The organism is Pannonibacter sp., assembly GCF_051860505.1.
In the GTDB taxonomy this organism is placed as follows: Bacteria; Pseudomonadota; Alphaproteobacteria; order Rhizobiales; family Stappiaceae; genus Pannonibacter.
The window spans coordinates 113,760-229,102 of record NZ_JBHYDX010000001.1; the positions used below are offsets into that span (position 1 = coordinate 113,760).

The following is a 115,343-nucleotide window of genomic DNA, read 5'->3' on the forward strand; positions in this document are numbered from 1 at the left end:
TCTCCGTCTTCGCCTTTCGGAACATGTCTGCCTCGCGCCTGGTCCTGAGAACCTGCGGTTTCCGGATCTGTACCGCCGTTGTTCTGGCTCTTCTGCTGGGACTGTCGGCAACGCCGCTTTCGGCGCATCCGCATATTTTCGTCGAAGCCCGGTCGAAGCTTGTCATCGATGCCTCCGGCAAGGCTGCGGCTGTCGAGCATGTCTTCCGCTTCGACGATGCCTATTCGGCCTTCGCCATCCAGGGCTTTGATGCGGATGGCGATGGCCGTTTCAGCCGCGACGAGCTGGCGGAACTGGCCAAGGTCAATATCGAGAGCATGGAGGAGTTCGGCTACTTCACCTTCGGCGACAATGGCCGGCTCGAACTCGACTTCACCATGCCGCAGACCTACTGGCTTGAGGTGGTCGATGTCCCGCTCGATGACTACTGGGCGATGAAGCCGGAAGATATCGAGGCGATCCGGCAGGACAGCCTCCGCCTCGGGACCCAGATGCCCGAGACCGCACGGCTGCTGGAGCTGCATTTCGTCCTGCCGCTGAAGGATCCGAGCGATCTTGATGCCGCGATCACGCTCGATGTCTATGACCCGACCTACTACGTCGATTTCCGGTTTTCCCGTGCGGATGGAGCCTTGGGGGTGACGGGAGGGCCAGGCAACTGCCGGGTCGAGCGCCGGGATCCACCATCGCTGGACGCCCAGACGGCCGCGGCCCTCGCCGCGATTGGTCCCGAGCAGCGCGACCTGCCGCCGGAGTTGGAACAGGCCGCCGCGCAGCTCGTCAACCAGATGATTGTTACCTGCGGCGATGTCGTTGCTGCCGCCCCGTCGGCCCCGTTCCCACCGGTGACCCCACTCAACCGGCAGCCGGCGGACACAGGGTCAGCTTCGTCGGGGCTTGCCGTCGGCGTCGAGACGCCAGCCAGCCCCGCTTCGCCGGGTGGCTCCGTGTCGCTGCTGTCCAGCTTCTTTGGTCATATCGCCCTGATGCAGAGCGAGTTCTACCAGAAGCTCGTCGCAGCCCTGCGGGCGTTCCGCACCAATCCGGAGGCAGCCTGGCTGCTGGCCGGGATATCATTCCTGTATGGCATCTTCCACGCAGCCGGTCCCGGCCACGGCAAGGCGATTATCTCCTCCTACGTGCTGGCGAGCGGCGACACCCTGCGCAAGGGGGTTATCCTGTCCTTCGTTTCAGCCTTCGCCCAGGCCTTGACCGCGATCCTGCTGGTCGGCGGGGCGGCGTGGATCTTCAACTTTACCTCGCTGGCGCTGCAGGAGACGGTGAAGAGCTTCGAGACGCTGTCCTATGCGCTGGTTACCGGCCTCGGTATCTGGCTGGTCTATGCCAAGGCGATCCGGCCGTATCTGGTAGAGCGCCGGGCAGCTGCGGCCACAGATCATGTGCATGTTGCCGGGGTGGATGGCTCCTGCGATGCCTGCGGCCATGTTCATGCTCCCAGCCCGGCGATGCTGGCCGAACCGCTGACCCCGGCGCGGGCGGCTTCCATCATTCTCGCCATCGGTCTCAGGCCCTGTTCGGGTGCGCTGATCGTTCTGGTCTTTGCCCTGTCGCAGGGCATGGTGCTGGCCGGCATTGCCTCGACCCTTGCCATGGCGCTGGGCACCGGCATCACGGTCGCCCTGCTGGCGCTTCTGGCTGTCGGTGCCAAGGGGCTCGCCGCCCGTCTCGCCGGCAGCGAAGGCGTCTGGCCGGACCGGATCCACCGCGGCATCGAGATCCTGGCGGCGCTGATGGTTTTCGTGATCGGCGGCACCCTCTTGATCGCCAACCTGGGCTGGGCGTGAGGCCTGTCGCGCCGGCTTTAACCCAGCTTCTGGTCGCGATACCGGGCAACGTCGGCGCCGAAGGCCGCGAAGATCTTCTGCGACGGCTGATCGCAGGCAACCCAGTATTCGGGATGCCACTGGGTTCCGAGCGCAAAAGACTTTGCGCCTTCTACGGACACCGCTTCGATGGTGCCGTCTTCGGCAACGGCCTCGACCGTCAGCTTGCGGCCCAGTTCGCCAAGGGCCTGGCGATGCAGTGAATTGACCTCGATCGTCGTATCGCCGACCGCGCCATGCAACTGGCCCCCGGCGCGCACGTCGATCGGATGGGAAATGGCGAAGCGTTCTTCCTGGCGTTCGGACACCGGGGCGCGGTGGTCCTTGCGGCCTTCCAGCTCCTGGATTTCGGTCAGAAGCGTGCCGCCAAGCGCCACGTTCAGCTCCTGCATGCCACGGCAGATGGCGAGCACGGGAATGCCACGTTCCAGGGCCCGGCGCAGCAAGGGCAGCGAGGTGGCGTCCCGGTCCGGGTCATAGGGCCCGTTGGCCTCACTGGCCTCGCCGCCATAGAGATCCGGGTTGACGTTGGAGCGCGAGCCGGTTGCCAGCACCCCGTCGACCCGGTCCAGCACCGCATCCAGATCGATGGCGCCGCCCAGCGACGGCAGGATCAGCGGGATGGCGTTGGCGCCGTTCAGCGCCGCTTCGAGATAAGTGGAAGGCGCGGCGTGCCAGCGATAGCCGTCAATCGGCTTGACGTCGGCGGTGACGAGAACAACGGATTTCAACATGGGACGGCAAGGCTCTTGCAGGTGACGCGGCACTCAACGGCGGATGACATGCGACCCTGCCACGAACCGGTGCTGCCGCCAAGGGGGCAGGGAAGGCCGGATTCAGGCAGCAGTCGCCGCTGTCAGTTCAGCATAGGTAGTCTGGATGTCGATGGGGCCTTGCTGGTTGGTGGCAAACTGCTGCAAATCGTAATCTGTCTGCATGTTGAGCCAGTACTGCGGCGAGGTCTCGAAGAAGCGGGCCAGCCGCATCGCAGTATCCACGGTCATTGCCGTTTCGCCTTTGAGCAGCCGTTCTATCCGGGTGCGCGGAAGATTGAGCAGGCGAGCGAGCTTTCCCGCGCTCAATCCAGCCGGATCGAGGTAGAGATCCTTCAGCAAGACGCCGGGATGAAAGGCTGGAGCTGCAATTCGCATGCTTTCAGGTCCTGAGGTCAATGATAGTCACACACTTCGACAAGATCCGGGCCAGCGTCGGTCCAGATAAAACAGATCCGCCACTGATCGTTGATCGACAGCGAGTATTGTCCTTGTCGATCGCCCGTCAGTTTATGCAGCCGGTTGCCAGGCGGCAGCCGCAGGTCGTCCACTTGTGTCGCGGCATTGAGTGCCGCTAGCAGTTTTTGCGTTCGAAGAACCAGATCCGGCGGAAACCCCTTCCCAACTTTACCCAGGGCGATGCTTTCGGTCAGCCTGTCCCGGTATCCCTGGATCACGTCGGTCCCGCATGTTGCCGAAGGGTCATCCGAAGACGGCAGGCCGCTGCCCACCGCGTCTGTATCATGCCACGATACAAACTTATGTCAACACCGTCAGACCAGCTGCAGTTCCTGCGCGATGCGGTAGAGATGGGCGGCGTTGCCGCTGCCGGCCTTGTCGCGGATGTTGAGGCGGTGCGATTCTACCGTGCGCACGCTGATCCCGAGCGCCTGGGCGATTTCCTTGTTGGTCTGGCCGCGCGCCACCCCCTGCAGGACTTCCCGCTCGCGTTCCGTGAGGCCATAGGGATCGCTGGCCGGGGCTGCCGGCTGCCGGCTTTCCATCAGGCTTGGACCGACGCGGGACGAGAAATAATACCCGCCATTGGCGACGGCGAGGATCGCGTTGATCATTTCCTTGGCCGAAATGTCCTTCAGCAGATAGCCCCGCGCGCCGGCCTGCATCACGCCGCGCACATATTCCGGGTTGTCGTAGATCGACAGGATCAGCACGCTGATCTGCGGAAACCGGCGGCGAATTTCTGCCGTGGCCTGCAGGCCGTTCATTTCCGGCATGGAGATGTCCATCAGCAGGATATCGGGCTTCAGGGCTTCCGCCATCTGCAGTGCCTGGCGGCCGTCGGTGGCCTCGCCGACGATTTCCAGCGGTGCGACGCCTTCCAGCCTTGCCCTTATTCCGGCGCGTACGAGTTCATGGTCATCTGCCAGCAGCAGGCGGACGGGTCGGTTTGGATCGCGGTGTGTCATTGTCAGTGTCCCGTCTCAGGCCGCCGTTTCGGCCAGGATGTCCTCTGCGGGTCCGAGTGGCATCGACACCCGGATCAAGGTTCCGCGCAGCGGCATGCGCGACATCGTCATCGTGCCCCCATGGGCTTCAATCCGCTCCAGCATGTTGCGGATGCCGAGGCCGCCGCCGGCGTTGACGGGCAGGAGAATCCCGACGCCATCGTCCTCGATCGTCAGCGACAGGGTCTCGATGCCGGCTTTCAGGTTGATGCTCACTTCCTCGGCGCGGGCGTGGCGGGCGACATTGGTCAAGGCCTCCTGCACCACCCGGTAGAGCGCCGTCTTGGCCTTGTCGCTGAGCCGCCTGCGGCACCGGTCGGCCGAAATCCGCACCTTGATGCCGGATTGCGCCTCAAAATCCTTGGCAAGGCTGACGAGGGCGGCCGACAGGCCCATGTCGTCCAGGACACTTGGCCGCAGGTCCTTCGAGATCCGCCGCACTTCGGAAATCGCATCATCGAGGATGCGCAGACAGCGTTCCGCCTGTTGCTGCAGCGGCACCTGGGATCCGGCGCGGGAGTGGATCATCTCGATGCCATAACGCACGGAAACAAGCAGCTGCGAGATGCTGTCATGCAGTTCGCTCGAGACGCGCTTGCGCTCCTGTTCCTGCACGTCGACGATGCGGTTGGTGAGGTCCTTCAGCTTGCTGTCGGCGAATTTCTGTTCGGAGAAACTGACGGTCGCCACGGCCGTGAGGCTGAGCAGGATTGCGATCATGGTGATGAGAAAGATCACAAGCAGGGTCTGGCGCACATTCGCGGTAAAATCGGCCCGCACCATCGCCACTTCGCTGGCGATATCGTCGATATAGACGCCTGTGCCCAGCATCCAGCCCCATTTTTCCAGCATCACCGCATAGCCGAGCTTTTCCGCGTCGCCGCTGGCGCTCGGCTTGTTCCAGACATAGCGGTGGAAGGCGCCGCCTGCTTCTGCTGCGGCCATCAGGTTGCGGATGACATAGTCGCCTTCCGGGTCCTGCAGGTCCCACCATTTCTTGCCGATCAGATGCGGCAGCTTCGGATGCACCAGGTTGGTTCCGTCGCGGCTGTAGACGAAGAAATAGCCATCGTCACCGAAGCTGATCTCGGTCAGCATGCGCTTGACCTCGGCCTGCGCGGCCTCTCGGCCCTCCGGTTCCTGGTCGATCTGGCCCTTTATCGAGGTCAGCACCAGCTCGACGATGTTCTGGATTTCCTGACGCTTGGAGGCAAGGATCCGTTGTTCGACCGCGCGTGTCTGCTCCTCGATCAGGCGCGAGGCTTGCAGAAAAGTGATGCCGCCGATCAGCAGCGACACGGCCACCAGTGGCAGGACCGTGATCAGGAACAGTTTTGTCTTGAATGGCACGTCTTGCCCTCTTTCCCTTGCCGTTCCTTGCGATGTTGAGGCGTCTAACGCAGCAAATTTTGCGCGGCTTCCGTACTACTACTGAGAGACTGCGCAGAAACACGACTAGCGCCTCCATCCAATGATCACCTAGACACAAGTGCTGATCGGTGCAACTGTTGGCCCCGATGTATCAAGGTCCATATCTGGGAGGATAAAGCATGGATCGTCGTTCGTTTATCAAGACTGCTGGCCTTGGCGCTGGTGGTGCCGTCGCTGCGACTGCTCTCGCAGCTCCGGCCATCGCGCAGTCGACCACCGACATGGTGATCGTCTCGACCTGGCCGCGTGACATGCCGGGTCTCGGCGTTTCCGCTCAGCGTCTTGCAGCGCGCATCGAAACCCTGACCGAAGGCCGCATCAAGGTCCAGTATTTCGCTGCTGGCGAACGTGTTGGCGCCTTTGACGCTTTCGACGAAGTGGCCTCGGGCAATGCACAGGCCTATATCGGCGCCGACTACTACTGGAAGGGCAAACACCCGGCCTGGTCGTATTTCACCGCCGTTCCGTTCGGCCTGACCTACGCCGAGATCGATGCCTGGATCAAGGTTGGTGGCGGCCAGCAGCTCTGGGACGAGCTGGCTGACGGCTTCGGCCTCAAGAACTTCAACGCTGGCAACACCGGCGTGCAGATGGGCGGCTGGTTCAACAAGGAAATCGAGACCGCTGACGACCTTAAGGGTCTGAAGATGCGTATCCCGGGCCTTGGCGGCGACGTCATGGCCAAGCTGGGCGCGTCTCCGGTGGCTCTGCCGGGCGGCCAGATCTACGAAAACCTGGTGTCTGGCGCCGTCGATGCCACTGAGTGGGTCGGTCCGTGGAACGACTACTTCATGAAGTTCTACGAAGCTGCCAAGTACTACTACTATCCGGGCATGCATGAGCCGGGCTCGATGCTGGCGCTGGGCTGCAACAAGGCCTGGTTCTCCAAGCTGTCGAAGATCGACCAGATGATCATCGAAGCCGCCTGCAATGAAGAAAACGCTTTCTCCATGGCTGAAGCCAACGGCTTCAACGGTGCGTATCTCGACAAGCTCATCAACGAGCATGGCGTGGTGCTGAAGCAGTTCTCCGACGAGGTCTATGACGCGTTCGGTGATGCCTCGGCTGCCGTGTTCGAGGAAACCATCCAGCATTCCGACCTTGCCAAGCGCACCCACGAAAGCTTCGTCAAGGCGCGTTCGGAAGTCGGCCGCTGGATGCTTCTCGCCGACACCGGCTACACCGTCCAGCGCAACCGCGTGCTGGGCATCAAGGTCTGATGCGCTGCAACGGCGTTTGATCTGACCGGGGACGGGGGAAACCCCCGTCCCCTTCTTGGTTGTAACGGTGAATAGACGAGGCGCTCGACGATGACGTCCTTGAATCCGGTTCAAGGCGCCGCAGCTGATGATGCGCGTGCGCTGGAAGCCCGAACTGGTGGTGTTGTAGCCATCCGGCTGTTCGGTTGGATCAATCTGGCGGTCATGGCCGCCTTCCTGATCAACAATTATCTCACCTACTGGCTGGGTTTTCCTGGGCCCGGAACTGGGTCGGTGGCAGCGCAGATGCAACTCGGTCTTTATGCCCTGCTGGGGCTTCTGGCTGTTGCCTATGTGCTCCGCCCCGGCGCGCCGGGGCTGCGTCCTGACAGCGAGCGGATCAGCAACTTCAATGCCTTTTTAATCCGTTGGGCATTCTGGTCAGTGGTTATTGTCGGCGTTGTTGATACAACGATTTCCTTCCTCCGTGTCGAGGGGATGCTCGAGGCGTTGATTGGCAGTCAGCTGACATCCGATCTCGGGCGGCCGCAGTTTCGCGGTGCCTATGTCCACATGCCGCTGATTGCCGCGTCGATCCTGCTGGCCGCTGTGACCCGCACCTTGGGGTTCTTCTGGCTGGCGCTGCTGGTCGTTGTGTCGCAGCTTCTGATCGTGCTCGGACGCTTCGTGTTCTCCTATGAACAGGCGTTTCTGTCGGATCTAGTGCGGTTCTGGTATGCGGCGCTGTTCCTGTTCGCCTCGGCCTATACCCTGCTTGAGGAAGGCCATGTGCGCGTCGACGTGCTTTATGCCAGCTTCGGGCAGAGCGCCAAGGGCTTTGCCAATGCCTTCGGTGCCATCGCCTTCGGCATGGTGTTCTGCTGGACCATTCTCTACTTCGGTCTCGGGTCAAAGCAGTCGATCATCAACAGCCCGATGCTTGCCTATGAAACCACCCAGGCCGGCTTTGGCCTGTATGTGAAGTATCTGATGGCGGGCTTCCTCGGCGTCTTTGCCGTAACCATGATGATCCAGTTCGTCAGTTATCTGTTTGCCGCCGTCGCGGACATGCGCGGCGAGCCCGGTGGCCGTGACCTGTCCGGCTCCATCAAGCACTGACCCAGCAGGATTTGCACCCATGGAACTGTTTTTCCTTCTTCTGCTGATCGTCCTGATGGCTGCAGCACTCGGCTCCGGCTTCCCGGTTGCCTTTGCCTTGCCCGGATCGGCGATCATTGCCATCGGCCTTGCCGCGGGCGCAGGCTATCTGTTCGCCGGCAACACGGATGCCTATTTCGCCCACGGCGGCCCGAGCCAGTGGCTCAGCGCCGGTGTGACCAACTTCCGCGGCATCTACTGGGAGGCGGAGCGAGATACGCTCATCGCCATTCCCCTGTTCATCTTCATGGGCATCATGCTGCAGCGGTCGAAGATCGCCGAAGACCTTCTGATCACCATGGCCCGCCTGTTCGGGCCGGTTCCGGGTGGTCTGGGCATTTCGGTTATCCTCGTGGGTGCCTTGCTGGCGGCCACCACCGGCATCGTCGGCGCCACGGTTGTGGCCATGGGCCTCATCTCGCTGCCGGCCATGATGCGCAACAATTACTCTGTGCCGCTGGCCACGGGGACGATTGCCGCTTCCGGCACCCTCGGCCAGATCATTCCGCCGTCCATCGTACTGATCATTCTGGCGGATCAGTTGTCGTCCAGCGTCGATCAGGCGGGCAATATCCGGCAGGCGCTGTATCGGGAAGCCAATGGCGCCGGTCAGATGCCTTCGGATCTTGCCATCGCCTCGACCAGCGCGGGCGAATTGTTCCTTGGCGCGATTCTGCCCGGCCTTCTTCTGGTCGGGCTGTATGTGTTGTTCATGCTCGGCTTTGCGCTCATCAACCCCAAGGCCGCTCCGGCTGTGCGGGGCCAGGGCAAGATGGACCGGCAGTTCCTGTTCCAGGTTTTCATCACGCTTGTTCCGCCGCTTGCCCTGATCGTTCTGGTGCTCGGTTCGATCATGGCTGGTGTCGCAACCGTGAACCAGGCGGGTGCCGTCGGGGCTATCGGTGCCATGATCATGGCCGGCTACCGGTTGCAGGACGGCAAGGGAAAGGGCGTCTACACCCCAGCGATTATTGCCATTCTGGCGCTGCTGGGCATTGCGGTTGCCGTCAGTTTCTACGACACAAACATCAAGCGCGTGATGTCCGGTGGCGATTTCACCGGCGTGATCCTTGGTGCCATCGCCGTGTTGACGCTTGCCTTTGCCATTGTCTGGAGTGGCTGGCGTACGATGGTGACGGACAACACGCTGCGTGAGGTGATGATCGAGACCGCCAAGGGCTCCTGCCTGGTGTTCATCATCCTGATCGGCGCCGCCATGCTGACGTCCGCTTTCCGCGCCTTTGGCGGCGAGGATCTGGTCAAGGACTTCCTGCAAGGGCTCCCTGGTGGGTTCTGGGCCCAGTTCTTCATGGTCATGCTGGTCGTTTTCATCCTCGGCTTCTTCCTCGATTTCATCGAGATTGCCGTGGTGGTGGTGCCGATCGTCGCGCCGATCCTGCTGGCTGACCCGTCTGCGAATGTCACGGCTGTATGGCTTGGCGTGATGTTCGGCCTCAACCTGCAGACGTCCTTCCTGACCCCGCCCTTCGGCTTTGCGCTGTTCTACTTGCGCGGTGTTGCACCGGCCGTGGTGAAGACGCTCCAGATCTACAAGGGTGTGTTGGCTTTCATTGCCATTCAGTTGCTTGCCCTGCTGATTGTCGGGTTCAATCCGCAGATCGTCAACTATCTGCCGAACCGGTCTTCCCTTCTCTCGGAAACCGCACCGCCGCCGAAGAACCCACGCCTGCAGTACTGCATCGAGACTTACACCAGCCAGCAGTTCCGCCAGCGTGGGACGGAGATTGCCGGTGCGATCAGCCGTATGCAGAGCGTAGATGTCGGCTATCTTCCGGCTGATCTGCAGAAGGAACTTCAGTCTGGTCTGCAGAACTCGGAAAAGGTGATCCAGCAGATGGCCGAGATCGACGCAGCAGTCGCAGCGGTCGAAGCGGCCGCGGTCAGCTATCGTCCGTTGCTGATCCAGGTGCGTGCCATTGAACGCGATGCCCGCAAGATCGAAGCGGAAATCGATGAACTCGAAGTGGTTGTCTCCCGCGCCGGGCCGACCGGCATCTATTCCGCCGAACGGGGAGAGGAAGCCAAAGAAGAGATCCGCGAACTGCAGGCCACTCTGGATGCGCTGCGGGCTCGTATCCCTGCGTCCTGGGATGCGCTTCACACGGACTTTGCCAAGAGCCAGGAGGCGGAAAACAAGGCGCGTTTGGCCTATCGGCGCCTGGCGGACAATGCGGCGGAACCTGTCACGAAGGTGACGGGCGTGCTGCAGGCCGCTCCGGCGCTTCAGGAGATGGAGGCAAGGTTTACGGCGTTGCAGGATGCAATCCTGTCCAAGCCGCTTGCTGAAGTTCTTGAACAGATCGACCTGCTGCGCAGTGATATTTCGGCTCTTGAAGGCACGGCAGAGATCCGCAAGGGCCTCAACGAGGCGCGCAAGATCATGCGCTCCAGCGCGCCGGATGCCCAGGCGGCCGTCGCCGAACTCGACAAGTCCATTGCCGAGCTGAAGGAAGATCTGGTCTGGCGTCAGCGCGGCTTTGACGAGCTGCTGCCGCAGATCACCGCCTACCAGGCCGTGACAAACGGCACGATCGGCCTGCGCCAGCTGCCACGTCTTCCGCGTGAGGTGGCCCTGGCTCTGGCGCCTTGTCTGTCCAACCATCGGGATGTTTCTCTGAACTTCTGATGCGGGGCACTTGACCTGACGGCGGCGGGCGGGACTGATGGTCTCCCCGCCGCCTGTCGTTTGACCGAAGGAACGCCATTCATGCTGAGGGTCGCACGTGCCCTGTCGGGCCTCAATCGGGCCGTTGGCCAGTCCATATCCTGGCTGATGCTGGCCATCGTGCTGGTGCAGTTTGCCGTGGTGATCCTGCGCTATGTCTTCGGCACCGGCTCGATCTGGGTGCAGGAAGCCATTGTCTATATGTTCGGCTTCCTGTTCCTCATGTCCGCTGGCTATGCGCTGGCGCTTGATGGCCATGTCCGGGTCGATATCTTCTACCGGGATGCTGCGCCGCGGACGAAGGCGCTCGTCGATCTGGCCGGGGCGATCCTGTTTCTCCTGCCCATGTGTGCCGTGATCCTCTGGTATTCCTGGCCCTTCGTGCAGATGTCCTGGATGATCGGCGAAGGGTCGCGCGAGACATCCGGCCTGCCGGCGCTCTATGTGCTGAAGGCCGCGATCCTCCTCTATGCCGGGCTGCTGGCGCTGCAGGGGATTGCGCTCCTGCTGCGCTGCCTTGCCGCGCTGACGGGCAACCGCGAAGCGCTCGCCTCCTTCCCCTCGCACAAGAGCTGAGCCCGTCCCGATGGAACTCGTTGCCTTTCTCGACGTGCTGATGTTTGCCGCAGCGGTCGTCTGCCTGATGGCCGGTTTCCCGGTTGCCTTCACCCTGGCCGGTGTCGCGCTGATCTTTGCCCTGCTCGGCTCGTTCGCCGGCGCGTCCCTGTCGCTCGGGGCAATTCCGCTGCGCATCTTCGGCATCATGACCAACGAGACGCTGCTGGCCGTGCCGTTGTTCGTCTTCATGGGCGTGATGCTGGAACGCTCGCGCGTCGCCGAGGATCTGCTGGAAACCATGGCCAAGCTGTTCGGCAAGATGCCCGGCGGCCTCGGGCTCTCCGTCTTTCTCGTCGGCGGCCTGCTGGCGGCGTCAACGGGCATCGTCGGTGCGACGGTGGTGACGATGGGGCTCCTGTCCCTGCCGGTGATGCTGCGCAACGGCTACAATCCGCGCCTGGCTACCGGCTCCATTGCCGCTTCCGGCACGCTCGGCCAGATCATTCCGCCATCCATCGTTCTCGTGTTTCTGGCCGACCAGCTCTCCAACGCCTATCAGACGGCGCAGCGGTCGCTTGGCAACTGGTCACCGGATCCGTTTTCCGTCGGCGATCTGTTTGCCGCCGCCCTGTTTCCTGGGCTTGGCCTCGTCGGCCTCTATATCCTCTACCAGCTGGCGGTTGCTTTCCTCCGCCCGCAGGATGCGCCGCCGATGAAAATGGCCGAGGGTGAGCGGGTGTCGCTGTCGGATGTCGTCCGGGTGCTGGTGCCGCCGTTGGTGCTGATCGTGGCCGTGCTTGGCTCGATCCTTGGCGGCGTTGCCACCCCGACGGAAGCTGCGGCCGTCGGCGCAATCGGCGCCGCGCTGCTGGCGGCGCAGCGGGCGGACGTTCTCCGCCCCTGGCCGGTCTATGTGGCGGCGCTGTGCCTGCTGGCAGCGCTTGTCCTGTCGCGCTTGTTCGACCTCCGTGTCGCCCGGCTCGAAATCCCGGCAGCGGACTGGGTCGCGATCACAGCTGCAGCTGCCTTGACCCTCGCCGGGGCGGCCGCCCTCGTGGTGTGCCTCTTCAGGGTCAGGCGCGGCGGCATCTTGACGGATGTGCTGCGGTCCTCGACGCAGATCACCGCGATGGTCTTCACCATCATGATCGGCGCGACGTTCTTCTCGCTGGTGTTTCGGGATCTGGGCGGCGACGAGTTGGTCCATTCGCTGCTGAAGGACCTGCCGGGCGGTGCCGTCGGTGCGATCCTGGTGGTCATGCTGGTGATGTTCGTGATGGGCTTCTTTCTCGACTTCCTCGAGATCGTCTTCATCGTGGTTCCGCTGGTTGCCCCTGTCCTGCTGCAACTGCCCATGCCCGATGGTTCGCCGATGCATCCGGCCTGGCTCGGCGTGATGATGGCTGTGAACCTGCAGACATCCTTCCTGACGCCGCCTTTCGGTTTCGCCCTGTTCTATCTGCGCGGCGTGGCGCCGCCGGAAGTCAGAAGCTCGGACATCTACCGGGGCGTGATCCCCTTCGTCCTGATGCAGCTCGCCATGCTGACGATCCTGTGGTTTTTCCCCGCGCTCGCCACCTGGCTGCCGAAGGCGATCTACGGCTGAGCGGCCTCAGCTCCAGTCCACGGCAGACGTCAGCATGTAGCCAGAGCCATAGATGGTGCGAATCAGCGGGGTGCCGCCTTCGCCGGAAAGCTTCTTGCGCAGGCGCGACACCCGTACGTCGATGGAGCGGTCGAGGCTTTCGTCCCGGCCGCCGTGCTCCAGCAGGTAATCTCGCGACAGCACCCGTTTGGGCGCCTTGAGCAGCGCCTCCAGAAGCGTCGCCTCGCCGGTGGACAGAAAGCTTTCCTCGCCATCCGGGCTGACCAAGCGGTGCGAGGACGGGTCGAAGACATGACCGGAAAACCGGGCCACGCGCACGGCATCTGCAGGCTTTGGCCTGTCTGCAGCGCGGCGCAGCACCGAGCGCAGCCGGGCGACGACCTCGCGCGGGTCGAATGGCTTGACGACATAGTCATCCGCCCCCAGTTCCAGCCCCATCACCCGGTCGGAGGAATGGCTGCGGGCGGACAGGACCAGGATCGGCACGAAAGTCCGGCGGCGGATCTCGTTGATCAGCACCATGCCTTCCATGTCGGGCAGGCCGAGATCGATCAGGCAGGCCTCCGGCACCTGCCGGTCCAGCGCTTTCAACATGTCGTCGGCGCGGGCAAAGCTCTCGGTCCGGAAACCGAACTGTGCCAGCGTGTCGGAAAGAAGCGCACAGATCGCTGCCTCGTCATCGACGACATAGACTAGGCCGATCATGGGGGGGGCGACCATGGGGGCTCCGCTCGCGGGGGACTGGCTCATGGGGTCACGATGGCTTTCAGGGTTTCCGCCAGCCGCCGGCTGTCGAAGGGTTTGGCAATGACCGGAAAGGCGGTCTCTCCCCCCGCTTCACCGGTGTCGGCATAACCGGTCATCAGGGCGATGCCGATGTCCGGCCGTGTTGCCCGCACCGCCCGAGCCAGCGCCAGTCCGTTCATCTGACCGGGCATAACGATGTCGCTCAGCATGGCGCGGATCTCGCTCACGTCCCGCGCCAGGTCGAGGGCATCTGCGGCTCCTTCGGCGGTGAGCGCAGTGTAGCCGAGATCCTCGATCTGCCGTGCGACGGTTTCGGCAACGGCAGGGTCGTCCTCCACCAGCAGCACCAGTTCCCCCGCGCCGAGGGGCAGGGGGCCTTGCGCATCGGCCTGCCGTGCGAACACTTCAACCTTGTCCAGGCGCGCCGGCAACAGCAGGATCACTGATGTTCCTTCGCCGGGCGCCGATTCGATCCGCACCGAGCCTCGCGCCTGTTTCGCCAGCCCATAGACCATGGAGAGGCCCAGGCCCGAGCCGGTCCCGAAGGGCTTGGTCGTGAAGAACGGCTCGAACACGCGCATGCGTGTGGTGTCATCCATGCCGAGGCCGCTGTCACGCACCACGATGCGGGCATAGGTGCCCGGTGTCACGCCTGCGCTGGCAGCGTGTTTCGGGGTCAGCACCTGTGGTGTCAGGCTGACGCCGATGTCGCCGCCATCGGGCAGGGCGTCTCGGGCATTGAAGACAAGGTTCACCAGCGCCGTTTCAAGCTGCGAAGGATCAAGCCGCGCCGTCAGTGTTTCAAGGCAAGGCGCGAAGCTCAGGCGAATGCCGGCAGGTAGGGACCCGGCCAGCAAGGTCGCTGTGTTCGCAAGCACAGTGTTCAGCGACGTCTCGACGAGATCCTGGGCCTTGCCGCGGCTGAAGGCCAGCAGGCGGCGTGTCAAGTCGGCGCCGCGTTGCGCGGCCTGCAGCATGGGCGCCAGATGCGCCTCCACATCCTCGGCCGACACGGCTTGCCCCTTGCGTTTCAGGCTGAGCAGGTTGCCCATCAGGATGGCGAGGAGATTGTTGAAGTCATGCGCCAGTCCGCCGGTCAGCTGACCGACTGCATCCATGCGCTGCGATTGCACCAGCGCAGCTTCCGAGCGCTTCTGGTCGCTGGCATCCAGCGACAGGACGAAGATGCCCAGCGTCCGCCCGTCCGTTGTCATGTCCGGGATCAGGGTTGACCGCATGTAGGCCAGCTCGCCGTCCGGCTTGGCGCGGCTGTATTCATAGGACACCGCGTTGCCCTCGAAGGCCCATTCGATATAGGGGCGGATCTCGGCATAGAGCTCCGGTCCGAGAACCTCCGCCGGCGACCGTCCGGTGATCGAGGCGACGGACTGCCCGAACCAGTCAGCGTAGCGTCGGTTGGCAAAGCGGAACACGGGGCCTGAGCCGACATAGGCAATCAGCGCCGGTACGTTGTCGGTGACCAGCCGCAGCCAGTCCTCGCTCTGGCGCAGCGCCCGCGTGCGCTCCTCCACCGTGCGTTCCAGCTTCTCCTGGCGTCGCCGCTCGGCAGTGATGTCTGTGTAGGTGGTGACGAAGCCCCCCTGCGGCAGCGGTGTGCCGCTGACGGCGATGATCTGGCCGTTGGGTCGCATCCGCTCGAAGTAATGCGGTTCGAATTTCGCCGCCCGCTCCAGCCGGCGCTGGATTTTTCCCTCGATGTCTCCGGGGCCGTACTCACCGCGTTCGGCGTTCACCCGCAGAAATTCTTCGAGGTGCGTGCCGCGCTGCGCCAGCGATTGCGGGAAATCGAGCATTTCCCAAAGGCCGCGATTCCAGGCCGCCAGCCGCAGGTTGACGTCAAACACGGAGAAGCCCTGGCTGACATGGTCAAGGGCCGCCTGCATCAGATCAATCAGGGCTTGCTGGGACGAGGGCTCGCTCATTCTCCGACTTTAGGCAAGGCGCGTTCGATGCGCCAGTCACCCAATGCGCCAGTCACCCAAGCGGCGGACTGCCCGATGTTGCCGCATTCGAACCGTCGCCATGATGTTGCCCTGCAACAGAAAGACAGGGTAAACGAAACATTTCGTCATAATCTGCACATACTGGCGAAATCTGCCTGGCCTAGCGTCTGACTTGCGTCAGGAAGCGGCCCGCAACAGGCTCTCCCTCGAAAAGGGGGGTGTACAGCGGGGAGGAGCCGTCGTTCCATGACGTCATAAGCGCGACCTCGACCAACGGGGCGCAATCAAAGGGTGGAACACGCTATGGCAAGGCTGGCCAACGTCGCGGGAGGCGACGTGGACACCTTCCCGAAGATTCTCCTGCGCAATGCACGGGATCTCGGGGAGCGGACCGCAATGCGGGAAAAGGATTTCGGCATCTGGCAAAGCTGGACCTGGGCCGCAGTCCTTGAAGAGACGCGCGCCTTTTCTCTTGGGCTGAAACAGCTGGGGCTCGCTGCGGGTGACAAGGTCGCCATCGTCGGCGCCAACAGGCCGCATCTTTACTGGTCGATGGTTGCCGCGCAGGCGCTGGGGGCAATCCCGGTGCCGGTTTACGCGGACTCTGTCGCCGAAGAGATGGTCTATGTCCTCAGCCATGCCGAGGTGCGCTTCGCCATCGTCGAGGATCAGGAACAGGTCGACAAGCTCCTGTCGATGGAGGACCTGACCAGCCTCAAGCACATCGTCTATGACGAACCACGCGGCCTGCGCGACTACGACCACACAAATCTCAGCCAGTTTTCCGCCGTGCAGGACATGGGCCGCGCGCTCCTCAAGCAGGACGCCGGCGCTGCCGCAGCCTGGGAAGGTGGCTTCGCCGGGCACTCCGGCTCCGACATCGCGGTGATGCTCTACACCTCCGGCACCACGGGCCGGCCGAAGGGCGTTATGCTGTCCTTTGATAATCTCATCATCTCGGCCCGCAACGGCAACGCTTTCGACCGGCTCGACGAGACCGAGGAAGTGCTCGCCTACCTGCCGATGGCCTGGATCGGTGACCACGTCTTCTCGCTCGCCCAGGCCTATACCGCCGGCTATTGCGTCAACTGCCCGGAAAGCCTTGAGACCGTCGACCTCGATCGTCTCGAAATCGCCCCGACCTATTTCTTCGCCCCGCCGCGCGTTTTCGAAAGCATGCTGACCCGCATCCTGGTGCGCATGGAGGATGCCAGCCGCCTGAAGAAGCGCATGTTTGACTTCTTCATGGATGTGGCCCGCCGCTCCGGCGAGAAGATCCTGAACGGCGAAAGCGTGCCCTTCACGGACCGGCTGCTTTATGGTCTCGGCGAGGTCATGGTCTACGGTCCGCTGAAGAACCGCATCGGCTTCACCCGGCTCAAGGTCGGCTACACCGCCGGCGAGGCCATCGGGCCGGAAATCTTCCGCTTCTACCGCTCGCTCGGCCTCAACCTGAAGCAGCTCTATGGCCAGACGGAAGCCAGCGTCTACATCACGCTGCAGCCTGATGGTGAGATCTACGGCGACACCGTCGGCAAGCCGGCGCCACAGGTTGAGCTGAAAATCGCGGAAAACGGTGAAGTTCTCTACCGCTCGCCGGGCGTCTTCGTCGCTTACTACAAGAACGAGGAAGCCACCCGCGCGACCAAGACCGAAGATGGCTGGGTGCTGACCGGCGACGCCGGCTTCATCGCCGACAACGGCCACCTCAAGATCATCGACCGCGCCAAGGATGTCGGCAAGCTCAATGATGGAGCCCTGTTCGCGCCGAAATATGTCGAGAACAAGCTGAAGTTCTTCCCGAACATCAAGGAGGCGGTGGCCTTCGGCAACGGGCAGGACTTTGCCACGGTCTTCATCAACATCGACCTGACCTCCGTCGGCAGTTGGGCCGAGCGCAACAACGTCAACTATGCCTCTTACCAGGAACTGGCAGCTAATCCTGACGTCTATGCCATGATCCAGGATCACGTTGACCAGGTGAACCGCGATCTTGCCGGTGAGCCGATGATGGCCGGGTCGCAGATCCGCCGCTTCCTGATCCTGCACAAGGAACTGGATGCCGATGACGGCGAGCTGACGCGCACGCAGAAAGTGCGCCGGTCCTTCATTGCCGATCGCTACGCGCCGCTGATCGAGGCCCTCTATGACGGCTCTACCTCGCGCCATGTGCGCACCGAGGTGACCTTCGAGGACGGCCGCACCGGCATCATCGAAGGCACGGTGGAGATCCGCGACCTGACACCGCACGCCCCGCGACACCAGCTCCAGGAGGCCGCCGAATGAATGCCGTGACCGCAGCCAAGGTCGTTCCGGCCCAACCCGTCGCCGCGCCCGAGCCCGAGCGCGAGGTGCTCTTGAAAGTCGACAACGTGTCGCTGTCCTTCGGCGGCGTGAAGGCGATCACCAACATCTCCTTCGATATCCGCAAGGGCGAGATCCGCGCCATCATCGGTCCGAACGGTGCCGGCAAGACGTCGATGCTGAATGTCATCAACGGCTTCTACCATCCGCAGCAGGGCACCATCACCTGGCGCGGCGAGGTCCGGCGCAAGATGCGGCCCTACGAGGCGGCGAGCCAGGGTATTGCCCGCACGTTCCAGAACGTGGCGCTGTTCAAGGGGATGACCACGCTGGACAACATCATGTCCGGCCGCACCCTCAAGATGCACCGCAACTTCTTCTGGCAGGTCCTGCATTACGGGCCGGCCCGCAATGAGGAAATCGCCCATCGCCGCAAGGTCGAGGACATCATCGATTTCCTCGAGATCCAGGCGATCCGCAAGACCCCGGTCGGCAAGCTGCCCTACGGCCTGCAGAAGCGCGTCGAGCTGGGCCGCGCGCTTGCCATGGAGCCGGAACTGCTGCTGCTGGACGAGCCGATGGCCGGCATGAACCTCGAGGAAAAAGAGGACATGAGCCGTTTCATCATCGACGTGAACCAGGAGTTCGGCACCACCATCGCCCTGATCGAGCATGACATGGGCGTGGTGATGGACCTCTCCGACCGCGTCGTCGTGCTCGACTACGGCAAGAAGATCGCCGACGGCCCTCCGGCCGAAGTGCAGGCCAGCCAGGAAGTCATCGACGCCTATCTCGGCGTGTCGCATTAAGGGGGGCAGGAGCATGCTCTACGACATTTTCATCGACCCCTTCATGCAGATGGGGGCCCAGCCTGACTTCCTGATCCAGGTGCTCTGGGAAGGCTTCGTCTCCGGCATTCTCTACGCGCTGATCGCGCTCGGATTCGTGCTGATCTTCAAGGCCTCGGGCGTGTTCAATTTCGCACAGGGCATTATGGTTGTGTTCGCCGGCCTCACGCTGGTCGGCCTGCACGAGCAAGGTGTTCCGGCTTTCCTTGCCCTGATCCTGACCATCGGCGTGATGGGCGTGCTGGCCTATGGCATCGAGAGGGTGGTGATGCGGCCACTGGTCAACCAGCCCGACATCATCCTGCTGATGGCCACCATCGGCCTGACCTATTTCCTGATTGGCTTTGGCGAATTCGTCTTCGGCGGCGAGCCCAAGCGGATGATCACCGAAGAGCTGTGGCTGCCCACCGGCTCTACCGCCATCGAGTTCGGGGAGCGTGGGCTTGTTCTGCTGCAGCATATCGACATTGCCGCAGCCGTGATTGCGGTGCTGATGGTCTCTGGTTTGGCGCTGTTCTTCAACAAGACCCGCATTGGCCGGGCCCTGCGCGCCGTGGCCGATGACCATCAGGCAGCCCTGTCGGTCGGCATCTCGCTGAACCAGATCTGGGCCATCGTCTGGTTCGCCGCCGGTATCGTGGCGCTGGCCACGGGCATCATGTGGGGCGCCCGCTCCGACGTGTCCTTCGCCCTCGAGATCGTCGCCTTCAAGGCTCTGCCGGTGCTGATCCTCGGCGGTTTCACCTCGGTTCCCGGCGCCATCATTGGCGGTCTCATCATCGGCTTCGGCGAGAAGCTCGGCGAGATCTACTGGGGCCCGCTCGTCGGCGGCGGCATCGAGAGCTGGCTTGCCTATATCATCGCGCTGATCTTCCTGCTGTTCCGTCCGCAGGGCCTGTTCGGCGAACGCATCATCGAGCGCGTGTGAGGACCTGACCCATGTTTTACCGTGAAGCAGGCCAGTTCAAGGCCACCTACGAGGCAGATCAGGCCCTCTTTCCGATCCGGCAGGATCGGGTCGCGATGGGGATCATCCTGGCCGTGGCCTTTGTCGGGGTCCCGTTGCTGGCCAATGACTTCTTCCTCACCTCGATCATGATCCCGTTCCTGGTGTTTTCGCTGGCCGCCATCGGCCTCAACATCCTGACGGGATTTGCCGGCCAGCTGTCGCTCGGCTCCGGCGCCTTCATGGGCGTTGGCGCCTATGCGGCCTACAAGCTGACCTCGATCTTCCCCGATGCCAATGTCATCGTTCTGGTGCTGATTTCGGGTGTGTTCTCGGCCGGCATCGGCGCGATTTTCGGCCTGCCGTCCCTGCGCATCAAGGGCCTGTATCTGGCTGTCACAACGCTGGCGGCGCAGTTCTTCCTGGAATGGTGCTTCATCCGCATTCCGTGGCTGTACAATTACAACGCCTCGGGGGCGATCGAGATCCCGCGGCGCGAGGTGTTCGGCATCATCGTCACCGGTGCCGAGGCCCTGCCGCTGACCCGCTACTTCATTGTCCTCAGCATCGTCGTGGTCATCGCCTTTCTCGTCGCCAACGTTATCCGTGGCCGCATCGGCCGCTCCTGGATGATGATCCGCGACATGGACATCGCTGCCGAGCTGATGGGCGTGCGTCCCTTGCAGACCAAGCTGCTGGCCTTCGGCGTCTCGTCCTACATCTGCGGTGTGGCCGGTGCGATGATGGTGTTCTTCTGGCTCAACGCGGCCGAGCCGTCTTCCTACTCGATCACCCTGTCGTTCCAGATCCTGTTCATGGTCATCCTGGGCGGTCTCGGCAGCATCGCCGGCTCGTTCCTGGGCGCGGCCTTCATCTGGATCCTGCCGGTGTTCCTGCGCTTTCTGCCGGGCCTGTTCGGCGTCGAAGTGGCGGCCGAATCGATCCAGCACGTGACGTTCATGATCGTCGGCGCGTTGATCATCTTCTTCCTGATCGTCGAACCGCATGGGCTCGCCCGGCTGTGGCAGATCGGCAAGCAGAAGCTCAGGGTGTGGCCCTTCCCGTACTGACGGGCCCATCCACGCTTGGCCAACCGGGGAAGCGAACCGACCCGGGGGAGGAGGCCTGATGTCGGTTCGATGACGCGGGACATCCCGGCAGTCATTTGGCCGGCCGTCATTTGGCCGGCCGTCAATTGGGAGGAAAACAAGATGAACTTCAGAGCATTCGCACTGGGAACAGCATTGTCGCTCACCCTCGCCGCGTCCTTCGGGGCCGGCTTCGGGGTAGGCGTGGCGCAGGCCGAGGACAGCAACTATGTCCCGCTCCTGACCTACCGCACGGGCGCCTTCGCCGGTTCCGGCATCCACATTGCCAACGGCATGAACGACTACCTCCAGATGCTCAACGAGCGGGATGGTGGGATCGGCGGCGTCAAGATCGCCATCGAGGAATGCGAGACCGGCTACGACAGCCAGAAGGGCATCGAGTGCTACGAGGCCACCAAGGGCAAGGGCGCGCTGGTCTACAATCCTTATTCCACCGGCATCACCCTGCAGGTCATCCCGAAAGCCGCCGTCGACAAGATTCCGGTCCTGTCCATGGGCTATGGCCTCTCTGCCGCTGCCGTCGGCAACACCTTCCCCTGGGTCTACAACGTGCCGGTCACCTACTGGGACGGTGCCTCGGTCATCATCAAGTACATCGCTGAGCAGGAAGGCGGCCTCGACAAGCTGAAGGGCAAGAAGATCGGTTACATCTTCCTCGACGCCGGCTTTGGCCGCGAGCCGATCCCGCTCCTGGAGCAGCTGGCCAAGGACTATGGCTTCGAGCTGGTGCAGTACCCGGTTCCGGCCAAGGAAATGCAGAACCAGGCCTCGCAGTGGCTGAATGTCCGCCGGGACCGTCCGGACTACATGGTGATGTGGGGCTGGGGTGCGATGAACCCGACCGCCGTCAAGGAAGCCGTCAAGACACGCTTCCCGATGGAGAAGTTCATTGCGGCCTGGTGGTCGGCCGGTGAGGAAGACGCCGGTGCCGGCGGCGAAGCTGCCAAGGGCTTCAAGACCCTGAATTTCTCGGGCGTCGGAACCGACTTCAAGGCGCTTGGCGACATCAAGACCCTCGTCGTCGATGCCGGCAAGTCGCAGACCAATCCGGAAACCTTCGGTGGTGCGCTCTATAATCGCGGCGTCCTCAACTCGGTGATCATCGCCGAGGCGATCCGCACGGCGCAGGAAAAGACCGGCAAGAAGGTCCTGACCGGCGAAGACATGCGCATCGGCCTGGAAGCCCTCGACCTTACCGAAGCCCGTCTGCAGGAAATCGGCCTCGCCGGTTTTGCCCATCCGATGAAGGTCACCTGCGAGGATCACGCCGGGTCGCATCCGGTGTTCATCCAGGAGTGGGACGGCAAGAAGTGGGTCAAGGCCACGGACTGGATCGAACCGATGAAGGAACAGGTTCGTCCGCTGCTGGAAGCCGCTGCCAAGGACTATGCGGAGAAGAACGCACCTTGGCCGGTCCGCACGGAAGCCTGCCCGAACTAAGCCAGACACGACAGATCCCGCCGCACCGTGCGGCGGGGTCCTACCCGGACACCAGAGACGCGAGACCGGAGACGAGTTCCATGTCCGCACATGCAGCGACCACAACAGGCTCCGCCGGCAGCAGCCCCATCCTGTCGGTGAACAACATCGAGGTGATCTACGATCACGTCATTCTGGTGCTCAAGGGCGTTTCCCTGACGGTTCCCGAGGGTGGCATCGTGGCCTTGCTGGGCGCCAATGGCGCCGGCAAGACCACGACGCTGAAAGCTATTTCCAATTTGCTGGGGGCCGAGCGCGGCGATGTCACCAAGGGCAACATCCAGTTCAAGGGCGAACACGTCCAGGACCTGTCGCCCAATGATCTGGTGCGGCGCGGCTGCATCCAGGTGATGGAGGGCCGGCATTGTTTCGGCCACCTCAGCATCGAGGAAAACCTTTTGACCGGCGCCTATACCCGCCGCGATGGATCGGGGGCGATCAAGGCCGACCTTGAGATGATCTACGAGTATTTCCCGCGTCTCAAGGAGCGCCGGCATAGCCAGGCCGGCTACACCTCCGGCGGCGAGCAGCAGATGTGCGCCGTCGGACGGGCGATGATGAGCCGTCCGCGCATGATCCTCCTGGACGAGCCGTCCATGGGTCTTGCGCCGCAGCTCGTCGAGGAAATCTTCGAGATCGTGAAGCAGCTCAACGAGAAGCAGGGCGTGTCGTTCCTCCTGGCCGAGCAGAACACCAACATTGCCCTGCGTTACGCCACCTATGGCTACATCGTCGAGTCTGGCCGCATTGTGCTGGATGGCGATGCCAAGTCCCTGCGCGAGAACGAGGACGTGAAGGAGTTCTACCTCGGCGTGGGCGGGGAGGGGCGGCGGTCGTTCAGGGACGTGAAACACTACAAGCGCCGCAAGCGCTGGCTTGCATGAGGCAAGGCCGGGTCCTGTACGGGCCCGGCAGCCATGTGTGACGCAAACAGACCCTCCCGGGGCGCATGCGACCTTCGGGCGGGCGGGACAAGGCGAGCGAGGACAGAGCCATGACCGGTGAACATTTCGAGGCGCGCGACCGGCAACCGCCGGCGCAGCGCGAGGCGGAGCTTTTTGCCCGGCTTCCGGACGCCATTGCCCATGCCATCCGCACCGCGCCGGGCTGGGCCCGGCATCTTGCCGGAGTGGAGCCAGCGTCCATCTCGTCGCGTGCCGCGCTCACCGGCCTGCCGGTGCTGCGCAAGTCGGATCTCATGACGCTGCAGAAGCAGCACCCGCCCTTTGGTGGCTTTCTTTCCGGCGACATGAAAGGCGCGCCGCGCGTCTACATGTCGCCCGGCCCGATCTTCGAACCGCAACCGGAGGGGGATGATCCCTGGAACTCCGCCCGGGCGCTGGCAGCGGCCGGCTTCAAGCCGGGCGATGTGGTGTTCAACACCTTCTCCTACCACCTGACCCCGGGCGGCTTCCTGCTTGACCATGGGGCCCGCGCGCTCGGCTGCACCGTCTTCCCCGCCGGCGTTGGCAACACCGAAATGCTGGTCGAGGCCGTCGCCATCCTGCAGCCGGATGCTTATGTCGGCACACCGGACTTCCTCAAGGTGATCCTCGACAAAGCCCGTGACCTTGACCGCGATGCCTCGTCGATCAAGCGCGCCCTTGTCTCCGGCGGTGCCCTGTTCCCGTCCCTGCGCGCCGACTATGCGGCGCGCGGTGTCACCGTCCGCCAGTGTTATGCGACCGCTGAACTCGGCGTCATTGCCTACGAATCCGAGGTGGCGGATGGCATGATCGTCAATGAGGATTGCATCGTCGAGATCGTTCGCCCCGGAACCGGCACGCCGGTGGCCGATGGCGAGGTGGGCGAACTCGTGGTCACCACCTTCAAGCGCGCCTATCCGATGATCCGCTTCGGTACCGGCGACCTCTCGGCTATCCTGCCGGGGCAATCGGCCTGCGGGCGCACCAACATGCGCCTTGCCGGCTGGCTCGGTCGCGCCGACCAGCGCACCAAGATCAAGGGCATGTTCGTCGATCCGGTCCAGATCGCCGAAATCACCGCGCGCCACCCGGAACTCGTCAAGGCACGACTGTCTGTTTCCCGGCGTGACGAGCAGGATGTGATGGCACTCCACGCGGAAGTTCCGGTCAATGACGATGGACTTGCCGCCCGGGTCGCCGACACCTTGCGTGACGTGACCAAGCTGAAAGGTGCCGTGACACTCGTGCCTGTCGGCAGCCTGCCCAATGACGGTAAGGTCATTGTTGACGAACGCGACTACACGGCAGCTCCTGCCTGAGGCACGCTGTCACAGGCGGTTCCAGGTTGCTGATCGATCAGTTCATGAACTGATCTGGCATGGGGAAACAGGCGTACTGGACAAGAATTGTGTGTGACTTATGTTGCCGCAAACAAAAATGCGCGGCCCATGCCGCTGTCCGTGCTCCGGAGTACCCATGACACTGCAGTTTTCGCCCAAGATGCCGGCCAATGCCGGAGAGGAGATGCGCGCCGTCCGCCTGCCGGCAGACCACCCTGAGGTGAAGACCGGCAAGATCGGGGTGCTGCTGGTCAACCTCGGTACGCCGGATGGCACATCCTACTGGCCGATGCGCCGGTATTTGCGCGAATTCCTGTCCGACAAGCGTGTCATCGAGTGGCCGAAGGCGCTCTGGTACCCGATCCTCTATGGCATTGTGCTGATGACCCGGCCGAAGAAGTCCGGCAAGGCTTACGAGGAAATCTGGAACAAGGAGCTCGACGAGTCACCGCTGCGCACCATCACACGCAGCCAGTCGGACAAGCTTACCCTGCAGATGGGGACCCAGAACGGGCGCCTGATGATCGACTGGGCAATGCGTTACGGCACGCCCTCGATCCGTTCACGCCTTGAAAACCTCAAGGCTGAAGGCTGCGACCGCATCCTGATTTTCCCGCTCTATCCGCAATATGCCGCAGCCACCACTGCGACCGTCAATGACGAGGTCTGCAAGGCGCTTCTCGACATGCGCTGGCAGCCGGCGATCCGCACCGTGCCGCCGTATCACGATGACCCGGTCTATATCGAGGCGCTGTCCCAGTCGGTCGAGCAGCATTTGGCCGGGCTCGACTTCGAGCCGGACGTCATCCTGACCTCCTATCACGGCATTCCGCAGTCTTACTTCAGGAAGGGCGACCCGTATCACTGCCAGTGCATGAAGACGACGCGTCTGATGCGCGAACGTCTCGGCATGGACAAGGAGAAGCTGCGCGTCACCTTCCAGTCGCGTTTCGGTCCGGAAGAGTGGCTGCAGCCCTATACCGACAAGACCGTCGAGGCGCTCGGCAAGGACGGGGTCAAGAACATCGCCGTGATGAACCCGGGCTTTGTCGCCGACTGCCTTGAAACGCTTGAGGAAATTGCCGGCGAAGCGGGCGAGATCTTCCACGAGGCCGGCGGCGAGAACTTTACCCACATCCCCTGCCTCAATGACAGTGATCTCGGCATGGCCGTTCTCGAAGCCGTTGTCCGGCGCGAGTTGTCCGGCTGGCTGTAACGGCAATCCGGTCCAGCTGCATCGTCCATTGCGCTGACATGGACGACCGTCTGCTTCAGCACGGAATCCCACCGTCCCGGCTTATCGTTGGGACGGTGCTGTGCAACTTTACACCTTTGGCGCTAGCCCTCGCCGGCGATCCGTCGCATACTCCGCGCGATTTTTCTGACGCGGAACACGGGAGCCCGGTATGCCGCAGATTGCTGGTTTTGACATTGTCCTGATCGTCCTTTTCCTTGTGGTCGTGCTGCTGATCTTCGCCGGCGTGAAGACAGTGCCACAGGGTTACAACCTGACTGTCGAGCGTTTCGGCCGCTATCGCCGCACATTGACACCCGGCCTCAACATCATCGTTCCGGTCATCGACAAGATCGGCCGCAAGCTGGTCATGATGGAACAGGTGCTGGACGTTCCCTCGCAGGAGGTGATCACCCGCGACAACGCCACTGTCACCGCCGACGGCATCACCTTTTACCAGATCCTCGATGCGGCCCGGGCGGCCTATGAAGTCGACGGGCTCGAGAATGCCATTCTCAACCTGACCATGACCAATATCCGGTCGGTGATGGGGTCGATGGATCTGGATGAACTCCTGTCCAACCGCGACGAGATCAACGTCCGCCTCCTGCGCGTGGTGGATGCGGCGGCCGAGCCGTGGGGCGTCAAGATCACTCGCATCGAGATCAAGGACATCAATCCGCCGCGCGATCTGGTGGACTCCATGGCGCGCCAGATGAAGGCCGAGCGTGACAAGCGTGCCTCCATCCTTGAGGCCGAGGGCAAGCGCCAGTCGGAAATTCTCAAGGCCGAAGGCGAGAAGCAGGCCTTGATCCTGCAAGCTGAAGGCCGGCGCGAGTCCGCTTTCCGGGACGCGGAAGCCCGCGAGCGCGAGGCGGAGGCCGAGGCCAAGGCCACGAAGATGGTCAGCGAGGCCATTTCCTCCGGCGACATGCAGGCCATCAACTATTTCGTCGCGACCAAATACATCGAGGCCTTCAAGGAACTGGCAACTTCCCGCAACCAGAAGACCCTGATCCTGCCGATGGAGGCAACTGCCCTGCTCGGCTCACTCACGGGCATCGGCGAGATCGCCCGTGAGGTCTTCACCCGCGATACGGACAAGCCGGCCGGAGCGGCCGCAGCCCCGCGTGTGCCGTCGGTCACGCCGTCCAGCGAAGGGTAACAGATGGGCCTGTTCGAGCGTATCCTGTTTGAACTCGGCCCCTGGAGCTGGTGGCTCCTGGGGCTTGGCCTCATAGCGCTGGAAGTGGTGCTGCCCGGAACCTTCTTCCTCTGGTTTGGCATTGCTGCGCTGCTGGTCGGCACGCTGGCGCTGATGGTCGAGCTGTCGTGGCAGGTTGCCCTCGCTCTGTTCATCGTGCTGGCGCTGGTCAATCTCGTCGTCGGCCGCCGGCTCATCCGCAAGGGCGAGACCCGTGTCGGCGATCCGCACCTGAACCTGCGCGGCAGCCGCTACATCGGCCGCGAGTTCGTTCTGGCCGAGCCGCTGGTTGAAAACAGCGGTCGCCTGTCGGTGGACGATACGGTCTGGCGCGTCACCGGGCCTGATCTTGCCGCCGGCACCCGGGTGAAGGTCGTGCGGGTCGAAGGCGCCCAGCTTGTCGTTGCGCCCGCCTGAGCCTCAGGGATTATGTCCGAGCGGCAGCGGAGGCTCCTCGGTCATCAGCAGGATGGCGATGCGGCGGTTGGCGGCGAGGAACGGGTCATTTGGAAACAACGGCTCGCTGTCCGATTTGCCGACGACAGAGAAGATCTGGTCCTGCGGCACGCCATATTCGGTCAGGATCTGCCGGGTCACGTTGGCGCGGTCGCTGGACAGTTCCCACCCGGTGTAGGTCGGATCGATCGCCGAACTGCCGGTGGTGGTGTGCCCTGTGATCTCGATCCGGTTCGGCATTTCTGACAGGACCGGGGCCAGCCGCGTCAGCAGGCGGCGCGTGGTCTCGTAAGGATACTTCGATCCTTCGCGGAACATCGCACGGCCGTCCTGGTCGACGATCATGATATTGAGGCCGTCTTCGGTTTCCTCGAAAATGATGTTCTGCGAGATTTCCGTGATTTCCGGCATTTCCTGCAGCGCCTGGCGCAGGGAGGCGGCCGCTGTTGCAAACTGGCGCGAACGCTCGATGTCCGCTTCCACCGTGTCATGGGTGTTGGCTTCCGGACCCTGTTTGCTCTTCTGCTCATGCGCCTCTTCGGCGAAGTCGGAGTCCAGTTCCTGCGGCGCCTGGCTGACGCTTTTCATGTAGTCGCGCACCGGCGTGCCCTGGATCTCGATGATGCCGTCGCGCTTCGAGGTTTCCTTGACGCCGAACGCATCCTTCATCGAGCCGGCAACGATCTGCATCTTCTGCTTGTCCTGGATGGAGAAGGAGATGATGAGCACGAAGAAGCACACCAGCAGGGACATCAGGTCGGCGAAGGTCACAAGCCATTCGGGTGCGCCGCCACTTACCTGTTTCTTTCGGGCCATGTCCGGGCCTCCTTGCTTGCCGTTCGGGTTACGCCGCGTCCATCAGGCCGGCGCGAGCCTTTTCGGGCAGATAGGCAATCAGCATTTCCTTGATCAACGCGGGGGACTTGTTCTCGCGGATCTGGGTAATGCCGTCGATGATCAGGGTCTGGTTGAGTTCTTCGATGTCAAATTTTGAATCGAGCTTGTCGCAGACCGGAAGACACAGGATGTTTGAAATCAGCGCGCCGTAGAGCGTCGTCAAGAGCGCGATGGCCATGGCGGGGCCGATGGCCGAGGGATCGTCCATGTTGGCCAGCATCTGCACCAGACCGACCAGCGTTCCGATCATGCCAAAGGCCGGGGCGCTGTCGCCGAGGGCCTTGAACACGCGTTTGCCTTCCGACAGGCGCGACAGGGTGAGGTCCCGTTCGCGTTCCATGGATTCGCGAATGAAGTCCAGTTCATAGCCATCGGCGATATATTGTACGCCCTTGGCCAGGGACGGGTCCGAGACATCGACATTCTCCAGGCCCAGCGGCCCGGATTTGCGCACGATTTCAGCCAGATTGCCGATTTCGTCGATCAGGTCCCTCGGCTTGATGCTTTTGCTGGTGAAGGCAACCTTGCCGCCGACGACAAACGCGCCGCCGATGCCGGCCAGCGGAAACCGGATCAAGGTCGCGGCAAAGCCACCGCCGAACACGATCAGGATCGACGGAATGTCGACGAACTGTCCGAAGCTGCCCCCCAGCAGGATTGCCACTGCGACGACCGCAAAGGATCCCACGATCCCGAGAAGTGTACCAAGATCCATCCACGCGACCCGACTGTACCGGGGCGAACTGCCCCCACCGTTGGGCCGGAGTGTAGCCAGCGTTTGGCTAATCAATCGCTAATGCACAAAGCACGAAGATGTGTGCAGCTTGCAAACTGCAAATCAGGCCGTGCCGATGCGCAACAGGTCATGCAGATGGATGATGCCGACCGGGCGCCCGTCCTCGACCACAAAGACCGAGGTGATCTGGGCTGCATTGATGAACTCAAGTGCCGCCGCTGACAGCAAATCGCCTGAAATCGACTTCGGCTTGCGCGTCATGATTTCGTCGACAGACTTGTCGAGGAAATTCGTCGAGATGTGGCGGCGCAAGTCCCCGTCCGTGACGATGCCGACCAGCTTGCCGTCCGCGTCGGTGACACCGACCACGCCGAACCCCTTCTGCGTCATCAGCACGATGGCATCGCGCATCGGGGCTCCCAGGCTGACCAGCGGAACGCTGGCGCCGGAGTGCATGATGTCCCGGGCAAGGCGCAGGCTGGCGCCCAGCTTGCCGCCTGGATGGAACACCCGGAAATCCTGTGCCGTGAAGCCGCGCGCTTCCAGCAGCGCCACGGCCAGCGCGTCGCCGATTGCCAGTTGCAACAGGGTCGAGGATGTCGGTGCAAGGCCATGCGGGCAGGCTTCGGTTACCTTCGGCAGGGCCAGGACGATATCGGCTGCCTTGCCAAGGGCGCTGGTCTCGGACGACGTGATTGCGATCAGCGGCACGCGGAAACGGCGGGTGTAACCGATGATACTGGCCAGTTCCGTCGTCTCGCCCGACCAGGACAAGGCCACAACCACGTCATCCGACGTGATCATGCCGAGGTCGCCATGGCTGGCTTCGCTGGCATGGACAAAGAACGCCGGCGTGCCGGTGGAGGCGAGCGAGGCTGCCATCTTGGTGCCGATGTGACCGCTCTTGCCGATCCCGGTGATGATGGCGCGGCCGCGAATGCCGCGCATCAGGGCGATTGTTCGTGCGAAGGGGGCGCCCAGTCCGTTGCGCAGCGCAGCGCGCAAAGCCGTCAGGGCGGCAATCTCGGTCTCGATGGTCCGGTCTGCGGACGCAAGACTTGCCTCCGCATCGCCCGCCAGTCCGGCGTCCTGCGCCGGAAGATGTGCACTGTGCATCTGTCCTGTCCCGTTGGCTTTTCTTTGGCCTGGCCCCCGCCTGATCTCAGGTTGTCTAAGCCAGCGGAGGGCATCAGGCAAGGGGCCGCGCCAACCGGCTAAGGAGCGCGGGCAGGTGGCGCCTCTCAATCCGGTCGGCGGTTGGCATGGCTCGCATCTGCGACCGGGCTTGGCAACTGCCTATTAACCATGTTCGGTCACCATGCGAGGGTTATTTGTATTCATTCCTGCCCGGGTGCCCGCATGTTCCGCCGAATGTCCGTCCTGTTCCTGCTTGCCGTGGCCGGCGGTGTGCCGGCTTTGGCGCAGCAGGCGGACATTGGCGGGCTGCGCGGCTCGGCCAGTGATGAGGGCAATTCGTATGGCGGCCAGTCCGGTGCCGGCGCGACGGGCGCTGATCTCGGCGGTCTTGGCTCCGAAGCTCCAGCGACCACGGGCTCCATCGGCACTCAACCAAACGGCCGCCTCAGTGCAACGGCCGAGCGCGGGTCGTCCGGCCTCGTCAGCGGCGGACGGCAGGACCGTGTCCGTCCGTTTGCCGACCGGCTTTCAGCGGTGCGCCGGACCCCGGCTCTGGGCGGCAGTGGTGGAGCCCTGGCCGATGACGTCTTCGCTGGCGACACGACCTACGATGCGCCAACGGGCCTGCGGGTCGGCACTTTCACGATCATTCCCCAGCTCACGGTCAGCGGCGGCTGGTCAACCAATGCGGCCGGCTCTTCCTCCGGGCGTGGCAACTCGCTCTACACCATCGCACCTGACCTGTCGGCGACCTCGAACTGGTCCCGCCACGAACTGACACTGTCGCTGCGCGGCAGCTATGCTGCTTTCCCGGGCAGCAAGTTGCGCACCGAGCCGTCGGTCACCGGATCGACAGCCCTGCGCCTTGATCTCAGCGACACCACCGAGGTCAATGCCAGCGCGGGCATCACCTATTCCCGCGAGACTCAGTCGACGGCCGAAAACCCGTCGGGCGAGGGCGATGTCTATGGCTACACCGGGTCACTGGGTGTTTCCCATGCCGCAGGGCTTGTCGGTCTGACCCTGCGCGGCGACATCGAGCGCACGGCTTACACGCTGGAAACCACCGCCGATGCCAACAACCGCAACAACACGCTCCTTTCGGCAACGGTGCGCGCCGACGCCCTGACGGGGGCAACGCTGCAGCCTTTTGTCGAGGCAACCGTGTTGCGCCGCGCCTTTGACAGCACCTGCAATGCCGCCTGTGTGAAACGCGATGCCACCGGTTACCAACTTCGCGCCGGCACGACCATCGAGGCAGGGCCGAAGCTGGCCGGCGAGATCGGAGCCGGATGGCGTGTCGAGAAGCTCGACACCAACCGTCTTGACGATCTGTCCGGGCTGGTTGTCGACGCATCGCTGGTCTGGTCGCCGTCGCGGCTGACGACGGTGACGGCGGGTGTTGGAACAACCTTTGCGCCGTCCTATCTGCCGACAGCAGCGGGTTCGATCCTCTATTCGGGTGATCTGCGCATCGCCCATGCGTTTTCCGACCGCTTCGTCGGCGAAGCCGGGGTTGGCTACCAGCTCCGGCACTATGAGGGCGTCAACATTGACGAGCGCACCACGAGTGCGCTCGCCGGGCTGACCTATGCGGTCACCCGCAATGTGGCTCTCACCGGCAACTATACATTCCGGACCTTTGACAGCAGTCAGGCCGGTGCGAACTACAATGAAAGCCGGATCCAGGCCGGCATCCGTATTCGTCGGTGAGACAAATGCGGGGTAACTGGATGGTTCATTTTGAGTGCGGGGGCATTCCAGGCTTGAGGAGGCCTTGATGACGAAGATCGGTTTGACCGGAAAAGACACAACCCGGCCGCGTGGCCGCTCTTTGCGGGTGATTTCTGCCCCCGTTCTGTCCCTGGCCCTGTCTGCGGCCGTGTCGCTGGCGGCGACGGTTTGGGCGGGGACGGCACAGGCCGATGCGCGCTTTGATGCCTTTATCCGCAACATGTGGCCGGAAGCGCGGGCAGCCGGCATCACGCCGAACACCTATAACGCCGTCTTCACCGACATGACGCCCGATCCCGATACAGTTCGCCTGATGTCGGCCCAGTCCGAATTCGTCAAGCCGGTCTGGGACTATCTCGGCAGCGCCGTTTCGGAGAGCCGTATCGAGACAGGTCGGCGGATGCTGCAGGAGCATGGCGCGGTCCTGCGGGAAATCGAAGCCCGGTATGGCGTCGACCGGGCCGCCGTTCTGGCTGTCTGGGGTATGGAGACCAACTACGGCGGCTTCATGGGCAAGCACAATGTCATTCGCGCGCTGGCAACGCTCGCCTATGGCGCGCCGCGCCGCCAGGATTTCTGGAAGGGTGAGTTGATCACCGCGCTGGCCATCGTGCAGGCCGGGCACGTCCGCCATGAGCAGATGATCGGCTCCTGGGCTGGCGCGATGGGACATACCCAGTTCATGCCGACGAGCTGGAAGCGCTATGCCGCTGACTACAACGGCGATGGCAAGCGCGACATCTGGACCAGCATTCCGGATGCTCTCGCCTCCACGGCCAACTATCTCAAGGAACATGGCTGGCAGACCGGCAAGACCTGGGGCTATGAGATCCGCTTGCCGCGCGGCTTCGATTACTCTCTGGCCGATGACAGCACGACCAAGACGGTCGCTGAATGGTCTCGCCTCGGTGTGGTGCGGGCCAATGGTAAGGGCTTTCCGCGTCCCGATGACAAGGCGGTCCTGGTGTTGCCGGCCGGTGCAGCCGGCCCGGGCTTCCTGATGCTGCGCAATTTCTTTGTCATCAAGCGCTACAACAATGCCACGGCCTACGCGCTGGCCGTTGGTCATCTGGCGGACCGGATCCGGGGCGGCGATGCCCTGGTCGGCGATTGGTCTCGTGATCAGTTGCCGCTCAACAAGGAACAGACGATGCAGCTCCAGGCGGCACTCAACCGCAAGGGCTTCAGTGTCGGCAATCCGGACGGTCTGGCAGGCCCTGCGACTCGCAAGGCAATCCGGGCGTTCCAGAAGTCGCGCGGCCTGATCCCGGACGGTTACGCGTCGGTGACATTGCTTGCCCAGATGCAGCGCGGCGGCTGAGCCTTTCGGCGCGGCGTGCTTCGGCCTATAGTGCACCCTGAAAAGGGAGGCAGCTGACGTGCGACGCAGCCTGGGTTTCTTGCCGATGATCGTGGTGATGCTCGCTCTCGCCCTTGCTGGCGGGCTTGCGGGCGTACCGGCTTTTGCGCAGAACGGACCGATCACGCCGCCGCCCTCGGCGGACGGGTTTAATCCTTTCGGTCCCTTGCTGCGGCTCTTCGGTGTCACCGAGCGTGAGCGGCCGGTGAAAGAGAAGGCCCCTGCCGCTGTCCGCCCTGCGCGTCAGCCCAGTGGTCCTCCCGCTTTTACAGCCGTTCCCAAGGACGACGATGCCGGCATAGTTCTCGTCATTGGCGACGGCATGGCTGAGGGCCTGGCGGAGGGAATGGCGTTTATCCTGGCGCAAAAGCCATCGGTCCGCGTTGAAAAGCTGGTCGAGCCCAAGGCCGGACTTCTCGGCACTCCTCCTGTCGCCTGGGCAGACAAGGTTGCCGCCCGGATCGCCGGAGGGAATGTTCGCGCCGTGGTGATGATGCTGGGAACCAGCGATGTTGAGGCCAACTCTGCACAGGTCGAGCCGACGGGCACGGAGAGCGGCGTTGCCGGTTCTGAATTTGGTTCACCGGCCTGGCGCGAAACCTATCGCCAGCGGCTGGGGTCCGTGATCCAGGTCGTCCGGCGCGAGCGCAAGCCGTTCCTGGTCGTCGGCTTGCCGCCGGCTGAATCCGCCGATCTCAGCCAGAATTTCCAGGTCATCAACGATGTGCTGAAGCTGACGGCGGAGGGCGCGCGTTCCACCTATGTCGATATCTGGTCGGTTTTCCTCGATGACAACGAAGCCTACGCAGTTTTCGGTCCGGATGTTGCAGGCCAGCGCCGGCGCTTGCGCGCCAATGACGGCATCGGCTTCACCTGGGCCGGCTATCGCAAGGTTGCCTTCTTCGTTGAACGGGAACTTGCCCGCGTCCTTGGCGGATATGGCAGCCAGGCCTTCGAGGGCGTTGCCGATGACCCCGATTTCATCGTGCTGACCGGTCGCACCGTTCCTGCCGATGACACGCTTGCCGGCGGCCCCGACGTGGTCGACGAATTCGCGCCGGAACCTGGCGCCTCGGTCCAGGCTGCACAGCGCTTCCTCGTCCTCGGCGAAGCCCATCCCTCCGTCCCCGGCCGCGTCGACGACACCCGTCTGGAAACGCGCTGATCCACCGGTGTCACCCTGGCTCTCGCGATGCTCGGCCGGGGTGACCCGGAGCGAAACTGCACCGTCGGTGGGCTGCAAAAAACGAAGGGCGGCCAATGGCCACCCCAGACTGCTGACAAACCCTCTATGGTCATCCCGGACGCAGCGAAGCGAAGATCCGGGACCGGAGTGCCAAGGTCTCTCCGGTGTTAACTCATTGAAATATAGAGGCATCGACTCTCCGGTCCCGGCTCAGCGCTACGCTTGGCCGGGATGACGGCGGTGGGGTCGAGGTTTGTCATCAAGCTCGGGCGGCCAATGGCCGCCCTTGTGATTTCCCTGTCTCAGCGCCTCAACGCGGCAGCAGGCTGGAGCCGGTGAGGTATTCGTCAATGGCGCGGGCGGCCTGGCGGCCTTCGCGGATCGCCCAGACCACCAGCGACTGGCCCCGGCGCACGTCACCGGCGGCAAAGACGTTGTCGATGCTGGTCTTGTAGTCCTCGGTGTTGGCCTTGACGTTGCCGCGCGGGTCGAGCGCCAGCTTGTCGCCGGCTTCCGCGATGAACGTGTCGGCACGCGGACCGGCAAAGCCGATGGCGGCCATGACAAGGTCGGCACGCAGGATAAATTCTGTGCCTGGGATCGGCTTGCGCTTCTCGTCGACGCGGGCGCACTTGACGCCGGTCACGCGGCCCTCTTCCGAGACGAGGCCAAGTGTTGCGGCTGCAAACTCGCGCTCCGCGCCTTCGGCCTGCGACGACGACGTGCGGAACTTGGTCGGCCAGTAGGGCCAGACGGTCAGCTTGTCTTCCTTCAGCGGCGGCAGCGGGCGGATATCGAGCTGGGTCACCGACAGCGCACCCTGGCGGAACGCGGTGCCGACGCAGTCAGAGGCGGTATCACCGCCGCCGATGACGACGACATGCTTGCCGCCGGCCCAGATCGGCGCTTCACCCGACACGTCTTCCCCGCCAACGCGGCGGTTCTGCTGCACGAGATAATCCATCGCCCAGTGCACGCCTTCAAGGTCCATGCTGCCGATGCCCGGATCGCGCGGACGCTCGGCGCCAGCGGCCAGCAGCACGGCATCATGGCGCTCGGACAGCTCTTCCATGGTCACGGTGACGCCGACGTTGACGCCGTAGTGGAAGGTGACGCCCTCGGCTTCCATCTGGGCGACGCGGCGGTCGATGTGCCGCTTCTCCATCTTGAAGTCCGGGATGCCATAGCGTAGCAGGCCACCGGCCCGCGGCTCGCGCTCATAGACATGCACCGTATGGCCGGCGCGGGCCAGCTGCTGCGCCGCGGCCATTCCCGCCGGACCCGAGCCGATGATGGCAACGGTCTGGCCGGTCTTGGTGGCGGAGGGTTCGGGAACGATCCAGCCCTCGGCCCAGCCCTTGTCGGCCAGCGCCTGCTCGATGGTCTTGATGTTGACCGGCAGGTCTTCGAGGTTCAGCGTGCAGGCTTCCTCGCACGGGGCGGGGCAGATGCGGCCGGTGAACTCGGGGAAATTGTTGGTCGAATGCAGGTTGCGCACGGCCAGTTCCCAATCACCCTGGTAGACCAGGTCGTTCCAGTCCGGGATCTGGTTGTGCACAGGACACCCCGTGGGGCCGTGGCAATAGGGAATGCCGCAGTCCATGCAGCGCGCCGCCTGGCGTTCCACGTCGCCTTCGCTCAGCGGCAGCGTGAATTCGCGGAAGTGGCGAATGCGGTCGGACGCCGGCTGATACTTCTGGTCCTGCCGGTCGATCTCGAGAAATCCGGTAACCTTGCCCAAGGCAACCTCCTTGAAAAATCCTGTCTGTGACGGGCCGCCTCGACCATCATCGGGAGGCGGCGGCTTGGCGTTGGCGCCTGCCCTGCCGGCGTGCCGGACGGGCAGGGGAGGGGCGGCTTATTCGGCCGCCACCATGCCCAGCCGTTTCTCTTCCATCTCGCGCAAGGCGCGGCGGTATTCCACCGGCATCACCTTGACGAACTTCGGACGGTAGGCCTCCCAGGCATCCAGGATGGCCTTGGCCTTGGTCGACCCGGTGTTGGCCACATGGTTCGACAGCAGCTGGCGCAGGCGCTCGTCGTCGTGGCGGGTCATGTCCCCGGTCACGTCGACGCGGCCCTTGTGCTCCAGGTCGCCGCCGTGGTGATGCAGCTTCTCCAGCAGGTCATCTTCCTCGGTGACCGGCTCGATGTCGACCATGGCGAGGTTGCAGCGCGAGGAGAAGTTTCCTTCCTCGTCCAGCACATAGGCAATGCCGCCGGACATGCCGGCCGCGAAGTTGCGCCCGGTCTGGCCGATGACGACAACAATGCCGCCGGTCATGTATTCGCAGCCGTGGTCACCCACGCCCTCGACAACCGCCACGGCACCCGAGTTGCGCACGGCGAACCGCTCGCCGGCCACGCCGCGGAAGTAGCACTCGCCCTCGGTCGCACCATAAAGCACGGTGTTGCCGACGATGATCGCCTCTTCCGCTGGGATCTTGGACTTGTCCGACGGCCGCACGATGATCTTGCCACCCGACAGGCCCTTGCCGACATAGTCGTTGGCGTCGCCCGTCAGGGTCAGCTTGATGCCGCGTGCGAGGAACGCGCCGAAGGCCTGACCGGCAGTGCCCTTCAGGTTGATCTTCAGCGTGTCGGCCGGCAGGCCCTTGTGGCCGTAACGCTTGGCAACCTCGCCGGAGAGCATCGCGCCTGCTGAACGGTCGACCGAGCAGATCGTCTCTTCCACGATGGTCGGCGCCTTGTCGTCCAGCGCCGGCTTGGCGGCAGCGATCAGGCGGCGGTCGAGGATGTCGACGATCGGATGCTCCTGGCGCATGGTCCAGCGGGTGTCTTCAGGGGCTGCTTCCGGCTGGTAGAAAATGCGGCCGAAGTCGAGCCCGCGTGCCTTCCAGTGATCAATCGCACTGTCCTTGTCGAGGAAGTCGGCGCGGCCGATGATTTCGTCCAGCTTGGCAACGCCAAGCGAGGCCATCAGTTCGCGCAGTTCTTCGGCGACGAAGAAGAAGTAGTTGATCACATGCTCCGGCGTGCCCTTGAAGCGCTTGCGCAGCACCGGATCCTGGGTGGCAATGCCAACCGGGCAGGTGTTCAGGTGGCACTTGCGCATCATCAGGCAGCCCGCCGCGATCAGCGGTGCAGTGGCAAAGCCGAACTCGTCAGCACCCAGCAGGGCGCCGATCAGCACGTCACGGCCGGTCTTCAGGCCGCCGTCAACCTGCAGCGCCACGCGGGAGCGCAAGCCGTTCAGCACCAGCGTCTGCTGGGTTTCGGCCAAGCCGATTTCCCAGGGGCTGCCGGCATGCTTGATCGAGGTCAGCGGCGAAGCGCCGGTGCCACCGTCATAACCGGAGACCGTGATGTGGTCGGCACGTGCCTTGGCAACGCCAGCGGCCACCGTGCCCACACCCACTTCCGACACCAGCTTGACGGAGATGTCGGCTTCCGGGTTCACGTTCTTCAGGTCGTAGATCAGCTGCGCCAGATCTTCGATCGAGTAGATGTCATGGTGCGGCGGGGGCGAGATCAGGCCGACGCCCGGGGTCGAGTGACGCACCTTGGCGATGACCGCATCCACCTTGTGGCCGGGCAGCTGGCCGCCTTCGCCGGGCTTGGCACCCTGCGCCACCTTGATCTGCAGCATGTCGGCATTGACCAGATATTCGGTGGTGACACCGAAGCGGCCGGAGGCGACCTGCTTGATCGCCGACCGCTGCGGGTTCATCGAGCCGTCCGGCAGCGGGTTGAAGCGCTCGGCTTCCTCGCCGCCTTCACCGGTGTTCGACTTGCCGCCGATCTTGTTCATCGCGATGGCCAGCGAGCTGTGTGCCTCGCGGCTGATCGAGCCGAAGGACATGGCACCCGTCACGAAGCGGCGCACCAGCTTTTCGGCCGATTCCACCTCGTCGAGCGGGATCGGCTTGCGGCCGAGCTCGTCCGCGCTCTTGATGCGGAACATGCCACGGATCGAGAAGCGGCCGGTCTCCCGGTTCGACATCTCGGCAAACTCCCGGTACTTGTCCGGCAGGTTGCCGCGCACGGCGTGCTGCAGCGTCGCGATGGAATCCGGCGTCCACATGTGGCTCTCGCCACGGATGCGGTAGGCGTATTCGCCGCCAACCTCGAGCGAGCGGCGCAGAATGGCGACGTCCTCGAAGGCTTCCCGGTGGCGCATCACCGTTTCCTCGGCCACTTCATTCAGGCCGATACCCTCAATGGTCGTGGCCGTGCCGAAGAAGAACTTCTCGACAAAGCTGGAAGACAGACCGATTGCGTCGAAGATCTGCGCGCCGCAATAGGACTGGTAGGTCGAGATGCCCATCTTGGACATGACCTTGAGGATGCCCTTGTCGATCGACTTGATGTAGCGGTGAACCACTTCATCGGCGTCGACTTCCTCGGGGAAGTCCATCTCGGCATGCATCGACAGCAGGGTTTCGAAGGCTAGATACGGGTTGATCGCCTCGGCGCCATAACCGGCCAGCACGCAGAAATGATGGATCTCGCGCGCCTCGCCCGTCTCCACGACCAGGCCGACGGAGGTGCGCAGGCCCTTGCGGATCAGGTGATGGTGCACGGCTGCGGTGGCCAGCAGCGCGGGGATCGCGATGCGGGCACGGCTGATCATGCGGTCGGACAGGATGATGATGTTGTATCCGTCCCGGACGGCCTTCTCGGCGCGCTGGCACAGTTCCTCCAGCGCCTCTTCCATGCCCGCAGCGCCCTTGGTGGCGATGTAGGTCATGTCGAGCGTCTTGGCCGAGAAGTGATTGTCGGCGATGTCGCCGATGCGGCGGATCTTCTCCAGGTCCTCGTTGGTGAGGATCGGCTGGCGGACTTCCAGGCGCTTGGCGTGCGACAGGCCCTTGAGGTCAAACAGGTTCGGACGCGGACCGATGAACGAGACAAGGCTCATCACCAGTTCCTCGCGGATCGGGTCGATCGGCGGGTTCGTCACCTGGGCGAAGTTCTGCTTGAAGTAGGTATAGAGCAGCTTCGACTTGTCGGACAAAGCCGAGATTGGCGTGTCCGTGCCCATCGAACCCACGGCTTCCTGCCCGATGGTGGCCATCGGTTGCATCAGCAGCTTGATGTCTTCCTGGGTGTAGCCGAAGGCCTGCTGACGGTCGAGCAGGCTCTCGCCGGCGACAGGGGCCCGCTCACGCACGCCCGGCATGTCTTCCAGCACGATCTGCGACCGGTGCAGCCAGTCCTTGTACGGGTTGGCCGTGGACAGCTGCCGCTTGATCTCGTCATCCGAGACAATGCGGCCTTCTTCCAGGTCGATGAGCAGCATCTTGCCCGGCTGCAGGCGCCACTTCTTGACGATCTTCTCGTCCGGGATCGGCAGCACGCCGACTTCCGACGACATGATCACATAGTCGTCGTCGGTGACGATGTAGCGGGCCGGACGCAGGCCGTTGCGGTCCAGCGTCGCGCCGATCTGGCGGCCGTCGGTGAAGGCCACGGCAGCCGGACCGTCCCATGGCTCCATGATCGCGGCATGATAGGCGTAGAAGGCGCGGCGGTTCTCGTCCATCAGCGGGTTGCCGGCCCAGGCTTCAGGGATCAGCATCATCGCCGCGTGGGCCAGCGAGTAGCCGCCCATGACGAGGAATTCGAGTGCGTTGTCGAAGCAGGCGGTGTCCGACTGGCCTTCGTAGGAAATCGGCCACAGCTTCGTGATGTCGTCGCCGAACAGCGGCGAGGACACGGAGGCCTGGCGGGCTGCCATCCAGTTCACGTTGCCGCGCAGCGTGTTGATCTCGCCGTTATGCGCCACCATGCGGTACGGGTGGGCGAGATCCCAGGACGGGAACGTATTGGTGGAGAAGCGCTGATGCACCAGGGCCAGGGCCGAGGTGAAGCGCTCGTCCGTCAGGTCCTTGTAATAGGCGCCCAGCTGATAGGCCAGGAACATGCCCTTGTAGACGACGGTCCGGCTCGAGATCGAAACCAGATAGAAGCCGTTCTTCACCGCGTTGCTTTCGGCGCGGACGGTGTTGGAGATCACCTTGCGCAGCACATAAAGCCGGCGCTCGAAGGCGGTCTGGTCGGCGCAGTCGGTCGCGGCAATGAACAGCTGGCGCGAGACCGGTTCGGTTGCGGCAATGTCCGGCGCCTTGGACAGCGACGAATTGTCGACCGGCACGTCGCGCCAGCCGATGACCTTCTGGCCTTCGGCAGCGACAACCCGCTCGACGATTTCCTCGCACTGGGCGCGCAGCGCCGGGTCCTGCGGCAGGAACAGGAAGCCAACGCCATACTGGCCCGGTTCCGGCAGGGTGATCCCCTGGGCCGCCATTTCAGCGGCGAAGAAGGCATGCGGGATCTGCACCAGCATGCCGGCGCCGTCACCCATCAAAGGGTCGGCGCCCACCGCGCCGCGATGGGTCAGGTTTTCAAGAATGTTGAGGCCGTCTGCGACGACCTTGTGCGATTTCTGGCCTTTGAGATGCGCAATGAAGCCGACGCCGCAGGCATCGTGTTCGCGAGAAGGATTATAAAGCCCTTTGTCTGCCGCCTCGCGCAGACGCGTAGCCAGGGTAGTCGCGGTTCGGGTTTTCGCACCCGCGTCGCGTTCGCCCATGACCATGGCTGTGCTTGCCGTCAGCTCACTCTTCATCATTATGCGTCCTCACTGTGATCGCAGTGGTGCCGCGTGACTTTCAGGATAAAGCGCAAGCGCGTCCGTCCACCCTGGACCAGGCGCAAGCGACACCTCCCTCAGCCTCTGCCGCGGCTCTGTCTTAATTTAACGCTTCGCTCGTCGAAAGCGAATCGTCACGCGTCCGGCGGAACTGCCGCCAGGCATTGATCCGGCAGGCCTGCCCTGGTGCGGCCATGCGGCGCGCGCCCGGCGTTGGCCAGACGGGCGGGGTTCCTGTCTTGCTTGCGCTGGCCGGTGGTAGCGTCCCGGACTATCCGCGCCTTGCCACGGTTCGCCCATGGCTTGTCAGGTTTCCCGTTTGCCGTCAAAAGGGACAGCATTGCTGCCCTAATTCTAGGCCGGGCGAACATGCCAGATTTCAAACGGGGGGGCAAGACCGTTTCTGAAGGGTAAAATCCTGTTTGTTTCGCGCTTTGCTCCGTTTTTGATTTTTCACTTCACTTTTCCGCGTGTGGGGAAAGAAAATTTCACACTTCCCGTTCAATTAGTGTTGGGCTGGCGTGGTCAGTTTGTCACAGGCCTTTGATTTCCTGTTGAAGCGCAGTCTGGTCACTCTGCAGTTGCGCCAGACGGACAGCCCGCCTGCCCGCAGATCCTTTCTGGGAGATCCACATGAGCAAGATGATCCTTTCCGCCGCCTTCGTCGCTGGCGCCGTTGCAACTGCCGTTTCCGGCCTCTCCACCGCTGCCGTTGCGCAGGATGCGAAAGAAAAGTGCTACGGCGTGTCCATGGCCGGCAAGAATGATTGCAAGGCCGGCCCGGGCACAACCTGCGCCGGTTCCTCGACCGTTGACTACCAGGGCAATGCCTGGACCCTCGTCCCGAAAGGCACTTGCGTTTCCATGAGCGTGCCGGACGGCCGCATGGGCTCGCTGGAGCCGCTTGAGCGCGACCTGCCGAAGTCCTGATCCAGGGATCTTGTGGCTGCCTGGGCCTTGGTCCGGGCAGCCATATTTTGATACTGTCTTCGCCATCTGCTGCTGCCTCAGGACCCTGCCATGACCCTCGCGACCGATCTGCGCATCGAAGCCGTCCTGCCGGCGCGGGCCGGTGTCGGGCTCAAAGGTGAGCATGTGCCGGATATTCTCGCCAGCCGGCCCGATGTCGGCTTCTTCGAGGTTCATGCCGAGAACTACATGGAGGCGGGCGGGGCTCCGCATCGGCATCTTGAGGCAATCCGCCGCGACTATCCGCTGTCCCTGCATGGGGTTGGCCTGTCCATCGGTGGAGCAGGGCCGCTCGATCGCGATCATCTGGCGCGCCTGCGCAAGGTCGCTGATCGCTATGAACCCGGTCTCTTCTCCGAGCATCTGGCGTGGTCGACCCATGACACCACCTATTTCAACGACCTGCTGCCGGTGCCTTATACGGAGGCGACGCTGGCTCTCGTCACGGCCCATATCGATGAGGTCCAGGAGGTGATGGGCCGGCAGATGCTGCTGGAAAATCCTTCCACCTATGTCGCGTTCGCCGAAAGCACGCTGTCCGAAACAGCTTTCCTGCGTGAGATCGTCCGCCGCACCGGCTGCGGCCTGCTGCTCGACGTCAACAACGTTCACGTCTCCGCCACCAACCATGGCTGGTCGGCCGAGACCTATCTCGCCGATTTTCCGCTGGCGCATGTCCGCGAGATCCATCTCGGTGGGCATGCTCCGGACATTGATGACGATGGCCTGCCGTTGCTGATTGACGCGCATGACCGACCTGTCGACCAGGAGGTCTGGCGCCTGTTTGCTCTCGTTGCCAATCGCCTCGGTCCCTTGCCGACCCTGATCGAGTGGGACAATGACGTTCCCGCTTGGCCGGTCCTCCTGGATGAAGCCCGGTCAGCCGAGCGGATCCTGACAGCGGCTGCCCGCCGGGAGCCCCGTCGTGCCTTCGGCTGACGGTCGGTCCTGGCCTCTCGGTCCCTTCCCGGGACGCGATGATTTTGCCGCTGCCCTGTTCGTCCCCGACCTTCCGGTGCCCGCTGGCGTGGTGGGTCCGGGTGGTCGACCTGCCGGCAAGCGCTTTGCCGTTTATCGCAACAATGTCGTGGTCAGTCTCACCGAAAGTTTGAAGGCAACCTACCCGGCCGTGGCTGCTTTGCTGGGCGATGAATATTTTTCAGCGCTGGCTCGGTTGTTCATGTCTGCGCACCCGCCAAAGTCTCCGATCTTGTCGCGCTATGGCGGTGAATTGTCGGACTTTGTCGCTTGTTTTTCCCCCCTTGCTGCCTACCCGTATCTCGCCGATGTGGCCCGGTTCGAATGGGCCTGGCTGGAGAGCTATCACGCGGCTGATACCGCACCGCTTGACCCGGCTGATCTTGCTTCGGTTGCGCCGGGGTCCCTGGGTGATGTGCGCCTTCAGGCCCATCCGGCATCCCGGCTGCTGGTCTCCCATTTTCCGGTCTTTGATCTCGTTGTCGCCAACCGGTTCGAACCTGAAGTCTCTGTCCCCATTGATCTTTTGGAAAGCCAGTCTGTGCTTTTCTCGCGTCCTGACATCGATGTGATGTTCAGGGTGATTCCGGCTGGAACGGCTGCCCTCGCCACGGCCCTGTTTTCGGGGCAAACCCTTGGCGATGCAGCGGAACTGGCCTTTGCTGCAGATCCGGGCTTCGATTTTCCGCAAGGATTGTCGGTTCTGCTTTCCGCCGGCATCTTCTGCGGGCTCGACAGGGGCACGGCCTGACTTCTTCGTGCACAGGATGGGGGAACGACTATGTCTGGGCTGATTGATTTTTTTGTCCGACTTTATACGGCGGTGTTCAGTGCGTTTGAACAGTTGACGCGCGGCTGGTTCCTGGGGGCTTTCGCGCGTTTTGCCTTCGCAGGTATCCTGTTGATGTACTTCTGGAATTCCGCGCTGACCAAGATCAGCTCCGGCCCTCTGGGCTTTCTGACGCCGTCAACGGGGGCCTTCGCGCAGATCCTGCCGCAGATGATGCAGGCGGTGAGCTATGACCAGTCGCAGATCCCGTTCTTCCCCTATCATGTTATTGTTATTGCAGGGACCTGGGCCGAGTTCGTGCTGCCGGCCATGGTCGTCGTCGGCCTTTTCACCCGCTTCGCCAGCCTCGGCATGATCGGGTTCATTGTCGTCATGAGCTATGTCGACATCACCGGTCTTGGCGCCGATGCGACGGCTATTGGTCAGCTTTTTGATGGCAATCCGAGCGCCATGATCTCTGACCAGCGCCTCTTGTGGTGCTTCCTGCTGACGGTTCTCGTTCTCAACGGGCCGGGCAAGATTTCGCTCGACTGGGTTCTGGGCCGGTTCTATTCCCGCCGCGCCCGCTATCACTGAAGGAGTTGCCAAGGGCGCTTGCCGAGCGCCTTGGTGCCTGCTTTAAAGAGCCATGATCTTTTCAAGCGACAACTGGGCCGGTGCCAGCGCGCCGGTCAGCGAGGCCCTGACGCGGCATGCGTCCGGGCTCGCTCCCGCCTATGGCAACGATCCCGTGACGGAAGCCGTCTCGCGGCGATTTTCCGAGATATTTGAACGGGATGTCGCCGTCTTCTTCGTTGCGACCGGCACCGCTGCCAACGCCCTTGCCCTGTCGGCCTATGCCCGTCCGGGTGGCGTTGTCTTCAGTCATTCCGGCGCGCATATCCAGGTTGACGAGTGCGGTGCCCCGGAATTCTTCACTGGCGGTGGCAAGCTGCGCGGTCTTGCCGGCGCCAATGGCAAGATCACGCCTGAGGCCTTGTCCGCCGCGATGGCCGATCATCCGGATGGCAATCCGATGCATGGTCAGGTGTCGGCGGTCTCCATCTCGCAGGCCACCGAATGCGGCACGGTGTACCGGTCAGGCGAGATCCGCGCACTGGCGGATGCCGCCCATGGAAGGGGCATTCCCCTGCATATGGATGGTGCGCGCTTTGCCAATGCCGTCTCCTTCCTTGGGCTCACTCCTGCCGAGGTGACGTGGAAGGCGGGCGTGGATGTCCTGTCTTTCGGGGCCACCAAGAACGGCTGTTGGTGCGCTGAAGCAGTTGTTTTCTTCAATTCTGACAATGCTCTGCAGTTTCCATACTTGCGTAAGCGGGCCGGCCATCTCCTGTCGAAGAGCCGCTTTGCCGCCGCGCAGTTCGATGGCTATCTCGCTGGGGGGCATTGGCTCGCCAATGCCGCTCATGCCAATGGGCTGGCACAGACCATCGGCGAGGGACTGGTCGCCGCAGGCTACCGGCTGGCCTGGCCGGTCGAGGCAAACGAGGTGTTTCCGGTCTTGCCACATAGCGTGATTGCCCGCCTGCGTGCCGCCGGTGCGATGTTCTACGAGTGGCCTGCCGACAACATCGGTTCGGACGAATCCGCAGTCCGCCTCGTCACGTCTTTCGCCACCGACCCGGCCGATGTCGCACGCTTCCTCGAACTCGCAGCCGGCTGAAATCCAGAAGCAAAACGCCCGGCCTCATTGGCCGGGCGTCCTGGACTGATCAGGCCCTTGGGGGGCAGGCCGTGGTCAGTGCGTGCTGGCTTCGATCTGCTTCGGCGTGCCGGCCGCGATCTCGATCTTGCGCGGCTTCATGGCTTCCGGGATCTCGCGCACGAGATCGATGTGCAGCAGACCGTTTTCCAGGTGTGCGCCGTTGACACGCACGAATTCTGCCAGCTGGAAGCGCCGTTCAAAGGCTCGCGAGGCAATGCCACGATAGAGCACTTCGCCGGTGCCGTCGTCGGCCTGCTTTTCGCCCTTCACGGTCAGGACGTGCTCCTTCGCCTCAAGCGACAGCTCTTTCTCGCTGAACCCGGCAACGGCCATGGTAATGCGATAGGCGTTTTCGCCGGTGCGCTCGATGTTGTAGGGCGGGTAGCTCGGAGTATCCGCATTCATCGTGTCGAGCATGGAAAGCAGCTTGTCGAAGCCGACGGTCGAACGGTACAGCGGGCTGAAGTCAAAATGACGCATGATCTTGGGTCCTCTCTTGAGCAACACGAGATATCTGACATTGACCTTCCCCTGTCTGGCGAAAGGTCTATCTTGTCCGCAGGCCCATCTGGCGCCTGCTTCAATGAGATGGGTTTCGCGTTTGCGCCTTTCAAGAGGGGGCTTGCGCCTTCGAAACATGAATGGCGGATGAACATGGCCTTCTGTTTTGGTTCAACGGCGTCGGTGCATCTTCCTTCCAACAGCCGGCACACACCCCGTTTCGATGCCGGAAGATGTGAAAGGAAGACTGCCATGATCAAGTCCTCGCTTCTTGCTATCGCTCTTGCCGTAACGACCCTTGCGGCGCCGGGTTCGGCCAACGCCGATACGCGCCTGACCCTCCAATTCGGCAATGGCGCCGGCTATGTTCAGGTCCAGAACGGATGGGACGGTCGGTATCCCGACCCGCGCTGGAGCCAGCCGGGCTGGGGACAGCGCGGCGGTGACCACGGCTATGGCCGGCCCGCTTACGGCCGTCATCAGGAGCGGCTCAGCCCGCGTGAGGTTCGCCGCGTTCTGCGTCACCAGGGATATGATCGCATTGATGTCCGGGATGCCCGGGGCCGGACCTATGTGGTGATTGCCACTGGCCAGAGAGGGGCACCTGTGAAACTGGTTGTCGACGCCTTTTCGGGTCAGGTCCTCGAGCGTGAGCGCCTGCGTCGCTGGTAAGCAGTTGACCCTGGGGACCGGCCCTGTATTCCTCAGGAAAGGGCCGGTCCGCCGGAGGCGATTCCATGCAGCTGATTGAAGTTCCCGGAAACCCCGTTCCGACAGGTGCGGTTTCCGGCATGATCGACACGCCCGATGGGGCGCAATTGCGCTATGCGCGGTTTCCGGCCACCGGCGGCCCATTGAAGGGCACCGTCACGGTGCTGCAGGGCAGGGCCGAGTTCATCGAGAAATATTTCGAGGTGATCGGTGAACTGCAGGCGCGCGGGTTTCACGTCGTCACCTTCGACTGGCGCGGCCAGGGCGGCTCCTCCCGCCATGGCACCAATTCCTTGCGCGGTCATGTGCGCGATTTTGCCGAGTATCGGCTCGATCTTGACACGATCCTGACGCGCGTTGTCCTCTCCGATTGTCCAGGGCCGCATTTCGCGCTGGCGCATTCGACCGGTGGCGCCATCCTGCTGTCGGACACCGAAAGGCTTAGGACGCGGTTTTCACGGGCCGTCCTGTCCTCTCCCCTGGTTGGCTTGCTGGATGTGGGCTGGCGGGAAAGCCTGTCCTATCGTGCCGCGCGCTGGCTTTGCCGCCTCGGCCTCGGCCGCCTGTTCATTCCTGGCGGCAATGCCCTGCTCACACCGGATTATGCGGACAACCGGCAGACCAGTGACCAGGTTCGGTTCGAGCGGATGAATGCAGTCATTCACCGAAGGCCGGAACTTGGTGTCGGGTCACCGACCAATGCCTGGCTGGCCGCAGTCGGCAAGACGCTGCTGTCGTTCCGCGAGATCGAATTCGGCCCGTCCGTCCACTTGCCGATCCTGATGATCGCGTCAGGCGCGGACAGGATCGTCTCCACCCGCGCCACCGAGGAATTGGCGACGCGGATGGTGGCGGCCGGGTTCGTCGTTGTTCCCGGCGCCCGGCATGAGATCCTGATGGAGGCAGATGTTTATCGCGACCAGTTCTGGGCCGCGTTCGATGCCTTCATCCCCGGCAGCGACTAGCCAGCCGGCACGTTGGACAGCCGCTTCAGCACGATCTCGTGCAATCGCTTGTCGCCACAGGCAACGATCCGTCCACCATTGACAGGCGAGCCGCCGGTCCAGGTTGTGACGACCCCGCCTGCGCCTTCGATGATCGGCACCAACGCGACAATATCGTAGGCCTGCAGGCCGGTCTCGATGACAAGATCGGCCAGACCGGCCGCCACCATGCAGTAGGCATAGCAATCCGTACCGTAACGGGCCAGCCGGGCCTCGGCTTCGATCCGGTCATAGGCTTCCAGTTCCAGCGGCTTGAGGATGCGCGGGGTCGTCGTGAACAGCACGGCATCAGACAGCGTGGCGCAGGCCCTGGTCTTCAATTGTCGTGTGCCGATCGGGCCGCTGTACCAGGCTGACTCCCCATCGCCGGCATAGGCCTCGTTGATATAGGGCTGGGCCATCATGCCGAGGCTGGGCCAGTTGCCGGATTTCAGGCCGATCAGGGTTCCCCAGGTCGGCAGACCCGTGATGAAGGACCGGGTGCCGTCGATGGGATCGAGAACCCAGACGTGCTCCGCATCGATGCGCTCGTTGCCATATTCTTCGCCCAGGATGCCATGCGCGGCAAATTCCGCGTTGATCAGGGTCCGCATGGCCGCCTCGCCGGCCCGGTCTCCGGCAGTCACCGGGTCAAATCCGCCATCCAGTTTGTTCTCGATGGCCCCGTTGCTGCGGAAGTGAGGCAGGATTGCCTCGCCTGCCGCCGCTGCCAAACGCTCCAGGAAGGGGTAGAGGGTATGCTTAATCTGCATGTCTGGTTTGCGCATTATGCATGGCTCACGGCTTTTGCGACGAACTGTCGGCGAGTCGGAAAGGAACTTGTAGCGGGAATCTTATTTATTTCAGCGTGCTAATAAAATCCCCGGGGCTTCCTGTTTACTCTTTTGTTTCCTTTGGCGTCAAAGCCAAAGCCAAGCTGCCGTGCGGCAGGCCTTGACGTTTGTGCACTGCGGTGCGACCTTATTGCAGCGCGATACAGCGTTTTGCTGTAGCCGCCGCCCTCCTTGGGCGTTTCCTCCCTAGACTCGGGCCGCCTCCATTGGAGCGGCCCTTTTTTTATACGCCTGGCTTGCGGCAGATCATGGCGAATCGGGGAATGGGGACGGGCCTTCACTCGGCAGCGAGGCGCACCGGCAGTAGGGACGCATCCGGCATGGAGGTCAGGTCGCGCAAGACGTCCATCAGATCGTCGGCGAGCCGTGCCATGCCCTCAGTCGGGACATGCAGGTGTTCGTCCATGTAGAGGCCCCGGTTGATCTCGATCTGCAGCGCATGCAGTCCCTTCGCCGGGCGGCCGTAGTGCTCGGTGATGAAGCCGCCGGCATAGGGCTTGTTCCGGCTGACGGTATATCCCTTGGCCTTGAGCAGGCTGGCGGCAAGATCTGAGAGTTCCATAGGGCAACTGGTGCCGTAGCGATCTCCGAGGATGAAATCCGGGCGGGTGCCGGTGGTCTGGCACCGCACGGTCGAGGGCATCGAATGGCAATCGATCAGAACCGCAAACCCGAAGCTGACATGGGTCTGGGCCAGCAGGCGCCGCAAGGTGTTGTGATAGGGCTTGTACAGGGTCTCGATCCGCTCCATCCCCTCCTCGACGGTCAGCCGGTGGGCATAGATCTCCCGTGACTCGCTTACGATCCGGGCAATGGTACCCAGCCCGCCGGCAACACGCAGGGAGCGGGTGTTGGCATAGGGCGGAAGTCGACCCTCGAACATCTTCGGATCGAGTTCATAGGGTTCGCGGTTGACGTCGAGATAGACGCGCGGGAAGCAGACCCGCAGAAGCGGGGAGCCCATCGGAACCACGCCGGCAAAAAGGTCATCGACGAAAGCGTCTTCCGAACGTCGAATCGTCAGCCGGTCAAGGCGCGAGGCGTCCAGGAAACTTTGCGGATAGCAGGTGCCGGAATGCGGGGAGTTGAACACGAACGGGAGGCGCTGATCGGCGGGCGCAAGAATTTCGAACGGCGGTTCGGAGCGGAAGTCCGTGACGATCTTCATTCTTTCCCCCCGCTATGTGCGTGCTGCGCTCTCCCCAACGCACTGTTCAAGCTTGTATCTTTCCAATGAATCGGCCGATCTGTCCACACCTCAGACGGCTTTGGCACCGGTCATGCGCTTCACTCTATCTTTACGGCGAGCTGAAACACTAAAATGCAGTGAAACGGCCATCCGGAAAGGGTGGCTTCGGATTGTTCGGAGTTTGACGGTTGTCCCAAATGTCGCGAATTCTTCTGGCGGAAGACGACAATGACATGCGCCGCTTCCTGGCAAAGGCGCTGGAGAATGCAGGACACGACGTGGTGTCCTTCGATAACGGCAAGAGCGCCTATGAACGGCTGCGCGAGGAGCCTTTCGCGCTTCTCCTGACCGATATCGTGATGCCGGAAATGGACGGGATCGAGCTTGCGCGCCGCGCAACCCAGCTCGATCCGGATCTCAAGGTGATGTTCATCACCGGCTTTGCTGCGGTGGCGTTGAACCCGGACTCCAACGCGCCGAAGGATGCCAAGGTTCTGTCCAAGCCGTTCCATCTCAAGGACCTGGTACAGGAAGTGGAGCGCATGCTCGCCGCCTGAGGCGAAGTTTCCACAGGCGGCAGGGGAACGGAAGATTGTTTGACGGGTTCGAAAAAACGCCTCTTGCATAGTCCCCGGAACCCCGTTATACGCACCTCCACCGCAGCGTTTCGACGCTTTGTTCCGAAGATTTCGGGCGTGTAGCTCAGCGGGAGAGCACTACGTTGACATCGTAGGGGTCACAGGTTCAATCCCTGTCACGCCCACCATTCTTGCAGACGGGAAAGCAAAAGCTTTCCCCGACGCGGGTAGCAGGAAGCCTCCATGGCGCATGCTTGCGCCGGGTGATTTCCTACCGCCAGTCCATGCGGGCGCTTTCGCGCCCGTTTCTTTTGAGTAGAACAGCAGGGCCCTTCCGGGGACAGAACGATGAAAATCAAGAACTCGCTCAAGGCGCTGATGGCTCGTCACCGGGAAAACCGCATGGTTCGCCGCAAGGGCCGCGTCTACATCATCAACAAGAAGAACCCGCGCTACAAGGCCCGTCAGGGCTGAGCAGGTCAGGCTCCCGTTTTCGTGAGCCACCTTCTTGCATTCAAGGATTGACCGCCGCGTGCAGCTGAGGATACTTGGCGCATGCGGCTTTTCCTGTTTCCGACGTTACTTGTTTCGCTCCTGCTGCCCATCGGCGGACAGGCGCAACCTGTCCCTCCCGGTGCCGATGAGCCCCGGGCGGAAGACCTCGGCACCTTGCCCGAAGCTCCGGCGCCGGATGAGCCGAAGACCCGCAGCGCGGAAGAGGCTCCTGTCGAAACGCTTTACCGCCAGTTGGCTGCGGCCAGCAGTGAAGGCGAAGCCAGGCGCATCGCGCGCCGGATCCAGATCGTCTGGCTCAAATCCGGCAGTGACACGGTGGACCTCCTGATGGAGCGGGCGGCGATTGCGCTGAAGGCCGAGAATTATCCGCTGGCGCTCGATCTCCTCGACAGTGTGGTGACGATGAAGCCGTCCTATGCGGAAGGCTGGAACCGCCGCGCCACCGTCTATTACATGCGTCAGGACTTTGGCCGATCGCTCGCCGACATCGAACGCGTGCTGGCGCTTGAGCCGCGCCACTGGGGGGCTCTATCCGGGCTTGCCATCATCCAGCGCCAACTGGATCAGGAGCAGCGGGCACTGGCAACGTTCCGCAAGGTGCTCGAGGTCTATCCCATGCTTGATTCCGCCCGAAAGGCAGTCGAACAGCTGGAGACCCAGCTGGCCGGCAAGCCGACCTGAAAGCCCGCTTCATACCAGGCTAGCTATCCTGTGCCTTTAATTGCGGGCAGGGGAATGAACCTTGAGGGGGTGGCTTGCGTAAAGACAGCATGACGCGACAGCCGTGTCTGCCCTGCCCGATAGGCCGGCCTTCATTCCGTCCCGCATCTCCGGCTTGAGTCTTCCATGCAAGTGTCGCTGCTGATCGTTCTCCTCCTCCTCCTTGCTGCCTATACCGAAATTCGGCGGCGGCAGTATGCCCGGGTCAATCCACCAGCCGGCCGGTTAATCCCGGTGGACGGCGCAAAGGTGCATGTGCTGGAAGAGGGTGCGGAGGGGCTGCCTGGAGCGCCTGTGGTGCTTTTCGTGCATGGGGCAAGCGGCAACCTGCAGGATCTCCGCATGGCCTTCGAGGGCCAGTTTCCGGGCCATATCCGGCGCGTCTATATGGATCGTCCGGGACTCGGGCATTCCGAGCGCCGCCTGGACCGGCGTGCGAGCCCGCGTGATCAGGCACGACGGATGCTCGCGGCGATGACGCAGCTCGGATATTCCTCCTTTACGGTGGTGGGGCATTCCTTCGGGGCGGCTGTGGCGGCCGCCATGGCGCTTGAGGCGCCTGCCCGTGTAACGGGCCTTGCCCTTCTGGCGCCTGCGACCCACCCCTGGAACGGCCAGGTCGCCTGGTATTACCGGCTGGCTGCGCTACCGGTCCTCGGCTGGTGGTTCTGCCGGTTGATTGCGCTGCCCGTGACCGAGAGGGTTGCCCCGGCCTCGATGCGCCATGTGTTTGCTCCGGATCCGGTGCCGGACGGCTATGCCCGGAAGATCGGGCTCGAGCTGCTGTTCCGGCCGGAAAGCTTTCGCTCAAATGCCTGCGATCTGGCGGCCTTCAACCGGCATCTGGCGAAGCAGGCTGAGGGCTATCAGCAGATTACCCAGCCGGCGGTCATTGTTACGGGAGATCAGGACAGCGTTGTCTGGCCAAGCATCCATTCGCGCGGCCTCAAGCGGGATCTGCGTGCCGCTCGGCTGATCGAATTGCCGGGCGCTGGCCACATGCCGCACCACGCCTACGCTGCAGAGATAGCGACGCTCATCCTCGATCTCATCCCTGCCAACCCGAGTGCCGTGTCGAGGACTGAGAGCCGAGATGTCGATGTTTCAATGAGTTGATTCCGTGCAAGCCTTAGGCGCTTCTGCCCCGGACCTTCGCGTCATCGCGAGCGCGACAACGCGGTTCACGCCGCCGCGCTACGTACAACGGAAACGGCCCGCCGAAGCGGGCCGTGGGATGTTGGGTCGGCTCGGTCTCAGAGACCCGACTTGCCGTCGCTGCCAACGAAGGCGATGCGCAGCATGTTGGTCGAGCCGGGCGTGCCGAAGGGAACGCCGGCGGTGATGATGATCCGCTGGCCGGGCTTGGCAAACTCTTCCTGATGCGAGATGCGGCAGGCGCGATCGACCATGTCCTCTTCGTCGTTGGCATCCTCGCTGACGACGCAATGCAGGCCCCAGGCCAGCGCCAGACGGCGGGCAGTGCCCACGACCGGCGACAGCGCGATGACCGGCGTCGACGGGCGTTCACGCGCAGCACGCAGGCCGGTTGCGCCCGACGAGGTGTAGCAGACCACGGCAGCAAGGTTCAGCGTCTCGGCGATCTGGCGCGCAGCGGCCGAAATCGCGTCGGCGCCGGTTGCTTCCGGATCCGTGCGCTGTGCATGGATGATGCTGCGGAAGTTGCTGTCCTGCTCCACCTGCTGGGCGATCTTGTCCATCGTGCTGACGGCTTCTACCGGGAACTGGCCCGCAGCAGATTCAGCCGACAGCATGATGGCATCGGCGCCTTCGAACACGGCGGTGGCGACGTCCGAGACTTCTGCACGGGTCGGAACCGGGGCGGTGATCATCGATTCCAGCATCTGCGTTGCGACGACAACCGGCTTGCCGGCGCGGCGTGCAGCGCGGGTGATGCGCTTCTGCAGACCAGGAACCTGTTCCAGCGGCATTTCCACGCCCAGATCGCCACGGGCAACCATCAGCGCATCGGACAGCTCGATAATCTCGGCAAGGCGGTCGATGGCCTGCGGCTTCTCGATCTTGGCGAGAATGCCGGCGCGGCCGCGCACGATCTTGCGCACTTCGGCAATGTCATCCGGGCGCTGTACGAAGGACAGGGCAACCCAGTCGACATTGGCGTCCAGCACGGCGAGAATGTCCTTGTGGTCTTTCTCGGTCATGGCGCTGAGAGCGATCTCGGAATCCGGAACGCTGACGCCCTTCTTGTCGGAAAGCTTGCCGCCAACTTCAACGCGGGTGAGTGCGCGGCTTGCCGTGCACTCGGTCACGAGAAGGCGGATCTTGCCATCGTCGAGCAGCAGGCGGTGGCCCGGCTGCAGCGCTTTCAGGATCTCCGGATGCGGCAGATGAACCCGATTGATGTTGCCCGGGGCCGGGTCGGCATCGAGCACGAAACTCGCACCGTTTTCCAGTTCGACCGGGCCGTCGGCAAACTTGCCGACACGGAGCTTGGGTCCCTGAAGATCGGCAAGGATGCCGATCGGCCGCTTGACCTTCTCTTCGACAGCACGGATCCGCGCGACCAGTTCGCGCATCAGGTCATGGCTCGAATGGCTCATGTTGATGCGGAAGACATCCGCGCCCGCTCGAAACAGCTTCTCGATCATCTCCGGATCGGAAGAAGACGGGCCCAGAGTTGCCAGAATTTTTACCCGTCGATTGCGTCTCATCGCCCGCCAGTCCCCTGTTGTACCGGTTCTGTCAGCTGAACCGTCCAGTTGCTTTGTTCACCTGTGTCGATCTCGAAAAATCCGGTGCGCTCATAGCCACGCGCGACACAGTCCTCGATCCCGCGAATCGTGAATTCCTTTTCGCGGGTACACATGTACGCGCGTCCACCCCATTCGCCAAACTGATCATAGTCGACAGCGTAAATGTAATAGAAGCGTGACACGAGGGCGCCTGGGACGAGAACCTCACAACTGTTTGGTCCAAGGTTCCACCAGCCTTCCGTGACCCAATCCGTCTTGTCCTTGTATCCAATCGCAACGCCGACCTTGCTTTCGGTCTTGTTGCAGAGCCGAAGGTCGGCTCTTGCGACATCCGGCAGTAGAGCGAGACACAAGAAGCCAAAAACGAAGAGCAGGATACGGCTTGAGAATCGGCTAGACACTGCCGGCTCGCGCTCGTATCGACGATACTCTTCTTTTTTCATCTGTTTTGCTCGTCTTCCGGCGTTCGGCTTGCTCGTTTTGTAGGTCAGCTCACGGCTTGTCAACGATCACCGCCCGGAAGTCGTTGACATTCGTGTAGGTCGGTCCTGGCGTCAGCAGATCGCCAAGCTGCCTGAAGAAGCCTGTGCTGTCGTTTCTGGCTAGAAATGCGGCAGCATCAAGACCCATGGCCCTTGCACGGGCAAGCGTCTGCGGATCGATCATGGCACCGGCCGGATCGGTTGCGGCACCTTTGCCGCCATCGGTGCCATCTGTATCTCCAGCGACAGCAGCAATTCCCCGCTGGCCGTCGAGGGCAATCGCCAGTGCCAGGGCATATTCCTGGTTCGGGCCACCCGAACCATCGCCACGGATCGTGACGGTGAGTTCCCCGCCCGACAACAGCACGGCCTTGCGGCCATTTTCTGCCAGATGGCGGGCCATCGCGGCATGCTCTGACGCTCGGTCCCGGGCCTCGCCCTCGAGGCTGTCGCCGAGCAGGTGAACCTCGTAGCCGGCTGCCCGTGCGACATCGGCAGCGCGATCGAGCGACAGGCCCGGGCGCGCGACAAGCCGGTAGTCGGCCCGAGAAAACACCGGGTCGTCAGGCGTCGGTGTCTCGTTGGCCGGATCGCTCAGGGCGGCGGCTATGGCGCCGGACAAGGCGATGCCGTGCCGGGCGCAGACCGCGCGGGCATCGGCCAGCGTTGTCGGGTCGCCAACCGTAGGTCCGGAGCCGATGACGGCCGGATCGTCCTCAGGCACGTCTGAAATGGCAAGTGTCGTCAGTTGGACGCCGTCCGGGACAGCGCGGGCCAGCCGGCCGCCCTTGATGCGCGACAGATGCTTGCGGATGCTGTTGATCTCGCGGATCGTCGCGCCGGACCGCAGCATCTGCCGGGTCAGTTCCTGCTTGTCGGCGAGGCTGATGCCCGGAGCCGGGGCAATCCAGTTGGCAGAGGCACCGCCCGACAGGAGCACGACGACATGATCCTCGCTGCGTGCCGATGCCGCAATGTCGAGGCAGCGCAAGGTTGCTGAAACCCCGGTTTCGTCCGGCACGGGGTGCCCTGCCTCGATCAGTTCCAGATGCCGTGTCGGCCTCGCGTAGCCGTGGCGTGTAACACCCAGGCCGGCGAGCCGGTGTGCCGGCAGACCGAGTGTCTCGAGGTAGTGCGCTTCTGCGACCTGCAGCATGGCACCTGCCGCCTTGCCGGCGGCCAGCAGAATGATCCGGCCGGTTGGGCCGGGGGCCGGAAGATGCGGCGGCAATGCCGTTTCAGCTTTGGCTGCTGCGACCGCTGTGTCGAAGAGTTTGAGCAGCAGGGGCGCAAAACGGATGTCTATAGCCATGCCTTGCCTGTTGGTTGATGCGGCGAGTTGATCTATTCCTTACGCAACGTGGTCTTCTGCGTCACCTGAATAACGATCCTCATCCTGCAAAGTCCCCCGAACAATGCCTGACTTTCCGCCCGCATCCGGGCCTTTCGAGACTTTAGCTGGCAACATGGCTGGTGGCCTGCTGCTGCTGTGCGATCACGCCCGCAATTCCATTCCTCCGGAGTTTGGCGATCTCGGCGTGCCGGCACTGCAACTCGAGCGCCACATTGCCTATGACATCGGCGGACGGCCGCTGACGCTGGAACTCGCGCGCCGTCTGGCGGCTCCGGCGTTGATGACCACTTACTCGCGGCTGCTGATCGACCCGAACCGTGGCGAGGACGATCCGACCATCGTCATGCGCCTGTCGGACGGGGCAGTGGTGCCGGGCAATGCAAAGATCGTTTCTGCAGAGCGTCAGGAGCGGATCGAGCGGTATCACCGCCCGTATCATGACCTGATCACCCGGACGCTGGACGAGATGACGGCCCTTGCACCGCCGCCGGTCATCGTATCGATCCACAGCTACACACCCGTCTGGCGCGGGTCGCCGCGTCCCTGGCACGCGGCGGTTTTGTGGGACAGCGACCCGAGAGCTGTTCACCCGGTTATCGATGGGCTTCGCGCCGATCCTGCGATAGTCGTCGGGGACAACGAGCCCTATGACGGGGCACTCAAGAATGACACGATGTACCGGCATGGAACGCAGCGGGGGCTTGCGCATGTGCTGATCGAGGTCCGGCAGGATCTCATCGCCGACGAGGCCGGGGTCCAAGCCTGGGCCGACCGGCTGGAGCCGATCCTGGCGCGTCTGCCCAGCTTGCCCGGTCTGCGCGAAATCCGGCACTTCGGCTCACGCGCTGACAGCTGACCTTGGCCCCGAGCCTTGCTTGACACGACTGGAGATTTTTCCATGGCCCTTGACGACACGACCCGAACCGAGCTGGAAGCTGCAGCGTTCCGCCGCCTGGTGGCTCATCTGCGCGCGCGCACGGATGTCCAGAACATCGATCTCATGAACCTTGCCGGCTTCTGCCGCAACTGCCTGTCCAACTGGATGCAGGCGGAAGCGGAAGCTAGAGACATTCCCATGACCCGGGACGCGGCCCGCGAGGCTGTCTACGGCATGCCGTATGACGACTGGAAGCGCCTCTACCAAAGCGAGGCTAGAGCGTGTCGCGTTTAATTAGTTCCATATCCTGCGGCTTTGAAGAAGTTGTAGCATTCCTCATCGGTGAAGATGTCGCAGACATGGCCAACTGCAGTCCATAGGTCCTGGTATGTCCTTGCGGCTGCCTTTCTCATGAGTGCCTTGAGTTTTGAGAAGGCCATCTCGATGGGGTTCAGGTCCGGTGAGTAAGGCGGGAGGAAGAGGAACCATGCGCCGCGCTCGCGCAAGATCTGTTCAGCGGCGGGGCTTTTGTGGCTGGACAAGTTGTCGAGGATCACGACGTCGCCCTTTTTGAGCGTCGGGGCGAGTTGGGTTTCGACATAGATGTTGAAGGCTGCGCGGTTCATCGCGCCGTCGATGACCCAGGGCGCAGCCAGCCTGTCATGGCGCAGGGCCGCAACAAAGGTCTGCGTGCGCCAATGGCCGAATGGGGCATAATCGACAAGCCTCTCGCCGCGAGGAGACCAGCCGGTACGCTTGGCCATGTTGGTTTTCAGCCAGGTTTCGTCAATGAAGGCAAGGCGTTCCAGCATATGGGCCATGAAGGGCTGGCGATTGGCGACCCAGCAATGCCGCTGACTTGCGACATCGGCCCGCTTCTGTTCAAGCGCTTGAAGGTCTTTTTTTGTGTGTCAGCCCAAGCCGTTGGAGCAAGCGCCCGACCGATGAGCGATGGACGGCAATCTGCTTCTCGCGCGCCAGAAGTCCCACCAGTTCATCCAGAGTGATGTCGCCCTTTGCACCGACCTGGGAGCGGATCCAGTCCGCGTGAGGGGTCAGTTTGCCATAGCCGGGATTGCCTTGCCGTTTGGCCGACAGCGCACCGGTCCCGCGCTTCAGCTTGACCATGTCATTGACGAACTTGACCGAAACGGCGAACCGCGCTGCCGCCGATCTGTGCGTATGACCCGCATCGACATGTGCAACAACACGCTCACGAAGCTCCAAAGGATGCGGCTTGCCCATCAACACCTCCCTGTTTCGATGCAAAACAGGGAATCACGGATCAACACCAAAGGGAATCCCGAATCTGGTCAGATACGACACGCTCTAGCCCGGCAGAGTCGGGCTTCCGGTCAAAGGCGGCCTGGTAGAGGCGGTAGGTCTTGCCGGTGGAACCGTTGACGTCGAAGGCAAGGATCCCGTCGGAGAAGGCCAGGCGATCTATGTTGTAAAGTTCGTCGTATTTGTAGTTGGGGTAAGGCCGGGTCACGGTGAACTCATTGGCGTTCTGAGATGGTCGCCACACTGTATAGCTGCTGCGAGGCAGCAGGTACTCCACGATGTCAAGTCCGTCGCCGCCGTCGATCCGATCGTTGCCGACGCTGGTTCGGAAGCCCCTGCCTTCCGTCAGGCCAAAGACATCGTTTCCGGCCGTTCCTTTCAGCGTTGTGCCTTTGAAGCCGGACAACAAGCGGTCATTGGCGCTGATTTCGGTCCTGAGCCAATCGAGATGATCTCCCAGGTCTGCAAACACTGAACTGGACGACACGACTGCAACCGCCTGCGGTCCATTGGCCGTTGTGTAGAAAATCGGACTGCCGGAGTGGCCGGCAAGAACCTCGATGTCTCCGGCGTTGAAATAGATTGCATCGATCGGGTCCGCCGTAATGCTTCCGGTATCCACGGTTGCTGCATTGTTGAACTTGTCCGGATAGCCGATGATCGAAACCGAGCCGCCGCCGCTGAAGCCGCCGTCAATGCCGAACCATCCGTAGGTGTCCCCCAGCGGGGTTTTCAACGACAGCAGCGCCAAATCCGCTTCTGAACCGGTCATAGTTCCGGCGCGGCCGTCTCCCGGTGAAATGAGGCCGTCGCCATCGTAATCGAAACGACCGGGTGCGGCTGCGTCGAAATAGTCGACTGTCACAGGTTTGTAGGCCGTCAGCCCGCCCTTCTTTGGGTCGAAATGAGGAATGATCCTGATCTCGTCGGCTTGCCCGAGGCCTTTTGCATCATACACAAGATTGGCGCTCGTGATGATGTCATTTCGGCCAACCAGAAAGCCAGTGCCCCTGACAGTCTGGTTGCCCCAGGTTGCCTCGATGTAGACGACGGCGCTTGCGGGCGCCTTGGTGTTGTCAATGACAGCGGTCATCACTGCTCCGGATCAGAATAAATGCCGAGGGTTCAACCTCAAGGCGTATCAATTGAAGCGGAGTTGTGACGGTGTCAAGACAACGATCTCGGGGGGACAATCTCCTGTGAGAAATGCAACTCGCCGCGCTTCACCCCGGAGGAAAGGCGTGCGCGCGGCGAGATAGAACACATGGCGGGATGGGCAGTGCGGTCAGCGTCCTCGCCGATGCCTTTATCAGGTCAGCCAGATACCGTTGGCGATGTGGACGCCGACGAGATTCTGGTTTTCCGGGCTCTCGGAGAAGCCGAGCAGCACGTCCTGGCGGTCCCAGGTGCCACTGGAGAGGCGGTCGAGCCAGCCTTTGAGGCCAACCTGGTCGGGGCCGCGGCCCAGAACGTTCTGGTACAGCGCCGTCAGATAGGACGTGTTCGAGGTGCCAGAGCCATAGCGCTGGATGAACTCGGCAGAGCCGATGAAGGCGCCGGCCATCTGCTTCAGGCTCATGCCCTGGTCAACGAGATTGACGTTGTGCGACAGACCGGCGCTGTCCGGGGTCCGGGCGAAGGCTGCCTGGTACAGGCGGTAGGTCTGCCCGGCGTTGCCATTCAGGTCGAAGGCCAGCGTGCCATTGTCGAACGACAGGCGCTCGATGTCATAGAGCGTGTCACGTCCCTCGCCGCCGGTCTTGTCGGTGACGACAATGGTTGTGCCGTTTCGGGTGAAGGTGAAGTCGCTGCCAGGCCCCTGGTACTTGACCGTGTCAAGACCAGCCCCGCCATAGACGGTGTCGTTGCCAACGCTGGTGTAGCGGCCCTTGCCGGCAAACAGGCCAAAGACGTCATTGCCCGAGGTGCCGTTCACCGTGTGGCCGGAATAGCCCTCGATGAAGCGGTCGTTGTCCTTCATCGTCTCCTTGATCCAGCTCCAGTGACCGCCAATGTCGGTGAAGTAGGACTTGGTCGAGACGAGCCCGACGGCATAGGGGCGTGTGTAACCTTCGTAAAAAATCGGGCCGCCGGAGTTGCCCGGATTGATCTCGATGTTTCCCTCGTTGACATAGATCTGGTCGGTGGCATCGGCATAAACCGAGCCGTCGTCTCGGACTGAATAGTTTTCCCAGGCACCGGGATGGCCGATGACCGATACGCGTCCACCGTTGTTGAAGTCCGGATCGACGTCGAACCAGTTGTAGGTGTCACCGAGTGGTTTTGACAGCGACAGAAGGGCGATATCGACCTCGGCATGGCCCATGGTCTCCCAACGTTTATCACCCGGAGAAATCAGCCCGTCCCGATCCGGATCAAAGGCACCGGGGTTGGAGTTGTTGTAGAAGTCCATCGCGGAATACGAATAGAAATTCTGGTTCGACTTGTCCGGATTGTAGACCGGATAGATCTTGATCGTGTCTGCAATCCGGCCGAGCTTCGGATCGTAGACAACATGGGCAGCGGTCAAAAGGTCGTTGCGGCCGACTAGGAACCCTGTGCCTGTGTAGGTCGCGTTGCCCCAGGTCGCCTTGATGAAGACGACGGATTTGGCAGGATAGGCGGTCTCATTCACATAATACGTCATCCAGATCTCCTGATGGCACCCTGCGCTTGCCCGGCTGCAACCATTGAACGGTTCCTTGGCAGAAATACGGCAAGGCGCCGTCATACCAATGAAATCTGCCGAGTTGAAAACCGGTAGCCGGGCAGGTATGTCACCCCATCCGTATCCGGATTGGAGACATGCCGTGGACCCGTTTCGCCGATTGCTGAGCCGTGGCGCTGGGAAAAAAGCGGGACAGGTGTTGCGCGAGGCTGACCTTGCCCGGGACGCGGGCCAGTGGAGCGAGGCCGCCGCGCTTTATGCCGCCTTTCTCGACCTGAAGCCGCAGGCTGACGGCATCTGGATTCAGCGCGGCAACATGCTGAAGGAAGCCGGCCATCATGACGAGGCGATGGAGGCTTATGCCCGCGCCATCGCACTCAACCCGGACAATGCTGATGCCTTCCTGATGAAGGGGCACCTGCACAAGGTGATGGGCGATCTGGAAGCCTGCGAAGTCGCCTATCGGCAGGCCTTCATCCTCAACAGCGAGGACCGCACCGCATTCCGGGAGTTGCGCGCATTGGGGGCAAGCCTTGATGCTGGCACTTTTGCTGCAGCCGCAGGCAATCTTGCCGCCCGCGGCGAACATGTGCTGATGGATCTCTCCGACATCTTCAAGTTCCTGAAGGATCATGCCACCGTCTCCGGCATTCAGCGGGTCCAGTTGCACCTGTCGGAAAGCATCATTCGCGCAGGGGGCGATACATTCCGCCTGTCCTATCTCGATGAGATCACGCGCGCCTATTACACCATCGCGGCCGAAACGGTGCTTGACCTGTCGGCCGCCTTGCGGCGCCAGCCGGTCAGCCATGACGAAATTCGCAGCATCATTGCCCGGGCAGAGCAGGGCGCAGAGGTCTACGTGCCGCGCGCCGGAGATGTCGTCTTTGTCGCTGGTGCCTTCTGGATGCTGCCGGACAGTGCCAATGTCTACCAGTCGCTGAAACGTGCTGGCGTTCGGATCGCGGTCTATATCTATGACATCATCCCGATCACCCATCCCGAGTTCTGCGCGCCGGAACTGGTGGCCCGGTTCTCTCGATGCCTGTTCCACTTCATCCGCCTTGCCGATGTGATTTTCACGATTTCGGAGTTTTCAGCTGTCGAGTTGAAGCGCTATTGCGCTGAACGCGGCATCCCGCTGGCGCCCGTGCGGCCGGTGAAGCTGGCGCATCAGCTCGACAGCGGCGAAAGCGCTGCCGGCCGGGCAAGTGCTGCAGTCAAGAGCCTGCTGGACAAGCCCTTCGTGCTGTTCGTCTCCACCATCGAGGCGCGCAAGAACCACAATTACCTGTTTCAGATCTGGCAGCAACTTCTGGAGAAATACCCCCCTGACCGGGTGCCGGAACTGGTCTTCGTTGGCCGCCCCGGTTGGCGGGTGAAGGACCTCATGGGGAGCTTTGCCTCTCGCAACCATCTCGACGGCAAGCTGCATATCCTCAGCAATGTATCCGACGCCGACCTGTCGCTGCTCTACCGCGCGGCGCAGTTCTCGGCCTTCCCGAGCTTTGTGGAAGGCTGGGGTCTGCCGATCGGTGAGAGCCTGGCCTTTGGGACGCCCTGCATTGCCTCGACCACGTCGTCCATGCCGGAGGTCGGCGGCGATCTCGTCGACTATGTCGATCCCTACAACGTGACGGGCGGTCTGGCGCTGGTCGAGGAACTTCTGTTCACGCCTGGTGCGCTGGAGGCCCGCCGTGCGCGGATTGCTTCCGAGTTCCGCACCGTCATCTGGCCGCAGGTGGCTGACGAGATGCGCGCCTGCTTTGCCGAGGTCCTGGCTCGGACTGCACCCTACGATGTGGCAGACAAAAGCCCGGATGAACTCATCGCGCAATTGCAGGAAGGGGCGCAGATTTCCTTTGCGGAATCCGCTCTTGAACCGCGCATCGACCGGATGCGTGAACTGGCCGAAGCCGATTTCGTCTTTGACGACAAGTGGGTGTGGGACGAGGTCCAGGTCAAGTGGCTGACCGGGAGCAGTGCAGATCTCGCCTTTCGGCTGGAGGGAGCGGCGCCGGCACCTGGTCTTGTGCTGCCCGTCTCGCTGGAGTTGCAGTTCCGGGCGCCCGGCAAGGAGGGGAACCGGCTGGTGTTCCGCTCGGGCGCAACTGAACTCGGGCGCCTTGAGGTTCGGGCCGGTACGTTCCTTGTGGTCTGCGGCGTGCCGGCCGATGCCGATGGGATCATCCGGTTGAGCCTCACCATCGAGGGGCTCATGCCACGCGATGACCGTTTGCAGCCGATCCTGCTGGCTTTCCGGGCACTTGGCGTTGCCAGCCCGGTCGAAGCCCAGCCGCTGATTGCTCTCGAACAGCGTATCCGCCTGGTTCGGCCGAAGCTGGACAAATAAGGTCCGCTCCGCCGTGCCGGGTCAGGCCGGCGGCAAGAGGGTGCTGGTGTCGAGGTCGCCCGCATCGTGGTGCGCCTTGCGGCGGAACTCGGCATAGCCGATGGCCATGCGGCCGTCGAAGATCGCCTTCTCCGTCAACAGGCGAACCTGCAGCGGCATCAGGGGATCGGTGATCTCGAAGGACAGGGAAATTTCCATCCGCCCGCGCGAGGACACGGCCATGTGGGCCCGCGTCAGTTCGTGATAGACGGGGCCTTCCGACACGCCGACGTCAATGATGCAGGGGGTGCCCATGGCCTCGGCCGAGAAACCGACGACATAGCGCAGGGACCAGGCCCCGGCGGGAATGTGCATATAGGGCCCGAAGGCGATAAAGCGGGCGCGGCCCGTCATGTCCAGCGGATGCGTGACATGGTCGTGCGGCGGATCACCGGCGAGAAAGAATTCCTTGGTGATGATCAGCGGGACGTCACGGTCGCCGGCCAGGAGTTGCTCGAAGCCACCGAGGACATAGTCGGCGGCAGCGCCAAGCGCCTCGCCGAAGCTCTCGACCAGTCCGGCCTTGGGGTCTGCCCCGCCATTGTCCGGACCGGTGGTATCGGCGAGTTGGGTCACTGTCCGCTCCAGCACGCGCCGGGCCTGCATGGCATCCGCCCGCAAGCCAAAGGCCGCGCCGATCCTCTGAATGGCGCTGAGCGGATCGGCAAGTGCATCTTCCAGATGCAGGCGGGTCACGTGGTCGGTGTCATTGAACCCGACCAGGCAGGAACAATCACCGGAGATGAGGCGAACGCTGGTGCGCTCATCTGCCTTGCCACTGCGGTAAAGGTGCAGAGCCCCCTGGCGTGGATCCGACAGGGCGAGCAGGATCGGGCGCCGGAATTCCTTCAGCCGCGCCGTCAAGGCCACATCCGGCCGCCCGGCTGAGAACACCAGATGCTCTTCGTCCCGGCGCATCAGTTCGGTTGCGATATCGGCCAGGCTTCCGGCGATATGCGTGTCCGAGGCCCGTTCGCCACGCTCGGCGATCAGTTCGCACAGCACGGTGCGGCACCAACTGGTGAACGGACCGGGGAGGCCGAGAACCGTATAGATCATCTAGCGCAGTCCTGTTCCGGACGAATGTCAGCCCTTGTGGCGGGCAAGGTCCGCATCGACCATCTCGGTGATCATGTCCTCGAGACTGGTTGTCGCACGCCAGCCGAGATTTTTATGCGCCTTGCTGGCATCACCCAGCAGCACATCCACCTCGGCCGGCCGAAGGAACGCCGGGTTGATGCGGATGTAATCTTCCGGATTGAGGCCGACATGGGCGAAGGCGATGTTGATCATGTCACGGACGGTGGTGGTGCGGCCGGTGGCGACGACATAGTCATCGGGCCTGTCCTGCTGCAGCATCAGCCACATCGCTTCAACATAGTCGCGGGCGTGGCCCCAGTCGCGCTTGGCGTCCAGGTTGCCCATCTCCAGCACGTCGAGCGTGCCGAGCTTGATGCGGGCAACGGCATCGGTGACCTTGCGGGTCACGAACTCCAGGCCGCGCAGCGGCGATTCGTGATTGAACAGGATGCCCGAGGTGGTGTGCATCCCGAAGCTCTCGCGGTAGTTCACCGTCATCCAGTGGGCGTAGAGCTTGGCGGCAGCATAGGGCGAGCGCGGATAGAACGGCGTCGTCTCGGACTGCAGCGGCTCCTGGATAAGGCCGTACATCTCGGACGAGGACGCCTGGTAGAAGCGCGCTTCCGGAGCTTCGATGCGCACGGCCTCAAGCACATTGACGGCACCGATGCCAGTGACGTTGCCGGTCAGGATCGGCTGTTCCCAGGAGGACTTGACGAACGACTGGGCCGCGAGATTGTAAACCTCGTCCGGCTTTGTCCCGCGCACGGCGCGAATGAGGCAGGAGAGGTCGGTCAGGTTGCCGTCGATATACTCCACCTCGCGCTCGATGCCGAGCCAGCGCAGCCGGTGGTCATTGACGCCGAAATGGCTGGAGCGCCTGACAAGACCATAAACCTTGTATCCCTTCTCCAGCAGAAGCTTGGAGAGATAGGCGCCGTCCTGTCCGGTCACCCCCGTGATCAGAGCCGTCTTCGCCATCAAACAGCCACCCTTCGCATCTAACGCCTTGCCGTGAGGGGTCGGTAAAACCAAACCCAAGCCTCGGCGGATTAAACCTTCATCAGGCAAGCGTCAACAGACGCGGCACTGGTCAGGCCCTTGCCGTGCTTGAACGAGGACCGGCAAACCGATACATCAAGGCAGGCGAGAGCCCGCGCGTGACCTGCAGGCTGTGCGCATGGCGGATCGTGGCGCCGGGCCTGACAACCCGGCGGACCTGGCTGGCAGACCCGGTGGAAACGCCGCGACGGCCGGCAGGATGCGAAAGGCACCCAGCCCAACGGGCCGGGCAACAGGCAGAAAACGGGCAGGAATGGCCGCGGCAGCCAGGCGGCGCTGTGCCAGATTGCCCAGAGAAACGCGATGACAGACCAGCAGCTCAAGGAACCGTCCATGGTGAAGCCGGAGGCCCCCTCGGGATTCAAGACGCTCAGCCCGGCCAGCATCGCCAAGCCGTTGCAGCGCCTGTCGCGGGCGCCCGCCGGAGCGCTTGATCATGTGCGCAAGGACTGGAAATCGCAGCTGCGAATCGGGGGCTGGGGCGCCTTCATCGCGCTGGTCATGGTGCCGACGTTCTTTGCCTTCATCTATTACGGCTTCATCGCATCCGATCAGTACGAGTCCGAGGCCCGTTTCATCGTGCGCTCTTCGGAAAAGCCGCAGGTCGGCGGACTGGGGGCCTTGCTGCAGACGACCGGCCTTGGCCCGGCCCAGGAGGAAACCTATTCCGTCCTCGACTATATGGCCTCCCGCGATGCCCTGCGCGACATCCAGGCGACTATCGACTACAAGACCCTGATGGGCCGCGACTTCGTCGATTTCCTGTCTGCCTATCCGAACCTGATCGACGGATCGACCTTCGAAGGCATGTACGACCATTTCAGCCGTCACGTGACACCCAAGCACGATACGGCCTCCGGCATTTCGACCGTGACCGTGCGCGCCTTCACGCCGGAAGATGCAAAGGGCATCGCAGAAGCGCTTTTGACCAATGCCGAGCAACTCATCAACCGGATGAACACGCGGTCGCGGGAGGACAGCCTGACGCTGGCGCGTACCGAAGTGCGCAGCGCCGAGCAGCGTGTGCTGGACAATCAGCTGAAGATGATGGCCTTCCGGGTCAAGGAAGGCATCGTTGATCCGGAACTGGCGTCCAAGGCGGCGCTGGAGTTGATCGGCGAGATGGCCGGCGAGCAGGCCAAGCTGGAAACCCAGTTGCGGCTGATTACGGAGCAGACGCCGAACAGCGTCCAGATCCAGGTGTTGCAGAAGCGCCTGGATGCGGTCGTCGCCCAGCTGGAGCAGGAAAAGGCCAAGCTTGTCAGCCAGAACGGATCGCTCGTTGGCACCTATGCCGAATACGAGCAACTGGTTCTTGAGCAGGAGTTCGCCGCCAAAGCGCTTCTGACAGCCCAGGCAAACCTGTCGTCTGCCCGTATCGAGGCCGCGCGCAAGCAGCTTTACCTGGAACGGATCATCGAACCGAATGCGCCTGACTACGCCCGGTTCCCGCAGCGCGTTCTGCGCATCCTGACCGTGTTCATGACGTTCTTCCTCGGCTACGCGATCATCTGGCTGCTGTATGTGAACGCCCGGGAGCACAAGCATTGAGCCGACAGCCGGGTCGGGAGGGCCCGCAGCCGGGCTGGCTGAGCAATGCCAGGGCGATGGCCACAACCCAGACCCGGGTGATCGGTGCGCTCGTGATGCGCGAGATCCATACCCGGTTTGGCCGCGACAACATCGGCTTCGCGTGGATCATCATCGAACCGGTGATGTTCTGTCTGGGCGTCATCGCCATGTGGTCGATCGCGAAGTCGAGCAGTCATGTCGAGACGCCGATCGTTCCGTTCCTGCTGTCCGGTTACATGCCGCTGCTGATGTACCGTCACTGCGTCATGCGCGCGCTGCGCTGCATGCAGGCCAACCTGGAACTGATGTATCATCGCCAGGTCACGATTTTTGCCATGTACATGGCGCGCATGGGCGTGGAAGTGGTCGGAACGCTGGCCGCCTTCTTCATCACCTGGATCATTTTCTACATCTGGGGCTTCGTCGAGATGCCCCACGATCTCGGACCGATCCTGTTCGGCTGGGGGCTCTATGCCTGGTATTCCGTGGCGGTGGCCATCCTGATCGGCGCTCTGTCCGAGCGCTCGGAAGTCGTGGAAAAGATCTGGAACCCGCTATCCTACATCATGATCCCGCTGTCCGGAACCTTCTACATGGTCAGCTGGCTGCCCGAACCCTTCCGCGAATACATCATCCTCATTCCGCAGGTCAGTGCCGTGGAGTATATTCGTCACGGGATCTTCGGTCCGACGGTTGCCACCTACTACAATCTTCCAGTGGCCATTTACACATCGGCCGTAATCACCGTGCTAGGCCTCTATTTCCTCAAGGACGCCCGGTCCTATGTCGACCTTCAGTGAGCGCGCACCGTGATCCGTGTTGTTGATCTTGTGAAGGAATATCGGCATGGTCACAGCACCAAACGGGTGCTGGACGGGGTGAATTTCGAGGTGCGCAAGGGCGAGCGGCTTGCCGTCCTGGGGCGCAACGGCGCAGGCAAGTCGACACTTGTCCGCCTTCTTGGCGGGCTTGAATATCCGACGTCGGGCAAGATCCACTGCGATATGACCCTGTCCTGGCCGCTTGGTCTCAGCGGCGGGTTCCAGGGCAGCCTGACCGGCATCGACAACATGAAGTTCATCGCGCGCCTGTATGACCGGGACTACCGGGACGTCTTTGACTATGTAGAATATTTTTCCGAGCTTGGCGCTTATCTGGCCCAGCCTGTGAAAACCTATTCCTCGGGCATGCGGGCACGGCTTGCCTTCGGACTGTCGCTCGCCATCGACTTTGATTGCTACCTCATCGACGAGGTCATCTTCGTTGGCGATCAGCGCTTTCACCGCAAGTGCAAGGAAGAGATCTTCGAGAAGCGGGCGGACCGCGCCCTGCTGCTGGTCTCCCATGATGCTGCCATTCTCAATGACTATTGCAACGGCGCTCTTGTGCTGCATCAGGGCCGATCCAAGTTCTTCCAGGACATCCCCCTCGCTCTCGACATCTACAACAATCTCTGAGCGCTCGGCTTTGACGTGTCGCGCCCGCGCCCTTATACGGAAAGCATGGCTACGTGGGTCCGGTGGACCGCACGCCTGAAACGAAAAGAAAGACGAGACAGATGAGCGCTTCGGACAATACCGTCACCATCGATGGCAAGGTCTACAAGCTTTCCGACCTCAACTCGGAAGCCCAGAACCAGCTGCGCAACCTGCAGGAAGTCGATCGCAAGATCGCCATGGCGCAGAACGAGATCGAGACCATGACGACCTGGCGGACGATCCACAGCCACGCGCTGAAGGCCGAACTGGACAAGATGGCCTGACACCGAACCTCCCGTCCCTTGCCGCGTTGCGAGGGACGGGCCGGCCGACGCATCTGATCCGGCCGTGGCCGCTGCAGGCGGAGAAGGAACAAGCGGGATGCTCGGGGCTACCGACCTGGAACTCGCCGACCCGCCGGCAGGCGCTGCCGGATCGGAGGCTGCCTCTCGTCATATCCTGTTCCTGCAGGGCCCGCTTTGCCCGCTCTACGCCCGCATGGGCGCCTTGATGCGGCAGGAGGGGCATCGTGTGTCCCGGATCAATTTTTGCCCTGGCGACTGGCTGCACTGGCGCGAGCCCGATGCGTTGTCGTATCGCGGGCAGCCGGAAGCGTTTCGGCATTTCATCGACGACTATCTGCGCCAGACCTCCGTCACTGATCTGGTGTTGCATGGCGACCAGCGAATCTACCACAAGGCAGCCATCGCCGCTGCTAGCCCGCTCTCCATCCAGATCGCGGTGACTGAGCTTGGGTACCTGCGCCCAGGCTATCTGACCCTTGAGCGCGACGGCCTCTCCACTTTAAGCCGCTTCCCCGATGATCCCGATGCGATCCGGGCCCTGGCGGCCGCGGCCCCGGAGGCTGATCTCGAGCCGATCTATCCCGGCTCCTTCGCCCTCGAGGCGATCCCGGACATGATCTATAATCTTTTCAACGTGTTCGCGGGCTTCACCTATCCGCATTATCAGCGCCACACGATCTATCAGCCGCTTGTCGAATATCCCGCGCAAGGCCTGCGCCTCCTGGGCAAGGGGCGACGCAACACGGTTGTCGCCAGCGCACAGGCGCTGTTGTTTGCGGGCAATGCGCCCTTCTTCGTGCTACCATTGCAACTGGAGGGAGACTTCCAACTGCGTGCCCACTCGCCCTACACCAGCTTTGCCGAGGTGATCGAGACCGTCATCGCCTCCTTTGCAGCCAACGCGCCTGAGGCAAGCCGTCTCGTGCTCAAGAGCCATCCGCTCGATGCCGGGTTTGAACGCTGGCCGAAGCGGGCAATGGCGATCGCCGACCGGCACGGGGTGCGGGACAGGGTCCTGTTCTTCGACGGTGGTACGCTCGGGCCCCTGTTTCAACGCGCTGCCGGCGTGGTGACGCTGAACAGCACGGCCGGGTTGGAGGCAATGCAGGCCGGTTGCCCGGTGAAGACGCTGGTCCCGGCCCATTTCGACATTCGCGGGCTGACCCATGCCGGACCGCTCGACGGCTTCTGGGCCGCGCCGCAGCGGCCGGACCCTGAACTTCTCGACGACTACATCCGGGCGATTGCCGCCTATATCCAGGTGCGCGGGTCCATCCACAACCGGGAGGGGCTGGAAGCGGCGGCGCGAAACATGACCCGGCGCATTCTTGACCGGCAGCTCAACAGCGGCGAGGCCTATAGGACGCCGCCGCCACGGCTTGCCCGCGCCCGGGCGCTCGGGGTTCCGCTGTGAGGCGCCGGTCGGTCAGACTGGTCGTTGCGGATCCGGCGCTCGAGCCCATGCGCGGTGATCTGGTGGCGTTGGCCAAAAGCCGCACCGGCCCCCTGGCTGCCTGCGCCCTGGATCCGGACTGTGCCGGCAAGCGGAGTGGTCTGCGCCTGATCGTGGTCGGCCTTGATGCCGCCGCCTTCGCTCGTGCCCGGACCGAGGCCCTGGCGACAGGCGCACGCCTTGCCCTGGCTTTTCCCGGCCCCTTCGGGATCGAGCCCGTCAGCCAGTTTCCGCATGTGCTGGGATTGCTGGTCCTGCCGCCCCGCGTCGTGCTTTTGTCAGAACAGCCGCAAACAGCGCTTTTGGCCGCGCTGCGGGCCTTGGCGCCCGCAGACCATGGCGCAGCACTTGCCGCCTGGCGCAGCGCCTGGCCCGACCCCTGGTACCGGCACGGGCCGCTGGAATTGCCCGGTCTCGACCGATTCAAGCTGGAATTGCGCCAGCCACAGGCGGACTTGCCGCCCGATGACGGTGAGTTCCGGCTTGTCGCCAGCGGCAATGGCGCTTTTGCGCCTTGCAGCGACACCAGTGCGCGCCTGCTGCGTGCAGCACCCCAGCCAGGAAGCCCGCAGCCCTGGCTGGCGGCCGCAACCCGGCTGGAGACGGACAGCGCGGCCCTGGCGCTCTACGCGCTGCTGTCCGGCATTCCTCTTTCAGAAGCGCCGGACAGGTCGGTCGCCGCAGTCCTCTCGGCGGCACCGGACCGGGACGCGCTGACCGACGTCTTGGCGGCCGAGGGATTGGCCTGGATCGAGCCTTATCGCCGCCAGGCCGTCAGCCTTGCCGAAGGCCTTGATATTGCCGCCACGCTTGCAAGCGTTCACCAGCAGAACGCGCAGGCTGCCTTCTGCCTTGGGGCCCAGAGCTGGAACCACGCCGCGATCCGCGCCACTTTCACCGGCGCCGGGGGCGGGGTGACATTCTGCAGCAACCAGGGCGCTGCCCTCGAAGGGGCGCAGAAGACTGGCGGTTGCATCATTTCCTGGGCCGGCAAGACGTCGGCGGAGCTCGAAACTGCGGCAGAGGCGGCCGGTGTGCCCTTGCTGCGCATCGAGGATGGCTTCCTGCGCTCCGTCGGTCTGGGCGCCGGGCTGGCGCGTGGCGCCTCGCTGGCCGTCGATGACCTCGGCATCTATTATGATCCCTCGCGTCCCAGCGCGCTGGAGCATCTCTTGATGACGGCAGAGGTGACGCAGGCGCAGAAGGCGCGCGGCGCGGCCCTGCGCCATGCTATCGTCGCGGCCCGGATCACCAAATATAATTTCGGCGAACGACGCCGCTATGATTTTCCCAAGGATCGGCAGGTCGTGCTGGTGCCTGGCCAGGTCGCCGACGATGCGGCTGTGCGCCGGTCGACATCCGCGACCATCGACTGCGCCAACACGCCCAACGTCAACCTGGACCTGTTGCGGCTCGCCCGGCAGCGCAATCCGGACGCCTATCTGGTGTTCAAGCCGCATCCGGACGTGGAAACCGGCCTGCGCAAGGGCAAAATCGACGAGGCGGATCTCGCACAGCTTGCCGATCATGTCGCGCGCGATGCCGATATCGTCGACCTGATCGAGGCGGTGGACTCGGTGGAAACCTTCTCCTCGCTGTCCGGCTTCGAGGCGCTGCTGCGTGGGCGCAAGGTGACGACGCATGGCTTGCCGTTCTACGCCGGCTGGGGCCTCAGCGAGGACCTGACGGCCTGCGAGCGGCGCGGTCGGGCGCGGGACATTGATGAACTGGTCTATCTGGCACTGGTCGTCTACACCCGCTGCATCGATCCCGTGAGCCTGCTGCCCTGCCGACCGGAAGATGTCATCGCCCGCCTTGTCGAGCAGCGCCAGAGCCGGCGCCACAGGCTCGCTGCGGATTTCTGGCGGCATCTCTCCTGGCTCGGCCGACGCCTGGGCCTTTAACCGATAGAGGACTGCATGGCCCGTTTCTCTCCGACCTCGATTGTCCTGACAGGCGCCAGTGGCGGCATCGGTACGGCTCTTGCGAGGGAATATGCGGCGCCTGGCCGGGTGCTGCTGCTGATTGCCCGCGATGCAGAGAAGCTCCAGCAGCTTGCGTCGGAAGTCGAGGCGATGGGGGCGACGGCAGAATGGGCCGCCATCGATGTGCGCGATCGGGCAGCGCTGAGGGCCGCGCTCGCCGAATTCGACGGACGCCATCCGGTGGATCTGGTGATTGCCAATGCCGGCGTGACCGGTGGGCTTGGACCGGACCGCTCGCGGGAGCCGGATGCAGCCTCCGACCGGCAATTCGACATCAATCTCGGCGGGGTCATCAATACGGTGACGGCGCTGGTGGAGCCGATGCGCCTCAGGGGGCAGGGCCGGATCGCGCTCGTTGCCTCGCTGGCGGGCCTGCGTGCCCTGCCGGACATGCCCTCCTACAGCGCGTCAAAGGCGGCGGTGGTTGCCTATGGCCATTCCCTGCGTGGCTGGTTGAAGCCCTTCGGCGTGTCGGTGACTATCCTGTGTCCGGGCTTCGTCACCTCGCCCATGTCGGCCCGGCACAAGGGGGCCAAACCCTTCGAGATCTCCGCCGAGGACGCCGCCCGCCGCATGCGCCGGGCCATCGAGCGCCGCGCCGCAATCCATGCCTTCCCGCTGCTGCTCGCCACCGGCATCTACCTGCAGGGCCTGCTGCCGCCCAAGCTCGCCGACCTGTTCATGACGGGCTTTGAAGCCGAGATCGAACCTGATCCGCGCTACGAGCGGGAGTAGGGAATCCATTCGAGCCGGCGTTGGTTTGTCTCAACCCCTTGCCGCAGCCTCCCTCTCCCCCCTTGAGGGGAGGTTATCGCATATGAAGTTTGGCACATGCTCGATGCGAGGGACTGTGCCGAGGTAGTTTAACCCTGTCGGAGCCTCTCCGCTCCCCTCCCCCTCGTGGGGAGGGGGCTGGGGGTGGGGGGATCTGACTCAAATCCAGGGTAGTTGCGTCCCTGAGTAGGTTTATTTCGCACGTTTTGCGATCGGACGGCCGTCCGTGCCCCCCACCCCTTACCCCTCCCCACGAGGGGGAGGGGCGCTGAGAGGTCTCGAAAACCGTCCGGTTAAATATGCGATCTTGGCTCCCCTCAAACACGAAGAGGGAGCCAGTCGCGGGATCGTGCGCAAAATCAGCCAGATACAGCGGAGGAAGCCTCTCGCTGCTTTACCGCGTTGCCTTGATCAGCCGCTCCATGGCCGAGCCTCCGGCGCGGACGCCATCCAGTTCTTCGGCGGTGATCGCCACCACGCGGTCGATCTGCTCGAACGTATGCTCGCTGGTGATGAAGAAGCGCAGCCGGGCGGCCTTTTCAGCCACTGCAGGGAAGATGATCGGCAGGGCGTTGACCCCGCGCTCCAAGAGGCGATTGGCGAGGGTGACCGCGCCGATGCTGTCGCCGACGATGATCGGGACCACCGAGTAGCCGGCACTGGGTCCCGTGTCGAGACCGGCCGCTTTGGCGGCTTTCAGGAAATGCTGGCCATTGGCCTGCAGCCGCGTCACACGCTCGGGCTCGCGCTGCAGCAGTTCAGCACTTTTGATCGCGGCAGCCGTCAGGGCCGGGGAGAGACCGACGGAGAAGACGAAGCCGGGTGCGGTCGCCTTCAGGTAGTCGCACAGAACCCGCGATCCGGCGATATAGCCACCGCAGGACGAGAAGGTCTTGGACAGGGTCCCCATCCACATCTCGACCTCGTTCGGGTCGACGCCATAATGCTCGGCGATACCGCGTCCGGTGGCACCCAGCACGCCGATGGAATGGGCCTCGTCGACCAGCAGCCAGGCATCATAGGCCTGCTTCAGCTTGACCACACGCCTCAGATCCGGGAAGTCGCCATCCATCGAGTAGAGGCCTTCCACGACAATCAGCACATGCTCGTATTTGTGCCGGTTGTCGGCCAGGAGGCGCTCCAGCGCATCCAGGTCGTCATGCGGGAAGTTGATGCGGGTCGCCCCGGACAGGCGCGCCCCTTCGGCAATCGAATTGTGGACGAGCGAATCCGTCAGGATCAGGTCGCCCTTGTTCATCATGTGGCCGATGGTGGTGACATTGGTGGCGTGGCCGCTGACCATCACCACGGCGGCTTCTGTGCCGTGGATGTGCGCCAGGGATTCTTCCAGCTGCTTGTGGATCGGCCGCTCGCCGGCTACGACGCGGCTGGCCGACACGCTGACGCCATAGGTCTCAACGGCTTGCTGCGCCGCCGCGATGACCTCCGGATGGCCATTGAGGCCGACGTAATTGTAGGAGGCGAAATTATCGTAGACGCGCCCGTCGATTGCAGTGGTGCCTGCCGCAAGGCCATCATGGGCGCGGAAGAACGGATTGCCGATCCCCATCATCTCGGCAGCGGCGCGCTGCATCTGCAACTGGCGCACCTGCGGCAGGTCGGTGAAGTCGAAAGACTTGCGCTTGACCTGCGGTTCGCAGGCAAGTGAAGCCGGCCGGCGGTCACGGCCGGCGCGCCGGCCAGCCCGGACGCTGTCCATCAGCTTGTCACGATCACCGCCGGCGATGCCGCCAAGGCTCGGGCGCTTGTTCGTCATAGCAGGGACCTCATTTCGCGGCTCTTGGCTTCGACCTGCTCGGCGATATCGGCAAGGTCGCCAGCGTCGGCAAGATCTTCCGACACGTGCTGGCTGGCCAGTTGCTGCGCCTCGGCAGAAGCGCCGTTGTCGCCCTCGCCACCGAGCACCCGGTTGACGACGCGGGTGGCCAGGTCGATCAGCGTCGCGCCATTGGCCAGCGACATCAGCGGAATGTCGATGCCAAGCTGGCGTTCGGCGCTCATGCGCAGCTCCAGCGCCATCAGCGAATCCATGCCGACATCAGACAGGGGCTTGTGCGGGTCGATTTCCTCCGGCGCAATGCGCAGGATCTTGCCGATCTCCCCGGCCAGAAGGCCGCACACGGTGGTGACGGCCTTGACCTTGTCCATGCCCTTCAGCAGCACGTTGAGGTCAATCGCCCCTTCCACGGACGCACCGTCTTCCGCCGAGCCAAGGCCCAGGAGATCGACGAGCGGGGTCGACAGCAGGGCCAGGTCGCGGCGGGCGGCTTGCCAGTCGATGCGGGCAAAGCCGACAGCAGCCGTCTCCAGATCGGTTTGTGGTTCGCCCATCAGCGCGACGAGCCCGTCAAGGGCTTCGCGCGCCGACAGCGCATGGCGGCCAAGCTTGCGCGACAGCAGGTCGTTGACCTCCTGGTTGCGGGCGAGATAGCCGGCATCGGAAATCGCACCCCAGGCAACAGCCAGTCCCGGCTTGCCGGCAGCGCGGCGCTTGCGGGCCAGTGCTTCCAGATAGCCGTTAGCGGCCACGTAGTTCGCCTGGCCCGGATTGCCGACGAGCGTCGTGGCTGATGAATAGAGCACGAAATGCTCCAGCGGATCGTTTGCCGTCAACCGGTCCAACAACTCTGCGCCGCGCACTTTCGGTGCCAGCACGCGGGTCAGGCCGTCGTGGTCGAGGTTGGAGATCAGCACGTCGTTCAGCACCATGGCGGTGTGGAACACGCCGCGGATCGGCGGCAGTTTCGCCCGTGCAGAGGCAAGCACCGCAGCAACGCCGGCTTCATCGGTGAGGTCGCAAGCCGGAGCCTCGACCGTGACACCGCGTGCTGCCAGTTCTGCGATCACCGCAGCAGCTTCCTCGGTCGTGCCGCCACGCCGGCTGAGAACCACCAGATTTCGGGCGCCCAGGTCAGCCATGCGGCGCAGCAGTTCGGTGCCGAAGCCACCAAAGCCACCTCCGATCACGTAGGTCGCATCTGCACGCAGTGCGAAGTCATGGCTGCGGCGCACATCGGCCGGCACGTGCGGCGGCCGCAGGATGATCTTGCCGATATGGCCGGCCTGCTGCATCAGGCGGAACGCCTCGACGACGCCATCGGCCTCGAAGACGCGGTAAGGGAGCGGGGCCAGCGTGCCGGCCTCGAACAGGCGCACCAGTTCGACGAACAGCTCCTTGGCCAGTTTCGGCTGACGGGTCAGCAACTGGTCGGCATCGATGCCAAAGTAGGTCAGGTTCTGGCGGAACGGGCGCAGACCGATGCGGGTGTTGCCGTAATAGTCGCGCTTGCCCAGTTCCAGGAAGCGGCCGAACGGACGCAACACTTCGATGGAACGCTCCATCGCCTCGCCGAACAGCGAGTTGAGGACGACATCCACGCCTTCTCCGTCGGTCGCGGTCATGACCTCGTCGACGAAGGCAAGGCTGCGCGAATCCAGCACCAGATCGGCGCCAAGCAGGCGCAGGAAGCTGCGCTTCTCCTCAGAGCCTGCGGTGGTGATGACGCGCGCGCCGCGCCACTTGGCGATCTGCAGCGCCGCAAGTCCGACACCACCGGCGCCGCCATGGATCAGCACCGTCTCGCCTTCCGACAGGCGGGCCAGATGCACCAGGGCGTAATAGGCGGTCAGGAACGTGACCGGAATGGTCGCAGCCTCTTCCGCCGAGACCGTGGAGGGCATCGGCGCACAGGCGTCTTCCGACACGGTGACATGCGAGGCAAAGCAGGCCGGCGCAAAGGTGATGACCCGGTCGCCAGGCCGGAACCGGGTGGCATCCGGACCGGTCGCCAGCACGATACCGCAGCATTCCATGCCGAGCGTCGGACCGGCAAAGCCGTCTTCCAGCGCTTCTTCCGGCAGAAGGCCAAGCGCCCACATCACATCGCGAAAATTGAGGCCGCTGGCCTCGACCGCGATCTCGATCTCGTTGCCCTCCGGGATCTTCCGGTCGACCGCATGCCAGGACAGCTGGTCGAGCGAGCCCTGGCGCAGGATGTCGAGCCGCATGGCCGGACTGGCGTCGGGTGAAACAGCGCTGTCGGAGAACAGCCCGCCCTGGACGATCCTGAGGCCGGAGCGGCGGCGGCCATCGATGATGACCTCACGCTCGTCGCCGTACTTCAGGATCTCGTCGGCCAGGCGCACGGCCGCGACGCCGGGTTCCAGCGTCGGCGACAGGTCGATGAGACGGATGCCGGCATTGGCAAACTCGTTCATCGCCACACGGCCATAGGCCCAGACAGCGGCCTGATCGGGGCGATGGGCCGGGCCGCCGGCGATATCCTGCATGCCGCCTGGAGCCACGATCCAAAGGCGGGTATCGGCAAAACCGATGCTGTTGAGCAGGCGCGTTAAGTGCCAGGTGCGGCCATCGACGACAGACAATGCATCCCCTGCCGGGGCAAATGCGCCAGCCAGATGGACGATGCCAGCACTTGCACGCTTCAGCAGCGCTGCGGTGTCCGCATTGCCGGCGTCAAGCGACAGGCTGACCAGCCCGTCGATCGCCGGCGCATCCACCGGTGCATCAGCAACGGCGATCGTCACCTTCAGCCCGCGCGGGGCAAGGGTGGAGATCAGGGCCTCTGCCAGCTTGCGGCTGTCGCCATCGGCATCGCAGATGACCAGCAGTTCAGCCGTCGCCTCGCCATCTTGTGCAGCATCGGCCGTGGCGGTCTCGATTGTCTGCGGCGCGCGGGCGGCAATCAGGGTCGCTTCGGCCACATCGCTGGCAAGGGCCGCAGTCTCAATGGCTTCGAGGCCGAAGCCTTCCAGCACACTGCGCCATTCCTCGGCGCCACGCTGGCGCGAGATCGGGAAGCTGGCAAGGGCCGTCTCGCGCCACCAGTCGGAACCAATGCCGCGCAAGAGGTCTGTCAGCGGTGAGGGCACGAACTCGGCGCTGAACAGCAGGCCACCGCGTGCCAGATGTCTTGCAACCGCGGCAATGTCATCGGCGCTGCGGTCGGTCAGGCTGCCACCTGACAGGATGATGTCGAACGGGCCGGCGGCTGTCAGCGCTTCGGCGTCGTCAAAGGCGACGAACTGCAGGTTGTTCGAGCCGGTCCACTGGCGTTCGGCGCGGCCAAGCAGGGTGGAGACAGGATCGGTGACAGTCACCGATGCACGGCGCGGGTCTGAGGCCCGGTCGAGGGCCAGCAGCAGTTCCGGGCTGTCGGCACCGAGCACGAGAAGCCGCAAGGCCTGGTCCTGCGGCCAGCCGGCAATGATCCTCTCGGCCAGGTGACGCAGGCTGTTGTTGCGGGCAAGGGCTGCCGGCGACGAGGTCTGATAGGCTTCGTAAAGGCCGGAGGCGAACCAGCCGGAGGCCTTGTCCGCCAGACCGCACGCCAGCAGCCCTTCCAGACCCTCATGCAGGCGCGACAGCAGCGAAGCTTCCGCGATATGCCCGGATGCCTCGAGCGCAAGGGTCTTGAGGAGGTCCGCCGTTTCAGGCCCCTCGGCCGGATCGCTCAGGACGGTGTAGTCGCCAGCGTCCTCGGCAAGACCGCTGTCGATCAACCAGCCGAGCAGGGCGTGGACGAGCGGCAGAGCGCTTGCGGCGATCCCGCCGCTGGCGACCAGCGCATCGACATTGAAGTTCGCACCACCGGCCATCCGCCAGAGCGTTTCATGGGCAATTGTCCGTCCCATGGCCTCGACCAGCAGCAGGGTTTCGCCCGGCTCGAAGTCATCGGTGCTGGCGATACCGGCCGCGCGGGCGAAAGCGGCAAAGCCGTCCGGCATCACACCGGAAATGGGAGCCACCCGTGCCGGGTCCGGCAACAGGGTTGCAAAGGTACGGTAGGCGAGGTCGTCCTGGCGGGTTTCGCGGCCAAGGCGGACGGCGCGGAACCGGGCCTGGGACAGGCGGGCGACAACACTGCCCTCGGCGTCCAGATACTCGAAGCTTGCCTCGATCGACCGGGGGGACGCGCGCGTCACCTTGATCGAGACGCTGGCGGGAACAGCTTCCGGGGCGAGCAGGCGCAGGGCGCCGAAACGGATCGGCAGGAAGCTGGTCTGCGCTGGGATCTCCTTGACCCCGTTCAACAGCGCGAACAGGCCATGGAAACCAGCATCGAGCAGCGTCGGGCAGAGTGCGAACCGTTCGTCCGCCACAGTCTCGATCTGCGGCTTCAGGGTGACTGTTGCGGTCGTCGCATCATGCGTGACAACGGTTGCCGCACGTTGGAAGGCCGGGCCATAGCGCAGGCCAAAGGCGCGGGTGACCTCATAGAGCGCGGCATGGTCGAGGGTGACAAGCGTTTCGCTGCCGGTCTTCAGAACCGGTGTCTGGTCCTTGCGGACGGCAGACACATAGTGGCCACGCGCATTGAGGGCCCACTCGGACCCGGCCAGGCGCGGCCGTGACATCACTTCAACGACATGGTCGTCGGACGAGATGCGGACCTGGGTCTCGAAGGTCTCGGCGCCATCGAACACCAGCGGGCGCAGGATGTCGAAATCGCGCAGCTCGATCTCGTCGGCGCCGGTCCAGCGCAAGGCGGCGCGCAGGGCCATTTCCGTGTAGCCGGCGGCCGGGAACACGATGGACTCTTCCACCTTGTGATCGGCAAGCCATGGCAACAAGGCCGGATCAACATGGTTGAACCATGCGCTGACATCCTGGCGCAGGCGGTAGCCGAGCAGCGGCCAGCTCTTGCCGAACATGTAGTCGACGCTTTCGGCCGTCGCCTCCGGCTTGAACGGGACATTCTGCCAAGGATAGTTCGGCAGGGCCTCCGGCTGTACCGGGGCCTCTCCAAAGAAACTGCCGAGATCGATGTTGCCGCCATGGGCCAGAACGCCGGCAGCTGCGTGTTCGACCGGGTTGCGGGGCGTTTCGCCATTGCGTGCGGGCATGTCGAGGCTGGACAGCACATCCGCGCGCTGACCGCCTTCGCGCAGCACGTCGGTCATGTAGGTGCCGAGCACCGGCCGCGGGCCGATTTCGAGAAACACCGAGATGCCGTCGGCCGCCATGGCTTCGATAGCCGCAGAGAACAGCACCGGCTGGCGCACATTGCGCCACCAGTAGTCCGGGTCCAGCGCCACGTCGCGCGTGTCCGGTTCGACGGTGGAATAGAACGGGATCGTCGAGGGACGCGGTGACACGCCGTCGAGCGCTGCCAGCAGCGGTTCGCGGATCGGCTCCACCAGGGCACAGTGGAACGGATAGGCGAGGTTGAGCTTCTTCATCGCCCAACGCTTCTTGCGGGCGTATTTGCCGAAGGCGTCGAGGCTCTCGACCGGACCGGAGATGGTCACGCTGCGCGGCGAGTTGATCGCGGCAAGCTCGATGCGCGGGAACGCGGCCTCGTCGATGGCGGCCTGCGCCTCTTCGGCGGACAGCAGCAGGGCAGCCATGGTGCCCAGATCCCGGATGACTTCCTGCCGGGTCGAGCGGGCGTGGATCACCTTCACGGCCTGTTCCAGCGTCAGCGCACCGGAACACCAGGCGGCAGCCACTTCACCGACGCTGTGCCCGGCAACGGCGCTCGGGTATACTCCCCGCTTGGCCAGCGCCTCGACAAGGGCGACCTGGACGGCAAACAGCAGCGGCTGGGCAATCTCCGTCCGTTCGATTTCGTTCTCGAGATCCTCGGAGAACAGCGTGGTCAGCAGCGACCAGCCGCCAAGCCCCATGAACTTGCGGTCGACCCGTTCGAAAGCCTGCTGGAACTCAGGATCCTTCTGATAGGCATCCCGGCCCATTCCTGCCCATTGCGAGCCATTGCCGGAAAAGACGAAGGCAACTTTCTGCTCGCTTTTGACGGTGCTGCCCTGAACGAGGTTCGGGCAGCGCTCGTCAGCCAGGAAGGTCTCCAGCACCTGCCGGCGTTCAGCCGCCGAGCCGCCGAGGACGACCAGCCGGTCACCGAGCAGGTCGCGGGTGTAGGCCGCTGACGCTGCAATATGCGCCGCCTTGGCGTCGGATGCCCCGTCAAGCGCATCGTGATAACGGCGGGCAAGCTGCGCGAGGGCGGCCTTGCCACGGGCGCTCAGCACCAGCGGCGTGTCCATGCGCGGCATGTCGGCTTGTGCCTGGGTCTCATCCCTGTCGCCGTCGCAAATCACCACGTGAGCATTTGTGCCGCCGAAGCCGAAGGAGTTGATGCCGGCAAGGCGCGGCTTGTCTGACACCTTCAGGGCCACCGGCTCACTGGCGACCTTGAGGTTCAGTTCCTCGAAGGCGATGTCCGGGTTCGGTGTGTTGAAATGCAGGGAGCGCGGCAGTTCGTTGTGCTTGAGCGCCAGCAGCGACTTCAGCAGGCCGACCAGACCCGACACCGGCTCCAGATGGCCGACGTTGGTCTTCACCGAGCCGATATGCAGCACCTCGTCGCGCTTCTGGCCAATGACCTTGCCAAGCGCTTCGGCCTCTGCCGGATCGCCGACCCGGGTTCCCGTACCATGCGCCTCGACAAAGGCAAGCGCCTTCGGATCGACACCATCCGTGCCATACATTTCGGCAAGCAGGGCCGCCTGGGCATAGGCCGAGGGCAGGGACAGGCCAACCGTGCGGCCATCCGCATTGATGCCCGTCGCAAGGATGCGGCCATGCACCCGCGTGCCATTGGCCCGGGCAACGCGCGAGGACTGCAGAACAAGGACGACGCCGCCTTCCGAACGCACGTAACCGTCACCATTGGCGTCAAACGCCTGGCAAAGCCCGGTGGGCGACAGCATCGAGGCGCGGGAGAAGCCGACGAAGGAGAACGGGCTCAGCAGCATGCTGACGCCGCAGACAATGGCGGTGTCGATCTGGCCGCTTTCGAGCGCCGAGATCGCTTCGTGCAGGGCGACAAGCGAGGACGAACAGGCGGTATCGACGGTGAAGGACGGGCCACGCAGGTCATAGATGTAGGAAATGCGGTTCGAGACGATCGACAGCGTGTTGCCGGTCATGAACTGCATGTCGGCGTTGGGCGGATCGATCACGAAGCGATGGTGGTAGTCGAGCGAGGACGCCCCGACATAGACGCCCGTCGAGGTGCCGGCCAGAGCGCTCGGCGGCAGGCCGGCCTGTTCCAGCGCTTCCCAGACCAGCTGCAACAGGATGCGCTGCTGCGGATCCATCTGCAGCGCTTCGCGCGGCGAAATGCCGAAGAACGACGGATCAAAGCCCCAGACGTCATCCAGCTGACCGGCAGCCCAGGTGTAGGCCTTGCCGGCGGCAGCTCGGTCCGGATGGCCGAATCGGGCCAGAGGCCAACGGTCATTTGACACGCTGGTAACAGAACAGCGGCCTTCTTTCAGAAGATCCCAGAATTCGTGTGTATCGGCAGCGCCGGGAAGGCGGCTCGCATAACCAATGATCTCAATGTTGCTCTTAATAGAAGCCATTCGAAAAGCCTGTGCGTCCTACCGTCTTGCTGGGTCGTTCAGTTCTGCGCCTGCTTCATTGGAGCGGGACTGGCAATATCACTGTCGACTGGCGCGAAGACGCAAATCTCTCATTGGTTACGAACTGGGCCGGCATAGGTCCTCGTCTCGATCTGTCAGATTAGAGGTGGATCTCCCCGAGTGGACCCGCAGCTCACTATCCGAAAACATCTACGCTATTTGCCGACCTGATGACAACAACCAGTCCTCGCATGACAGGCGTCTGCGATCCTGGCTGTGCATCAGACACGACAGCTCAGCCTGCGGGATACAAGGGCAAGATGACGCACGCAAGGCGAAAGCGGAAAGCATGCGCGTTTACTCCCGGCTAAGGGGCTGGTCCACCGTCGGTTCCCTCGCAAATGCAACGGCCGGAAGACGTGATGTGGTCATCGCGTCTTCCGGCCGGTCTGTGAGATGCAGGTTGGATCAGATGTTGCTGTCCGGGAACGAGGCCTTGCGCTGGGCCATGAAGGCAATCAGCGCCTCGTCGATGGCCGGGTCGAGGGCCGGGGCGTCGTAGTCGGCCAGCATCTTCTTCCAGATCGCATTGGCGCGCCGGGCCGCATCCAGTTCGCCATCGGCGAGCCATTGCTCATAGGAATTGTTGTCAGCCACCTGCGAGCGGTAGAACGCGCTCTCGAAATTGCGCTGGGTGTGGTTCGCGCCAAGGAAGTGGCCGCCGGGACCGACTTCGCGCAGGGCGTCCATCGCCATGCCTTCTTCCGAGAGATCAATGCCCTTGGCCAGCACATGCATCATGCCGAGCTGGTCGGCGTCCATGACGAATTTCTCATAGGACGAGCACAGCCCGCCCTCCAGCCAGCCGGCGGCGTGGAGGCAGAAGTTGACGCCCGACACCACGGTCGCCGCAATCGTCTGGGCCGACTCCTGTGCCGATTGCGCATCCGGTACCTTCGACGATGTGAAGGATCCGCCCGAGCGGAAGGGCAGGTTCAGCCGCCGCGCCAGCTTGGACGCTCCGTTGAGCAGCAGCGTGCCTTCCGGGCTGCCGAAGGTGGGGGCGCCGGACTGCATCGAGATCGACGACACGAAGGCGCCGAACACCACCGGTGCACCCGGGCGAATGAGCTGCGTCAGCGCGCAGCCGGCCAGCGCCTCCGCCAGCACCTGCGCCAGCGTGCCAGCGACCGTCACCGGGCTCATGGCACCGGCGAGGATGAAGGGCGAGACGATGCAGGCCTGGTTTGCCTTGGCATAGACCTTCAGCGCACCGAGCATGGTGGCATCGAAGACCAGCGGCGAGTTGGCGTTGATCAGCTGGATCATGACGCAGTTCTGGTCGACGAACTCCTCGCCGAACAGGATCTGCGCCATCTTGACCGAATCTTCCGCCCGTTCCGGATGGGTGACCGAGCCCATGAACGGCTTGTCCGACCATTTCATGTGCGCATAGACCATGTCGAAATGGCGCTTGTTCACCGGCAGGTCGACCGGTTCGCACACCGTACCGCCCGAATGGTGCATGTAGGGCGACAGGTAGGACAGCTTCACGAAATTGCGGAAGTCCTCAATGGTGCCATAGCGGCGGCCCTTGTCGAGGTCTGTGACGAACGGGGGGCCATAGACCGGGGCGAAGACCAGGTTGTTGCCGCCGATGACCACGTTGCGCGCCGGATTGCGCGCGTGCTGGACGAACTGCGACGGCGCGGTCTTGACGATCTGCTGCAGCATCCCTTTGGAAAAGCGAACCCGCTCGCCCTGGATATCGGCCCCGGCCTCCTTCCAGATCGCGATCGTCTCCGGATCGTCGCGGAACTCGATGCCGATCTCCTGCAGGATCACATCGGCCTGAGCCTCGATCTGCGCCGCGCCTTCATCCGACAGCACGTCATAGATCGGAATGCCGCGGGTGATATAGGGCAGGCCAAGCCCGCCCGCACCGCTTGCACGGGCTTCACGGCGCGCGCTGCGCCCCCGGCGGCCGGCAGATACTGCGACATCAGACATGGGGTAGCTCCCGGAAAAGATCCTGCGTTGCTTTCAACGTCGCTCTCACTGTCGGCCAGGCCGCAGCAAAAGCCCGTCAAGGAACCGTCTCAGGCTACTCTATTTGCGGCATCCACCCAGCCGGATCATGTGCTGCAGCGCTTGCTGGAAAACGACACGGCGTGTCGCCGGCGTGATGCTGCCATGACGCAATTAGGCCAATTGCCCGCCGGGTCGCACCCGATACTGCCGCTCATGGATTTGGCACCCGCGCCGCCCCTCCTGCCGGACGCGGGCTTTCGCTGCCGGACGCTGCGCCGGCGCGAGGTCGCGAGTGAAAAGGGATACGAAATGTCTGCATTTCCCGAGAAGGCAAAGATCGTCATCATCGGCCTCGGCGGCATCGTCGGCGCCTCGGTGGCCCATCACCTGATCGAGCGCGGCTGGGACGACATCGTCGGCATCGACAAGTCCGGCATCCCCACCGACATCGGCTCCACCGCCCACGCCTCCGACTTCTGCTACACCACCAGCCACGACTACCTGTCGGTCTGGACGACGCAATACTCCATCGATTTCTTCGAGAAGATGGGCCACTATGCCCGCATCGGCGGTCTGGAGGTCGTGCGCAAGGGCCATGACAGCTGGATGGAAGAGGTCAAGCGCAAGCTCTCCTCCGCCCGCGCCTTTGGCACGAGAGCCCATTACGTCTCCCCGTCCGAGATCAAGTCACTGTTCCCCCTCATTGAGGAGGGTGAGGTGATGGGCGGCCTGTTCGATCCCGACGCCGGCCTCGTCGTGCCGCGGTCGCAGACCGTGGCCGGCAAGCTCGTCGACCAGGGCGAAGCAAGCGGCAAGCTCAAGGTCTTCGCCAACACCCCGGCCCAGTCGCTGATCGTCGAGGGCGGCCGCATCAAGGGCGTCGTCACCCATCGTGGAACGATCATGGCCGACCATGTCATCGTCTGCGCCGGGCTTTGGGGCCGGTTGATTGCCGAGATGGTGGGCGAGGACCTGCCGGTCATGCCGGTCGACCATCCGCTGACCTTCTTCGGCCCGTTCAACGAGTTCGAGGGCACGGGCAAGGAAATCGGCTACCCGCTGCTGCGCGACCAGGGCAACTCTGCCTATATGCGCGACACCGGCGACCCGAAGACCACCGAGGGCGGCCAGATCGAGTGGGGCTACTACGAGACCGACAACCCGCGCATGTGCCACCCGCGCGACCTTCTGGAAAAGCATCAGGCCCGCCTGTCGCCGTCGCAGCGCGACCTTGAGCTGGAGCAGGTGATAGTCCCGCTGGAGCGCGCCATGGAGCTGACGCCGGTGCTGGCCGAACTGGGCTACAACGAGAGCCACTCCTTCAACGGCCTGTTGCAGGTCTCCGCCGCCGGCGGCCCGTCCTGCGGCGAGAGCCAGAAGGTGAGGGGGCTGTGGTACTGCGTCGCCATCTGGGTCAAGGACGGCCCGGGCTACGGCAAACTCATCGCCGACTGGATCACCGACGGGCGCACCGACATCGACCACAATTCCATCGACTATTCGCGCTTCTACAAGCATCAGCTGACGGAGAAATTCATCGAGGGACGCGCTCACGAGGCCGCCCAGAAGATCTACTATCCCGCCGTCCACACCCGCGAGCCCTATGTCTCGGGTCGCGGTGCCAAGCGCTCGCCCTTCTATGATCGCGAAGTGGCGCTGGGCGGCTATTTCATGGAGCTGGGCGGCTGGGAACGCGCCCATGGCTACAAGGCCAACGAGCACCTTCTGGAGAAATATGGCGACCGCGTGCCGGTGCGCGCCAACGAATGGGACAACCGCCACTTCTGGCGCGTCTCCAACGCCGAGCATCTCGCCATGAGCGAGGACTGCGGCATGGTCAATCTCAGCCACTTCTACATCTTCGACGTGGAAGGGCCGGACCATGTGGAGCTGATGGAATGGCTTTGCGCGGCCAAGATCGGCGGCGATGCCAACATCGGCAAGGGCATCTACACCCATTTCCTCGATGACGAGGGCATGGTCCGCGCCGACCTCACCGTGATCCGCTTAGGTGACCGCTGCCGCATCATCGACGGCGCCGACGCCGGTCCGCGCGATTTCCACTACGTGAAGCGCACCGCCGAGGACAAGGGCTTCAACGTCACCGTCACCGATGTCTCGGAAGCCTATGTCACCATCGGCGTCTGGGGCCCCAACGCCCGCGCCAAGCTGAAGCAGGTGGTGGCCGACCCGGCCGGGCTCGACCCGGAGGCCTTCGCCTTTGCTGCCATCAAGCCGATCCAGATCGCCGGCAAGACCGTCTCCGCCTTCCGCATCTCCTATGTCGGCGAGCAGGGCTGGGAACTGCACATGAAATACGAGGATGGCCTTGCCGTCTGGGACGCGCTGCAGGCCGCCGGCATCATGGCCTTCGGCGTCGAGACCTACGCCAACTCCCGCCGCATGGAAAAGAGCCTGCGGCTGCAGAACGCCGATCTCCTCACCCAGTACAACCTGATCGAGGCCGATCTTGCCCGTCCGAAGGTCAAGGAGGCCGACTTCCGCGGCAAGGCCAGGCACCTGGAGTACAAGGCGCGCGACAGGCAGCCGGCCATGCTCTGCACGCTGGTGATCACCGGCAATATCGATGCCTCGGGCGTCGCCCGCTACCCCGTCGGCTCCATGCCGGTGGTGGACCCGGCCACCGGCGCGGTCCTCGTCGACAGCCTCGGCCGCCGCTCCTACACCACCTCCGTCGCCTTTGGCCCGACCATCGGCAAGAACATCGCGCTGGCCTACCTGCCCGCAGCCTATGCGCAAGTTGGCCGCAAGCTGACCGTTGAATATTTCAACGAGAGCTTCCCCGTCGAGGTCGCCGCCGTGGGCTACAAGCCGCTGTATGACCCGGAGAACCTGAAGCCGCGCAGCTGATAGTGCGTTGGTGGCTCACGGCCCTTGCCTGTCTTGTGGCGGGGGGCGCAGGTCTGAACACGGCCCCCGGGCGCCCCTCACACCACTTCACCAGGGTGAGGGGCATGAGGCGAACGAGCTGCGTCCAGTCCTCGGGTGTCGTCCCGGTTTGCCGCATGGCGGCAAGACCGGGATCCAGTAAGCGCGGCGGGGGATGGTGAAGACAGGGGATACTGGATCCCCGCCTTCTCGGGGATGACAGGAGTGGGTGGTGGTCCGGGGGCACATCCGCCTCCTTGCCCGCCGGATCGCTCACTTCCTCTCCCCCCCGCCCGCCCCTGGGGGGGAGAGAGATGCTCTCGGCCCAGCTGGGAGCCCCCTCGTCGCTCCTGCGCAGGCAGGAGCCCAGTACCCACTGGGCTGAATTGGGTTTCTCAGGCTGTCGCCAGACAATCAATCGCCTCGGTTACTGGGCTCCTGCCTGCGCAGGAGCGACGAGGGGCGATGCTGAAGCGCCCCCACCCAAAAGCCGTTTTCCCGACACTTGCCGGTGCAATCGGGCTTGAGGGGCGGGTGGGGGTGAGGGATGCTGGGGCAAAGTGCCCGTGATGCGTCGGCTGGCTGGGCAAACAGCGGCCTGGTCCAGAGCGCCCCCAAACACTGAGACAGCCCCGGAAAGACGACCATGAGCAAGCTTGAAACCCTCCTTGCCGAAAAGGGCGTGCTGCTGGCCGATGGCGCGACCGGCACCAACCTGTTCCAGATGGGCCTGACCTCCGGCGATGCGCCGGAGCTGTGGAACGTCGACGAGCCGGAGAAGATCAAGGCGCTGCACCGGGCCTTTGTCGAGGCGGGCGCGGATATCCTCCTCACCAACACCTTCGGCGCCAACCGCCACCGGATGAAGCTGCACAAGGTGGAACACCGGGTGGTGGAGCTGAACGCCGCTGCCGCGCGCCTGGCCCGGGCGGTTGCCGAGGAGGTGGAGCGCGAGGTGCTGATTGCCGGCTCCATCGGCCCCACGGGCGAACTTCTGGTGCCGCTCGGCGCGCTCACCTATGAGGGCGCGGTTGCGGCCTTTGCCGAGCAGATCGAGGGGCTGAAGGCGGGCGGCGTCGACATTCTCTGGGCCGAGACCATGTCCGCGCCGGAGGAAATGCAGGCAGCGGCGGAGGCGGCCAAGGGCTCCGGCCTGCCGCTGGTGATCTCGGCCAGTTTCGACACCGCCGGCCGCACCATGATGGGCCTCACTCCAAAGGCGCTGACGGAAGTCACCTCGACCTTCGCCTGCACGCCGACAGTGGTGGGTGCAAACTGCGGCGTCGGCGCCTCGGATCTGCTCGCCACCATCCTGCAGCTGTCGGAAGCAAATCCGGAGGCGATCATCCTTGCCAAGGGCAATTGCGGCATTCCGGTCATCCAGGGCGACAAGGTGGTCTATTCCGGCACGCCGGAGCTGATGGAAACCTATGCCCACATGGCGCTGAACGCCGGCGCGCGCATCGTCGGCGGCTGCTGCGGCACCTCGCCGCTTCACCTTGCCGCCATGCGCAAGGCGCTCGACAGCCACACCCCCGGCCCACGCCCGACGCTGGACGACATCATCCGCGACATCGGCCCGCTCAACTCCCCACCGAACGAAAACGCCGGCGAGGGGCGGGGCGGCGAGGGCCGCAGGGGCCGCCGGAGGGGGTAAAAGGGACCGGCGCGGTGGCAGCCGGTTTCAGCCGGGCGCAAATTGATCCAGAGTGACCAAAGCGGCTGACGTCACTTTGGGTCAACGCCGAGTTCTGCTCCGCTCAAAGCCGATCTGAATATTCGTCTAGGCTTCCTTTCGCTGATTACAGTTTGGGAGGAGCCAACATGATCGGGAAATTTTCAAAATATACACGCAAGGCCGTCGCTGCCTTGACAGTCGCAGCGGGTGTTTCCTTGCTTGCGTTTTCTGCAAGTGCACAGGATGCGGAGCAATTCTACAAGGGCAAGACCATCCGGGTCATGAGCACCACTGGTGCCGGTGGTACGATGGATCTCTACTTGCTGCTGATGATGAAGCACATGACCAAGCATCTGCCGGAGGGGGCGGAACTGGTGCTTGAACATCGTCCGGGGGCAGGAACAATCCTCGGCACCAACCACCTGTTCAACGCCGCCCCGCGCGATGGGTCCTACTTCGGCATGCTGGGACCTGGCTTTGCCATCGTACCCTTCGCCTATCCCGAGGAAGCGCGGTGGAAGCCGCTCGAATTCATCCAGATTGGCCGGCTGGTCGATCTGCCGCGTGTCTTCGTGGCGCGGGCTGACAGCGGCATCACGACAATCGAGGACGCAAAGACCATCGAAGCGACCCATGCGGTGCTCAATCCGGGCGACCTGACCGACATGATGATGACGCTGGTCAACCAGACCCTCGACACCCGCTTCAAGCGTATCCCAGGTTACAATGGCGGCGGACCTGCTTTCCTGGCCATGGAGCAGGGCGAGGTGCAGAGCACCACGGCCGAGCCGGGCAACCTGATGGCCAACAAGTGGCATCTGGTCGAGGACGGGACCGTGAAGGTCCTGGCCCAGTTCGGCCTGGCGCCGGTGCCAGGACTTGATGGTGTGCCGATGGTGACCGAGATGGTGCCGGCCGATCATCCCTTGCATGGTGCCGTGCAGGCAACGGCGGCAACGGCGGCTCACGGCCTGTCCGTCAGCTTCCCGCCGGAGGTGCCGCAGGACCGGGTTGACTACCTGCGTGAAGTCCTCGCCAAGACGATGGCCGATCCGGAACTGCTCGCCGAAGCCAAGGAACGCAAGATCCTGATCAACTATGCATCAGGCCCGGATCTGGAAAAGGCTGCGGCAACTGCCGTCGAGCAACCCGATGCCGTCAAGGCCTGGTTCTTCGAACTGGCTCAGTCGGCGAAAAAGTAAGGCCCGAGACAAGGCGGCGCCCCGGCGTGGGGCGTCGCCGTTTGCCTTGGGGCGAAGACACTGTGCGGCGCCGTCTGGCCACAGCTCAACGGTCAGTTATGGCGCGCCTTCCTGCGATTTCCGGAGACATAACGTGTTTGCAGACGTCCTGGCGGCCATGGCGGGGGCCGCGGCAATTTTGTCGGACCCGCTCGTCCTGTTCTATATCGTCCTTGGGGCCATGTTGGGCGGTTTGATGTCGGTCGTGCCGGGAATTGGCGGCATTCTTGGCCTTGCCTTGCTGTTGCCCTTCACTTTCTCGCTGTCGCCCTACGAGGCTGTCGCATTCATGCTGGGCGCGATGGCCGTGCTGTCGACGACCGACACGATCCCGGCGATCCTGTTTGGTGTTCCGGGGACGGCGACCTCGATGGTCACTGTCCTGGACGGCTTTCCCATGGCCAAGCGCGGGGAGGCCGGGCGCGCCCTGGCAGCCGGCCTGCTGTCCTCGGTCATCGGAGGTGCGCTGGGTGCCCTGCCGCTGCTTGTCGTGATCCCGCTGGTGATGCCATTCATCATGGCCATGACCTCGCCGGAACTGACGGCAATGTGCATCCTGGGCCTGTCGATGGTGGCAACCTTGAGCGGCGGTTCCATGCTCAAGGGGCTGGCAGGGGCAGCACTCGGTACGCTTCTGGCCATGGTCGGCGCAGATTCGCAGACAGCGACCATGCGCTGGACGTTCGACGCCATCTATCTCTGGGATGGCATCAACCTGCTCATTGTGTTTCTGGGGATCTATGCCATTCCCGAGCTTGCCGACATGGCGATCCAGGGCAAGTCGATCGCGAAGGACGCGGACCGCAGCCTGAGCCGCTCGCCCCTGCGCGGTGCCCTGCAAGGGTGCCGAGACGTGGGGCGGAACATGGGGCTGGTGGCCCGAAGCTCCGGCATCAGCACGGTTCTCGGGGTCATCCCGGCCATCGGTGCGACTGTAATCCCCTGGCTCGTCTATTCCTACACGACGATGACGACCAAAGGGGAAAGCCAGTTTGGCCAAGGCGACGTACGCGGTGTGATTGCGTCGGAATCCTCGAACAATGCGACGGTGGGCGGCTCCCTGCTGCCGACGGTGGCGCTCGGCGTCCCCGGCTCTGCGCCCATGGCACTGTTGCTTGCCGCCTTGATGCTGCACGGCATTGCGCCGGGGCCGAACATGCTGACCAAGAACCTCGACTTCACCTTCATGATGGTATGGACAATTGTCATTGCCAATGTGGTCGGCGGTCTGTTTGCCTTTGCCTTGTGCGTGCCGCTGTCGCGTATCGTATTTCTGCGCACAACCATCCTCGTCCCGATCATCGCGTCGGTGGTTTTCATTGGCGCGGTGCAATCTGCGCGTGACTGGATGGATCTGGCTGCTCTGCTGGCGGTTGGCCTGCTCGGCTGGTTCATGAAGCGGGCACGTTGGCCCAGGGCGCCGTTTGCGCTGGCCTTCATTCTCGCCCCGCTGATCGAGCAGTATTTCTATATCTCAATGCGGATCTATGGCTGGGACTGGCTCCTACGCCCGGCGGTCGTCGTGATGCTCGCCCTTACCTTGGTGTTTCTGCTTTTTGTGGCTGTCCGCCAGTATCGCGATACCCGCAAGGTCCTGCAGGGCAAGCTGACTTTTGTACCCGCCTTTACTGTCGAGACGGGCGTGGCAGTGGCTGCGGTTGCCTGCCTGGCGGCCGCCCTTGTGACGGCGAATGACTGGCCGCTTGCCGCCAGGGCAATCCCGCAGATTGCAGCCGGGTTCGGGCTTGTCATGGCTGTCGGCGTGCTGGTGACTGGCTGGATGTGCTTTGTCCCGCCAGCGACCGGCGACCGAGTGGCCGCCCCTAAGGCGCTGCATTTTGATCTGACTGCCGACTATGGCGATCTGTCGCGGCTGGCGATCTTGTGGCGCGGGTTGCGCTACTTTGTGTTCCTGCTCGGCTTTGGTCTGCTTGCAACCTGTGTCGGCATGATCCCGGCTGTTCCCGCGTTCGTACTTCTTTACCTGATCGTGCATGGAGAGCGACCGATGCTGGCCTTGGCCGTGACAGCCGGTGTCGGCGGACTGAGCTATGCGCTGTTCGATCTTTTCCTGCGTCTGCCATGGCCGAAGCCCGCGTATGATTTGCTCAGCGTCATTGGCTGAATTGGTCGAACAGTGAGATCAGGAACTGCAGCGGCTCGTGCCGAGGCATTGGCTGCTGCAGTTGACTTTCACCCCCGCCGCCGTCTCCGGCGGCCGCCGTCGGTACCTTCGCCGCCGCCCTTCGGCTCCGGCAGGGCCACGGCGGCACGGAGTTTTTTGAACGGGTCGGTCTTGTTGGGCAGGGCCATGGCATTGACGAAATGCGCCTGGAAATCGGGCTCCAGCGCCGTCTCGATCTTTTCGATGCCGCGCACGATCTCTTCCACCTCGCGCCGATGCTTGCGGCTGAGGAGGGCCATGCGGGCACCGGTGCCGGCGGCATTGCCCACCCCGCTCACCGCGTCGAGGTCGCAATCCGGAATGAGGCCGATGACCATGGCATACATCGGGTCGATGTAGCTGCCGAAGGCACCGGCGAGGCGGATGCGGTCGATGGGCGGATTGCCGAGCTTGTCGGAGAGCAGCTTCACGCCGGCATAGAGCGCGGCCTTGGCGAGCTGGATCGAGCGGATGTCGGTCTGGGTGATGGTGATGGCGATGCCGTCATTGGCAATGACATAGCTGTAGGTGCGGCCGTTGGGCACGATCCGCGAAGTGCGCTCGGCCATTGCCCCGTCGATGACGCCGTCCTCGTTGACGAGGCCGCAGAGATACATCTCCGCCACCGCCTCGATGATGCCGGAGCCGCAGATGCCGGTGACGCCGACCTGGTCGACCTTCTCGGCAAAGCCCGGCTCGTCCGACCACTCGTCCAGCCCGATGACCTTGAAGCGCGGCTCCAGCGTCACCCGGTCAATGCGGATGCGCTCGATGGCGCCGGGGGCCGCGCGCTGGCCGCAGGTGATCTCCGCGCCCTCGAAGGCGGGGCCGGTGGGGGAGGAAGCGGCGAGCAGCCGGTCGCGGTTGCCCAGCACGATTTCCGCATTGGTGCCGATGTCCACGAGAAGCATCAGCGCCTCGCCCTTGCCCGGCGCTTCGGCCAGCGTTGCGGCGGCTGCGTCCGCACCGACGTGGCCGGCAATGCAGGGCAGCATGTAGACACGCGCGCCCGGCGCCAGCTCCAGCGCCAGATCGCGGGCGGGCAGCGTCAGCGCGTCGGAGACGGCGAGTGCAAAGGGCGCGCCGCCCAGCTCCGTCGGGTCGATCCCGAGGAACAGGTGATGCATCACCGGATTGCCGACGAAGGTGGCGTTGAGCACATCGCTGCGGCTCGCGCCGACGTCTGCGACGAGCTTGCCGACAATTGCGTTGATCGCCTCGCGCACGGTGCGGGTGAGATCGGGCAGGCGCGCCGGGTTCATCTGCACATAGGAGACGCGCGACATCAGATCCTCGCCGAAGCGGATCTGCGGATTGGACGTGCCGGCGGAGGACACGGTGCGGCCGGTCGTCAGGTCGCACAGATGCGCGGCGATGGTGGTCGAGCCGATGTCCACGGCAAGGCCGTAGGCGGTGGTCTTCTCGCCGGGCCACAGGCCGATGACCAGCGGCGGCTCGCCGGCGTCGTCATAGAGCGCGGCCGTCACCTGCCACTGTCCCTTGCGCAAGACGGTTTGGACTTTCGCCAGCAGCGGCGGATCGAAGCGCAGGCCGGTAAGGCCGGAGGCCGCTTCAAGCGCCTCGCGCAGGCGGTCGGCATCGCCGCGCGGGGTTTCCATGTCCGGTTCCTCAACCCGCACGGTGACGAGACGAACGGCCGGATCGGGATCGATGTGCCGGATCTCGGCGCGCTTGCGCACGATCTGCCGGTTGGTCTGGGCCTCCGTCGGCACGTCGATGACGAGATCGCCGAGGATCTCGGCCTGGCAGGACAGGCGCCGGTCGCTCGCCAGGCCGCGCAGCTCGGCGTAGCGGCTTTCCTTGTCGGTCGCCGGCGCCAGGTGCCCGGCGGCGCTGGTCAGCCCTTCCTTGGCGAACTGGCCCTCGGACACCGAGCACTGGCACTTGCCGCAAATGCCGCGCCCGCCGCAGACCGATTCCAAGTACACCCCGAGCGCCCGCGCCGCATCCAGCAACGGCGTGCCGATGTCGAACGTGCCGCGCCGGCCGCTGGGCTGGAACACCACGCGGGCGGTGACCTGCGGCGCGGCAGGCGAGGAGGAAGAACCGGGGGCTGGCGTCGGCGGGCTGTCTTTCAAGGTGTCCTCAGAATGCGTTCGGGCGGCGTCAGGTCTTGGTCAGCCGCCGGGTGTTGGCGCACACGCGCTTGGCAAAGGGCTTCACCGCCGCATGCGCGATGGGTTCGGGCTTCAAGGCCGCCGGCTTGCGGCCAAGCGCCACCTGGGTCATCGCACGGGTCGCCTGCAGGGCCATCGCCTGCTGCGCGGCCAGCGTGCCTTCAACCATGGCGGCGGCCTTCTCGCCGATCATGCGGCCCATCTCGGCGTTTTCGCGGGTGGAGCCGGTGGCGGCCGCCAGCATCATCGCCTGCGTGCGCAAGGCGATGACGAGGGGGGCCTGAAACCACAGGCTGGTGAGATCATTGGTGAACTGCTTGGAACGGGACATGGTCACTCCGACCGGCAGCGGTGAGAGGGGCGTATGCCCGGGGCTCACCCCTGCCGCAGGCGAGCCTCGCGTCCACCGCGCCGGCGCGATGCGCCTGCAGCGGGTGCGTCTGGTCCGGCGGGCGCGCCTTCGGCCCCGCCGGGCTTATAGTCGCGATAATTCATGATCCATTCCTGACAGTTGGGGTCATTGCCGGCAAGCACATTCCCGGCGCGCACCATTTCCATCTCCTGCGGCCGGCAGGGGTTCATGATGGCGCTGGTCATGCCGCTGGCGATCACCATCGGGATGAAGGCCGAGTTGATGCCATGGCGATGCGGCAGGCCGAAGGAGATGTTGGAGAGGCCGCAGGTGGTGTTCACCTTCAGCTCCTCGCGCAGCCGGCGCAGGAGGTGGAACACCTGGCGTCCCGCCGTTCCCATCGCCCCGATCGGCATCACCAGAGGGTCGACCACGATGTCGCAGGCCGGAATGCCATAGTCGGCGGCCCGCTCCACGATCTTCTTGGCAACCGCGAAACGCACGTCCGGATCCTCGGAAATGCCGGTCTCGTCGTTGGAGATCGCCACCACCGGCACGTTGTACTTCTTGATGAGCGGCAGGATCGCCTCGAGCTTCTCGTCCTCGCCGGTCACCGAATTGACCAGCGGCCGGCCCTTGGCAACCTTCAGACCTGCTTCGATGGCAGCCGAAACGGATGAATCGATGGACAAGGGAATGTCGACAAGCCCCTGAACGATATCGAGAGTTTTGACGAGGAGCGGCGGCTCCGTCTCGTTCGGATTGACCGCTGTCACGCCGGCATTGATGTCGAGCATCGTCGCGCCGGCGGCCACCTGCGCCAGCGCATCCTTGATCACCGTGTCGAAGTTGCCTTCGATCATCTCGGCCGCCAGCTTCTTGCGCCCCGTCGGGTTGATCCGCTCGCCGATGACGCAGAACGGCTGGTCAAAGCCGATGACGATTTCCTTCGTGGCGGATGCGACAATCGTGCGGGTCATCGGGCAAGCTCCTGTGCGTCAAAAGGGGAAGCGGCCACGGGCCCCCAGGACCCGCGCCGGGACAGCCATTCGGTCGTCTTGGCAAGGCCGCCGAAGGGATAGACATGGATCTGGGCGAGCGGTGTGGCCGGATGCGAGCGTACCCGCGCTTCCAGCGGATCCACCATCGACGCGGGGTCGTAGCCGGTCAGCATCGACACCACGGCACCGCCGCGTTTCTTGAGGAAATTCAGCGAGTTCTCGACGCCAGCGAAAGCGGCGAACTTCAGCAGGGTCGTCATCTTGGCCGGCCCCGCCACGCCCAGATGGACGGGGAAGGTGTTGCCCCAGGCCGTCAGTTCGTCCAGCCAGAGCGCGACACGGTGCGGATCAAACCCGAACTGGGTGACGATGAGAAAACTGGCATCGCTATTGGCGGCGAGCGCGTGCTTTTTCATCAGGAAGTCCCGGATCACCGGAGCCGGAATATCTGGCGCGCCTTCCGGATGGCCGGCGACGGCAATGCTGCGGATGCCGAGCCTGTCGAACAGCCCCGTCTCGACAAGGGCGACGGACGAGGTCAACGGCCCCGGAGTGTCCGTTTCGCCGGCAATCGCCAGAACATCGGTCACGCCGGCCTCCTGCGTCAGGCGCGTGATACGGCGCTCGAAGGCGGCAAGGCTGTCATAGCGCCGGGCCGCCATATGCGGCACGGCCACCAGTCCGGCGTCCTTGACGCGCCGGGCGGCCTCGACGATCTGGTCTTCGGAGCAGTTGCCAAGATCCGTGACATAGACCCGCGTTCCGAGCGGCACGCCCGTCAGCAGGTCGGATTTTTCGCAGACCTGGCGCGGCGACACCTCGGTGGAGGCGGCAAGGCGTCCGGCAGCATTAAGGCGCGGGTCCGGCATTTTGGGTGTTCCTCAGGCTTGCGGCGCCAGGCCGCCAGTGGCCACCAGCGCCAGAACGCGCTCGCGGGGAAAGTCGGCAACAAGCGTCGCCACGGCGCGGTCGGCTTCCGCTTCGAGATCCTCACCGACCTCGACCGGATCGGCGCGGCGCCATTCGGCCAGATAGGCTTCGCTGTCCTTGGCGCCAATGCGCATGGCGGCGGCATCGACGGCTTCTATGAACACCGGCGGCAGTTCCCGGCGGGCACTCTTGCGGCCGGACTTCACCAGCACCTGGGCCGGGATGTCACGCCAGTAAACAACAACGAGCTGCGCCATGGATCTCCTTCCGACTGCTCAGGTGATGATCAATCTTGGCTGAAGAACAGGCAGCAGGACGGCAGAAGACGACACGGCACGGTGTGAAAGCGACGCCGACGGAAAGTACGGGATTCTGCGGAATCGGGCGGTCAACCAGCCCTATCGCCGGACGGTGTGCTCTGCAGGAAGTTGCTCAGCAGACCATAGCCGGTGGCGATGCGCACGAACGGCAGCTTGAGCGTCGCTGCGGCCTGTTCGGCGGCTGTCGTCAGGTCCGCGTCCTCGGTCTGTGCCAGATAGACAAGCCGGGTGTAGTTGCCGAAATAGAGGTCGCGCAGCTCGGGATGCCGGTCAAGGCCGAGCGGCTCGATCACCATTGTCTGAAAGTGGCGGGCAAGGAAATCGGTGAGATAAAAGCTGCCGAGTTGGTCGTCCTCCAGCGCGTCGAAGGCAGCAAGCCCGGCAAAGAAGGCGTAGCAATGCGCGCCGTCGATGCGCCGTGCCTTCGGGTGGGCCGCCAGCACCGTGTCGAGATGCCCGCCGGTGCCGCAATCGGCATAGGCCACCAGCACCTCGTCATAGGCTGCGCCCCGTTCAGCGAGGGCGTCGGCCACCGCCGGTGCGATCCGGTCCGGCGTGTTGTGCAATTGCGCAGGCAAACAATGCAGGTCGAGATGGGAGAGTCCTTGCTGGGCGGTGAGGGCGAGAATTTCCCTCGCCAGCGCGCCGCAGGCCAGCACCAGCACCGAAGGCTTGCGGTCAGGTCCGCCGCCGGGGGCAGCGGTCGCGGCCGGGGTCTGTGCTCCGGGCCGCGCGGCCATGATCTCAGGCCTTGGCCAGCCGGTTGTGCCGGCGGGCGATCAGGTCCTTGGCGGTTTCCACCGCCACGGCGGCGTCCCGGCAATAACCATCGGCGCCAACAGCCTCGCCGAATTCCTCGTTCAGCGGCGCGCCGCCGACGAGCACGATATAGTCGTCGCGGATGCCCTTCTCGACCAGCGTGTCGATGACGACCTTCATGTAGGGCATGGTGGTGGTGAGCAGCGCCGACAGGCCGATGATATCCGGCTTGTGCTCCTCGATGGCAGCCAGATAGTTCTCGACCGGATTGTTGATGCCGATGTCGATCACCTCGAAGCCGGCGCCTTCCATCATCATCGAGACGAGGTTCTTGCCGATGTCGTGGATGTCGCCCTTCACGGTGCCAATGACCATCTTGCCGACCTTCGGCGCATTGGTTTCAGCAAGCAGCGGCCGCAGGATGAACATCCCGGCCTTCATGGCATTCGCCGACAAAAGCACTTCCGGCACGAACAGGATGCCATCGCGGAAGTCGATGCCGACGATGCGCATGCCCTCGACAAGCGCCTTGGTCAGCACCTCATAGGGGGTCCAGCCGCGATCCAGCAGGATGTGGACACCCTCCTCGATCTCTTCCTTGAGACCGTCGTAGAGGTCGTCATGCATCTGGGCGACGAGATCGTCGTCGGAAAGGGCACTGAGATCGATATCGTCGTCCGACATGGGCCATCCGTCATTGCTGGAAAAGCTGTCCCATCACACTGCGTGCGCCGCCCCCTGGCCGCTGTCTCCAATCCGACACGCCGCGCCCTGACTGCGACAGGCTGGCTTGTCGCCTGGGCTCAGCCCGCGCCGACCGCCCGCTCAGAACAACCCCTCGATTTGCCCGTTGGCATTCAGGCTGATGCTGAGGGCGGCGGGCTGCTTGGGCAGGCCGGGCATGGTCATGATGTCGCCGCAGATGGCCACGACGAACCCGGCACCGGCCGACAGGCGCACCTCGCGCACCGGCAGCTCGTGGGCTTCGGGCGCGCCCAGCAGGGTCGGATCGGCGGAGAAGGAATACTGGGTCTTGGCCATGCAGACCGGCAGATGGCCGTAGCCGGCCTCCTGCCAGCGCTCCAGCTGCTCGCGCGCGGCCTTGTCGAACACCACGTTGCCGGCCCTGTAGATGCGCCTGGCGATGGTCTCGATCTTGTCGGCGAGCGGCAGGGCGTCCTCGTAGAGCGGCGCGAAGCGGGCGCTGCCGCCTTCCACCAGTTCCACCACCTTGCGCGCCAGCGCCTCCGTGCCCTTCGAGCCTTCCGCCCAGTGAGTGGAGAGGATCGCCTCGACGCCGAGGCCGGCGCAGAAGGCCTGCACGGCGGTGATCTCGGCGGCCGTGTCGCTGGTGAAATGGTTGAGCGCCACCACCACCGGCACGCCGAAGGACTTGAGGTTCTCGATGTGCCGGCCGAGGTTGACACAGCCGGCCGTTACCGCTGCCACGTTCTCCGCGCCGAGATCAGCCTTGGCGATACCACCGTTCATCTTCAGCGCCCGGACGGTCGCCACCAGCACGGCAACGGACGGCGACAAACCGCCCTTGCGGCACTTGATGTCAAAGAACTTCTCCGCGCCGAGATCCGCGCCGAAGCCCGCTTCGGTCACTACATAGTCGGCCAGCCGCAGCGCCGTGTCGGTGGCGATCAGCGAGTTGCAGCCATGGGCGATGTTGGCGAAGGGCCCGCCATGCACGAGGGCAGGGGTGTGCTCCAGCGTCTGCACCAGGTTGGGCTGGAACGCTTCCTTGAGCAGCACAGTCATGGCCCCGTCGGCGCCAAGGTCCTTGGCCGTGACCGGCGAGCGGTCGCGCCGCGTGCCGACGACGATGCGCCCGAGCCGCTCGGTGAGGTCGTTCAGGTCGCGGGCCAGGCACAGGATCGCCATCACTTCCGAGGCGACGGTGATGTCGAAGCCGGCCTCGCGCGGCACGCCGTTGGCCGGGCCTCCCAGCCCCACCACCAGATTGCGCAGCGCCCGGTCGTTCATGTCCAGCGCCCGGCGCAGGGCAATCCGTCGGGTGTCGATCTGAAGCGCGTTGCCCCAGTAGAGGTGATTGTCGAGCAGGGCGCACAGCAGGTTGTGCGCGGCGGTGATGGCGTGGAAATCACCGGTGAAATGCAGGTTGATGTCCTCCATCGGCACCACCTGCGCATGGCCGCCACCCGCCGCCCCGCCCTTCATGCCGAAGCAGGGCCCGAGCGAGGGCTCGCGCAGGCAGATCGCCGCCTTCTTGCCGATGCGGGACAGGCCATCGCCCAGGCCGACGGTCGTCGTCGTCTTGCCTTCGCCAGCCGGTGTCGGGTTGATTGCAGTGACCAGCACCAGCTTGCCGCGCGGGCGGTCCTGCAGGGTCGCGATGAAGGAAGCCGAGATCTTGGCCTTGGTCTTGCCGTAAGGCTCCAGCGCCTCTTGTGGAATGCCGAGCCGGGCGGCGACCTCCGGCATGGGTTTCAGGGTCGCAGCTCGGGCAATCTCGATGTCGCTGGCCATGGCAGGTTCCGTTGGAATCAGGGGCTCTTGTCGAGCCCCATAGGTAGCCTGCCGCAACGGGTGGGGAAACCGGTTTCGCCGGCAATCCTTTGTGCAGTGCCAAAGGGTTGCCGGCCGAGTGAGGGCGGCATCGGGTGCCGGAGGGGTGGCTTCAGTTCTGGGGTGAACTGGTTTCGACCAGCCGCAGATGCGTCCGTCGTCCCGCCGGGGCCGGTAACGCCGTCCCTAACAGGCGCGCCGAGAGCGCCGTCAGCGGCATCGCGGCCCCGAACAGATAGCCCTGGCCGATGCGGCAGCCGACATGACGCAGCAGATTGCGCTGTTCCTCTGTCTCGACGCCTTCAACCGTGACCTTGATGCCGAGCTGCGAGGCAAGGCCGACCACCGCCTGGATGATCGACAGGGAGTGAGGATCCGAGCCAATCGAACGCACGAAGCTGCGATCAACTTTCAGTTCGTCCCAGTCAAACAGGCGCAAATAGGACAGGGCCGAGTAGCCGGTGCCGAAATCATCAAGCGCGATTGCAACGCCCAGCTGCTTCAGCTTGTGCAACGTGGCGATGCAGCGGTCCGTGTCGGACATGACGATGGATTCGGTCACTTCCAGCTTCAGCCGGGAAGGGGCCAGACCTGTGCGCCCCAGGATTTCCCGAACGGTGTCGACAAGGTCGTCCCGGACCAGTTGTGCCACCGACAGGTTGACCGAGACCTTGACGCCGTCTGGCATCAGCGTGGCCTCTGCACAGGCGCGTTCGAGTATGGCGCGACCCAGTTCGACGACCTTGCCGGAGCTTTCGGCGATCGGTACGAACTCGTCCGGGCCGATGCGTCCGAGGATCGGATGGGTCCAGCGCGCCAGTGCCTCGACGCCTGCGATCCGGCCGGTCTCCATGTCAACCTGCGGCTGGTACTGCGGGGCGATCTCGCCAAGGGCAATGGCGGTGATGATGTCCGCCTCGATCCGGCGCCGACGGGTGAGGTCCGCGCGCATCGTTACATCGAACACCTGAACCGTGCCCTTGCAGCGCGCCTTGGCATGGCTGAGGGCAAGATCAGCATTGTCAGGAAGCTGCAGTGGATCGGGCATTGCAGGTGTCGCGACCGCCACGCCGATGGTGGCCTGGATCACCACCGTGCCATCCGGCAGGCGGTAGGGCTCCGCCAGCGCCCGCCTCAGGTTTTCCGCCTTGTCCACCGCTTCGGATACGCCGTCTTCGACGCGCAGCACCACGACAAATTCGTCCCCGCCGAACCGGGCCGCCGATGCATCCCGCCACTGGCCGACCATGCGGGTCAGCCGGTCGCCGACTGCCACCAGCAAGGCATCGCCTGCCGAATGGCCAAGCGTGTCATTGATGGCCTTGAAGCCATCCAGATCGATGGCAAGAACGGCGACACTGCCCGCTGCCCGGCGCTCGATCTCCAAAACAAAAGCATCATGAAATGCCAGCCGGTTTGGCAACGAGGTCAGTGAATCGTGCCGGGCAAGGAAGGCATGACTTGCAGCGGACTCAGCGACATTCGCATGCGCCCGGCTCAACCAGCGGTTCTGGATCAGCAGGAAAACCACAAGCAGCGTCCCAAGAGACAGGAGTGTTCCGGTAATCCAGGTTTCGACCTCAAGCTTCTGGCGCAAGGCAGATCGGAGGGCGTGGGCCTCGTTCAGGCTAGCGCTATAGGCTTCGCCGCCGATCCGGTCCATGGCCGTGCTGATGGCAACCAGGTCGCGCATGAGCTGGTCGCGCGCCTCGTCGTCATGGATCTGGTCGACAAGTGGCTCCAAGAGCGTCAGGTCGCGAACCAGCCCTTCAAACCGTGCCTCCCGCAGAGGCGAGGAGCCGATGAACTTGCCAAACTCACCGGACCCCCAGGTGTTAAGCCGACCGACAACGATCTGGAAATACAGTTTGGCCTCATCCCCTGCAGCAGCATCTCCGGTCGCGGAAAACCGGGCGACGCGCTCGCGCAGGGACGTGACTTCAAGTCGTCCGTTGAATCCGGTCCAGGCAAGATCATAGCGGTTCGCCTGCTCGACCGTCGACTGATGCGAGACGATCAGATGCGAATAAGCCACCGCTGCGGCTGCAAGACCGAGCACGGAAACAATGGCAAGGCGGCGAACAAGAGTAATCATGATGCTCTGCCTTTCCGGAGCGGGAGCCGTCAGCGTACTGCGATGCTACTGACCTGCCAGACCGACCGGGAATAGTGAACTTCCGTGCGCAGCTCGGGATTGGAGTCAAACGGATAGATCAGGAACAGGGGGCCTTTGTCGGTCACGCTCATGTAGTTGCCATCGCGCTTGAGCGCGAGAACGGCTCCGTTGCGAATGAGGTCTTCAGTCGGAATGTCGACGAAGTACGCATTCAGCGCCGTCACCTCTGTGGTCCCGCCTTGCGCTTTCACGTGCTGCAACAGGCGAGCCACCGCGACCCCTTCAAAGGCCACGGCACCGTCATGCCACGGCGTGGTGGTGGTGATCTTGGCGGATCCCAGAGCCTCCAGCTCTGCAAGGGTGAAGGTCTGGCGCTCTCCCTCGATGTTGCCTTCGACTGTCAGGACGATCGCCTTTCCATCCCCGGCGGCTGCGGGGGTGGCAAGTCCGAGGCACAGGGCGAGGGCGAAAAGCATGCGCAGGATCACGGACATTCGCAGTCTCCATCGCGAAATATCCGGTAAACCTACGCGCCTCCCGCCAAGGGGGGCTGAAATTTTTGCCTAAAATTTTAGACAACTGACGATTTCACGCTACGTCAGTATGGCAAAGCCCCGGCATAGCTGCCGGGGCCCAGCCGGATGATAACCCCTCTATTGTCATCCCGGGCGCAGCGCAGCGGAGACCCGGGACCGGAGAGCCAAGGCCTCTCCGGGGGGCAACTCGACGAAACATAGAGGTCTCGACTCTCCGGTCCCGGCTCGGCGCTGCGCTTGGCCGGGATGACCGCGGTTGAGGTCGTTGTTTATCATCAAGCTCAGCCCCGGCATAGCTGCCGGGGCTTCATCTCGTCGCAAGAAACGCAGGCTGCGTCAGGCCGGGACCGCTGCCTTGGCTGCCTTCGGCTTGGCCGAGCGTGGCTCACGGGTGCCGCCCTGATACGAGTTGCGCTCCTCGGTTGGCGTTGCGGCAAAGCGTTCGCGATAGCACTTGGTGAAATGCGAGGTCGAGGCAAAGCCGCAGGCAATCGCCACATCCAGCACCGCCCGGGATGTGCGGCGCAACAGGTCGCGGGCGGTCTCCAGCCGCAGCTTCAGGTAATACTGACCCGGCGTGCAGTTAAAATGGCGGCGGAACAGACGTTCCAGCTGGCGCGGCGACAGGTTCACCGTCATCGCCAGCTGCTGGCAGGACAGCGGATCCTCGATGTGCATGTCCATGATGCGGATCGCCTCAAGGATCTTCGCATTGGAAATGCCTGTGCGGGCCTCGATGTCGTGGCGCTGGGCGCTCTCGCCGGAGCGCATGTTCTGGTAAAGCGCCACTTCCGCCACTTCATGCGCCATATAGGCGCCATGCTGGATGGCGATCAGGCGCAGCATCATGTCCAGTGAGGCCATGCCGCCGGCGCAGGTGATGCAGTTCCGGTCGATCGAAAAGATGTCTGAGGACACCTCGACGCCTGGAAACTCTTCGCGGAAGGAGCGCAGGTTCTCCCAATGCAGGGTACAGCGGCGCCCCTCAAGGAGCTGATAGCGCGCCAGCAGATAGGCCCCGGTGCAGATCGCGCCGAAGGTGCGCCCGCGCGAGTTCAGCTTGCGCAGCTTGACACCGAGTTCCTTGTCGAGGGGCAGCCGCTCCACATCGATGCCGGTGCACAGCAGCGTGATGTCGGCATCCTCGAGGTCGCGGATGCCGTGCTGCACGGCAATCTGGCAGCCGTTCGATGCTGTCACGGGCAAGCCATCGAGCGAATAGGTGGTCCAGCGATAGAAGTCGCGCCCGATCAGACGGTTGGCGAGGCGCAACGGCTCGACCACGGATGAAAAGGCGATCATGGAAAATCTGTCGAGGACGACAAGCGCGATGGTCTGGCCATCCGCTTCCGCCCGCAACGCCTGCGGTCGTGTGCTGGACATGGTGTCCTTAGGTCCTTGCTCTGGAATATTCTTGTTGTTTGTTTTGAGATATGAGGCGTGAGAGGCCGGTTTCTGTCAATGGGGATCGCGCGGCGTGGCAGCAGGATCCACACGGCCGGTTAATCCTGGCCCTTGCCACAGCTCGAACCGCTGTCCTCAGGCAAATTTTTTTAAGCAACCGCCGCTTTGCAGGTCGCAAGTTGCTTCATATCAAGGCGGCATAAGTGGTAGGTGATACACAACAATCGCCAGCCGCCAGGCCCCGCCGCCCGTGGGAGCGCCCGGCAGCCATGCCTCACGACCCGCCGGCAGTGCCTCCGGCACAAGAGACTGGACCGACATGAACGCTCTTGCGACCCCCGCCGACCTTGAAGCCGCCGTTGCCGGCAGTGCCTTCGTGCAGGAAGTGACCGAAGTCACCCACTACACGGACCGGCTGTTCAAGTTCCGCACCAAGCGCCCGGCGAGTTTCCGTTTCCGCTCCGGTGAGTTCGTGATGATCGGTCTCCTGATCGACGGCAAGCCGCTGTACCGCGCCTATTCCATCGCCAGCCCGTCCTGGGACGAGGAGCTTGAGTTCTTCTCGATCAAGGTGCCGGACGGCCCGCTGACCTCGCATCTGCAGAAGATCCAGCCGGGCAATGCCATCCTGATGAAGAAGAAGCCGACCGGCACGTTGGTCAATGATGCGCTGACCCCGGGCAAGCGCGTCTACATGTTCTCCACCGGCACCGGCATTGCCCCCTTCGCCAGCCTCATCCGCGACCCGGAGACCTACGAGAAGTTCGACCAGGTCATTCTGACACACACCTGCCGTGAAGTTGCAGAGCTGCGCTATGGCGAAGAACTAGTCGAGGCCACGAAGAATGATCCGCTGATCGGGGAACTGGCCCAGGAAAAGCTGGTGCACTACACGTCCGTGACCCGTGAGGATTTCCCGCGTCAGGGCCGTATCACCGACCTGATGGCCAGCGGCAAGCTGTTCACCGATCTCGGCGTCCCGCCGATCGATCCGGCCATCGACCGCGGCATGATCTGCGGCTCGATGGAAATGCTGAAGGATACCAAGGCCCTGCTGGAGCAGTTCGGCCTGACGGAAGGGGCCAACAACAAGCCGGCCGAATTCGTCGTCGAGCGCGCCTTCGTCGGCTGACGACCACGCCATCGACTGCCGTAACACGCGGGCAAAGGACGTCCGACCCCGATCAGGGCCGGACGATGAAGGCGGGTACCCTGTAATTCGGCAGCTTCTGCAAGCGCAAGGGCCGGTCCCGCAGAAAGTCGTCGATGACCTCAGTGGCTCCCGCGACGGCTGTATAGTCGTCGATGACGATCAGCCCGCCGCGCACGACCCGGTCGAACAGCAGCTCCAGCACGAAGCGGGTCGGTTCGGCCACATCCATGTCGAGATGCAGCAGCGACAGACGCAGCTCCGGCCGACTTTCCAGATAGCGGGGCAGGGTGTCGAACACGTTGCCTGCAACAAGCTCGACGTTTGCAAAGCCCTTGGCAGCAAGTATCCGCCCCAGTTCGTCACGCGACAGGCCGTCTCCGGCGCCTTCTTCGAACCGCGCTACAAAAGTGCGGTCAGCCGCATTGGCAAGGCCTTCTGACGGAAACTTGCCGAAAGCGTCGAAGCCGACGATGCGCCGGGACTGCTCGGTTTCCAGTAGCGCGCGAAACTGGGCAAAGCGGATCAGCGACAGGCCCTTGAACACCCCGAACTCGAACACGTCGCCCGGAAGATCGACAATGCGGCGGTACAGTTCGTAATGTGCCAGCAGCTTGTTGAGACGGGTTTGGTCGGAGAACCAGTAATAGCCGTTCTCATAGTCCCACACCTTGTCCCGCGAGAGCCCGCAGATCGTGTCAACTGGTTCGGTCATGGTTTTCAGGCCCTCGTTCAACCCGGACGCCGCCTGGCGCACCGCCTGTCAGGATGGTTCTGCGCTCAGCTGTCACCGTAGAACTGCTTTTGCAGCGGCACGGTCCAAAATGCGTCCTGCGCCAGGATTTCCACAAACCGCGCCGCCGAATGCCCCTGCCCGAAACTGCGGTCTGAGGCAAAGCGCTGGCCCCAGCGCGTGGACAGAAACTCCTCGATGCGCGGCCGGTCGAAGGCGGAGGCTTCGGTAATGGTCGGGGCGGCCGAGCGATTGAGCTGGCGCGTGCCGATATTCAGGCTCGGGATGCCGAGGAAGGGGGCTTCGCGGACACCGGCGCTTGAATTGCCGACAATTGCCGCAGCGTTCTTCATCAGCTCCGAGAAATAGGCAAAGCGCATGTTGGGCAGGTGCCGGAAGCGCGTGGGGTCTAGCCGCTCGATCTCGGCAAAGATGTCTTCCGAACCCGGATCATTGTTCGGTGAAATCACGACAAAGCACCGTCCGCTGTCCGACAGCGCGGCAAACAGGTTGGCCGCCTGCGCGCCGATGCTGTCCCGTTCCGATGTCACCGGATGGAACACGGCAATGCCATAGTCAGGGAAGGGGATATCATAGCGCTGCCGGACCTCATCCAGGCTGACCCCGGAGGGGCCGCGATGAAAGTCCAGCTCCGGCGAGCCGATGTTGAATACCGCGCGCGGGTCCTCGCCAAGCGACAACACCCGGGCGCGGGCAGCATCGGAACTGACGAAGTGATAGGTACACAGCTTCGTGTTGCAGTGCCGGTAGACCTCGTCGATGGTGCCCGACACCTCGCCGCCCTCGATATGCGCGCAGCGGATGTAATTGGTGGCCGAGACGAGCGCCCCTGCCAGCGCCTCGATCCGGTCGCCATGCACGATGGCAAGGTCTGGCCGGTGTTCGTGCACCCAATCGGACAGGCCGAGGATGGTCTTGGACAGGATGATGTCCTGCGGATCGCCGATGCGCTGGTTGATGAACTCCGCCGTCAGCACCCCGTCGAGCCGCTGCACCTCGAACCGTGTCGCGCCGTAGCGGCGCAGCATGTGCATGCCGGTCACGAAGAACGTGACATCATGCCCGGCATCGCGCGCGGCAATGGCCAGTGGCTCCAATTTGCCGAAGTCAGCGCGGGTTCCGGTCAGGAACATCAGCTTCCGTCCCATGCGGATCTCCCTTGCATCAGGTGTCGAGATCGCACCAGCGCAGTTGTTCGTTGCGCTTGCGGGCGATTTTGAGCCTTCGCCCGACGACGTCGTCGAACCGGCTCACCGGGATTTCGCCATTGCCGGGACGCCGCGCCCAGATGTCGGCCTCGGTGATCACATGGCCTGCGGCAAGGTCGCGGTCGGCAACAACCGAGCCCCGGGCGAAACGGTAGACATCCTCTTCCGGCGTCGTGCGCTGCTTTTCGTTATGCAGTGCGATGTGGATCTCGCGCGACCGGTCGATGAGAAACCGCAGTTCTGCCGGGTCCATCGAACAGGAAATATCAGGCCCCTTGCGATAGCGTGTGTCGGTGAAATGCCGCTCCAGGATCGAGGCGCCAAGCGCCACGGATGCCAGCGCCATTTCCGGCCCGATGCTGTGGTCGGAAAAGCCGACGACGGCGCGCGGGAACGCTGCCATCAGATCCTTCACGCCTTTCAGCGATACGATCTCCGGCGGCGAGGGGTAAAGATTGGTGCATTCCAGCAGGGCATAGTCGATGGCCGCCTTGTCGAGGATCTCGACGGAGGGACGGATGCTTTCCAGCGTCTGCATGCCCGTGCTCATGATGATCGGTTTGCCGAAGCGGGCAATATGCCGGATCAGCGGCAGGTGATCGCATTCGCCGCTGCCGATCTTGAACGCCGGCACGTCGATGGAGGCAAGAAAATCGGCGGCGGCGCGGGAGAAGGGCGTCGAGATGTAGATGACCCCGAGGCTCTCGGCATAGGCCTTCAGTTCCTTTTCCGCTTCCGGCGGCAGGGCGCAGCGGCGCATCACTTCAAAGATCGACACATCGGCATTGGGCGGGAAGATGCTCTTGGCCTCTTCCGTCATCTCGTCTTCGACAAAATGAGTCTGGTGCTTCACCATCTCGCAGCCGCTCCGCGCCGCCGCCTCAACCATTGCCTTGGCCACATCCAGGCTGCCGCCGTGATTGATGCCGATTTCGGCAATGACGAGCGGGGGATGCTGAGGGCCAATCTCCCGGTGGGCAATCTTCATGCCGGTCATGCGTCGGTGTTTCCGTTGTTGCTCAGGATGGCGCTGCAGCGGGCAAGATCGGCAGCGGTATCGATATCTTGCGCCTCGTCTTCGGCAATGGGAAGCACATGGATGGCCTCCACGGCATAATCGCCCGCCGCCAGGAAGCGCCCGGCATCGAAGACATAGAGCGCCCCGTTCGGCCGCACGACCTCCGGCAGGCTCTGGCGGTTGGCAAAGCAGTAGTCCGGCTTGACCAGCGGCACGAAGCGCTGCCCGTCGAGCAGGCCCCATTTGAGCACGCTGCGCTCGGCCGGCGACACGCTCATCACCATCGAGGCGCCGGACCGGGCAAACAGCTCAAGACCCTGGCGGATCGTTTCCGGCCGGCGCAAGGGCGATGTCGGCTGCAGCAGCACCAAGGTGCCCTCGCTGAGCCCGGCCTTCGGCAGGAGGTCCAAAAGCACGGCACCCATCGGCGTGTCGTCGCGGGCCAGCTGCTCGGGCCGGTGATGCAGCGTAACCCCGTCGGGCATCTGGCTCTGAAGGATTTCGGCCATGTCGGTGGTGACATGGATGTCGGTGATCCCGGCCGCCAGCGCGGCGTCGATGCTGTGCCGGTAGAGCGGCTTGCCGGCGAGCTGGGCGATATTCTTGCCCGGAAGGCCCTTGGACCCCGCACGCGCTGGAATGATTGCGAAAATCCGGCCCTCCGGTAGGGCTGAGGCGGCGCTGGCCATGCTCAGAGCCCGAGCCGTGCCAGGCGCGCGGCCGGATCCCATTGCGTATCCCGCCAGGTTTCCAGCCGCTGTACCAGGCCAGGGACCACGGTCACCACCGGTTCACCCTGCGGCACCACAGTGTAGCTGAAATCCTGGTACCAGGGCGTCGTCTCGCGGCCAAACAGGAAGTGCGGTTGATCCTGGCCGAAGGACCAGCATGGCACGGCGTGGCTGCCGGCGAGGTCTGCAACGCTGGTGTTGGCGGAGATGATCAGGTCGCAGCAGCCTGCCAGCGCCGCCGCATCGACGAGATTGTTGAACTTGTCGACATCCTCGAAGGGCAGGAAATTCGCACCGCGTCCCTTGATCAGGAAGTCCAGCTCCCGCTCGATGGAAATATACTGCAGATTGACGAAGACGATATCCGGCGTTTCCACGATCGGCGCAAATTCGGGGGCCGAAAGATAGCTCTTGGCCCGGGCCGGAGCCAGGTTGCGCGAGCGCCAGGAAACCCCGACCACCGGCTTCTCCCGCGCACCTGGAATGCGCTCATGGAACTCCCGCGCCCGTTCGACATTGATCCGGTAGACTGGGTGCTGCGCCTTTTTGAAGTCCTCGAAGGTCGGGCGCAGGAAATGCGTGAGGTCCGACAGGCAGATCTGGCAGTCATAGTCATGCTGCGTCGCGTTGAGCGTGAGGGACTCGAAGGTCGCCAGCCGCACGGTCGCATCCGGAAAGCTGAGTTCGAAGGGCCCCAGCAGCTTCTGGCTCAGTTCGATGATGACATGACCGGCCTGCGCGATGATCTCCGGCACCATCGTGCCGCTGCGGATGGCGTCGCCGACGCCCTGGTCATTCCACAGCATGATGGTCTTGTTGGAAAGGTCCGAGCCGTCCCACTCCGGCTGTTCGAAATTGCGGCACAGGGTCGAGGACAGGCCGGTGCGGAACCGGGCTTTCGCCAGCTTCCATCCCAGTTCCAGGTTGCCCAGGCCGAGATAGGCGAGCGACATGTTCCACTCGGCGGTCGGAATGTCTTCCGCCCAGTTGGCGCGGGCCTTGGCGAGGGCGTCGATGGCCTCCTTCGACCGCCGCATGGCCTGGTAGATAACGCCCAGCGTGACGAGCCGCCCCGGATTGTTCGGCTGCGCTGCGACCGCTGCCTCTGCATAGGGCAGGCCGAGGTACGCATCGCCTGTCTTGAAATACAGCCGGGCCAGTTCATGGCTGATGTCGCTGTTCTCGGGGAACAGCTTGTGCGCAGCCAGAAGTTCCGGCTCGGTCTCCGCGAATTGCTCCAGCTCGAACCGCGCTCTGGCCCGTTGGACCCAGGCTTCCGAGTTGCCCGGATCGAGCTGGACGGCCATTTTGAAGAACTCCAGCGCCTTGCTGTGATCTTTCCGGTCGCGCAGGATGACGCCGTAGTTGCGATAGGCATCGGCGTAGGTCGGCTGATCCTGGATCAACTGCAGCAACTCGGCTTCGGCTTCGTCCTCCCGCCCGAGCTTGGTCAGCGAAATGGCGCGCAGGTTGCGCGCTTCGGGGAGGCTCGGGGAGAAACTCAGTGCCTTGTCGGCAACGACCAGGATCTCGTCCGGCGTGGTCTCGGGCAGGTCTGAAAGGGCGCGGGCGAGGTTTGCGTAATAAGGTCCTCTGTCGGGGGCCAGCGCGATGGCCTTGCGGATGAACTCGACGGCACGTTTGGGAAAGCCCAGCTGCCGATAGGTCACGCCGAGAAGGTTGTTGGCATCAGCCGAGGCCGGGTTCTTCTTCAGGACCGTCTTGTACAGGCGCTGGGCCTTCTCGATCTCGCCAGCCTGCTGCAGCGCGAGGGCCTTGCGCAAGGTTTCGAGGGTACCGGCTGCGGCCGACTTCACGTTCATGCGGGCTCCGGACAGTCTGGTGCAAGGAATCAGTCAGGCCGATCTTAGCAAGAAATGCCGGTCCGGTGCGCGGCATTGCCCGCTGTGCCCCAGCCAGTCCTCATGCGGCCCGGTTTGCGGCCCTGCGATCCGGTCCTGAGTAACCGCCGTCGGTTCCCTTCCTGCAATCGAGAGCGCCGGAGCGCAGTTCGACGAAAAACGCGCGGACATCTTCTGCGATCTGGGCGGAGCAGGCTTTCAGGTTGTCTGCGGAGACGAGGAAGTCACGGGCGACTGCGCCTGTCGCATTGATGGTGGTGCTGACCCGGGCGACATTGCCGGACAGGGTGGTCGAACCGGTCGCCGCACTCTGGATGTTGGAGGAAATGTCGCGCGTGGCCGCACCCTGTTGTTCCACTGCGGCGGCAATCGAGGCTGTCATGTTGTCGACGGATCTGACGGTTTCAGAGATCGCATTGATGGACTTTACGGCGTTCTGTGTTGCTCCCTGAATGGCAGCGATCTGGGAGGCGATTTCCTCCGTTGCCTTCGACGTCTGTGTCGCCAGTTCCTTCACCTCGGCCGCAACGACGGCAAACCCGCGACCAGCTTCGCCGGCCCGGGCTGCCTCGATGGTCGCGTTGAGGGCGAGGAGATTGGTCTGTTCGGCGATGGCCTGGATCAGGCTGATGACATCGCCGATCCGCTGTGCCGATTCCGACAGCTTGCCGACTTCGCTCGATGTCCGGTCCGTTTCGTCATTCGCCCGCCGTGCCACATCGGACGCACCCGAAATCTGCCTCGAAATTTCATGGATAGAACTTGAAAGCTGCTCTGTTGCTGCGGCGATTGTCTGGATGCTGGCCGTTGTCTGTTCCGAGGCGGAGGAGGCAGAAAGGGCCTCTTCCATGGCGACAGAGGACTGCGACGACAGCTCGGTCGCCTGGGTGGTCACTTTTGTCGCGCTCTGGTCAACGGTTGCCATGGACAGTTCAACCTTCTGTTTGAACGTATCGATGGCGGAGCCGATCTGCCTTGACTGCTCCTCCCGCTGCTCCATCAGGACCTCCTGATAGGTCGAGATCGCGAAGTCGAGGTCCATCATCACAGCTTTGTTGAGGGCGACAAGCTGCCGGTTGGCCCGGGCGGTGGAAAAGCGGTTGCGCTTGAGCACCAGGCCGACAAGCTCGTTGAGCACATACTGGTAGCCCGCAATGTACCACTTGGGCTCCAGGCCGATGCGCACATGCGCGCGGCCGATCCGGCCGATGCTTTCGACATATTGCAGGTCGAAGTTTCCCGAGAACAACCGCGCCCAATGGGTGGCCTGCGCGGTCTTCAACTGGCTGTCCCGCGTGCCGATCAGCCGGGCCATGGTCGGGTCTGCCTTGACATGTGCGTAGAAGCCGTCGAGCACAACCGGGAGCGCTTTCTCGACGATTGGCCACAACTGGCGCAGGATCTCTTGTGTGTTCTGGTCGATGCGCGCAAATCGCAGTCTTGACGTAACGTCGTAGGAATATGCGCTCATGATGCCCTCGTGTTTAATGCCGTAAGGGGATCTTGAGTTGTGGTTGTAAATTAGACGTTAACCTGATGTCTCGGACGTCGAAATCGTAAGGAAAACGGTAAAATTTGCTTTGAAAATCCAAGAAAATATTACGTAATTAATTTCGGCATTGCGAGAAGTGCGAATGTCTTTTCCGCGATCTGGTGCTTTTGCATCGCAAAATTTGACGATCATGAAAACTATCACGACATCGGCTACGCACGACTACGGATCGCTGCTGTTAAGCATAGCGTTCATGCGCGGAACGCCTTGATTCTCCCGGCGCAGGCCGGTGCGCCATCCCGCGGATGCCGGTCATGATGGCAATCCAATGCGGCGAGAACAGACGTCAGCACCCGCCCATGCGGTTCAAGTGAACCGGGGGCCTGTCCGTAAAGTGGCGCTAAGTCTTTGAAGGGAATGGTGGGCGATGCAGGGATTGAACCTGCGACCTTTCCGGTGTGAACGGAACGCTCTCCCGCTGAGCTAATCGCCCGCGCCGCTTGGGCTGGTGGCGGGTTTCTAAGCGATCTCAGGACGTTGCGCAATATGGGGGGCTGACATTTTTCTGACATTCTGAACGCCGTCCCGCCCCGCGTTCTGAACTCTGTTCCAGTTTCGTCCGATCTTCACACCCGTCTCCAGCCGGAATATGAAGCGTTTGGAGGTGGTTGGGGTCGCGGCGTGCCTTGCGGTGAGGGCTGTGGATGAGCTGTGACAAAATGCTCGGGCGATCTGTGTTCGATGGCTTTTGAAGCCTGGTCGCTGCCGCTGCGTTTGTTCAGGAAGTTTGAGTTGGCAAGGCTTCCTTTCTCTAACTTGCTCTGTGTTGTTTGTGTTTGCGGTTGTCATGCTGCAGGGAATCGGCAGAAAGTTGTACTGCTTCAGTATGGGGGAAAGCAGGCATGCCCGATCAAGAGGCCTTTGTAATCCGAAACGAGGACGATCTTTTCCAGTTACTGGAACGTGTAACGAATGACGATGCTGGCGCCATAGGACCAGAAGATGTCCGGTTTGATGGATTTCCTCATCTGAAAATCGTTCTCCAGGGCGAGGATTTTAATGGAGGTATTCCAACAAGGATTATGCCGGGTCTGCTCGCCCTGCAGAAATCTATTGATCAGGCATACGCATTAACAGCAATCGGTGAACCGCGCCCGCTAACAAAAGAAGAGCGCAAAAAGACCGAAGTTGTTGTATACATCCACAAGGGTTCTAGCGAATTCGTTGCTAAGCTCTGGGATACTTTCAACATAATGCTGAAGACCGCGACAGCGAACATGACCGGTGCACAAGCCCTCGCAGCTATTCTCGGCTTCGCAGCCATTGCGGGGCTGAGCTTCTACATGCGTGCCCAACTCAGTGCCAAAGCTGCGGCGAAGGAGTTGGAAACAAAGCTCTTGCTTACTCAGGAAGAAACCAAGCGCTTTCAGATGGTTGCCGATCTTGCGAGGCAAAACGGTGCTTTGCATGCCGCCAAAGAAGCGCTTGAGGATGCCAACGCCAAGTTTATTAATCGCCTTGAAGGCGAAGATAAAATCATGTTTGACAACGGTTCTTCTTTGGATGGGCAAATGGCAAGGAAAATTGTCAGGAACACGCCTGAAGAACCTGTCGAAGCTCGTATGGATGGGCTCTATCGCATTCTCTCTGTTCAGTCAGGGGCGGTTAGGTCTGGTTATAAAGTTCAAGTTGAACCTGCTGATGGCGGAGAGCCTGTCATGGTTGATATCCCGGATGGGACTTTGACCGAGGAACAGGTTCTTAGCTTACAGCGAGGGGAGTGGGAAAAGGAGCCTTTGTACATGGAGATCAATGTGCGAAGGCGAGGAGAGAAGGTACTAAAGGCAACCCTTTCTTTCGCAGGGCTTCGCACTTGAGGTCAATTTGCGCATGTCCGCCGCGTCGTAGATGCGTCTATGCTTGAACGAATAGAGGTGCTCATGCAGAGAACAGATCGGATGCCTACGCCCGAGGAGTTCGCGTTGAATGTTCTGAAGCAACGCGACCGGGCGGCCGAAATACTGGAAGATTTAAGAGACAGCGGGTCTGCCAGAGACGTCAGATCAATGGAAAAAGTGGTCAATCGCTACGACAAGATGATTACCGACTATGGATTGAGGCGATACTAAGTCCGGGTCTGAATTCAAAAGGTTTTTCGCAGGCTCGGTGGCCGTAGTCCTCACCCCTGCCCAAGCCTGGGGGCGCGGCGCTTGAGCGTGGCGCCCATGACGCGCTGGTCGGTGAGCTTGGCATAGCGGCGGTAATTGGTGCCGGTCTTGCGCGCTGTCAGGCCGTTGCCCGTTCCGTGCCCCGGCACAGTGCCTCCACAGCGTCGGGAAGCTCGGAAAAATGCGAGATGACCCGGTCAGGTCCAAGATCCCGGACAGGAACATTGGCATAGCCGAAGTCGACCGCAATGACGGGGAGGGAGGCTGAACGGGCAGCGGCGATATCCGTCGCCGTGTCGCCGATCATCACGGAGCCGACAGGCTCGCCGCCAGCACGCCGGATCGCCCCGAGCACCGGACGTGCATCCGGTTTCGGCTGGGCATAGGTGTCGCCGCCGATGATCGAGCCGAAGAGGGGCGTCAGGCGCAGTTCATCGAGCAGCAACCGGGCAAGCGCTTCAGCCTTGTTGGTGCAGATTGCCAGACGCCAGCCGTCGGAACGGAGCGTTTCAAGCGCCTCGACAGCGCCCGGATAGGGCCGGCTGACGACAGCGATGT

Annotated in this window: 92 protein-coding genes and 2 tRNA genes (2 of these 94 cut by a window edge); 47 read left to right on the plus strand and 47 right to left on the minus strand. The window is 63.3% G+C overall.

Annotated features, from left to right (window positions below):
* Positions 1-1,805, plus strand: partial view of a DUF1007 family protein gene (locus tag ACTIFE_RS00510; protein ID WP_439527207.1) — the 3' portion only. Its footprint begins 10 nt before the window's first position; only the last 1,805 of its 1,815 coding nucleotides appear in the window; its start codon lies beyond the left edge, outside the window; it ends in the stop codon at positions 1,803-1,805.
* A 17-nt stretch (positions 1,806-1,822) separates the two neighbouring features.
* On the opposite strand, the gene ACTIFE_RS00515 is transcribed toward ACTIFE_RS00510, so the two are convergent.
* The 5 genes from ACTIFE_RS00515 to ACTIFE_RS00535 all read right to left on the minus strand — a co-directional run bounded on the left by ACTIFE_RS00515 (position 1,823) and on the right by ACTIFE_RS00535 (position 5,433).
* Positions 1,823-2,578, minus strand: coding sequence for a gamma-glutamyl-gamma-aminobutyrate hydrolase family protein (locus tag ACTIFE_RS00515; RefSeq protein WP_439527208.1), 756 nt, complete (start codon positions 2,576-2,578; stop codon positions 1,823-1,825).
* A 102-nt stretch (positions 2,579-2,680) separates the two neighbouring features.
* Positions 2,681-2,995 (minus strand): HigA family addiction module antitoxin, encoded by a 315-nt coding sequence (locus ACTIFE_RS00520; RefSeq protein WP_439527209.1) that lies wholly within the window; start codon positions 2,993-2,995, stop codon positions 2,681-2,683.
* 17 nt (positions 2,996-3,012) lie between these two features.
* Positions 3,013-3,294 (minus strand): type II toxin-antitoxin system RelE/ParE family toxin, encoded by a 282-nt coding sequence (locus ACTIFE_RS00525; RefSeq protein WP_439527366.1) that lies wholly within the window; start codon positions 3,292-3,294, stop codon positions 3,013-3,015.
* Between the two features lie 96 nt (positions 3,295-3,390).
* Positions 3,391-4,044, minus strand: a complete 654-nt coding sequence (locus ACTIFE_RS00530; protein ID WP_439527210.1) for a response regulator transcription factor — start codon at positions 4,042-4,044, stop codon at positions 3,391-3,393.
* A gap of 15 nt (positions 4,045-4,059) precedes the next feature.
* The gene (locus ACTIFE_RS00535; RefSeq protein WP_439527211.1) at positions 4,060-5,433 is read right to left on the minus strand and encodes a cache domain-containing protein; all 1,374 of its coding nucleotides are present in this window, start codon (positions 5,431-5,433) and stop codon (positions 4,060-4,062) included.
* 200 nt (positions 5,434-5,633) lie between these two features.
* Between ACTIFE_RS00535 and ACTIFE_RS00540 the strand changes: the two genes are divergently transcribed.
* The 5 genes from ACTIFE_RS00540 (at position 5,634) to ACTIFE_RS00560 (ending at position 12,721) form a co-directional block, all read left to right on the plus strand.
* Positions 5,634-6,734, plus strand: coding sequence for a TRAP transporter substrate-binding protein (locus ACTIFE_RS00540; RefSeq protein WP_439527212.1), 1,101 nt, complete (start codon positions 5,634-5,636; stop codon positions 6,732-6,734).
* A 90-nt stretch (positions 6,735-6,824) separates the two neighbouring features.
* A complete protein-coding gene (locus ACTIFE_RS00545) occupies positions 6,825-7,832 on the plus strand; it encodes a TRAP transporter small permease subunit (protein ID WP_439527213.1) in 1,008 nt (335 codons plus the stop codon).
* Between the two features lie 19 nt (positions 7,833-7,851).
* Positions 7,852-10,518, plus strand: coding sequence for a TRAP transporter large permease subunit (locus ACTIFE_RS00550; RefSeq protein WP_439527214.1), 2,667 nt, complete (start codon positions 7,852-7,854; stop codon positions 10,516-10,518).
* Positions 10,519-10,599: 81 nt separating this feature from the next.
* Positions 10,600-11,133 carry a TRAP transporter small permease subunit gene (locus ACTIFE_RS00555; protein WP_439527215.1) on the plus strand — a complete coding sequence of 178 codons (534 nt, stop codon included), beginning with the start codon at positions 10,600-10,602 and terminating at the stop codon, positions 11,131-11,133.
* A gap of 10 nt (positions 11,134-11,143) precedes the next feature.
* Positions 11,144-12,721, plus strand: a complete 1,578-nt coding sequence (locus ACTIFE_RS00560) for a TRAP transporter large permease (protein ID WP_439527216.1) — start codon at positions 11,144-11,146, stop codon at positions 12,719-12,721.
* A gap of 6 nt (positions 12,722-12,727) precedes the next feature.
* Here ACTIFE_RS00560 and ACTIFE_RS00565 read toward each other — a convergent pair whose 3' ends face one another.
* On the minus strand, positions 12,728-13,441 hold the full coding sequence (locus tag ACTIFE_RS00565; protein ID WP_439527217.1) for a response regulator transcription factor: 714 nt from the start codon (positions 13,439-13,441) through the stop codon (positions 12,728-12,730).
* A gap of 26 nt (positions 13,442-13,467) precedes the next feature.
* Positions 13,468-15,411 carry a PAS-domain containing protein gene (locus ACTIFE_RS00570; protein WP_439527218.1) on the minus strand — a complete coding sequence of 648 codons (1,944 nt, stop codon included), beginning with the start codon at positions 15,409-15,411 and terminating at the stop codon, positions 13,468-13,470.
* Between the two features lie 324 nt (positions 15,412-15,735).
* On the opposite strand from ACTIFE_RS00570, the gene ACTIFE_RS00575 reads away from it, so the two are divergent.
* The 10 genes from ACTIFE_RS00575 to ACTIFE_RS00620 all read left to right on the plus strand — a co-directional run bounded on the left by ACTIFE_RS00575 (position 15,736) and on the right by ACTIFE_RS00620 (position 27,239).
* Positions 15,736-17,718 (plus strand): AMP-binding protein, encoded by a 1,983-nt coding sequence (locus ACTIFE_RS00575; RefSeq protein WP_439527219.1) that lies wholly within the window; start codon positions 15,736-15,738, stop codon positions 17,716-17,718.
* On the plus strand, positions 17,715-18,545 hold the full coding sequence (locus tag ACTIFE_RS00580) for an ABC transporter ATP-binding protein (protein ID WP_439527220.1): 831 nt from the start codon (positions 17,715-17,717) through the stop codon (positions 18,543-18,545). The genes ACTIFE_RS00575 and ACTIFE_RS00580 overlap by 4 nt, the downstream gene beginning before the upstream one ends.
* Before the next feature lie 13 nt (positions 18,546-18,558).
* Positions 18,559-19,512: a branched-chain amino acid ABC transporter permease gene (locus ACTIFE_RS00585; protein WP_439527221.1), complete on the plus strand. Its 954-nt coding sequence runs from the start codon at positions 18,559-18,561 to the stop codon at positions 19,510-19,512.
* An 11-nt stretch (positions 19,513-19,523) separates the two neighbouring features.
* Complete coding sequence (locus ACTIFE_RS00590) at positions 19,524-20,600, plus strand: branched-chain amino acid ABC transporter permease (protein WP_439527222.1); 1,077 nt, start codon at positions 19,524-19,526, stop codon at positions 20,598-20,600.
* A gap of 141 nt (positions 20,601-20,741) precedes the next feature.
* On the plus strand, positions 20,742-22,079 hold the full coding sequence (locus tag ACTIFE_RS00595) for an ABC transporter substrate-binding protein (protein WP_439527223.1): 1,338 nt from the start codon (positions 20,742-20,744) through the stop codon (positions 22,077-22,079).
* Positions 22,080-22,159: 80 nt separating this feature from the next.
* Positions 22,160-23,002, plus strand: a complete 843-nt coding sequence (locus ACTIFE_RS00600; protein ID WP_439527224.1) for an ABC transporter ATP-binding protein — start codon at positions 22,160-22,162, stop codon at positions 23,000-23,002.
* A 110-nt stretch (positions 23,003-23,112) separates the two neighbouring features.
* Positions 23,113-24,363 carry a phenylacetate--CoA ligase family protein gene (locus ACTIFE_RS00605; RefSeq protein WP_439527225.1) on the plus strand — a complete coding sequence of 417 codons (1,251 nt, stop codon included), beginning with the start codon at positions 23,113-23,115 and terminating at the stop codon, positions 24,361-24,363.
* Between the two features lie 181 nt (positions 24,364-24,544).
* Complete coding sequence (gene hemH / locus ACTIFE_RS00610) at positions 24,545-25,600, plus strand: ferrochelatase (RefSeq protein ID WP_439527367.1); 1,056 nt, start codon at positions 24,545-24,547, stop codon at positions 25,598-25,600.
* A gap of 199 nt (positions 25,601-25,799) precedes the next feature.
* A complete protein-coding gene (locus ACTIFE_RS00615) occupies positions 25,800-26,783 on the plus strand; it encodes an SPFH domain-containing protein (protein ID WP_439527368.1) in 984 nt (327 codons plus the stop codon).
* A gap of 3 nt (positions 26,784-26,786) precedes the next feature.
* Positions 26,787-27,239, plus strand: a complete 453-nt coding sequence (locus tag ACTIFE_RS00620) for an NfeD family protein (RefSeq protein ID WP_439527226.1) — start codon at positions 26,787-26,789, stop codon at positions 27,237-27,239.
* 3 nt (positions 27,240-27,242) lie between these two features.
* On the opposite strand, the gene ACTIFE_RS00625 is transcribed toward ACTIFE_RS00620, so the two are convergent.
* The 3 genes from ACTIFE_RS00625 to ACTIFE_RS00635 form a co-directional block, all read right to left on the minus strand.
* On the minus strand, positions 27,243-28,094 hold the full coding sequence (locus tag ACTIFE_RS00625) for a flagellar motor protein MotB (RefSeq protein ID WP_439527227.1): 852 nt from the start codon (positions 28,092-28,094) through the stop codon (positions 27,243-27,245).
* A gap of 28 nt (positions 28,095-28,122) precedes the next feature.
* A complete protein-coding gene (locus ACTIFE_RS00630; RefSeq protein ID WP_439527228.1) occupies positions 28,123-28,890 on the minus strand; it encodes a MotA/TolQ/ExbB proton channel family protein in 768 nt (255 codons plus the stop codon).
* A gap of 123 nt (positions 28,891-29,013) precedes the next feature.
* Positions 29,014-30,027, minus strand: a complete 1,014-nt coding sequence (locus tag ACTIFE_RS00635) for a KpsF/GutQ family sugar-phosphate isomerase (protein WP_439527229.1) — start codon at positions 30,025-30,027, stop codon at positions 29,014-29,016.
* A gap of 243 nt (positions 30,028-30,270) precedes the next feature.
* On the opposite strand from ACTIFE_RS00635, the gene ACTIFE_RS00640 reads away from it, so the two are divergent.
* The 3 genes from ACTIFE_RS00640 (at position 30,271) to ACTIFE_RS00650 (ending at position 34,307) form a co-directional block, all read left to right on the plus strand.
* The gene (locus tag ACTIFE_RS00640; RefSeq protein WP_439527230.1) at positions 30,271-31,761 is read left to right on the plus strand and encodes an outer membrane beta-barrel protein; all 1,491 of its coding nucleotides are present in this window, start codon (positions 30,271-30,273) and stop codon (positions 31,759-31,761) included.
* A 67-nt stretch (positions 31,762-31,828) separates the two neighbouring features.
* Entirely contained in the window at positions 31,829-33,103 is a 1,275-nt protein-coding gene (locus ACTIFE_RS00645; protein ID WP_439527231.1) for a lytic murein transglycosylase, read from the plus strand.
* A 58-nt stretch (positions 33,104-33,161) separates the two neighbouring features.
* Positions 33,162-34,307 carry an SGNH/GDSL hydrolase family protein gene (locus tag ACTIFE_RS00650; RefSeq protein ID WP_439527232.1) on the plus strand — a complete coding sequence of 382 codons (1,146 nt, stop codon included), beginning with the start codon at positions 33,162-33,164 and terminating at the stop codon, positions 34,305-34,307.
* 331 nt (positions 34,308-34,638) lie between these two features.
* On the opposite strand, the gene ACTIFE_RS00655 is transcribed toward ACTIFE_RS00650, so the two are convergent.
* Together ACTIFE_RS00655 and gltB are read right to left on the minus strand one after the other, a co-directional pair.
* A complete protein-coding gene (locus ACTIFE_RS00655; protein WP_439527233.1) occupies positions 34,639-36,069 on the minus strand; it encodes a glutamate synthase subunit beta in 1,431 nt (476 codons plus the stop codon).
* A gap of 117 nt (positions 36,070-36,186) precedes the next feature.
* The gene (gene gltB, locus ACTIFE_RS00660) at positions 36,187-40,923 is read right to left on the minus strand and encodes a glutamate synthase large subunit (protein WP_439527234.1); all 4,737 of its coding nucleotides are present in this window, start codon (positions 40,921-40,923) and stop codon (positions 36,187-36,189) included.
* 654 nt (positions 40,924-41,577) lie between these two features.
* Between gltB and ACTIFE_RS00665 the strand changes: the two genes are divergently transcribed.
* The 5 genes from ACTIFE_RS00665 (at position 41,578) to ACTIFE_RS00685 (ending at position 45,344) form a co-directional block, all read left to right on the plus strand.
* Positions 41,578-41,874 carry a BufA1 family periplasmic bufferin-type metallophore gene (locus ACTIFE_RS00665; RefSeq protein ID WP_439527235.1) on the plus strand — a complete coding sequence of 99 codons (297 nt, stop codon included), beginning with the start codon at positions 41,578-41,580 and terminating at the stop codon, positions 41,872-41,874.
* Between the two features lie 90 nt (positions 41,875-41,964).
* Complete coding sequence (gene bufB, locus ACTIFE_RS00670; RefSeq protein WP_439527236.1) at positions 41,965-42,852, plus strand: MNIO family bufferin maturase; 888 nt, start codon at positions 41,965-41,967, stop codon at positions 42,850-42,852.
* Entirely contained in the window at positions 42,839-43,642 is an 804-nt protein-coding gene (locus tag ACTIFE_RS00675) for an HvfC/BufC N-terminal domain-containing protein (protein WP_439527237.1), read from the plus strand. Before bufB ends, ACTIFE_RS00675 begins: the two co-directional genes overlap by 14 nt.
* 30 nt (positions 43,643-43,672) lie before the next feature.
* Positions 43,673-44,257: a DoxX family protein gene (locus ACTIFE_RS00680; protein WP_439527238.1), complete on the plus strand. Its 585-nt coding sequence runs from the start codon at positions 43,673-43,675 to the stop codon at positions 44,255-44,257.
* A gap of 52 nt (positions 44,258-44,309) precedes the next feature.
* The gene (locus tag ACTIFE_RS00685; protein WP_439527239.1) at positions 44,310-45,344 is read left to right on the plus strand and encodes a threonine aldolase family protein; all 1,035 of its coding nucleotides are present in this window, start codon (positions 44,310-44,312) and stop codon (positions 45,342-45,344) included.
* Positions 45,345-45,419: 75 nt separating this feature from the next.
* Here the strand turns inward: ACTIFE_RS00685 and ACTIFE_RS00690 are convergent, their stop codons facing one another.
* The gene (locus tag ACTIFE_RS00690; RefSeq protein WP_439527240.1) at positions 45,420-45,866 is read right to left on the minus strand and encodes an Hsp20 family protein; all 447 of its coding nucleotides are present in this window, start codon (positions 45,864-45,866) and stop codon (positions 45,420-45,422) included.
* Between the two features lie 273 nt (positions 45,867-46,139).
* Here ACTIFE_RS00690 and ACTIFE_RS00695 point away from each other — a divergent pair, with 273 nt between their 5' ends.
* Together ACTIFE_RS00695 and ACTIFE_RS00700 are read left to right on the plus strand one after the other, a co-directional pair.
* On the plus strand, positions 46,140-46,559 hold the full coding sequence (locus ACTIFE_RS00695) for an antifreeze protein (protein ID WP_439527241.1): 420 nt from the start codon (positions 46,140-46,142) through the stop codon (positions 46,557-46,559).
* Between the two features lie 65 nt (positions 46,560-46,624).
* The gene (locus tag ACTIFE_RS00700) at positions 46,625-47,563 is read left to right on the plus strand and encodes an alpha/beta hydrolase (RefSeq protein ID WP_439527242.1); all 939 of its coding nucleotides are present in this window, start codon (positions 46,625-46,627) and stop codon (positions 47,561-47,563) included.
* Here the strand turns inward: ACTIFE_RS00700 and hisN are convergent.
* Entirely contained in the window at positions 47,560-48,354 is a 795-nt protein-coding gene (hisN, locus tag ACTIFE_RS00705; protein ID WP_439527243.1) for a histidinol-phosphatase, read from the minus strand. The genes ACTIFE_RS00700 and hisN overlap by 4 nt on opposite strands.
* A 358-nt stretch (positions 48,355-48,712) precedes the next feature.
* Positions 48,713-49,603 carry an N-formylglutamate amidohydrolase gene (locus ACTIFE_RS00710; protein WP_439527244.1) on the minus strand — a complete coding sequence of 297 codons (891 nt, stop codon included), beginning with the start codon at positions 49,601-49,603 and terminating at the stop codon, positions 48,713-48,715.
* A gap of 218 nt (positions 49,604-49,821) precedes the next feature.
* On the opposite strand from ACTIFE_RS00710, the gene cpdR reads away from it, so the two are divergent.
* From cpdR to ACTIFE_RS00735, 5 genes are all read left to right on the plus strand, one after another.
* Positions 49,822-50,181 carry a cell cycle two-component system response regulator CpdR gene (gene cpdR, locus ACTIFE_RS00715; RefSeq protein WP_019964837.1) on the plus strand — a complete coding sequence of 120 codons (360 nt, stop codon included), beginning with the start codon at positions 49,822-49,824 and terminating at the stop codon, positions 50,179-50,181.
* A 134-nt stretch (positions 50,182-50,315) separates the two neighbouring features.
* A tRNA-Val gene (locus tag ACTIFE_RS00720) sits at positions 50,316-50,390 on the plus strand.
* Positions 50,391-50,550: 160 nt separating this feature from the next.
* Positions 50,551-50,676, plus strand: coding sequence for a type B 50S ribosomal protein L36 (ykgO, locus tag ACTIFE_RS00725; RefSeq protein WP_106751477.1), 126 nt, complete (start codon positions 50,551-50,553; stop codon positions 50,674-50,676).
* Positions 50,677-50,757: 81 nt separating this feature from the next.
* The gene (locus tag ACTIFE_RS00730; RefSeq protein ID WP_439527245.1) at positions 50,758-51,399 is read left to right on the plus strand and encodes a tetratricopeptide repeat protein; all 642 of its coding nucleotides are present in this window, start codon (positions 50,758-50,760) and stop codon (positions 51,397-51,399) included.
* A gap of 165 nt (positions 51,400-51,564) precedes the next feature.
* Positions 51,565-52,554 (plus strand): alpha/beta fold hydrolase, encoded by a 990-nt coding sequence (locus ACTIFE_RS00735; RefSeq protein ID WP_439527246.1) that lies wholly within the window; start codon positions 51,565-51,567, stop codon positions 52,552-52,554.
* Between the two features lie 137 nt (positions 52,555-52,691).
* Here ACTIFE_RS00735 and pyk read toward each other — a convergent pair whose 3' ends face one another.
* The 3 genes from pyk to ACTIFE_RS00750 are packed head-to-tail and all read right to left on the minus strand — an operon-like array spanning position 52,692 to position 55,964.
* Positions 52,692-54,128 (minus strand): pyruvate kinase, encoded by a 1,437-nt coding sequence (gene pyk, locus ACTIFE_RS00740; RefSeq protein ID WP_439527247.1) that lies wholly within the window; start codon positions 54,126-54,128, stop codon positions 52,692-52,694.
* Positions 54,125-54,676: a DUF1036 domain-containing protein gene (locus tag ACTIFE_RS00745; protein ID WP_439527248.1), complete on the minus strand. Its 552-nt coding sequence runs from the start codon at positions 54,674-54,676 to the stop codon at positions 54,125-54,127. Before ACTIFE_RS00745 ends, pyk begins: the two co-directional genes overlap by 4 nt.
* Positions 54,663-55,964 carry a glycerate kinase type-2 family protein gene (locus ACTIFE_RS00750; RefSeq protein WP_439527249.1) on the minus strand — a complete coding sequence of 434 codons (1,302 nt, stop codon included), beginning with the start codon at positions 55,962-55,964 and terminating at the stop codon, positions 54,663-54,665. The genes ACTIFE_RS00745 and ACTIFE_RS00750 overlap by 14 nt, the downstream gene beginning before the upstream one ends.
* Before the next feature lie 154 nt (positions 55,965-56,118).
* Here ACTIFE_RS00750 and ACTIFE_RS00755 point away from each other — a divergent pair, with 154 nt between their 5' ends.
* On the plus strand, positions 56,119-56,862 hold the full coding sequence (locus tag ACTIFE_RS00755; RefSeq protein WP_439527250.1) for an N-formylglutamate amidohydrolase: 744 nt from the start codon (positions 56,119-56,121) through the stop codon (positions 56,860-56,862).
* A gap of 42 nt (positions 56,863-56,904) precedes the next feature.
* On the plus strand, positions 56,905-57,177 hold the full coding sequence (locus ACTIFE_RS00760; protein WP_439527251.1) for a DUF1244 domain-containing protein: 273 nt from the start codon (positions 56,905-56,907) through the stop codon (positions 57,175-57,177).
* On the opposite strand, the gene ACTIFE_RS00765 is transcribed toward ACTIFE_RS00760, so the two are convergent.
* The 4 genes from ACTIFE_RS00765 to ACTIFE_RS00780 all read right to left on the minus strand — a co-directional run bounded on the left by ACTIFE_RS00765 (position 57,174) and on the right by ACTIFE_RS00780 (position 60,814).
* The gene (locus ACTIFE_RS00765; RefSeq protein WP_439527252.1) at positions 57,174-57,704 is read right to left on the minus strand and encodes an IS630 family transposase; all 531 of its coding nucleotides are present in this window, start codon (positions 57,702-57,704) and stop codon (positions 57,174-57,176) included. The genes ACTIFE_RS00760 and ACTIFE_RS00765 overlap by 4 nt on opposite strands.
* A 61-nt stretch (positions 57,705-57,765) precedes the next feature.
* Positions 57,766-58,128: a helix-turn-helix domain-containing protein gene (locus tag ACTIFE_RS00770; RefSeq protein ID WP_439527253.1), complete on the minus strand. Its 363-nt coding sequence runs from the start codon at positions 58,126-58,128 to the stop codon at positions 57,766-57,768.
* A gap of 40 nt (positions 58,129-58,168) precedes the next feature.
* On the minus strand, positions 58,169-59,260 hold the full coding sequence (locus tag ACTIFE_RS00775) for a trypsin-like serine peptidase (RefSeq protein WP_439527369.1): 1,092 nt from the start codon (positions 59,258-59,260) through the stop codon (positions 58,169-58,171).
* 216 nt (positions 59,261-59,476) lie between these two features.
* On the minus strand, positions 59,477-60,814 hold the full coding sequence (locus tag ACTIFE_RS00780) for a DUF4214 domain-containing protein (protein WP_439527254.1): 1,338 nt from the start codon (positions 60,812-60,814) through the stop codon (positions 59,477-59,479).
* A gap of 220 nt (positions 60,815-61,034) precedes the next feature.
* Between ACTIFE_RS00780 and ACTIFE_RS00785 the strand changes: the two genes are divergently transcribed.
* Positions 61,035-63,188, plus strand: a complete 2,154-nt coding sequence (locus tag ACTIFE_RS00785) for a glycosyltransferase (RefSeq protein WP_439527255.1) — start codon at positions 61,035-61,037, stop codon at positions 63,186-63,188.
* A gap of 21 nt (positions 63,189-63,209) precedes the next feature.
* On the opposite strand, the gene ACTIFE_RS00790 is transcribed toward ACTIFE_RS00785, so the two are convergent.
* Positions 63,210-64,286: a hypothetical protein gene (locus tag ACTIFE_RS00790; protein WP_439527256.1), complete on the minus strand. Its 1,077-nt coding sequence runs from the start codon at positions 64,284-64,286 to the stop codon at positions 63,210-63,212.
* 27 nt (positions 64,287-64,313) lie between these two features.
* The gene (gene gmd, locus ACTIFE_RS00795; RefSeq protein ID WP_439527257.1) at positions 64,314-65,288 is read right to left on the minus strand and encodes a GDP-mannose 4,6-dehydratase; all 975 of its coding nucleotides are present in this window, start codon (positions 65,286-65,288) and stop codon (positions 64,314-64,316) included.
* Positions 65,289-65,672: 384 nt separating this feature from the next.
* On the opposite strand from gmd, the gene ACTIFE_RS00800 reads away from it, so the two are divergent.
* The 7 genes from ACTIFE_RS00800 to ACTIFE_RS00830 all read left to right on the plus strand — a co-directional run bounded on the left by ACTIFE_RS00800 (position 65,673) and on the right by ACTIFE_RS00830 (position 72,897).
* A complete protein-coding gene (locus ACTIFE_RS00800) occupies positions 65,673-66,920 on the plus strand; it encodes a capsule biosynthesis protein (RefSeq protein ID WP_439527258.1) in 1,248 nt (415 codons plus the stop codon).
* A complete protein-coding gene (locus ACTIFE_RS00805) occupies positions 66,917-67,741 on the plus strand; it encodes an ABC transporter permease (RefSeq protein WP_439527259.1) in 825 nt (274 codons plus the stop codon). Before ACTIFE_RS00800 ends, ACTIFE_RS00805 begins: the two co-directional genes overlap by 4 nt.
* A gap of 9 nt (positions 67,742-67,750) precedes the next feature.
* Positions 67,751-68,398: an ABC transporter ATP-binding protein gene (locus tag ACTIFE_RS00810; protein WP_439527260.1), complete on the plus strand. Its 648-nt coding sequence runs from the start codon at positions 67,751-67,753 to the stop codon at positions 68,396-68,398.
* A gap of 101 nt (positions 68,399-68,499) precedes the next feature.
* Positions 68,500-68,703 carry a DUF6447 family protein gene (locus ACTIFE_RS00815; RefSeq protein ID WP_439527261.1) on the plus strand — a complete coding sequence of 68 codons (204 nt, stop codon included), beginning with the start codon at positions 68,500-68,502 and terminating at the stop codon, positions 68,701-68,703.
* A 97-nt stretch (positions 68,704-68,800) separates the two neighbouring features.
* Positions 68,801-70,138, plus strand: a complete 1,338-nt coding sequence (locus ACTIFE_RS00820) for a capsule biosynthesis protein (protein ID WP_439527262.1) — start codon at positions 68,801-68,803, stop codon at positions 70,136-70,138.
* 47 nt (positions 70,139-70,185) lie between these two features.
* Positions 70,186-72,081 carry a capsular polysaccharide export protein, LipB/KpsS family gene (locus tag ACTIFE_RS00825; protein ID WP_439527263.1) on the plus strand — a complete coding sequence of 632 codons (1,896 nt, stop codon included), beginning with the start codon at positions 70,186-70,188 and terminating at the stop codon, positions 72,079-72,081.
* Between the two features lie 15 nt (positions 72,082-72,096).
* Complete coding sequence (locus tag ACTIFE_RS00830; protein ID WP_439527264.1) at positions 72,097-72,897, plus strand: SDR family NAD(P)-dependent oxidoreductase; 801 nt, start codon at positions 72,097-72,099, stop codon at positions 72,895-72,897.
* A 433-nt stretch (positions 72,898-73,330) separates the two neighbouring features.
* Here the strand turns inward: ACTIFE_RS00830 and ACTIFE_RS00835 are convergent, their stop codons facing one another.
* The 3 genes from ACTIFE_RS00835 to ACTIFE_RS00845 all read right to left on the minus strand — a co-directional run bounded on the left by ACTIFE_RS00835 (position 73,331) and on the right by ACTIFE_RS00845 (position 84,318).
* Positions 73,331-74,656 carry an aminotransferase class I/II-fold pyridoxal phosphate-dependent enzyme gene (locus ACTIFE_RS00835; protein ID WP_439527370.1) on the minus strand — a complete coding sequence of 442 codons (1,326 nt, stop codon included), beginning with the start codon at positions 74,654-74,656 and terminating at the stop codon, positions 73,331-73,333.
* 53 nt (positions 74,657-74,709) lie between these two features.
* Positions 74,710-82,308: an SDR family NAD(P)-dependent oxidoreductase gene (locus tag ACTIFE_RS00840; RefSeq protein WP_439527265.1), complete on the minus strand. Its 7,599-nt coding sequence runs from the start codon at positions 82,306-82,308 to the stop codon at positions 74,710-74,712.
* 468 nt (positions 82,309-82,776) lie between these two features.
* Positions 82,777-84,318, minus strand: coding sequence for a trimethylamine methyltransferase family protein (locus ACTIFE_RS00845; RefSeq protein ID WP_439527266.1), 1,542 nt, complete (start codon positions 84,316-84,318; stop codon positions 82,777-82,779).
* Positions 84,319-84,648: 330 nt separating this feature from the next.
* On the opposite strand from ACTIFE_RS00845, the gene ACTIFE_RS00850 reads away from it, so the two are divergent.
* The 4 genes from ACTIFE_RS00850 (at position 84,649) to ACTIFE_RS00865 (ending at position 92,272) form a co-directional block, all read left to right on the plus strand.
* A complete protein-coding gene (locus tag ACTIFE_RS00850) occupies positions 84,649-87,210 on the plus strand; it encodes a GcvT family protein (protein WP_439527267.1) in 2,562 nt (853 codons plus the stop codon).
* A 664-nt stretch (positions 87,211-87,874) separates the two neighbouring features.
* Positions 87,875-88,885, plus strand: coding sequence for a betaine--homocysteine S-methyltransferase (bmt, locus tag ACTIFE_RS00855; protein WP_439527268.1), 1,011 nt, complete (start codon positions 87,875-87,877; stop codon positions 88,883-88,885).
* Between the two features lie 167 nt (positions 88,886-89,052).
* Positions 89,053-90,108 carry a Bug family tripartite tricarboxylate transporter substrate binding protein gene (locus ACTIFE_RS00860; protein ID WP_439527269.1) on the plus strand — a complete coding sequence of 352 codons (1,056 nt, stop codon included), beginning with the start codon at positions 89,053-89,055 and terminating at the stop codon, positions 90,106-90,108.
* A gap of 133 nt (positions 90,109-90,241) precedes the next feature.
* Positions 90,242-92,272: a tripartite tricarboxylate transporter permease gene (locus ACTIFE_RS00865; protein ID WP_439527270.1), complete on the plus strand. Its 2,031-nt coding sequence runs from the start codon at positions 90,242-90,244 to the stop codon at positions 92,270-92,272.
* A 68-nt stretch (positions 92,273-92,340) separates the two neighbouring features.
* On the opposite strand, the gene ACTIFE_RS00870 is transcribed toward ACTIFE_RS00865, so the two are convergent.
* From ACTIFE_RS00870 to ACTIFE_RS00920, 11 genes are all read right to left on the minus strand, one after another.
* Positions 92,341-94,338: an ASKHA domain-containing protein gene (locus tag ACTIFE_RS00870; RefSeq protein ID WP_439527371.1), complete on the minus strand. Its 1,998-nt coding sequence runs from the start codon at positions 94,336-94,338 to the stop codon at positions 92,341-92,343.
* Positions 94,339-94,438: 100 nt separating this feature from the next.
* Positions 94,439-94,780 (minus strand): hypothetical protein, encoded by a 342-nt coding sequence (locus tag ACTIFE_RS00875; protein ID WP_439527271.1) that lies wholly within the window; start codon positions 94,778-94,780, stop codon positions 94,439-94,441.
* Between the two features lie 44 nt (positions 94,781-94,824).
* Positions 94,825-95,781, minus strand: coding sequence for a methyltetrahydrofolate cobalamin methyltransferase (locus ACTIFE_RS00880; protein ID WP_439527272.1), 957 nt, complete (start codon positions 95,779-95,781; stop codon positions 94,825-94,827).
* Positions 95,778-96,671 (minus strand): methylenetetrahydrofolate reductase, encoded by an 894-nt coding sequence (locus tag ACTIFE_RS00885; RefSeq protein WP_439527273.1) that lies wholly within the window; start codon positions 96,669-96,671, stop codon positions 95,778-95,780. The genes ACTIFE_RS00880 and ACTIFE_RS00885 overlap by 4 nt, the downstream gene beginning before the upstream one ends.
* Positions 96,672-96,683: 12 nt before the next feature.
* A complete protein-coding gene (locus tag ACTIFE_RS00890) occupies positions 96,684-96,989 on the minus strand; it encodes a virulence factor (RefSeq protein ID WP_439527274.1) in 306 nt (101 codons plus the stop codon).
* Between the two features lie 131 nt (positions 96,990-97,120).
* Complete coding sequence (locus ACTIFE_RS00895; protein WP_439527275.1) at positions 97,121-97,792, minus strand: DUF1638 domain-containing protein; 672 nt, start codon at positions 97,790-97,792, stop codon at positions 97,121-97,123.
* A 4-nt stretch (positions 97,793-97,796) separates the two neighbouring features.
* Positions 97,797-98,495, minus strand: coding sequence for a corrinoid protein (locus ACTIFE_RS00900; RefSeq protein WP_439527276.1), 699 nt, complete (start codon positions 98,493-98,495; stop codon positions 97,797-97,799).
* A 141-nt stretch (positions 98,496-98,636) separates the two neighbouring features.
* Entirely contained in the window at positions 98,637-100,307 is a 1,671-nt protein-coding gene (locus ACTIFE_RS00905; protein ID WP_439527277.1) for a formate--tetrahydrofolate ligase, read from the minus strand.
* Positions 100,308-100,458: 151 nt separating this feature from the next.
* Positions 100,459-102,441 carry a putative bifunctional diguanylate cyclase/phosphodiesterase gene (locus ACTIFE_RS00910; protein ID WP_439527278.1) on the minus strand — a complete coding sequence of 661 codons (1,983 nt, stop codon included), beginning with the start codon at positions 102,439-102,441 and terminating at the stop codon, positions 100,459-100,461.
* 29 nt (positions 102,442-102,470) lie between these two features.
* Positions 102,471-102,956 carry an oxidoreductase gene (locus ACTIFE_RS00915; protein ID WP_439527279.1) on the minus strand — a complete coding sequence of 162 codons (486 nt, stop codon included), beginning with the start codon at positions 102,954-102,956 and terminating at the stop codon, positions 102,471-102,473.
* A gap of 378 nt (positions 102,957-103,334) precedes the next feature.
* Positions 103,335-104,381, minus strand: coding sequence for a GlxA family transcriptional regulator (locus ACTIFE_RS00920; RefSeq protein ID WP_439527280.1), 1,047 nt, complete (start codon positions 104,379-104,381; stop codon positions 103,335-103,337).
* A 340-nt stretch (positions 104,382-104,721) separates the two neighbouring features.
* Between ACTIFE_RS00920 and ACTIFE_RS00925 the strand changes: the two genes are divergently transcribed.
* Positions 104,722-105,534, plus strand: a complete 813-nt coding sequence (locus tag ACTIFE_RS00925; RefSeq protein ID WP_106752082.1) for a ferredoxin--NADP reductase — start codon at positions 104,722-104,724, stop codon at positions 105,532-105,534.
* Between the two features lie 52 nt (positions 105,535-105,586).
* Here ACTIFE_RS00925 and ACTIFE_RS00930 read toward each other — a convergent pair whose 3' ends face one another.
* The 7 genes from ACTIFE_RS00930 to ACTIFE_RS00960 all read right to left on the minus strand — a co-directional run bounded on the left by ACTIFE_RS00930 (position 105,587) and on the right by ACTIFE_RS00960 (position 113,110).
* Complete coding sequence (locus ACTIFE_RS00930; RefSeq protein ID WP_439527281.1) at positions 105,587-106,267, minus strand: TylF/MycF/NovP-related O-methyltransferase; 681 nt, start codon at positions 106,265-106,267, stop codon at positions 105,587-105,589.
* A 65-nt stretch (positions 106,268-106,332) separates the two neighbouring features.
* Positions 106,333-107,454 (minus strand): UDP-N-acetylglucosamine 2-epimerase, encoded by a 1,122-nt coding sequence (neuC, locus tag ACTIFE_RS00935; RefSeq protein WP_439527282.1) that lies wholly within the window; start codon positions 107,452-107,454, stop codon positions 106,333-106,335.
* A 16-nt stretch (positions 107,455-107,470) separates the two neighbouring features.
* Positions 107,471-108,511: an N-acetylneuraminate synthase family protein gene (locus tag ACTIFE_RS00940; RefSeq protein WP_439527283.1), complete on the minus strand. Its 1,041-nt coding sequence runs from the start codon at positions 108,509-108,511 to the stop codon at positions 107,471-107,473.
* On the minus strand, positions 108,508-109,221 hold the full coding sequence (locus ACTIFE_RS00945; protein ID WP_439527284.1) for an acylneuraminate cytidylyltransferase family protein: 714 nt from the start codon (positions 109,219-109,221) through the stop codon (positions 108,508-108,510). The genes ACTIFE_RS00940 and ACTIFE_RS00945 overlap by 4 nt, the downstream gene beginning before the upstream one ends.
* A 2-nt stretch (positions 109,222-109,223) precedes the next feature.
* Positions 109,224-111,086 (minus strand): tetratricopeptide repeat protein, encoded by a 1,863-nt coding sequence (locus ACTIFE_RS00950; RefSeq protein ID WP_439527285.1) that lies wholly within the window; start codon positions 111,084-111,086, stop codon positions 109,224-109,226.
* A 100-nt stretch (positions 111,087-111,186) separates the two neighbouring features.
* Entirely contained in the window at positions 111,187-112,596 is a 1,410-nt protein-coding gene (locus ACTIFE_RS00955) for a protoglobin domain-containing protein (protein WP_439527286.1), read from the minus strand.
* A gap of 439 nt (positions 112,597-113,035) precedes the next feature.
* A tRNA-Val gene (locus tag ACTIFE_RS00960) sits at positions 113,036-113,110 on the minus strand.
* Positions 113,111-113,519: 409 nt separating this feature from the next.
* On the opposite strand from ACTIFE_RS00960, the gene ACTIFE_RS00965 reads away from it, so the two are divergent.
* Complete coding sequence (locus tag ACTIFE_RS00965; protein WP_439527287.1) at positions 113,520-114,494, plus strand: hypothetical protein; 975 nt, start codon at positions 113,520-113,522, stop codon at positions 114,492-114,494.
* Positions 114,495-114,796: 302 nt separating this feature from the next.
* Here the strand turns inward: ACTIFE_RS00965 and ACTIFE_RS00970 are convergent, their stop codons facing one another.
* The gene (locus tag ACTIFE_RS00970; protein WP_439527288.1) at positions 114,797-114,934 is read right to left on the minus strand and encodes a hypothetical protein; all 138 of its coding nucleotides are present in this window, start codon (positions 114,932-114,934) and stop codon (positions 114,797-114,799) included.
* A protein-coding gene (locus tag ACTIFE_RS00975; RefSeq protein ID WP_439527289.1) for an HAD-IA family hydrolase crosses the window boundary here: on the minus strand, positions 114,904-115,343 show its 3' portion. It continues 328 nt past the right edge of the window; 440 of the gene's 768 nt are visible here — the last part of the coding sequence; its start codon lies off the right edge, out of view; it ends in the stop codon at positions 114,904-114,906. Before ACTIFE_RS00975 ends, ACTIFE_RS00970 begins: the two co-directional genes overlap by 31 nt.

What these genes read in the sequence shown, in the direction of transcription:
- ACTIFE_RS00515 (WP_439527208.1), bottom strand. Translation starts at nt 2,578, where the DNA reads ATGTTGAAATCCGTTGTTCTCGTCACCGCCGACGTCAAGCCGATTGAC.
- ACTIFE_RS00520 (WP_439527209.1), bottom strand. Translation starts at nt 2,995, where the DNA reads ATGCGAATTGCAGCTCCAGCCTTTCATCCCGGCGTCTTGCTGAAGGAT.
- ACTIFE_RS00530 (WP_439527210.1), bottom strand. Translation starts at nt 4,044, where the DNA reads ATGACACACCGCGATCCAAACCGACCCGTCCGCCTGCTGCTGGCAGAT.
- ACTIFE_RS00540 (WP_439527212.1), top strand. Translation starts at nt 5,634, where the DNA reads ATGGATCGTCGTTCGTTTATCAAGACTGCTGGCCTTGGCGCTGGTGGT.
- ACTIFE_RS00545 (WP_439527213.1), top strand. Translation starts at nt 6,825, where the DNA reads ATGACGTCCTTGAATCCGGTTCAAGGCGCCGCAGCTGATGATGCGCGT.
- ACTIFE_RS00550 (WP_439527214.1), top strand. Translation starts at nt 7,852, where the DNA reads ATGGAACTGTTTTTCCTTCTTCTGCTGATCGTCCTGATGGCTGCAGCA.
- ACTIFE_RS00555 (WP_439527215.1), top strand. Translation starts at nt 10,600, where the DNA reads ATGCTGAGGGTCGCACGTGCCCTGTCGGGCCTCAATCGGGCCGTTGGC.
- ACTIFE_RS00560 (WP_439527216.1), top strand. Translation starts at nt 11,144, where the DNA reads ATGGAACTCGTTGCCTTTCTCGACGTGCTGATGTTTGCCGCAGCGGTC.
- ACTIFE_RS00565 (WP_439527217.1), bottom strand. Translation starts at nt 13,441, where the DNA reads ATGGTCGCCCCCCCCATGATCGGCCTAGTCTATGTCGTCGATGACGAG.
- ACTIFE_RS00570 (WP_439527218.1), bottom strand. Translation starts at nt 15,411, where the DNA reads ATGAGCGAGCCCTCGTCCCAGCAAGCCCTGATTGATCTGATGCAGGCG.
- ACTIFE_RS00575 (WP_439527219.1), top strand. Translation starts at nt 15,736, where the DNA reads ATGGCAAGGCTGGCCAACGTCGCGGGAGGCGACGTGGACACCTTCCCG.
- ACTIFE_RS00580 (WP_439527220.1), top strand. Translation starts at nt 17,715, where the DNA reads ATGAATGCCGTGACCGCAGCCAAGGTCGTTCCGGCCCAACCCGTCGCC.
- ACTIFE_RS00585 (WP_439527221.1), top strand. Translation starts at nt 18,559, where the DNA reads ATGCTCTACGACATTTTCATCGACCCCTTCATGCAGATGGGGGCCCAG.
- ACTIFE_RS00590 (WP_439527222.1), top strand. Translation starts at nt 19,524, where the DNA reads ATGTTTTACCGTGAAGCAGGCCAGTTCAAGGCCACCTACGAGGCAGAT.
- ACTIFE_RS00595 (WP_439527223.1), top strand. Translation starts at nt 20,742, where the DNA reads ATGAACTTCAGAGCATTCGCACTGGGAACAGCATTGTCGCTCACCCTC.
- ACTIFE_RS00600 (WP_439527224.1), top strand. Translation starts at nt 22,160, where the DNA reads ATGTCCGCACATGCAGCGACCACAACAGGCTCCGCCGGCAGCAGCCCC.
- ACTIFE_RS00605 (WP_439527225.1), top strand. Translation starts at nt 23,113, where the DNA reads ATGACCGGTGAACATTTCGAGGCGCGCGACCGGCAACCGCCGGCGCAG.
- hemH (WP_439527367.1), top strand. Translation starts at nt 24,545, where the DNA reads ATGCCGGCCAATGCCGGAGAGGAGATGCGCGCCGTCCGCCTGCCGGCA.
- ACTIFE_RS00620 (WP_439527226.1), top strand. Translation starts at nt 26,787, where the DNA reads ATGGGCCTGTTCGAGCGTATCCTGTTTGAACTCGGCCCCTGGAGCTGG.
- ACTIFE_RS00625 (WP_439527227.1), bottom strand. Translation starts at nt 28,094, where the DNA reads ATGGCCCGAAAGAAACAGGTAAGTGGCGGCGCACCCGAATGGCTTGTG.
- ACTIFE_RS00630 (WP_439527228.1), bottom strand. Translation starts at nt 28,890, where the DNA reads ATGGATCTTGGTACACTTCTCGGGATCGTGGGATCCTTTGCGGTCGTC.
- ACTIFE_RS00635 (WP_439527229.1), bottom strand. Translation starts at nt 30,027, where the DNA reads ATGCACAGTGCACATCTTCCGGCGCAGGACGCCGGACTGGCGGGCGAT.
- ACTIFE_RS00640 (WP_439527230.1), top strand. Translation starts at nt 30,271, where the DNA reads ATGTTCCGCCGAATGTCCGTCCTGTTCCTGCTTGCCGTGGCCGGCGGT.
- ACTIFE_RS00645 (WP_439527231.1), top strand. Translation starts at nt 31,829, where the DNA reads ATGACGAAGATCGGTTTGACCGGAAAAGACACAACCCGGCCGCGTGGC.
- gltB (WP_439527234.1), bottom strand. Translation starts at nt 40,923, where the DNA reads ATGATGAAGAGTGAGCTGACGGCAAGCACAGCCATGGTCATGGGCGAA.
- ACTIFE_RS00665 (WP_439527235.1), top strand. Translation starts at nt 41,578, where the DNA reads ATGAGCAAGATGATCCTTTCCGCCGCCTTCGTCGCTGGCGCCGTTGCA.
- bufB (WP_439527236.1), top strand. Translation starts at nt 41,965, where the DNA reads ATGACCCTCGCGACCGATCTGCGCATCGAAGCCGTCCTGCCGGCGCGG.
- ACTIFE_RS00680 (WP_439527238.1), top strand. Translation starts at nt 43,673, where the DNA reads ATGTCTGGGCTGATTGATTTTTTTGTCCGACTTTATACGGCGGTGTTC.
- ACTIFE_RS00685 (WP_439527239.1), top strand. Translation starts at nt 44,310, where the DNA reads ATGATCTTTTCAAGCGACAACTGGGCCGGTGCCAGCGCGCCGGTCAGC.
- ACTIFE_RS00690 (WP_439527240.1), bottom strand. Translation starts at nt 45,866, where the DNA reads ATGCGTCATTTTGACTTCAGCCCGCTGTACCGTTCGACCGTCGGCTTC.
- ACTIFE_RS00695 (WP_439527241.1), top strand. Translation starts at nt 46,140, where the DNA reads ATGATCAAGTCCTCGCTTCTTGCTATCGCTCTTGCCGTAACGACCCTT.
- ACTIFE_RS00700 (WP_439527242.1), top strand. Translation starts at nt 46,625, where the DNA reads ATGCAGCTGATTGAAGTTCCCGGAAACCCCGTTCCGACAGGTGCGGTT.
- hisN (WP_439527243.1), bottom strand. Translation starts at nt 48,354, where the DNA reads ATGCAGATTAAGCATACCCTCTACCCCTTCCTGGAGCGTTTGGCAGCG.
- ACTIFE_RS00710 (WP_439527244.1), bottom strand. Translation starts at nt 49,603, where the DNA reads ATGAAGATCGTCACGGACTTCCGCTCCGAACCGCCGTTCGAAATTCTT.
- cpdR (WP_019964837.1), top strand. Translation starts at nt 49,822, where the DNA reads ATGTCGCGAATTCTTCTGGCGGAAGACGACAATGACATGCGCCGCTTC.
- ykgO (WP_106751477.1), top strand. Translation starts at nt 50,551, where the DNA reads ATGAAAATCAAGAACTCGCTCAAGGCGCTGATGGCTCGTCACCGGGAA.
- ACTIFE_RS00730 (WP_439527245.1), top strand. Translation starts at nt 50,758, where the DNA reads ATGCGGCTTTTCCTGTTTCCGACGTTACTTGTTTCGCTCCTGCTGCCC.
- ACTIFE_RS00735 (WP_439527246.1), top strand. Translation starts at nt 51,565, where the DNA reads ATGCAAGTGTCGCTGCTGATCGTTCTCCTCCTCCTCCTTGCTGCCTAT.
- pyk (WP_439527247.1), bottom strand. Translation starts at nt 54,128, where the DNA reads ATGAGACGCAATCGACGGGTAAAAATTCTGGCAACTCTGGGCCCGTCT.
- ACTIFE_RS00750 (WP_439527249.1), bottom strand. Translation starts at nt 55,964, where the DNA reads ATGGCTATAGACATCCGTTTTGCGCCCCTGCTGCTCAAACTCTTCGAC.
- ACTIFE_RS00755 (WP_439527250.1), top strand. Translation starts at nt 56,119, where the DNA reads ATGGCTGGTGGCCTGCTGCTGCTGTGCGATCACGCCCGCAATTCCATT.
- ACTIFE_RS00760 (WP_439527251.1), top strand. Translation starts at nt 56,905, where the DNA reads ATGGCCCTTGACGACACGACCCGAACCGAGCTGGAAGCTGCAGCGTTC.
- ACTIFE_RS00765 (WP_439527252.1), bottom strand. Translation starts at nt 57,704, where the DNA reads ATGGCCCATATGCTGGAACGCCTTGCCTTCATTGACGAAACCTGGCTG.
- ACTIFE_RS00770 (WP_439527253.1), bottom strand. Translation starts at nt 58,128, where the DNA reads ATGGGCAAGCCGCATCCTTTGGAGCTTCGTGAGCGTGTTGTTGCACAT.
- ACTIFE_RS00775 (WP_439527369.1), bottom strand. Translation starts at nt 59,260, where the DNA reads ATGACCGCTGTCATTGACAACACCAAGGCGCCCGCAAGCGCCGTCGTC.
- ACTIFE_RS00780 (WP_439527254.1), bottom strand. Translation starts at nt 60,814, where the DNA reads ATGACGTATTATGTGAATGAGACCGCCTATCCTGCCAAATCCGTCGTC.
- ACTIFE_RS00790 (WP_439527256.1), bottom strand. Translation starts at nt 64,286, where the DNA reads ATGATCTATACGGTTCTCGGCCTCCCCGGTCCGTTCACCAGTTGGTGC.
- gmd (WP_439527257.1), bottom strand. Translation starts at nt 65,288, where the DNA reads ATGGCGAAGACGGCTCTGATCACGGGGGTGACCGGACAGGACGGCGCC.
- ACTIFE_RS00800 (WP_439527258.1), top strand. Translation starts at nt 65,673, where the DNA reads ATGACAGACCAGCAGCTCAAGGAACCGTCCATGGTGAAGCCGGAGGCC.
- ACTIFE_RS00815 (WP_439527261.1), top strand. Translation starts at nt 68,500, where the DNA reads ATGAGCGCTTCGGACAATACCGTCACCATCGATGGCAAGGTCTACAAG.
- ACTIFE_RS00820 (WP_439527262.1), top strand. Translation starts at nt 68,801, where the DNA reads ATGCTCGGGGCTACCGACCTGGAACTCGCCGACCCGCCGGCAGGCGCT.
- ACTIFE_RS00825 (WP_439527263.1), top strand. Translation starts at nt 70,186, where the DNA reads ATGCGCGGTGATCTGGTGGCGTTGGCCAAAAGCCGCACCGGCCCCCTG.
- ACTIFE_RS00830 (WP_439527264.1), top strand. Translation starts at nt 72,097, where the DNA reads ATGGCCCGTTTCTCTCCGACCTCGATTGTCCTGACAGGCGCCAGTGGC.
- ACTIFE_RS00835 (WP_439527370.1), bottom strand. Translation starts at nt 74,656, where the DNA reads ATGGACAGCGTCCGGGCTGGCCGGCGCGCCGGCCGTGACCGCCGGCCG.
- ACTIFE_RS00840 (WP_439527265.1), bottom strand. Translation starts at nt 82,308, where the DNA reads ATGGCTTCTATTAAGAGCAACATTGAGATCATTGGTTATGCGAGCCGC.
- ACTIFE_RS00845 (WP_439527266.1), bottom strand. Translation starts at nt 84,318, where the DNA reads ATGTCTGATGTCGCAGTATCTGCCGGCCGCCGGGGGCGCAGCGCGCGC.
- ACTIFE_RS00850 (WP_439527267.1), top strand. Translation starts at nt 84,649, where the DNA reads ATGTCTGCATTTCCCGAGAAGGCAAAGATCGTCATCATCGGCCTCGGC.
- bmt (WP_439527268.1), top strand. Translation starts at nt 87,875, where the DNA reads ATGAGCAAGCTTGAAACCCTCCTTGCCGAAAAGGGCGTGCTGCTGGCC.
- ACTIFE_RS00860 (WP_439527269.1), top strand. Translation starts at nt 89,053, where the DNA reads ATGATCGGGAAATTTTCAAAATATACACGCAAGGCCGTCGCTGCCTTG.
- ACTIFE_RS00875 (WP_439527271.1), bottom strand. Translation starts at nt 94,780, where the DNA reads ATGTCCCGTTCCAAGCAGTTCACCAATGATCTCACCAGCCTGTGGTTT.
- ACTIFE_RS00880 (WP_439527272.1), bottom strand. Translation starts at nt 95,781, where the DNA reads ATGACCCGCACGATTGTCGCATCCGCCACGAAGGAAATCGTCATCGGC.
- ACTIFE_RS00885 (WP_439527273.1), bottom strand. Translation starts at nt 96,671, where the DNA reads ATGCCGGACCCGCGCCTTAATGCTGCCGGACGCCTTGCCGCCTCCACC.
- ACTIFE_RS00890 (WP_439527274.1), bottom strand. Translation starts at nt 96,989, where the DNA reads ATGGCGCAGCTCGTTGTTGTTTACTGGCGTGACATCCCGGCCCAGGTG.
- ACTIFE_RS00895 (WP_439527275.1), bottom strand. Translation starts at nt 97,792, where the DNA reads ATGGCCGCGCGGCCCGGAGCACAGACCCCGGCCGCGACCGCTGCCCCC.
- ACTIFE_RS00900 (WP_439527276.1), bottom strand. Translation starts at nt 98,495, where the DNA reads ATGTCGGACGACGATATCGATCTCAGTGCCCTTTCCGACGACGATCTC.
- ACTIFE_RS00905 (WP_439527277.1), bottom strand. Translation starts at nt 100,307, where the DNA reads ATGGCCAGCGACATCGAGATTGCCCGAGCTGCGACCCTGAAACCCATG.
- ACTIFE_RS00910 (WP_439527278.1), bottom strand. Translation starts at nt 102,441, where the DNA reads ATGATTACTCTTGTTCGCCGCCTTGCCATTGTTTCCGTGCTCGGTCTT.
- ACTIFE_RS00915 (WP_439527279.1), bottom strand. Translation starts at nt 102,956, where the DNA reads ATGTCCGTGATCCTGCGCATGCTTTTCGCCCTCGCCCTGTGCCTCGGA.
- ACTIFE_RS00920 (WP_439527280.1), bottom strand. Translation starts at nt 104,381, where the DNA reads ATGTCCAGCACACGACCGCAGGCGTTGCGGGCGGAAGCGGATGGCCAG.
- ACTIFE_RS00925 (WP_106752082.1), top strand. Translation starts at nt 104,722, where the DNA reads ATGAACGCTCTTGCGACCCCCGCCGACCTTGAAGCCGCCGTTGCCGGC.
- ACTIFE_RS00930 (WP_439527281.1), bottom strand. Translation starts at nt 106,267, where the DNA reads ATGACCGAACCAGTTGACACGATCTGCGGGCTCTCGCGGGACAAGGTG.
- neuC (WP_439527282.1), bottom strand. Translation starts at nt 107,454, where the DNA reads ATGGGACGGAAGCTGATGTTCCTGACCGGAACCCGCGCTGACTTCGGC.
- ACTIFE_RS00940 (WP_439527283.1), bottom strand. Translation starts at nt 108,511, where the DNA reads ATGACCGGCATGAAGATTGCCCACCGGGAGATTGGCCCTCAGCATCCC.
- ACTIFE_RS00945 (WP_439527284.1), bottom strand. Translation starts at nt 109,221, where the DNA reads ATGGCCAGCGCCGCCTCAGCCCTACCGGAGGGCCGGATTTTCGCAATC.
- ACTIFE_RS00950 (WP_439527285.1), bottom strand. Translation starts at nt 111,086, where the DNA reads ATGAACGTGAAGTCGGCCGCAGCCGGTACCCTCGAAACCTTGCGCAAG.
- ACTIFE_RS00955 (WP_439527286.1), bottom strand. Translation starts at nt 112,596, where the DNA reads ATGAGCGCATATTCCTACGACGTTACGTCAAGACTGCGATTTGCGCGC.
- ACTIFE_RS00965 (WP_439527287.1), top strand. Translation starts at nt 113,520, where the DNA reads ATGCCCGATCAAGAGGCCTTTGTAATCCGAAACGAGGACGATCTTTTC.